General features: G+C 53.1%; 97 protein-coding genes, 2 tRNA genes and 1 CRISPR repeat array (1 of these 100 cut by a window edge). Of the genes, 51 read left to right on the top strand and 48 right to left on the bottom strand.

What is annotated here, in order from left to right; genetic code table 11:
• Positions 1-687: the 5' portion of an ABC transporter substrate-binding protein gene (locus ACFQ14_RS01200; protein WP_377210868.1), read on the bottom strand. It extends 552 nt beyond the left edge of the window; only the first 687 of its 1,239 coding nucleotides appear in the window; its start codon is at positions 685-687; its stop codon lies beyond the left edge, outside the window.
• A gap of 284 nt (positions 688-971) precedes the next feature.
• Here ACFQ14_RS01200 and ACFQ14_RS01195 point away from each other — a divergent pair, with 284 nt between their 5' ends.
• The 3 genes from ACFQ14_RS01195 to ACFQ14_RS01185 all read left to right on the top strand — a co-directional run bounded on the left by ACFQ14_RS01195 (position 972) and on the right by ACFQ14_RS01185 (position 4,909).
• Entirely contained in the window at positions 972-1,781 is an 810-nt protein-coding gene (locus ACFQ14_RS01195) for an IclR family transcriptional regulator (protein WP_377210867.1), read from the top strand.
• 61 nt (positions 1,782-1,842) lie between these two features.
• Positions 1,843-2,928 (top strand): ABC transporter ATP-binding protein, encoded by a 1,086-nt coding sequence (locus ACFQ14_RS01190; protein ID WP_377210866.1) that lies wholly within the window; start codon positions 1,843-1,845, stop codon positions 2,926-2,928.
• A gap of 16 nt (positions 2,929-2,944) precedes the next feature.
• Entirely contained in the window at positions 2,945-4,909 is a 1,965-nt protein-coding gene (locus ACFQ14_RS01185) for a beta-galactosidase (RefSeq protein ID WP_377210865.1), read from the top strand.
• A gap of 64 nt (positions 4,910-4,973) precedes the next feature.
• On the opposite strand, the gene ACFQ14_RS01180 is transcribed toward ACFQ14_RS01185, so the two are convergent.
• Complete coding sequence (locus ACFQ14_RS01180; RefSeq protein ID WP_377210864.1) at positions 4,974-11,069, bottom strand: LamG-like jellyroll fold domain-containing protein; 6,096 nt, start codon at positions 11,067-11,069, stop codon at positions 4,974-4,976.
• A 253-nt stretch (positions 11,070-11,322) separates the two neighbouring features.
• Between ACFQ14_RS01180 and ACFQ14_RS01175 the strand changes: the two genes are divergently transcribed.
• Positions 11,323-11,399: transfer RNA gene (locus tag ACFQ14_RS01175), tRNA-Arg, on the top strand.
• A 198-nt stretch (positions 11,400-11,597) separates the two neighbouring features.
• Complete coding sequence (locus ACFQ14_RS01170) at positions 11,598-11,825, top strand: helix-turn-helix transcriptional regulator (protein ID WP_377210863.1); 228 nt, start codon at positions 11,598-11,600, stop codon at positions 11,823-11,825.
• A 761-nt stretch (positions 11,826-12,586) separates the two neighbouring features.
• On the opposite strand, the gene ACFQ14_RS01165 is transcribed toward ACFQ14_RS01170, so the two are convergent.
• The 5 genes from ACFQ14_RS01165 to cas1 form a co-directional block, all read right to left on the bottom strand.
• Complete coding sequence (locus ACFQ14_RS01165; RefSeq protein WP_377210862.1) at positions 12,587-13,546, bottom strand: hypothetical protein; 960 nt, start codon at positions 13,544-13,546, stop codon at positions 12,587-12,589.
• Positions 13,543-14,202 (bottom strand): hypothetical protein, encoded by a 660-nt coding sequence (locus ACFQ14_RS01160; RefSeq protein ID WP_377210861.1) that lies wholly within the window; start codon positions 14,200-14,202, stop codon positions 13,543-13,545. Before ACFQ14_RS01160 ends, ACFQ14_RS01165 begins: the two co-directional genes overlap by 4 nt.
• Positions 14,203-14,550: 348 nt before the next feature.
• Entirely contained in the window at positions 14,551-15,147 is a 597-nt protein-coding gene (locus tag ACFQ14_RS01155; protein ID WP_377210860.1) for a hypothetical protein, read from the bottom strand.
• A 505-nt stretch (positions 15,148-15,652) separates the two neighbouring features.
• Positions 15,653-15,943: a CRISPR-associated endonuclease Cas2 gene (cas2, locus tag ACFQ14_RS01150; protein WP_377210859.1), complete on the bottom strand. Its 291-nt coding sequence runs from the start codon at positions 15,941-15,943 to the stop codon at positions 15,653-15,655.
• 3 nt (positions 15,944-15,946) lie between these two features.
• Positions 15,947-17,866 (bottom strand): CRISPR-associated endonuclease Cas1, encoded by a 1,920-nt coding sequence (gene cas1, locus ACFQ14_RS01145; protein ID WP_377210858.1) that lies wholly within the window; start codon positions 17,864-17,866, stop codon positions 15,947-15,949.
• Between the two features lie 490 nt (positions 17,867-18,356).
• Here cas1 and ACFQ14_RS01140 point away from each other — a divergent pair.
• The 4 genes from ACFQ14_RS01140 (at position 18,357) to ACFQ14_RS01125 (ending at position 27,738) form a co-directional block, all read left to right on the top strand.
• Positions 18,357-19,510, top strand: a protein-coding gene (locus ACFQ14_RS01140; RefSeq protein ID WP_377210857.1) for an IS3 family transposase whose coding sequence is annotated in 2 segments (ribosomal slippage) — positions 18,357-18,618 and positions 18,618-19,510 — 1,155 coding nt in all. Because the reading frame shifts where the segments join, the coding sequence is not laid out codon by codon here.
• Between the two features lie 285 nt (positions 19,511-19,795).
• Positions 19,796-23,953, top strand: a complete 4,158-nt coding sequence (cas13a, locus tag ACFQ14_RS01135) for a type VI-A CRISPR-associated RNA-guided ribonuclease Cas13a (protein WP_377210856.1) — start codon at positions 19,796-19,798, stop codon at positions 23,951-23,953.
• A gap of 167 nt (positions 23,954-24,120) precedes the next feature.
• Positions 24,121-24,494: direct repeats of the CRISPR family, unit length 37 nt; unit sequence GTTCACCACAGGGGCTTCTTTCACAGCCCACCGGACC.
• A gap of 208 nt (positions 24,495-24,702) precedes the next feature.
• A complete protein-coding gene (locus ACFQ14_RS01130) occupies positions 24,703-26,289 on the top strand; it encodes a hypothetical protein (protein ID WP_377210855.1) in 1,587 nt (528 codons plus the stop codon).
• Positions 26,290-26,733: 444 nt separating this feature from the next.
• Entirely contained in the window at positions 26,734-27,738 is a 1,005-nt protein-coding gene (locus tag ACFQ14_RS01125; protein ID WP_377210854.1) for a hypothetical protein, read from the top strand.
• Here ACFQ14_RS01125 and ACFQ14_RS01120 read toward each other — a convergent pair.
• The 9 genes from ACFQ14_RS01120 to ACFQ14_RS01080 all read right to left on the bottom strand — a co-directional run bounded on the left by ACFQ14_RS01120 (position 27,728) and on the right by ACFQ14_RS01080 (position 38,868).
• Positions 27,728-30,412: a DNA methyltransferase gene (locus ACFQ14_RS01120; RefSeq protein ID WP_377210853.1), complete on the bottom strand. Its 2,685-nt coding sequence runs from the start codon at positions 30,410-30,412 to the stop codon at positions 27,728-27,730. The genes ACFQ14_RS01125 and ACFQ14_RS01120 overlap by 11 nt on opposite strands.
• Positions 30,413-30,956: 544 nt before the next feature.
• Positions 30,957-31,577: a hypothetical protein gene (locus tag ACFQ14_RS01115; protein WP_377210852.1), complete on the bottom strand. Its 621-nt coding sequence runs from the start codon at positions 31,575-31,577 to the stop codon at positions 30,957-30,959.
• Positions 31,578-31,701: 124 nt separating this feature from the next.
• Positions 31,702-32,127, bottom strand: a complete 426-nt coding sequence (locus ACFQ14_RS01110) for a helix-turn-helix domain-containing protein (RefSeq protein WP_377210851.1) — start codon at positions 32,125-32,127, stop codon at positions 31,702-31,704.
• Positions 32,128-32,744: 617 nt separating this feature from the next.
• On the bottom strand, positions 32,745-33,980 hold the full coding sequence (locus ACFQ14_RS01105) for a tyrosine-type recombinase/integrase (protein ID WP_377210850.1): 1,236 nt from the start codon (positions 33,978-33,980) through the stop codon (positions 32,745-32,747).
• A gap of 526 nt (positions 33,981-34,506) precedes the next feature.
• Positions 34,507-34,950, bottom strand: a complete 444-nt coding sequence (locus ACFQ14_RS01100; RefSeq protein ID WP_377210849.1) for an acyl-CoA thioesterase — start codon at positions 34,948-34,950, stop codon at positions 34,507-34,509.
• Positions 34,950-35,192, bottom strand: coding sequence for a hypothetical protein (locus tag ACFQ14_RS01095; RefSeq protein ID WP_377210848.1), 243 nt, complete (start codon positions 35,190-35,192; stop codon positions 34,950-34,952). Before ACFQ14_RS01095 ends, ACFQ14_RS01100 begins: the two co-directional genes overlap by 1 nt.
• Positions 35,193-35,236: 44 nt before the next feature.
• Positions 35,237-36,634, bottom strand: coding sequence for an MBOAT family O-acyltransferase (locus ACFQ14_RS01090; protein WP_377210847.1), 1,398 nt, complete (start codon positions 36,632-36,634; stop codon positions 35,237-35,239).
• A gap of 99 nt (positions 36,635-36,733) precedes the next feature.
• Positions 36,734-37,528 (bottom strand): SGNH/GDSL hydrolase family protein, encoded by a 795-nt coding sequence (locus tag ACFQ14_RS01085; protein ID WP_377210846.1) that lies wholly within the window; start codon positions 37,526-37,528, stop codon positions 36,734-36,736.
• Between the two features lie 146 nt (positions 37,529-37,674).
• Positions 37,675-38,868, bottom strand: coding sequence for a DegT/DnrJ/EryC1/StrS family aminotransferase (locus tag ACFQ14_RS01080; RefSeq protein WP_377210845.1), 1,194 nt, complete (start codon positions 38,866-38,868; stop codon positions 37,675-37,677).
• A 78-nt stretch (positions 38,869-38,946) separates the two neighbouring features.
• On the opposite strand from ACFQ14_RS01080, the gene ACFQ14_RS01075 reads away from it, so the two are divergent.
• Both ACFQ14_RS01075 and ACFQ14_RS01070 read left to right on the top strand, forming a co-directional pair.
• Complete coding sequence (locus ACFQ14_RS01075; RefSeq protein ID WP_377210844.1) at positions 38,947-39,390, top strand: DUF3995 domain-containing protein; 444 nt, start codon at positions 38,947-38,949, stop codon at positions 39,388-39,390.
• Positions 39,391-39,480: 90 nt separating this feature from the next.
• Positions 39,481-41,238 (top strand): putative bifunctional diguanylate cyclase/phosphodiesterase, encoded by a 1,758-nt coding sequence (locus ACFQ14_RS01070; RefSeq protein WP_377210843.1) that lies wholly within the window; start codon positions 39,481-39,483, stop codon positions 41,236-41,238.
• Here the strand turns inward: ACFQ14_RS01070 and ACFQ14_RS01065 are convergent.
• A complete protein-coding gene (locus ACFQ14_RS01065) occupies positions 41,235-41,657 on the bottom strand; it encodes a cupin domain-containing protein (protein WP_377211328.1) in 423 nt (140 codons plus the stop codon). The two genes, ACFQ14_RS01070 and ACFQ14_RS01065, sit on opposite strands and share 4 nt — an antisense overlap.
• A gap of 48 nt (positions 41,658-41,705) precedes the next feature.
• Here ACFQ14_RS01065 and ACFQ14_RS01060 point away from each other — a divergent pair, with 48 nt between their 5' ends.
• The 3 genes from ACFQ14_RS01060 (at position 41,706) to ACFQ14_RS01050 (ending at position 44,604) form a co-directional block, all read left to right on the top strand.
• A complete protein-coding gene (locus ACFQ14_RS01060) occupies positions 41,706-42,482 on the top strand; it encodes a methyltransferase domain-containing protein (RefSeq protein ID WP_377210842.1) in 777 nt (258 codons plus the stop codon).
• 85 nt (positions 42,483-42,567) lie between these two features.
• Positions 42,568-43,671 carry a histidinol-phosphate transaminase gene (hisC, locus tag ACFQ14_RS01055; RefSeq protein ID WP_377210841.1) on the top strand — a complete coding sequence of 368 codons (1,104 nt, stop codon included), beginning with the start codon at positions 42,568-42,570 and terminating at the stop codon, positions 43,669-43,671.
• Positions 43,672-43,674: 3 nt separating this feature from the next.
• Positions 43,675-44,604: a prephenate/arogenate dehydrogenase family protein gene (locus ACFQ14_RS01050; protein ID WP_377210840.1), complete on the top strand. Its 930-nt coding sequence runs from the start codon at positions 43,675-43,677 to the stop codon at positions 44,602-44,604.
• Here ACFQ14_RS01050 and ACFQ14_RS01045 read toward each other — a convergent pair.
• Positions 44,601-45,617 carry a DUF2125 domain-containing protein gene (locus ACFQ14_RS01045; protein ID WP_377210839.1) on the bottom strand — a complete coding sequence of 339 codons (1,017 nt, stop codon included), beginning with the start codon at positions 45,615-45,617 and terminating at the stop codon, positions 44,601-44,603. The two genes, ACFQ14_RS01050 and ACFQ14_RS01045, sit on opposite strands and share 4 nt — an antisense overlap.
• A 106-nt stretch (positions 45,618-45,723) precedes the next feature.
• Here ACFQ14_RS01045 and ACFQ14_RS01040 point away from each other — a divergent pair, with 106 nt between their 5' ends.
• Positions 45,724-46,245 (top strand): gamma-glutamylcyclotransferase, encoded by a 522-nt coding sequence (locus tag ACFQ14_RS01040; protein WP_377210838.1) that lies wholly within the window; start codon positions 45,724-45,726, stop codon positions 46,243-46,245.
• On the opposite strand, the gene ACFQ14_RS01035 is transcribed toward ACFQ14_RS01040, so the two are convergent.
• From ACFQ14_RS01035 to ftsE, 5 genes are all read right to left on the bottom strand, one after another.
• Positions 46,242-46,652: a hypothetical protein gene (locus tag ACFQ14_RS01035; protein WP_377210837.1), complete on the bottom strand. Its 411-nt coding sequence runs from the start codon at positions 46,650-46,652 to the stop codon at positions 46,242-46,244. The genes ACFQ14_RS01040 and ACFQ14_RS01035 overlap by 4 nt on opposite strands.
• An 83-nt stretch (positions 46,653-46,735) precedes the next feature.
• Positions 46,736-47,542, bottom strand: a complete 807-nt coding sequence (locus ACFQ14_RS01030) for a lysophospholipid acyltransferase family protein (protein ID WP_377210836.1) — start codon at positions 47,540-47,542, stop codon at positions 46,736-46,738.
• Between the two features lie 36 nt (positions 47,543-47,578).
• Complete coding sequence (locus ACFQ14_RS01025) at positions 47,579-48,301, bottom strand: YdcF family protein (protein WP_377210835.1); 723 nt, start codon at positions 48,299-48,301, stop codon at positions 47,579-47,581.
• 141 nt (positions 48,302-48,442) lie between these two features.
• On the bottom strand, positions 48,443-49,396 hold the full coding sequence (locus ACFQ14_RS01020; protein WP_377210834.1) for a cell division protein FtsX: 954 nt from the start codon (positions 49,394-49,396) through the stop codon (positions 48,443-48,445).
• Positions 49,389-50,048: a cell division ATP-binding protein FtsE gene (gene ftsE, locus ACFQ14_RS01015; RefSeq protein WP_377210833.1), complete on the bottom strand. Its 660-nt coding sequence runs from the start codon at positions 50,046-50,048 to the stop codon at positions 49,389-49,391. The genes ACFQ14_RS01020 and ftsE overlap by 8 nt, the downstream gene beginning before the upstream one ends.
• Positions 50,049-50,340: 292 nt before the next feature.
• Here ftsE and ACFQ14_RS01010 point away from each other — a divergent pair, with 292 nt between their 5' ends.
• The 3 genes from ACFQ14_RS01010 (at position 50,341) to ACFQ14_RS01000 (ending at position 52,034) form a co-directional block, all read left to right on the top strand.
• Positions 50,341-50,973, top strand: coding sequence for a DUF3426 domain-containing protein (locus ACFQ14_RS01010; protein WP_377210832.1), 633 nt, complete (start codon positions 50,341-50,343; stop codon positions 50,971-50,973).
• A 9-nt stretch (positions 50,974-50,982) separates the two neighbouring features.
• A complete protein-coding gene (gene hpt / locus ACFQ14_RS01005) occupies positions 50,983-51,525 on the top strand; it encodes a hypoxanthine phosphoribosyltransferase (RefSeq protein ID WP_377210831.1) in 543 nt (180 codons plus the stop codon).
• A gap of 113 nt (positions 51,526-51,638) precedes the next feature.
• Entirely contained in the window at positions 51,639-52,034 is a 396-nt protein-coding gene (locus ACFQ14_RS01000) for a response regulator (protein ID WP_377210830.1), read from the top strand.
• On the opposite strand, the gene ACFQ14_RS00995 is transcribed toward ACFQ14_RS01000, so the two are convergent.
• Both ACFQ14_RS00995 and ACFQ14_RS00990 read right to left on the bottom strand, forming a co-directional pair.
• Positions 52,000-52,884, bottom strand: coding sequence for an FkbM family methyltransferase (locus ACFQ14_RS00995; protein WP_377210829.1), 885 nt, complete (start codon positions 52,882-52,884; stop codon positions 52,000-52,002). The genes ACFQ14_RS01000 and ACFQ14_RS00995 overlap by 35 nt on opposite strands.
• Positions 52,874-55,258, bottom strand: coding sequence for a mechanosensitive ion channel family protein (locus tag ACFQ14_RS00990; protein ID WP_377210828.1), 2,385 nt, complete (start codon positions 55,256-55,258; stop codon positions 52,874-52,876). The genes ACFQ14_RS00995 and ACFQ14_RS00990 overlap by 11 nt, the downstream gene beginning before the upstream one ends.
• A gap of 150 nt (positions 55,259-55,408) precedes the next feature.
• On the opposite strand from ACFQ14_RS00990, the gene ACFQ14_RS00985 reads away from it, so the two are divergent.
• From ACFQ14_RS00985 to ACFQ14_RS00930, 12 genes are all read left to right on the top strand, one after another.
• Positions 55,409-55,993 carry a histidine phosphatase family protein gene (locus ACFQ14_RS00985; protein WP_377210827.1) on the top strand — a complete coding sequence of 195 codons (585 nt, stop codon included), beginning with the start codon at positions 55,409-55,411 and terminating at the stop codon, positions 55,991-55,993.
• Positions 55,994-56,137: 144 nt separating this feature from the next.
• Entirely contained in the window at positions 56,138-58,087 is a 1,950-nt protein-coding gene (locus ACFQ14_RS00980; RefSeq protein ID WP_449301293.1) for a dipeptide ABC transporter ATP-binding protein, read from the top strand.
• Positions 58,088-58,091: 4 nt separating this feature from the next.
• The gene (locus ACFQ14_RS00975; protein ID WP_377210826.1) at positions 58,092-59,930 is read left to right on the top strand and encodes an ABC transporter substrate-binding protein; all 1,839 of its coding nucleotides are present in this window, start codon (positions 58,092-58,094) and stop codon (positions 59,928-59,930) included.
• 18 nt (positions 59,931-59,948) lie between these two features.
• A complete protein-coding gene (locus ACFQ14_RS00970; RefSeq protein WP_377210825.1) occupies positions 59,949-60,947 on the top strand; it encodes an ABC transporter permease in 999 nt (332 codons plus the stop codon).
• 29 nt (positions 60,948-60,976) lie between these two features.
• Positions 60,977-62,173, top strand: coding sequence for an ABC transporter permease (locus ACFQ14_RS00965; protein ID WP_377211326.1), 1,197 nt, complete (start codon positions 60,977-60,979; stop codon positions 62,171-62,173).
• Positions 62,174-62,293: 120 nt separating this feature from the next.
• A complete protein-coding gene (locus tag ACFQ14_RS00960) occupies positions 62,294-63,634 on the top strand; it encodes a UDP-glucose dehydrogenase family protein (protein ID WP_377210824.1) in 1,341 nt (446 codons plus the stop codon).
• Positions 63,635-63,652: 18 nt separating this feature from the next.
• Positions 63,653-64,864: a glycosyltransferase family protein gene (locus tag ACFQ14_RS00955; RefSeq protein ID WP_377210823.1), complete on the top strand. Its 1,212-nt coding sequence runs from the start codon at positions 63,653-63,655 to the stop codon at positions 64,862-64,864.
• Positions 64,861-66,090 (top strand): glycosyltransferase family 4 protein, encoded by a 1,230-nt coding sequence (locus ACFQ14_RS00950; RefSeq protein ID WP_377210822.1) that lies wholly within the window; start codon positions 64,861-64,863, stop codon positions 66,088-66,090. The genes ACFQ14_RS00955 and ACFQ14_RS00950 overlap by 4 nt, the downstream gene beginning before the upstream one ends.
• Before the next feature lie 3 nt (positions 66,091-66,093).
• Entirely contained in the window at positions 66,094-67,245 is a 1,152-nt protein-coding gene (locus ACFQ14_RS00945; RefSeq protein WP_377210821.1) for a glycosyltransferase family protein, read from the top strand.
• The gene (locus ACFQ14_RS00940; protein WP_377210820.1) at positions 67,242-68,378 is read left to right on the top strand and encodes a glycosyltransferase family 4 protein; all 1,137 of its coding nucleotides are present in this window, start codon (positions 67,242-67,244) and stop codon (positions 68,376-68,378) included. Before ACFQ14_RS00945 ends, ACFQ14_RS00940 begins: the two co-directional genes overlap by 4 nt.
• A gap of 47 nt (positions 68,379-68,425) precedes the next feature.
• On the top strand, positions 68,426-69,583 hold the full coding sequence (locus tag ACFQ14_RS00935) for a D-alanyl-D-alanine carboxypeptidase family protein (RefSeq protein WP_377210819.1): 1,158 nt from the start codon (positions 68,426-68,428) through the stop codon (positions 69,581-69,583).
• Positions 69,580-70,647 (top strand): CobW family GTP-binding protein, encoded by a 1,068-nt coding sequence (locus ACFQ14_RS00930; protein WP_377210818.1) that lies wholly within the window; start codon positions 69,580-69,582, stop codon positions 70,645-70,647. The genes ACFQ14_RS00935 and ACFQ14_RS00930 overlap by 4 nt, the downstream gene beginning before the upstream one ends.
• A 9-nt stretch (positions 70,648-70,656) precedes the next feature.
• Here the strand turns inward: ACFQ14_RS00930 and ACFQ14_RS00925 are convergent, their stop codons facing one another.
• Positions 70,657-70,938, bottom strand: a complete 282-nt coding sequence (locus ACFQ14_RS00925) for a sulfurtransferase TusA family protein (RefSeq protein ID WP_377210817.1) — start codon at positions 70,936-70,938, stop codon at positions 70,657-70,659.
• A gap of 43 nt (positions 70,939-70,981) precedes the next feature.
• Between ACFQ14_RS00925 and ACFQ14_RS00920 the strand changes: the two genes are divergently transcribed.
• A complete protein-coding gene (locus ACFQ14_RS00920; RefSeq protein ID WP_377210816.1) occupies positions 70,982-71,536 on the top strand; it encodes a DUF924 family protein in 555 nt (184 codons plus the stop codon).
• Between the two features lie 8 nt (positions 71,537-71,544).
• On the opposite strand, the gene ACFQ14_RS00915 is transcribed toward ACFQ14_RS00920, so the two are convergent.
• From ACFQ14_RS00915 to ACFQ14_RS00885, 7 genes are all read right to left on the bottom strand, one after another.
• Positions 71,545-73,179: an AMP-binding protein gene (locus tag ACFQ14_RS00915; protein ID WP_377210815.1), complete on the bottom strand. Its 1,635-nt coding sequence runs from the start codon at positions 73,177-73,179 to the stop codon at positions 71,545-71,547.
• A gap of 577 nt (positions 73,180-73,756) precedes the next feature.
• Positions 73,757-75,535 (bottom strand): adenine deaminase, encoded by a 1,779-nt coding sequence (locus tag ACFQ14_RS00910; protein WP_377210814.1) that lies wholly within the window; start codon positions 75,533-75,535, stop codon positions 73,757-73,759.
• Between the two features lie 12 nt (positions 75,536-75,547).
• A complete protein-coding gene (locus ACFQ14_RS00905) occupies positions 75,548-76,567 on the bottom strand; it encodes an ABC transporter ATP-binding protein (protein WP_377210813.1) in 1,020 nt (339 codons plus the stop codon).
• Entirely contained in the window at positions 76,560-77,339 is a 780-nt protein-coding gene (locus ACFQ14_RS00900; protein WP_377210812.1) for an ABC transporter permease, read from the bottom strand. The genes ACFQ14_RS00905 and ACFQ14_RS00900 overlap by 8 nt, the downstream gene beginning before the upstream one ends.
• A gap of 19 nt (positions 77,340-77,358) precedes the next feature.
• Positions 77,359-78,180, bottom strand: coding sequence for an ABC transporter permease (locus ACFQ14_RS00895; protein ID WP_377210811.1), 822 nt, complete (start codon positions 78,178-78,180; stop codon positions 77,359-77,361).
• 59 nt (positions 78,181-78,239) lie between these two features.
• Positions 78,240-79,259 (bottom strand): ABC transporter substrate-binding protein, encoded by a 1,020-nt coding sequence (locus ACFQ14_RS00890; protein ID WP_377210810.1) that lies wholly within the window; start codon positions 79,257-79,259, stop codon positions 78,240-78,242.
• A gap of 28 nt (positions 79,260-79,287) precedes the next feature.
• On the bottom strand, positions 79,288-80,271 hold the full coding sequence (locus tag ACFQ14_RS00885; RefSeq protein WP_377210809.1) for a LacI family DNA-binding transcriptional regulator: 984 nt from the start codon (positions 80,269-80,271) through the stop codon (positions 79,288-79,290).
• 122 nt (positions 80,272-80,393) lie between these two features.
• Here ACFQ14_RS00885 and ACFQ14_RS00880 point away from each other — a divergent pair, with 122 nt between their 5' ends.
• The 3 genes from ACFQ14_RS00880 to ACFQ14_RS00870 all read left to right on the top strand — a co-directional run bounded on the left by ACFQ14_RS00880 (position 80,394) and on the right by ACFQ14_RS00870 (position 86,057).
• Positions 80,394-81,722 carry an amidohydrolase family protein gene (locus tag ACFQ14_RS00880; RefSeq protein ID WP_377210808.1) on the top strand — a complete coding sequence of 443 codons (1,329 nt, stop codon included), beginning with the start codon at positions 80,394-80,396 and terminating at the stop codon, positions 81,720-81,722.
• A 412-nt stretch (positions 81,723-82,134) separates the two neighbouring features.
• Positions 82,135-85,887: a calcium-binding protein gene (locus tag ACFQ14_RS00875; RefSeq protein WP_377210807.1), complete on the top strand. Its 3,753-nt coding sequence runs from the start codon at positions 82,135-82,137 to the stop codon at positions 85,885-85,887.
• 38 nt (positions 85,888-85,925) lie between these two features.
• Positions 85,926-86,057, top strand: a complete 132-nt coding sequence (locus ACFQ14_RS00870) for a hypothetical protein (protein ID WP_377210806.1) — start codon at positions 85,926-85,928, stop codon at positions 86,055-86,057.
• A 162-nt stretch (positions 86,058-86,219) separates the two neighbouring features.
• Here the strand turns inward: ACFQ14_RS00870 and ACFQ14_RS00865 are convergent, their stop codons facing one another.
• Together ACFQ14_RS00865 and ACFQ14_RS00860 are read right to left on the bottom strand one after the other, a co-directional pair.
• A complete protein-coding gene (locus tag ACFQ14_RS00865; protein ID WP_377210805.1) occupies positions 86,220-86,858 on the bottom strand; it encodes a hypothetical protein in 639 nt (212 codons plus the stop codon).
• Between the two features lie 38 nt (positions 86,859-86,896).
• Complete coding sequence (locus tag ACFQ14_RS00860; protein WP_377210804.1) at positions 86,897-87,448, bottom strand: hypothetical protein; 552 nt, start codon at positions 87,446-87,448, stop codon at positions 86,897-86,899.
• 296 nt (positions 87,449-87,744) lie between these two features.
• Here ACFQ14_RS00860 and ACFQ14_RS00855 point away from each other — a divergent pair, with 296 nt between their 5' ends.
• Both ACFQ14_RS00855 and ACFQ14_RS00850 read left to right on the top strand, forming a co-directional pair.
• Positions 87,745-89,706 (top strand): DNA methyltransferase, encoded by a 1,962-nt coding sequence (locus tag ACFQ14_RS00855; RefSeq protein WP_377210803.1) that lies wholly within the window; start codon positions 87,745-87,747, stop codon positions 89,704-89,706.
• Complete coding sequence (locus tag ACFQ14_RS00850; protein WP_377210802.1) at positions 89,703-92,402, top strand: DEAD/DEAH box helicase family protein; 2,700 nt, start codon at positions 89,703-89,705, stop codon at positions 92,400-92,402. The genes ACFQ14_RS00855 and ACFQ14_RS00850 overlap by 4 nt, the downstream gene beginning before the upstream one ends.
• A gap of 422 nt (positions 92,403-92,824) precedes the next feature.
• Here ACFQ14_RS00850 and ACFQ14_RS00845 read toward each other — a convergent pair whose 3' ends face one another.
• The 5 genes from ACFQ14_RS00845 to ACFQ14_RS00825 form a co-directional block, all read right to left on the bottom strand.
• Positions 92,825-95,506 (bottom strand): VapE domain-containing protein, encoded by a 2,682-nt coding sequence (locus ACFQ14_RS00845; protein WP_377210801.1) that lies wholly within the window; start codon positions 95,504-95,506, stop codon positions 92,825-92,827.
• A 9-nt stretch (positions 95,507-95,515) separates the two neighbouring features.
• Complete coding sequence (locus ACFQ14_RS00840; protein ID WP_377210800.1) at positions 95,516-95,758, bottom strand: helix-turn-helix transcriptional regulator; 243 nt, start codon at positions 95,756-95,758, stop codon at positions 95,516-95,518.
• 99 nt (positions 95,759-95,857) lie between these two features.
• Positions 95,858-96,913 carry a hypothetical protein gene (locus ACFQ14_RS00835; protein ID WP_377210799.1) on the bottom strand — a complete coding sequence of 352 codons (1,056 nt, stop codon included), beginning with the start codon at positions 96,911-96,913 and terminating at the stop codon, positions 95,858-95,860.
• The gene (locus tag ACFQ14_RS00830) at positions 96,895-98,079 is read right to left on the bottom strand and encodes a tyrosine-type recombinase/integrase (protein ID WP_377210798.1); all 1,185 of its coding nucleotides are present in this window, start codon (positions 98,077-98,079) and stop codon (positions 96,895-96,897) included. The genes ACFQ14_RS00835 and ACFQ14_RS00830 overlap by 19 nt, the downstream gene beginning before the upstream one ends.
• A gap of 164 nt (positions 98,080-98,243) precedes the next feature.
• Positions 98,244-98,328: transfer RNA gene (locus ACFQ14_RS00825), tRNA-Leu, on the bottom strand.
• 212 nt (positions 98,329-98,540) lie between these two features.
• Between ACFQ14_RS00825 and ACFQ14_RS00820 the strand changes: the two genes are divergently transcribed.
• Together ACFQ14_RS00820 and ACFQ14_RS00815 are read left to right on the top strand one after the other, a co-directional pair.
• Positions 98,541-99,185 (top strand): exopolysaccharide biosynthesis protein, encoded by a 645-nt coding sequence (locus ACFQ14_RS00820; RefSeq protein ID WP_377210797.1) that lies wholly within the window; start codon positions 98,541-98,543, stop codon positions 99,183-99,185.
• A complete protein-coding gene (locus ACFQ14_RS00815; RefSeq protein WP_377210796.1) occupies positions 99,185-99,727 on the top strand; it encodes a disulfide bond formation protein B in 543 nt (180 codons plus the stop codon). The genes ACFQ14_RS00820 and ACFQ14_RS00815 overlap by 1 nt, the downstream gene beginning before the upstream one ends.
• A 58-nt stretch (positions 99,728-99,785) precedes the next feature.
• Here the strand turns inward: ACFQ14_RS00815 and ACFQ14_RS00810 are convergent, their stop codons facing one another.
• Together ACFQ14_RS00810 and ACFQ14_RS00805 are read right to left on the bottom strand one after the other, a co-directional pair.
• Positions 99,786-100,343 (bottom strand): HNH endonuclease, encoded by a 558-nt coding sequence (locus ACFQ14_RS00810; RefSeq protein WP_377210795.1) that lies wholly within the window; start codon positions 100,341-100,343, stop codon positions 99,786-99,788.
• A 129-nt stretch (positions 100,344-100,472) separates the two neighbouring features.
• Positions 100,473-101,147 (bottom strand): DNA-3-methyladenine glycosylase family protein, encoded by a 675-nt coding sequence (locus tag ACFQ14_RS00805; RefSeq protein WP_377210794.1) that lies wholly within the window; start codon positions 101,145-101,147, stop codon positions 100,473-100,475.
• Between the two features lie 18 nt (positions 101,148-101,165).
• Between ACFQ14_RS00805 and gluQRS the strand changes: the two genes are divergently transcribed.
• Positions 101,166-102,047 carry a tRNA glutamyl-Q(34) synthetase GluQRS gene (gluQRS, locus tag ACFQ14_RS00800; protein WP_377210793.1) on the top strand — a complete coding sequence of 294 codons (882 nt, stop codon included), beginning with the start codon at positions 101,166-101,168 and terminating at the stop codon, positions 102,045-102,047.
• Here the strand turns inward: gluQRS and ACFQ14_RS00795 are convergent.
• Positions 102,038-103,093 carry an AEC family transporter gene (locus ACFQ14_RS00795; protein ID WP_377210792.1) on the bottom strand — a complete coding sequence of 352 codons (1,056 nt, stop codon included), beginning with the start codon at positions 103,091-103,093 and terminating at the stop codon, positions 102,038-102,040. The genes gluQRS and ACFQ14_RS00795 overlap by 10 nt on opposite strands.
• Here ACFQ14_RS00795 and ACFQ14_RS00790 point away from each other — a divergent pair.
• The 10 genes from ACFQ14_RS00790 (at position 103,092) to ACFQ14_RS00745 (ending at position 110,241) form a co-directional block, all read left to right on the top strand.
• The gene (locus ACFQ14_RS00790) at positions 103,092-103,982 is read left to right on the top strand and encodes a DMT family transporter (protein WP_377210791.1); all 891 of its coding nucleotides are present in this window, start codon (positions 103,092-103,094) and stop codon (positions 103,980-103,982) included. The two genes, ACFQ14_RS00795 and ACFQ14_RS00790, sit on opposite strands and share 2 nt — an antisense overlap.
• Before the next feature lie 79 nt (positions 103,983-104,061).
• Positions 104,062-104,250 carry a twin transmembrane helix small protein gene (locus ACFQ14_RS00785; RefSeq protein ID WP_377210790.1) on the top strand — a complete coding sequence of 63 codons (189 nt, stop codon included), beginning with the start codon at positions 104,062-104,064 and terminating at the stop codon, positions 104,248-104,250.
• Positions 104,251-104,401: 151 nt separating this feature from the next.
• Positions 104,402-104,992: an acyloxyacyl hydrolase gene (locus ACFQ14_RS00780; RefSeq protein WP_377210789.1), complete on the top strand. Its 591-nt coding sequence runs from the start codon at positions 104,402-104,404 to the stop codon at positions 104,990-104,992.
• Positions 104,993-105,102: 110 nt separating this feature from the next.
• Positions 105,103-105,678: a cob(I)yrinic acid a,c-diamide adenosyltransferase gene (locus ACFQ14_RS00775; protein ID WP_377210788.1), complete on the top strand. Its 576-nt coding sequence runs from the start codon at positions 105,103-105,105 to the stop codon at positions 105,676-105,678.
• Positions 105,679-105,710: 32 nt separating this feature from the next.
• On the top strand, positions 105,711-106,487 hold the full coding sequence (locus tag ACFQ14_RS00770) for a rhomboid family intramembrane serine protease (RefSeq protein ID WP_377210787.1): 777 nt from the start codon (positions 105,711-105,713) through the stop codon (positions 106,485-106,487).
• 188 nt (positions 106,488-106,675) lie between these two features.
• Positions 106,676-107,425 carry an electron transfer flavoprotein subunit beta/FixA family protein gene (locus tag ACFQ14_RS00765; RefSeq protein ID WP_377210786.1) on the top strand — a complete coding sequence of 250 codons (750 nt, stop codon included), beginning with the start codon at positions 106,676-106,678 and terminating at the stop codon, positions 107,423-107,425.
• Between the two features lie 11 nt (positions 107,426-107,436).
• A complete protein-coding gene (locus ACFQ14_RS00760) occupies positions 107,437-108,366 on the top strand; it encodes an electron transfer flavoprotein subunit alpha/FixB family protein (protein WP_377210785.1) in 930 nt (309 codons plus the stop codon).
• A gap of 2 nt (positions 108,367-108,368) precedes the next feature.
• A complete protein-coding gene (locus ACFQ14_RS00755; protein ID WP_377210784.1) occupies positions 108,369-108,845 on the top strand; it encodes a GNAT family N-acetyltransferase in 477 nt (158 codons plus the stop codon).
• Positions 108,846-108,865: 20 nt separating this feature from the next.
• On the top strand, positions 108,866-109,741 hold the full coding sequence (locus ACFQ14_RS00750) for a 3-hydroxybutyryl-CoA dehydrogenase (RefSeq protein WP_377210783.1): 876 nt from the start codon (positions 108,866-108,868) through the stop codon (positions 109,739-109,741).
• Between the two features lie 2 nt (positions 109,742-109,743).
• Positions 109,744-110,241 (top strand): peptide-methionine (S)-S-oxide reductase, encoded by a 498-nt coding sequence (locus ACFQ14_RS00745; protein ID WP_377210782.1) that lies wholly within the window; start codon positions 109,744-109,746, stop codon positions 110,239-110,241.
• Here ACFQ14_RS00745 and ACFQ14_RS00740 read toward each other — a convergent pair.
• Entirely contained in the window at positions 110,228-110,617 is a 390-nt protein-coding gene (locus ACFQ14_RS00740) for a VOC family protein (protein WP_377210781.1), read from the bottom strand. The genes ACFQ14_RS00745 and ACFQ14_RS00740 overlap by 14 nt on opposite strands.
• A 79-nt stretch (positions 110,618-110,696) precedes the next feature.
• On the opposite strand from ACFQ14_RS00740, the gene soxR reads away from it, so the two are divergent.
• Positions 110,697-111,152: a redox-sensitive transcriptional activator SoxR gene (soxR, locus tag ACFQ14_RS00735; protein ID WP_377210780.1), complete on the top strand. Its 456-nt coding sequence runs from the start codon at positions 110,697-110,699 to the stop codon at positions 111,150-111,152.
• 3 nt (positions 111,153-111,155) lie between these two features.
• Here soxR and tlpA read toward each other — a convergent pair whose 3' ends face one another.
• Positions 111,156-111,809 (bottom strand): thiol:disulfide interchange protein TlpA, encoded by a 654-nt coding sequence (gene tlpA / locus ACFQ14_RS00730; RefSeq protein ID WP_377210779.1) that lies wholly within the window; start codon positions 111,807-111,809, stop codon positions 111,156-111,158.
• A gap of 27 nt (positions 111,810-111,836) precedes the next feature.
• On the opposite strand from tlpA, the gene argH reads away from it, so the two are divergent.
• Positions 111,837-113,234, top strand: coding sequence for an argininosuccinate lyase (argH, locus tag ACFQ14_RS00725; RefSeq protein WP_377211325.1), 1,398 nt, complete (start codon positions 111,837-111,839; stop codon positions 113,232-113,234).
• On the opposite strand, the gene ACFQ14_RS00720 is transcribed toward argH, so the two are convergent.
• From ACFQ14_RS00720 to ACFQ14_RS00710, 3 genes are read right to left on the bottom strand one after another with little or no spacing between them, the layout of a single operon-like run.
• A complete protein-coding gene (locus ACFQ14_RS00720) occupies positions 113,231-113,623 on the bottom strand; it encodes a RidA family protein (RefSeq protein WP_377210778.1) in 393 nt (130 codons plus the stop codon). The genes argH and ACFQ14_RS00720 overlap by 4 nt on opposite strands.
• Before the next feature lie 12 nt (positions 113,624-113,635).
• Positions 113,636-114,082 carry a MarR family winged helix-turn-helix transcriptional regulator gene (locus ACFQ14_RS00715; RefSeq protein ID WP_377210777.1) on the bottom strand — a complete coding sequence of 149 codons (447 nt, stop codon included), beginning with the start codon at positions 114,080-114,082 and terminating at the stop codon, positions 113,636-113,638.
• A 1-nt stretch (position 114,083) separates the two neighbouring features.
• A complete protein-coding gene (locus ACFQ14_RS00710) occupies positions 114,084-115,229 on the bottom strand; it encodes an Acg family FMN-binding oxidoreductase (RefSeq protein WP_377210776.1) in 1,146 nt (381 codons plus the stop codon).
• Positions 115,230-115,343: the final 114 nt, after the last annotated feature.

The raw sequence follows: 115,343 nt of genomic DNA, 5'->3' as shown, positions 1-115,343 counted from the left end.
CTTCCAGTTGGCAAAAGTCGCGCGGATACGCGGATCCGAATACTTGATTTTGCCGGCTGTCAGATCGTTGTGAACGTCATAGCCGTTTGTGCGCAGGTTCAAATAATCAAACACGCCAGCAGCCGTCCAAAGGAACTTTGTGCCGATGGTGAACGGCGTAACGCCATTGTCTTTGAGAGTTTTCGATGCAGCGAGAAGCTCGTCCCACGTCTTTGGCTCTGAGAGGTTGAGTTTGTCGAAGATGTCTTTGCGGTAATAAATACCCCATTGATAATACGAATAAGGCACGCCCCACTGTTTGCCATCGCGGGTCATCGTCGGCTTGATGGCCTCGAAGCTGGTCGACAGGTTCGGGTCTGAGGCCCAAAGATCGGAGATGTCGGTCATCAAGCCAGCATCCGTGAAAGGCGCCATGCGGTTGCCAGGGTACCACGATGTGATGTCTGGGGCATCGGCTGTGAGAAAGTTGCGAATAGCCGTTTTATGGGCTTCGCGGTCATTGATCGAAACGGTGACGTTTATGTCTGGATTGGCCGCTTTGAAATCAGCGACCGCGTCTTCAAAACCTTTTTTGGGTCCTGGATTCGTATCGTCAAAAATGATCTTCAGATCGCTTGCGAAAGCGGTTGTTGCCATCATGGCAGCAAAGCCAGCCGTCGCAGTGGCTCGGATGAGCGTTTTGAACATTGAAATGTTCCTCCCGGTTACTGGAAATCCGCACCATGCGGCTTCCCGAATTTTTGTCAGCGATTGAGGGAATCAAATCAGCACAACGCAGACGCACCTGCTCGCACCAATAATTCTCAAGCTCCCTATTCTCCCACTGTGCATCTGTCTTCAAAAGACCACAAGCGCAAGATTGACCGTTCAAAATAAGTTCCATTATTTGGAACTCTATTTGACTATACAGAATTATTGAAATATACTCCGCCCTTGTCAACCACACGCCAGCGCCCCAACCCATCACATCCATGTCCGCCGCCGATACAACCACAGCCCTGCAAGACGCACCGCGCCACGACACCGGCACGCTGGGTAAGGCTATGCAGGTTTTGGAAGTGATTGCCACAGCGCAAAAGCCAATGCGTTTCACCGATGTGCTCAAAAAAGTCGACCAACCACGCGGCACACTTCACCGGCAGATCAGCAATCTGATCGAAGAAGGGCTGGTCGATATCAGCGCCGACAATGCCTATACACCCGGAATTCGCCTGCTTAAATTCGCTTCACGTGCGTGGTCGCAAAACACTCTGCGCTCGCTAGCGCAGCCCCATATCGAAGCCCTCCACAAAGCCACTGGCGAGACAGTGCATTTAGGACAGATGGGCGATCTGGAAGTGATCTACCTCGACAAGATCGAGAGCAATCAAACCGTGCGGATGCACAGTCAGGTTGGGAAAGCCTCACCACTTTATTGCACAGGCATTGGAAAAGCCATGCTAGCGCGGCTGCCGTTAGGTGAAGCCAAAGCTCGGACAGCCCGCATAGAGTTTCACCGCTACACGCCCACGACAATCACCAGCGCTACTGCACTGATGCGCGAATTGAACGAGATCAAGACCACCAGCATTTCACACGACCGCGAAGAGCACGAAAGCGGTATCTATTGCGTCGCCGCGTCCATCGCCTCGCCGGACGGAGAAACGATTGGCGGCCTATCGGTCACCGCTCCGCGATATCGCATATCCGATGAAACCATTGGTGAATGGGAGCACTTGGTGCGCTCTGCCGCATACGCAATTGAAAATGACATGGCGCAAAGGCTCGGCCCAAGAAGCTAACAAACGGCTGAACCGAGGCGCAAATTTAAGCGGGTGAAAGTTCGCATTCGGGAGAGAGACAATGGCAGGCGTTCAACTGCACGGGGTGAAAAAATCATTCGGGGATGTTCACGTCATTCACGGCGTAGACCTAACAATCGATGACGGTGATTTCGTCGTTTTCGTTGGCCCTTCCGGTTGCGGAAAATCCACTTTGCTGCGCCTGATATCCGGACTTGAGGAAACCACTGACGGCTCACTTTCCATCAGCGGACGCGACGTCACCCATGTCGAGCCAGCAGAGCGCGGCGTGGCGATGGTGTTTCAGTCTTATGCGCTTTACCCACATATGAGTGTCTACGACAACATGGCTTTCGGCCTGAAAATGGGCGGCGCGGATCCCGAAGAGATCGACCGCCGCGTGCAAGCCGCTGCCGAAATTCTCGAACTGAAGCCCCTGCTGGACCGCAAGCCCAAAGCCATGTCAGGCGGCCAGCGCCAACGCGTCGCCATTGGCCGCGCCATCGTGCGCAAGCCGGATGTGTTTCTGTTCGATGAGCCGCTCTCCAACCTCGACGCCGAATTGCGTGTCCAGATGCGGTTGGAAATCGCCAAGCTCCATAACGACCTTGGCGCAACGATGATTTACGTCACCCACGATCAGACCGAAGCCATGACCCTGGCCGACAAGATCGTAGTGCTGCGGGCTGGCATCGTGGAGCAATACGGCTCACCGCTGGATCTCTACGACAATCCCGACAACGAATTCGTTGCAGGCTTCATCGGCTCGCCGCGCATGAACTTCATCGACGGCGAAGTTGTCAGCACAACCAAGACCAAGGCGAAGGTCACCATGCCATCGCTCGGCGATCTGAAGATCGACGTCGCCACCAGAGACCGCTCACCCGACAAGGGAGAAGCGATAAAAGTCGGCCTTCGCCCGGAACATTTCATAGATGCCAAGGGCGCCAAGCATACGTTCAAAGCACCAACCACCGTGGTCGAGCAATTAGGCGGCGTGTCTTACCTTTATCTCAACATCGGGGGCGGCACGCCGCTGACCGTGGAGCAAAAAGGCCACACCGCCTTCCGCGATGGGGAAGTCGCTCAATTTGGCGTTGACCCTTCAACCGCCATGCTGTTCGGACAGGACGGATTGCGCATCTAACCATCGAGGCACCGCCGTGACGACCATCCAACCCACGCTCGGCGTCTGCTATTATCCCGAACACTGGCCGCAGGAAATGTGGACCGACGATGCGCGGCGAATGGTGGAGACAGGCATCACACACGTCCGCATCGCTGAATTCGCGTGGAGCCGTATGGAGCCCGCCCGCGATCAATTCGATTTCGAATGGCTGGACGAAGCCATTGAGACACTGGGCCAAGCGGGCCTGAAGATCACAATGTGCACGCCCACAGCGACCCCACCCAAATGGCTGGTAGACGAAATGCCCGACATGGTGGCGCTCGACGGAGAAGGCCACCCGCGCGGCTTCGGCTCGCGCCGCCACTACTGCTTTTCCCATCTTGGCTACCGCCGCGAATGTGCGCGCATCACAGAGATTCTCGCCAAACGGTATGGCGGCAATCCCCATGTCGTCGCCTGGCAGACCGACAATGAATACGGCTGTCACGACACGACAATTTCCTACAGCAATGCCGCCCGCGACGGCTTCCGCAACTGGCTGGCGCAAAAATACCAGTCTCCGGACGCGCTCAACCGCGCTTGGGGAAACATTTTCTGGTCGATGGAAGTGTCCGACTTTTCCCAGATCGAACTCCCCAACCTGACTGTGACAGAAGCCAACCCAGCCCACCGTTTGGATTTCCGCCGCTACACGTCCGATCAGGTCGTTGCGTTCAATAAGAACCAGACGGATATCCTGCGCAAATACACCAAAGGCCGCGATATCGTTCACAACTTCATGGGCCGCTATCTCGATTTCGATCACCACGACGTGAGCCAAGACCTCGACGTAGCTTCATGGGATTCATATCCGCTGGGTTTTCTCGAACAGTTCGGCAAAGACAATCCATGGAAGGCGCACTATCTGCGTGCCGGTGACCCTGACTTTCAAGCTTTCCACCACGACCTCTACCGCGGCTGCAAATCACGCTGGTGGGTAATGGAACAACAGCCTGGCCCTGTGAACTGGGCACCGTGGAACCCTGCGCCCTATGAGGGCATGGTTCGGCTTTGGAGCCACGAGGCATTTGCCCACGGCGCGGAAATTGTCAGCTACTTCCGCTGGCGCCAGCCTCCTTTCGCGCAGGAGCAATTCCACACCGCGCTCAACCGTCCCGACAATTCGCCGGACATCGCACTCAGCGAAGCAGCCCAAGTGGCGCATGAGTTGGCCGGCCTGCCGCAGGCGACAACCGAACAAGCCAAAGTCGCGCTCATCTTCGATTACCCGTCAATCTGGGCCACGGAAATTCAACCGCAGGGAGCAGACTATGACGGCTTCAACCGCATCTTCGAAGTCTACCGTTTGCTTCGCATTTTGGGCCTGTCGATCGACGTCATCCCACCCTCTGCATCGCTGGAAGGCTACAAGGTAATCATTGCCCCGCATCTGATTTTCATTTCCGAAGACTTCGTGACACGCGCCAAGGCGAGCGGCGCGAGCCTGCTCTTTGGCCCGCGCTCCGGCTCGCGAACGTTAGACCACCAAATCCCTCCGAATCTGCCACCGGGAAACCTGCAAAACCTGCTCAACGTGAAGGTTCTGCGCGCTGAAAGCCTGCGCCCCCGCTCAATGATAACGCTGGATCATCATCGGGACAAAATGCAGCTTTGGTTCGAGCATTTGGAAACGGGAGACACGGTGGAGATTATCCGAACAACAAATGATGACCGACCCGCCATCACGCGCACTGGCAAGGCAACTTATTTGGCAGGTTGGCCGTTCAGCGAAACCCTGAAACGAACGATTCAAGCAATTTTGAAATACGAAGGCATCGAAACGGTCAGCACCGGATCGGATCTACGCATCCGCGACCGAGGCAATCTACGCACCATCGTAAATTACGGGCCCAAACCCCGCGATGCGTCAGGACTGATCAGTGAGGGCGACGAAATTCTCGTTGGCAGTCGGGAAATAGGAATTGCAGGCGTCACAATCGTACGGCGCAACACGGTTTGAAGTTCTCGAGACTATTTTGATCTATGAGCCGCAATCGCGACCCCTTCCACGTCTTGCAATAGGATCAATAGAACGAAAAATCGCTCGCATCGAGCGTCACAGTCGAGCCGTTCGCACCTATTACATCAATGAAGTTTGAGGTGTCAGCAACCAGCGTTACCCGAACACTTGTCGTTCCATTGTTTGTCAGAGTGAAGTCGGAAAACGCATCTGCCACGCTTGAGAAAAAGCGCAACTGATCACCACTTTCATAGTCGTGAATGGTGTCGGCCCCAAAGTCAGCTTCCACGAACCTGAACTGATCAAAACCCTTGCCACCGCGCAGATCGTCGTTACCCGTTCCACCGAGCAGCGTATCGGCCCCATTGCCACCGCGCAGATCGTCGTCGCCCTCATCACCGCGCAGATAATCACTGTTGTTGCCGCCGCTCAGACGGTCATCGCCGCCCGAACCGGAGAACCGCGCGCGCCCTACTCCAGCCTTGAGAATATCGTCTGCGGTCGATGATCCGATGAAGGTTTCGATGGAGGCAAAGAAGTCACCCGCGGCAGCAGAGGCGTTCAAATCCTGATTGTTCAGATAGATGCGGACGCCAACATCACTGGAACGTGCGTCGAAAGTATCCATGCCGTTACCGCCGGAAAATGTGTCTTCCCCTCCAGCATCGATGACGAATCTATCGCGGCCTGCATTGCCGTTTAGAATGTTATCGAGATCATTGCCTCGTCCAACATGATCTCCCGTGTCAGTGAAGATCAAACGCTCGACATTGGCTGACAGCGTGAAGCTGGAAACCGATGTTCGCACAATGTCATATCCTTCGTCAGCGGCTTCGATAATTCGGTCATGAATGTTGCTGATGAAGTAAGTGTCGTTGCCGCTTTCGCCGTGGAAAGTGTCAGCGCCGCCACTGCTATGGAAGTGGTCTCGGCCTGCGCCACCCATCAGCACGTTGTCATTGGCATCGCCCGTCAGATCATCTGCGTGTGACGAGCCTGCGATAGCTTCGATGGAGACAAATATATCACCCGCCGCATCGCCGCTGTTCAGCGCGGCATTGCCCATGTTCACGGTGACACCCGCTGCTGCCGAGACATAGCTTGCGGTGTCGTGTCCGGAGCCGCCGTCGAGTCGGTCGGCATTGGCACCGCCGTCAAGCACATCGTCATCATCGCCACCATAAAGCAGATCGGCTTTGAGACCGCCCATCAGATAATCATTACCACCATCGCCGTAGAAGCGGGCAACGCCTGTTCCGGCTTTCAGCATGTCGTCCGCCGTGCGCGAGCCGATGAAGGTTTCAATAGAAGCAAAAATGTCGCCCGCTGTAGCGCCAGCGTTCTGACTTTGATCAGCAAGGTTGACGATCACTGACTCAACCGCCGAGCGGCCATCGAACATGTCCTGACCATTGCCGCCTGAGAAAGTGTCTGCGCCGCCTTCGTCGACAATAAAGCGGTCGTCACCGGCATTGCCGTTCAAGATGTTGTCCAAGGCGTTGCCTCGGCCGATGTGGTTGGCGGTATCGGTGAAGATCAGACGTTCCACATTTGCCGACAATTTGTATGTCGTCAGTTCCGTAAGGACAGTATCAAAGCCTTCGTCCGCAAGCTCGATCGTGCGATCGCCATATTGGTCCACCCAATAGCGGTCGTTGCCGGATGCACCGCGCATTTCGTCGGCACCGTCACCGCCGTCTAGCTCATCATTGCCAGCGCCACCGTTGAGAATATCGTCGCCTGCCTGACCACCGCTGCGAAAATTAGAACCACCCAAGCCGCCGGCCAAAAGCAGATTGCTACCACCTTTTGCGTCTTCAAACTGACCGGATAATGCATTGGCCTGCCAATTGACCACCAGGCCCTGCTCGTTGACGGGGTCCTGGAGCGTGTTCGCCCAATTGTCAGCGATCTGTTGAGCGGTGCGCGCTTCGTCAAAAATGCGAATATCGCCAATTGCTCCTTGAAGCACCTGGGTCGGACTGAACGACCCACCGACTGTGTCTTGATCTTGCCCGAAGACCAGCACACCGCCATTGGCAACCGGCGAGGCGGCAGATGCGTTGACGGTGGAGAACCTCTCAACACCATCGACATATAGTTTTACTTCGTTGGAGACGTCATCCAGCGTCAGCGACAGACGATGAAGCGTGCCATCGACAACGTCTTCGACAGGTATCGTGGTCGGAACATTAACGCCGGAAATCCAGAAGCCGATCGTTCGACTACCGCCAGAAAGTCCATAGAGCAAAATCTCGTTGGTCGAACCGCCGACAGCATAAGAAGCAAATATCGGATCAGGGCTATCGGTGCCCAGCGGACCATTGGTTTGCACCAGCATTTCCAGCGTTAATGAACCGGACGGCATGTCGTTGAATGTGCCATCGCTGCGTACATACTCACCGCGTTCCTGACCGGCATTCATGTGCAGTAGATCAATGCCTTCGCCGCGCTCAAAGTCACCGAAAAGGCGGTCGTTGCCATCGCCGCCGGACAGAATATCTGCACCGCCTCGGCCTTCCAGCAGATCGGCACCATTCTTGTTGCCTCCGCTGATTGTGTTGTCTGCCGCGTCCCCGCGCAGAACGTCATCCGTCCAGGTGCCAGTCAGATTTTCGACATCAATCAGGATGCTGGCTTGAACCTTGCCCAAATCGTCTGGCGACGAACGACCTTCGTCACGCGGAACCGTTAGAATGAAGTTGGAGTATTCGCCCGTCAGGTCGGCAAATACCACGCCCTCGGTTTTCTGTGGCTCGAAATTGCTTGAGACGCTTTGGGAGTTCGGAAGCTCTTCGCCAGTCTGATAGGCATCGAAGGAAACGGTATCATTGCCAGATCCGCCGTCGACATAGTCGTTGCCCAAGCTGGTGAAGATCAGATCATCATCGTCCCCACCATAGATTTGATCATCATCATCCCCTCCGTAGAGCAGATCATCACCCGCAAGGCCCAGGATTTCGTCGTTGCCTTGTCCACCAACCAGCTTGTTACTATCGCCGTTGCCAATCAGTGCATCCCCATTGGCGCTACCAAAAATGTTTTCGATACCGCTTAGCTGAATGGCATCTGGCCCTGTGCCCACCAAGTTGGTTAGCAAGCTAGCGACCATGCCCTGACTGAAACTGAGATATATCGCATCAACCCCATCGCCACCGAAGACTTGGCTGCCATTTATATCCAGCAAGGAAATGGTGTCGTCGCCTGCGCCACCATCCAAAATATCCGAGCTGCCGGACGCCACGCCTTGCGTGAGCCTGTCATTGCCTTCTTCGCCGTAGAGTTCGTCAGAACCAGAAAGGCCAGCGAGATAGTCGTCTCCTGCACCGCCATAGACAATGTCGCCCGGGCCAACCACCCAAACCGTGTCATCGCCAGCACCCGCCCAAACCGTGCTGCTTTCCAACCCACCAGTAAGAAAGTCATCTAGATCCGTGCCGACAATGTTTTCAAATTGAGCAATGGTAATGACATCGGGCTCGTCCACACCGATTTCGTCATCCTCAAGATAAGCGTGATACACCAGTCCTTGGACACTGGAAGAAATATCGACTTGTTCTTGAAAAATGAACTTACGGTCGCTGCGAGAAAAATTGATCGTGTCCACGCCATCGCCGCCGCGGGCTTGGATCGTACCCGTCTCCTCGACCCAAACCGTGTCGTCGTCTTCATTGCCTTGAATGAAGCTTTCGCCGCTGCCGGTTCTGAATACATCGTTTCCCGCGCCGCCCCACAAATAGTCCACATCGTCGCCGGAGCCGTTGCCACGAATTTCATCGTCACCGTCACCACCTTCCAGCGCGTCGCCACCGTGGCTCCCCACCAGCAAATCATTGCCCTTGCTGCCAACTACATAGAGATTGTCGAAAATCAGATCGGTGCCCGTCCGCACGCCATCGGCATTGTATTTGGCGACTTTGCCCTTGCTCATGTCCAACACAATGCGGGATGCGATTTCGGTGTCGTAGTCAGATGGATTGATGCCGAATGCCGAAAGAGACGGATACAGATTAAACTGCCCGATGGGCGTATCCCCGTATGGTAGCCAAAGAGGGGTGCGACCCTCCGAACCATACCAAAGATAGCCATAATTGTCTGAGTCGTAATATTTGTCGAAGCCAGATCCAGCAACGTGGATATCGTATCCCAAGCCGCCTTTGATGATATCGTTTCCGGCGCCGCCAATCAGCATGTCGAATGCGTCGCCACCCTCCAAAATGTCGCTGCCACCACGCCCCACGAGATAGTCTCTGTTTTCGCCGCCAGACAGAAGATTGCGACCTTCGTTGCCCCAGAAGAAATCCACCGACCTTCCGCCAAAAGCGTTTTCAACGTTGGAAACGTATTCAATCACATCGAATTCATCAGTCGTTACAGAACCAAAAGGGTCCTCGACATTCTGATCGGCCAAAGAAGCGAATACATCGATCAAAAAACCTTCGTTGCTATAGGAAACGGTATCAGTTCCACGGCCACCGTCGATTGTGTCCTGGCCTTTACCCCCCTCAATCCAATCGTTGCCGTTGCCACCGGAAAGCGTGTCGTCGCCCGCGCCGCCGGAAAGAAAATCATCACCGTCATTACCGTTGAGGGTGTCGTCGATTGGGCTTAAGTCTGGATTGCTGAAATCACCCCCGAATATGAAATCCGGCCCCGCCGTTCCCTCAACAGTCCAAGGTGGCGTGGTGTCTGGCTGCGAATATAGAAACCGCTGAAAGTCATCAAAGTCGATCGCACGATCAAGAAATACGATCTGATCCACATTGGTGATCGTGTCCGATCCTTGGTTTTCATTGCTGCCGGTTACGAAATTCTGTTGGGCGACAACAGTGTCACCATCATCAAGCGAAGCAAAAGTGAACTCGCTGAAATTACCCAGAATGACAGCAACATCGGTGAACGCGTTTGATGAATCGGAGCCACCGTCAATAAAATCATCGCCTTGACCGCCAATCAGAATATCGTTTCCATCGCCACCGAACAAAAAGTCTGTGCCAAGCCCGCCGGCAATCAAGTCGTCACCGGCATTGCCGTTGAGTGTATTGCTCTGCCTGTCGACGATCAGATCATCATCGAAGCCTGCGGGAATATTCTGGGCTGGATCATTATCATCACCGACGAGAAAATCGCTATCGGCGCCGCCTTCAGACAGGCCCAGATCGCCCAAAACAATCTCTCCGCGCAGATCGTCGATAAACGATTGAACATCCGTGACGAAATCATCGATTTTGTTGCCCACGTTGAACAGAAAGTCGCGCACTGTGGTGAATATCTCCACCAGCGGCTCAAACAATTCCAGAGAAGGAAGGCCGACTTTCTCAAGAAACTCGTCAATCAGGGCATCGAGATTGAAAGTTTCGATTATCGGGTCGATTAGCGGAGAGATGACCCGGTTAAATACAAACTCCACCGCATCAAGCGCCCATTGAACAGGGCTAAGAACAGCACCAAGGATCTGCATCGGGATATCAAGAAACCCAATTCGGTCAACGATATTGGCAATGCTGGCGGCAAGTGCTTTGAACTCGTCAAACCTGTTGCCGATTGCGTCTTCCAGTTCGTTAAGATCTTTGCGAAATTCAAGAACACCATCGACCACAGGTTTAATTCGGTTGTATTCATCAAGACTCGGCGCCACCGCGCTGTTGGCATTGTCGATGGCCACTTGGACCGTAGAAGGAAAAATGATTTCGCTGGTGGCGCGGGCGGCATCATTTACACCCGATTGAATGGACTCGTATTCCTTAGCTGCCTGTTTCAAGGCAGTTTGGAGCGCAATGAGAACAGGGTTGAAGTCCTGCATTTGCTTTTCGAATTCGTATCGCGGTTTTCCCGCGCCGTCGGCCTTTTCCTGAACATTCGCCGCCGCAGACTCGATGTCTTTTGCCCGCTGCTCTAGCTGATTGATAATGCGCTTTAAGGGGATGGCGAGGCCATTGAATGGTCCTCCCAGCTTACCAACCAGCGTTAGAACCGTTTCCAATCCGCCAGCAATGTTTGAAATTGTGCCAGCATCGTTACGGGCCTTGTCGATGGCTTTATACGCGCTGCTAATGACCTTGGTCGCAAGCTGAATATCCCCGATCAGTTCTGCCGTGGATTTTGTAGCGACAATCGTGTCATCAATCGCATCGGAGTAGAGTTCAAGATTACTAGCCATAGGTCAGCACCCACCATATCCAAAAGGAGACCCAAAATTCAAACAATGCTGCCCCAGTCACCTACTGAGTTTACACTCTTTTCCATAAATTCATATCAGGTGATCACCTGATATGAATTGGGGTAAATCGCCATGGACTCGTGCATTTCATCGCAGATCAAACCAAACGTCCCATCAAAATTGCGTTTGCCCGATTCAAGATTTATATCCAGTCCGTTCCAATCAGGCAGCTGATTGAGACGGACCAGCAAAAGGCCCCGTAGCTCAGCAGGATAGAGCAACAGATTCCTAATCTGTAGGTCGCGCGTTCGAATCGCGCCGGGGTCACCAATTTTCTTCTTATTATCATTGGGTTATGCGAACAGTAGCTGCAAACTCCAGCCCTCGCAAGACTCCAGCAATCAAATAGCAATCAGGCTTGAGGCGAACAATCTTGAGAGCCGGAAGCTAAGGAGCAAAATTAGTGTTGACTAATAAATTAGTGATTGCTATTAGGCGAGCAACTGTAACGCTTACATCCAATGCGAAATGACCCAACCAAGCAGCACCGATTTAACGAGCTCAAATGATCGATTGGTCACGCGTAAAGAAGCCGCTGCCTTTCTAGGGTTTACCCCGAAAACGCTGGCAAATTGGGCTTCTTCAGGTGAAGGACCAGATTTCATACTCATTAGAAATCGAGCGCGTTACAAGATTTCGAACCTCTATCGATGGATAGAGGAAAAAGGGAAGGACGGGATTAATTTAGCGGCGTAAAAAAGATCGTCTCTGATTGAATAAACTTGCCGCTGCGAACTCTCGTTCGAACACTGCACGGTAAAGTAAGTCGAAAGAGGATGTTTCTGACCATATCGAGTTGTATACATTCTTCATTGCCAAAGCCAAAGGTAAGATTTGGCGATACTACCCACGTGATTGGTATGCAGCCCTTCCGGCTGCTCCAGAGAGCGACCATATTATCCAATCTACACCTTTGCTGAAGATCGCTCAAATTCTGCCGGACGGGTTCCGAGGATATGAGATGTACAAAAACAGAAACGCAGTTTGCTTGAATGCGCCAAAATCGCCCGAATAGGGATGGAGTTCCACACGGGTATATGCGCGAAAAGCGGTAAAAGCCGTAACGTTTTGTAATACCGTTATAAGCGCCTTATAACGCTCTGGATAACACCAAGAGCCTTCTGCGGTATGGCCAATCAGCCGTTAGCAGCATGCCGCAGCCGTAAGCTTTGGTTGTGCAGACACTGCGTGCAATCCAATTTGCCATCCCCTCCCATAATATTGAGAGGCTTTAAGTTTTCATGGCGCTAAAATCGATTTTGAGCGCCGTAGGGAGCGATTTCTCTACTTTGACCAGTTTACTATACAAGTTGAGGAAAGCCCTCCACAGCGCTTAAAATAGAAATGAGGGTCACATGCCTTTTCTGCAAGTTGTTTGTGGGCTTACAAAACTCAAACGCGGCACCGGCGATCACACGGGACGCGCCGGATGCTGAAACGCAGAGAAACCACTGACATTAGGCCACGCATTTTCCCGCCTGCTGCTCCGCTTTGATTTCAAGCAGAATGTCGTCCAAAAACGCTTTTGCCTTTCGGTTCAAGTCTAGGTTCCAAAACACCAAGTCATCGAACAGGAACTGTCCTGCATGGCTCGTGATGCCATAAGTTTCAAGATGTGGCTTCAAACGCGTGATAGTTGGGTTTGGTGACAGGTTGCCGCGAACCCGCTCACCCTGACGCCTTCTCTTTTTTTCTAGGAAGCGACGCGTTCCGACTGTGTCTTTAGCCGCATAGATCAAGAAGCCAGCTGCGCCCCCGACATAGATGCCGAGTGGGCCTTTTTGCTGGTAGGCAAGGTCGGGCGTGGTTGGCTGGATGCGAATTTGCGAAGAATGGCCACATCGGCCGAACACGCGGTATAACTGCTCTTTAAGCACGGCTTTGTCGGGGAATATCTCGCGAGGCAAAAGCATATGCACATGCAACCGCTCGCCTTTGCTCCGACCAGGGCTTTCGAACATGCCAAGCCGTGGAACGCTTCTGCCAAAGGTATGGTGAAACCGCTTCTGGATGAAAGTTGTTGGCCCCTCCTTGGAGTTGCGTAACAGATCTTCAACTTCCGAAGAGAACTGCGCCGTGATTGCCCATTGAGGACCGTGATGTGCCTCCAAGGCGTTGGCTAAGGCTATCAGCTTTACGGGAGTGGTTTGATACCTCCATTCACCACCAGCGCGAACAATGGCGTCTAAAAACGGCACCTCTGGCTCTTCAACGCTCTTGTCGTTGAGATTTGAGATTGTTTCTCTGTTCATTGGAAGCGGCGCAGACACGGCTTCATGGATTGATTCCACAGTATCTCCGGCCTTGTCGCACCTAACGGTGTCAGACATGGTTGAGGGTGCGTTTCCATCGTTGCATTCGAGGTCTTCGAGCAGTGACGCAATGAGGGCTTCTATGTGTTGGTTGGTTGATGTCATTTGACTGGCTTTCCACTCACCATCTGAACTGACAGTGGGATTATTATTATTATTATTATTATTATTATTATTATTATTATTATTATTATTATTATTATTATTATTATTATTATTATTATTATTATTATTATTATTATTATTATTATTATTATTATTATTATTATTATTATTATTATTATTATTATTATTATTATTATTATTATTATTATTATTATTATTATTATTATTATTATTATTATTATTATTATTATTATTATTATTATTATTATTATTATTATTATTATTATTATTATTATTATTATTATTATTATTATTATTATTATTATTATTATTATTATTATTATTATTATTATTATTATTATTATTATTATTATTATTATTATTATTATTATTATTATTATTATTATTATTATTATTATTATTATTATTATTATTATTATTATTATTATTATTATTATTATTATTATTATTATTATTATTATTATTATTATTATTATTATTATTATTATTATTATTATTATTATTATTATTATTATTATTATTATTATTATTATTATTATTATTATTATTATTATTATTATTATTATTATTATTATTATTATTATTATTATTATTATGTAACTGGTCGCCCGACAGATATTCGCAATTCCAAGCAATTTTGCTCGCACGAAAACCACGTCAGGCGGGGCCATTTTATTGGGGAATGGACACAGTCGCTCGGTCCACGGCTTATAAGGGTCACAAACTGCTTGTCTGGACACTTTTGCTAGACGGCATTTGGCACTGTCTCTCGTGCTGGACACTTTTGCTAAGCGCTGCTGTCTGCCATCAGAATAGCGCGTATCGAGCACGCGATCAATAGAAAGGGAGGGTGCCGATCAATGCCGCAACCGCTCCCGGCACAAGGGACCACGTCTACTATAATAGAAGCAGATTCTAAGACATCACTTGATTACAAGCTAATATTTTAATCTGTCTTGTTCAGTCTCTAGCGAGGTCAACTTCTACCTTTCTGCGATTTTGGGTTTGCAGAAGAGGTCCAACTCAAGGCATCGCAAGGGAGTGGGCTTGTAGCCAAAAGCCGTTTCTACGCGCTCTGCGATTTCGGATGTGGCCTCAATTGTATTCTTGGGAGAGCGGTTCATCTCCCAAACATAATCCATGTAGCGCGGCTTTGAGGACATGCAATGGCTGTTTCCGGAAAGCCCGATGGCTTTTGCCACCCGAGAGTCCCAAATTGGGAACAATTCGGGTTTGAGAAAATGCAGAACCTTTGACGAGCCTACCCAAGAATTGTTTATCAAACCGCTACTAAGATCATCGATGAAAGTCATGGCCTCATCCAGACTTTGCATGGCTCGAACCCTTTCGGCGAACAGAACGTCAACCATACTTTTCGGCACGGTGGGCATCCATCCATAGGTGGCTAAAAGCAGCACCGTTTGGTGGTGTGCGGCATTCATGGATTGGCAGTTTGCTAGCGCCACCAGTGCCGGATAGGCTGCCAGATAGTTTTCCGCGTATTTGCATATTCGTGCGGCTGAACCCGCGGATAGATCAAATGCGTTTTCCAGGCAGATGAATTTCCTCGTTGTTGTCATATTTTGCTCTCTGTCCATCATTTCGGATTTGGACTCGGGGCATGAAAGCTCGAGTTAGAAGCCTCGATCAACTAGCCGCAATTGTGGTGGGTCGTGGAGCTATTGGGTCGCTCAAAAGCTATCTGTTCAGCCTCTTTCCATTGATTGTTGCGAGCTGGTCCGTTCAGACGGGTCCGGTGCGCTGTGAAAGAAGCGCCTATGGCGAACGGAAAAAACAAAATAGGCAGAAAGGTCAATGGTCCGGTGCGCTGTGAAAGAAGCGCCTGTGGCGAACACGACCCTTTCAACCAAACACAAAAGGACCTTGGTCCGGTGCGCTGTGAAAGAAGCGCCTATGGCGAACGCAGTATCCATATACCATTGAAATAGCTTCTGCAAACTTGCTTTTGTCGAACGCAGAATGGCCCTGTGTCATTCTCGTCGGTCAACGGCATCTCTATTCGTGCAAATTTTGAGATTTTTGCTTGACATAACAGGTGGATAGACAAATTCGAAACCTGATTTATCAGAAAAGCCAATAATTGGCCTCTCTTTCGATCGGAGTAGTGGCTCCTTTTGCCTGACACTGTCGCTCACCAGTTTTCCCGATCGTATAGATGCGAAGACTGTCTCCCTCATCCAATATGGGTTCAATCCGAGCGCACAGTTTCTCCATTTTGGCCTTGTTCATTCGCGACTCAAACACCGAGAATTGCACTCGTGATGCTGCATCCTCAAGAATTCTTGCCACGCGTCGACGCCGCCGGTCGCAGCTAATGTCATAGCAAAACACCCGCAACTTATCGTTTCTGGCCATCTTCTATGCCTGCATTATAAAAGGCTGAAATTGGGTCTCGTCGTGGTTGCGTATTGCATTAGTCAAGGTTCTTGCCTGCCAAACCATCATGTTTCGCCACGAAAGTTTGCCGGTGCCGTCAGGCTTGCGAACGCGCTTCGCCACAGCATTTTCGTATGCCTCTACAATCGCTTTCCGGCCATCTGTCGAAATTGCAATGTCTCGTTCGCTGCCAATTTCAAACATTTCTTCACGGAGGCGCTTTGCGTTAAACAAATAGACCATCAAGCCTTCTGTCAAAGGTGCGCGGAACGGTTCCATCAAGTCGAAAACGAGTCCGTCGTGGCGATCTCGGCTGGCATGAAGAAATGCAAAGCCGGGATGAAGCCCCACTTTCTGTATCGAGCCGCGAATGTCGCGCTCCAGAATACCTGCCAGATAATTGAGGGTTGCATTGCATGGATCTCTGGCAGGCCTGCTTCGCGTCTTGAACTGAAAGAAATGATTATCAAGGAGACTGCCTACCATCGGCCAAAATAGCTGACCCGATGCGCCTTCTAATCCGAGTGCAGCACTTACCGTGTTTATCTGCGGCAGTTTTCGCAGATTGCGCTTCATTGCCAGCAGTCCGTGCTCAACTTTGTCCAACGATTTACGTCGATTAAGGCGTTGGATTTGGGTGCGCTGATTGCGGATTCGCGCATCCACCAACAGCTTAGCGATGCCTAACCGTTTTTCATTATCCAAAATCATTGCAGCTTGATCGAATTGCAAACCTGCCGAACGAGAGCGGGTGCTGGCCAGAAGACCACGTGTCTGTCCTTGCCAGTCCAGAAAGTGCATCGGCGTTTGGGTATCCATAGCCAAAGTGGTGGCTCCGCTGGAGACCGCGATACCTGGAGACACCTCAATGCGACCAATCCGCTTGTGCGGAATCGTAATGAGTTCGATGCCCTCGCCGCGCTGAACGCTAAAGCTGCGGTTTCTGATTTCAAGTTGGTGGGCAGGGTCCACTAGATGAAGTACTCGAGCACCGGGATCAAACCGCGTGCCCAACTCATCGAGCTCGATAATTCCCTCGTCGGTTATTTCTGACTTCGGAGCCTTTGATCTAGTCTTTTCGTTTGGCTCGCGCTTTTCCTTAATGGAGAGGCTTTTCACGAATAAGTATCCAATGAAGTCGAAGCCCTGATCGAAGCTCACAATTCGTGTGCCGTCTTCATGTAGGCGTAAATTGTGTTCAGCCAGTATTGTAGTGCAGTGCTGGAGAACCTTTTTGGCTTTACCTTGCGACTTGCACAGAATGACAAAGTCATCGGCATACCGCACGAGCTTGACCCCTTGCGCCTCGATTTCTTCGTCCAGTGCGTCGAGATACAGATTGGCGAGCAGCGGCGACAAAGGTGAGCCTTGAACCAAACCACGTCCGGGCGTTCCAAGTGCATTGGCTTGGTCTCCGAGTAGCGCTATTAACAGTGCCAAGACGGACGCCGCGCCGTCCATAATCCCAATTGCCGTCTGAATCTTTTCAATGAGCAATTCGTGATCAACATTGTCGAAATAGCTGACGATGTCAGCTTCGATGACCACGCTGTAGCCTTGCTTCCGCCATCGTTCGACGCGCTCGACGGCATGTACCACCCCGCGTCCCGGCCTATAGCCGAATGAACAGTCCTCAAAAATAGGCTCGAGAATTGGAGTGAGTGCATTCGCGATGCTCTTGTGCAGGACACGGTCACGTACGGATGGGATGGTCAGCACCCTGTAACCTGGCTTGCGCTTTGGAACCGCTACCTTCCGAAAAGGACTGGTCCGATATGTTCCCTGTAAAATCTCCGACCGCAACTGAGTCAAATTCGCAAACAGATTGCTGCGAAACTCACCCAACGAAACGCGATCTCCACCGGCGCTTCCGCCGTTGGCGCTGGTTTGTTCCCATGCCATTTGCAAAGAGGTTCGGCTGGTCACCGACAGCCAGAGATCAGTGGTATATAGCCCGATTTTCGTTCCTCCGACTTCTAGTCAGCTTTTTCATCTCTATAGACAACCAGTTCAGCGGTCCGGTGCGCTGTGAAAGAAGCGCCTGTGGTGAACTTTCTCCAACAAGGAATATTCATATGAAGGATCCGGTGCGCTGTGAAAGAAGCGCCTGTGGTGAACATCGGGTAGATAACATGCTCGATTTGTGAGAGATCCGGTGCGCTGTGAAAGAAGCGCCTGTGGTGAACGGATGAACTCAGGAGGAATATCCACAAATGATCCGGTGCGCTGCGAAAGAAGCACCTGTGGTGAACCCACTATCCCTAACACACTGAAATATTGACTGCAAACTCATGCGAATCGAATGCAAAATGGTGAGCTACCCCCCGGAAATCGGACACTGACGTAAGCTACGAATTGTTGTCTGCTGGTCTTCAAGCAAAGGAGATCAGGAATGTCGAAACGAAAGCAACACCGCCCGGAGTTCAAGGCCAAAGTGGCTTTGGAAGCGTTGAAGGGTGAGGAAACGATCAGCGAACTTGCCAGTCGGTTTGGGGTTCATCCGACGATGATCCATCAATGGAAGCGTGCTTTGCTGGAAGGCGCGTCTGGCGTGTTTGAGCGCAGTGGCAAGAAGACGCCGCAGATCGACGAAGATCAGGTCAAAGACCTTCACGCCAAGATCGGGGAGTTGGCCGTCGCCAATGATTTTTTGGCCAGAAAGCTCAAGCCTTGGACCGGCAAGTGAGGCGCAAGATGATTGAGCCTGACATTCCAAACCTGTCAGTCACCAAGCAGTGCGCCCTGCTGTCGATCTCGCGGTCATCGTTTTATTACGAGCCGAAAGGCGAGACGGATATGAATCTCGATCTGATGCGCAAGATCGACAAGCAGTTTCTGGAAACGCCGTTCTTCGGTGTACGGCAAATGACATGGCATCTGCGTAACGAAGGCCATGCCGTCAACGAGAAGCGTATTCGTCGCCTGATGCGGCTGATGGGTCTCATGCCGATCTACCAGAAGCCCAACACCAGCAAGGCCGCAAAGGGGCACAAGATCTTCCCATATCTGCTGCGCGGATTGCATGTCGATCGCCCCAATCAGGTTTGGTGTTATGACATCACGTATCTGCCAATGCGGCGCGGGTTTCTGTATCTGGCGGCGATCATGGACTGGAACACGCGCAAGGTGCTGGCCTGGCGCATCTCTAACACGATGGAGGCCGGGTTCTGCGTCGATGCGCTGAACGAAGCGATCCATAAATTCGGATCACCTGACATCATGAATACGGATCAGGGTAGCCAGTTTACATCGTTTGCCTGGACGGACTGCCTACGCCGATCCGGCATCCGTATCTCGATGGACGGCAAGGGCCGCTTCCTCGACAACATCTTCGTCGAACGGCTGTGGCGATCCATGAAATATGAGTGCGTTTATCTGCACGCTTGGGAAACCGGATCGCAGGCAAAAGCCGGGATCAAAAAGTGGATGGACTTCTACAACCAAAAACGTCCACATTCAGCCCTTGGTGGCAAGCCGCCAGCCACTGTCTACCGGCAGAAAATTGAAACAATCAACCCCGATCAGCAGGAGCAAAGAGTAGCTTAATTTACCCTCGAAACTGTCCAACTTTTGGGGAGTAGCTCATGGGTTTGATCAGTTATGCTGATCTCATTACGTTTAAAATTCATATGCAAGTGAAAATTATTTCTTCAATATCAATATTTTAGAATGTTTCGAAGGCAGAATAATCGCTTTCAGTAAATGTTTGAGGGCAGCTCATTGCTCCTTTGATACTGCACAGTCTGATCTTATGGAGGTTATGGTAGCTTGCAATTTGCGATTTGGATGCTGACTATTCAGTAGCACAAAAATCATGAGGGGCCTTAGGCAGTGAAAACACGTACAGTCGGTTCGACATATACAATAATCGAGGACACATCACTTAGAAGAGGCGTTGAACTCAAGAGCAAAGAAGAGCCAAGCAACAGATTACTACCGCAGCAGGTTGTCGAAAAATTTGCAGAGGACCCCGAATGGGTTCTGCGAGAGGCTATCAGTGTCCTTGATAAGACAGTAAAAAAGCGGCGTAGGCTGGCTGACCTTAGTGTGCAGGCTTATGAGTTGCGAGCTCTCCTAGGCGAGCAATTATGGACGTCCGTTGTTACGCCATTGATAGCCGAAGCGGGCGAAGAAGTTGATGAGAAGAGGTTGCGCGACCGGTGGATGCAACGGGTTCATCCATATGCGGAGCACAAGGTCAATTCCAAGGATTTCACGCAGGATGAAAACCATCTGTCTTTGAAAAAGAAGGGTGGCGAGGAAACTGACGCGGTTGGCGTCTTGCAGAAGGAGTTTCAGGGTCGATGGTTTGAAGCATTCTGGAGCGACAACGGCTCAACCGACTCCGACATTGCCCAAGTTGCAAAGCGTATTAAGGAGCATTTGCTCGAGCAAGAAATCCAACAGAACGGTCAAGATCGGCTCAAGTCCGAGGGACAACGCCTCGCCAGCGGCGAAATCCAGCGCTCCCCAACCGGTGTTGGGCTCATCGAAAGGCGGCTGATCGATCTGACAGGAAGCGCCCACGACCCACGCCAATCTAAAAGACATGATAGCAAGCTAACCGATGGGCATGCCGGTCAGATCGAAGTTTATTTCAAGCGCGACATTGCTCTTCAAATTTACAACGAACTCCGCACTCTCAATTCTTATGATGGTCAGCCCGATGCCGCTTTTTTTGGCTCCCGGTTCCACGCTCATTTAAACTTAGTTGGTGCTACATCAAAATCCACCGATCCGGAGAAGCTCAAAAAGCGATGGGACGTGCACAACGCCGTGCGCCAGCACTACGCGAAAATCGCACGATCAGCAAAATTCCGAAGGCTGCGAAAAGAACTCGCGGAGGCGTCAGATGAGGCTGCTGGCGTCGATTCAGAACGTGCGTCGAACGATGAAGAGAAAGCAAAGGCCAAGCACCGCGACAAGGCTCTGGCACGCTTTTTGCGCCTCTTTCCCGAGAATGGCGAGAAACTGCTGAAGATTATCAAAGCCAAAGAGAGAAATCGCGACATTTCTCAAATTATCAGGCTTGGGAAGCTTGTCGTTCACGCGTGTGATTTGCCTTTGCCCGATAAAAGCCTTGACCAAGAAAAACGCAATGAAGCGCTGAATGAGATTTTCCAAGCCCGAATGGATTATCTTGCCACCAGCGACGGTCAAGCTGAAATCAGACGCCACGAAATCTTCACCCGCCTCTTCCGGAACTCCGTTAGCCTCTCGCATCGAACACTTTCGGTATTGGCCACCGCAAACCATGAAAAGCCGCCACGCTTCAAATGGGAAAGTGGATTTTGGGACTACGACATTGCTTCGCAAGAGGTGAAACAGGCAGCTTACAGCAAAAAAAGTCCGTATTTCTGTTCTGAACACTACTCTCGCCAAGTGAAATTGATTTTTGGCAATGGAACCACGCCCGCCACTGGACAGCAGTCACGTGCGCAGATCATGGGTTGTGATGGAGAACCGGGCTTCCAGAAGCAAATTGGCGGTGATCTGACAGAGCTACTTGGCCGCATCCGCAACCGGACGACACATTTCAGCACGTTGCCACGTTTGGCTGGCTTAATCACCGAGACGTTGCTGGCTGATCAAAGCAAGAACAGCAGAAGAGCTTTCGCGCGTTTACTGGAGTTCGATCAAAAGCTCCGCATTCAGGCGCTGGTTGACGATCTCAACCGCATCGATGCCTCGATATTTCTCACGAAGCTTGACCTCGAACTGGTGATTTCACAGTTGGGTAAATCAATTGCGGCGGAAAGTGCACCGCTGCCTCGCTACACATCGGTTATCAGACGTCTGAACAAACTGCATGAAAACGAAGACGAGAGACTGCGACTTGAGGGAGTAGCCGCGCTGTTGGGAGCGTTGAACTTCAACGATCAGGAAGATGACAACGATGAGGACTCAAAAGCTAAAGCCAACCGCTTCAAGCTCGATCTGTTACGGCTTCTCTACAACAGCGGATTTGGGTCTTGGCTTGACGGGGAAGACGGCAAGAAGGCCGTGCAGAACACCCTTGATGAAGTGGTCAAACAGAAGAAACGCCGCACAGAGATTTATAAGCAAGAGCAGGGCTGGATACACAAACACGCCGATGACTTGCTGGACAATTTTGGTATTGGCCGTGATTGGAGCCTCAACGAAATATTCAGACAGCTGTCTGCAAGGGCAGCGCGCGAGGAAGGACAGGACAAGAGCTACGGGGTTAAATCCGGCGATCAGTCTGCACTCGCCAATCGGTTAGAGCGCTTTCGACAGGAACTCTATGGACATCTTTTTGCGACATATCTTGACCAGCAGGAGCTTGATGGAGTTCTCGGTGTCGAAGAATTGCGCGAGGTCAAAGGGGGAGATGCCCGGAAAATTGAGTTTCGCCAGGTTGAAGAGGCCATGCCTAAAACCGAAAAGCCAGAAGCTTGGCATCCACAAATCTACGCTTGGCTCTATACGGTTCCGATGGAGGAAGTGGCACGCCTACGACACCAGATACGCAAAACCCGGATATTGGACGACAAAGGTAAGAGTGAGAGCAAAGAAGGGATAACGCGCACGCTCAATCAGCTCGATGATCTCATGGGACTGTATGTGGCCGCCCAAGGTGCCGGATTTGACGGAACAGAGCATTTGGTGACCAAAGGAGCGGCCGATCTGACACCTATTCTAAACCAAATGTGCTTTGACAGCGATGTCGATTTCGTAGCGTTGGCAGGCGACGAAGACGACGAACAGACTTATGCCGGCGTCAGGCGTGGTCTTCGTCAGATCCTGCGGTTTGGAAACGACTCGGTGCTGAAGAAGGTTTTTGAGAAGCATCGCGTGAGTTCCACGGAAGTGAATAACGTGGTTGCAAGTCGTGCAAAAGATGCAACCAACCTGTCGGAAGCAGCAAGAGCTGCAAGAGAAACGTTCCTGGAGGAATGGAAAGTGCATCGCGAAAGCAAATCCAAACCGAAATCCGAACGCGACAGATCGGAGGCGAGGTTGGTCGCATTGGCCAAGCAAGTCTCCGAGGCAAAGACCAGCGCTCAAATACTGGAATTTCAAACCCGCGCTGCCCGGCTGGGAGAGCATGCACGAGTCCATGACATTATGATCCGCGTCATCGCTAGGTTGATGGATTTTGCCGGGGTGTGGGAACGGGACATGATGTTCATTTGGGCCGGCCTCTTCTACTTGCAAGAGCAGCCGAATGGCGGATTGCAACTGGAATTAGAGTTCGACGAAGAACGCAACGACGATCTTGTAACTCTTCGATGCGGCGCGGGTCATGTGCCCGTTTGGACGCGGAAGCAAGGGTTTGCCAATCCATCAGAGGATAGCCGCATCGCTGCTTTGTCAGTTGATTTGGCGAAGCAGTACGACATGTATGCCGGAACCCGGGCTGTGAACCGTAAAGATATTAAAGCAAATCAGCGATTGAAGCGTAATTCGAAAAATCCAAGACCCCTTGCCAAGCATGACCCCCGGCAAATTCGAAATGACCTTGCGCATTACAATGTCATCTCCAACATTCTTTATGGCCAAAACGTCCTCAAAGACGGGAGCAGAAAGCTTCGTAGACCAGCAATTTGGAGCCTTTCCTATGTCGTGAATGCTGTCAGATCTCTGTTCAGTTATGATCGGAAAATGAAAAATGCTGTGTCGGGTTCGATCATACGCATCTTGGAGCGTGAAGGTTTTGGGCTGCGGTGGTCCATGCGTGATGACAGGCTGCAGCACGCGAAGGTGATACCTTTGCTGGAAATGCATTTGAGCATGGCTGGACGTTTGGCGGGCACATCTGCCGCGTTCCAAGTTCCCCGCCACTCTCCAAGAATGGTATCAATGGTTCAGGCGCTCTTCCAAATGGACGATGGCGGAAACCGAATGCCAAAGACTGTCAACGGTGAAGTTAAGCGCAGCGGGGCAATTTCTTATCCCTTTGAAGACATGGAGAATGCAAGCCAATTGCCCCCCGCATTCGTTCTGATGCAGTACGACGAGCTGTAAGTGGCAAAATCAGCCTTCGAATTTATCCAAGTATCTGTTGTTATTTGATTTTCCTTTGGTAAAATCTTGGTAATGTCTGAAAAAGGTTAAAAATACTGAAGATCAACCCGTTTGCCTTCGAAATTTGCCTGATTTACTATTTCTTTCAAATATGTTATGAAGACGAGGTTCACCACAGGGGCTTCTTTCACAGCCCACCGGACCATGGTATTTTCCTCAAAAATATTTATCCGTTCACCACAGGGGCTTCTTTCACAGCCCACCGGACCTTCTCATATTTATCACCTCTTCAGTGTTGGTTCACCACAGGGGCTTCTTTCACAGCCCACCGGACCCACGCATCATATTTCCTTTTATCAATTTCTTTGACGTTCACCACAGGGGCTTCTTTCACAGCCCACCGGACCCTTCCGAGTCTGTGACGTTGATAAGGCACGGTTCACCACAGGGGCTTCTTTCACAGCCCACCGGACCCGTGAGTAGCGGAATTGCTATAAAGATTAGGTTCACCACAGGGGCTTCTTTCACAGCCCACCGGACCACCGTTATTTGACTTGATTATTCGCTTGGAAGTTCAGGGCAGGCAGGTCTTTGAAAGTTCCCAAGCAAGCATTTGACGGCAACCAACCGTTCGTATGTCAGCGGTCGTTAGACAGTCCATTTTTCGCTTAGCGCAATTTGATTTGCGTGCGGTCGCATTGCATGATGCTGAACGAAACTAATCCGCCAGTGTACGTGGGAACACATATATGGAGCATTCGGCCAGCGCCGCCTTTCCTTTGTTCATCGATCAGAATGAGATTCATCTCTATTATCGTCTTCCGTCCTTAGGCTTCGATCACCCAAAGAACATAACGCTCGGACAAATCGCAAAATGTCAGAGAGATCATCAGCTGGATTGTATGCCGCCATGCCCAAGCGATCAGCTTCCTGCGTTGGAGGTTCGCTATCCCAAAACGGAGGTTTGGCGGCGGGTAGACGAAACCAAGAAGGGGATTTCTTCTGACCTTAATCCGGCGCTCCGTGAACTGCTTGAAGGGCAGCATCCCGAGCTTCTTCAACGTTGGAAGCTTTCGGAATTAGCCAACAGGTTTTTGTCCCGATTTGACCTGTTCCAAGAGAGCGACTCTGTAGAAAGCCGCGCCGCGCGGGAAATGCGGCTTATCTGGAGCAAAGCTGCCGCCGAAAGGCTTCAAGAAGCAGGAGCATCAACTGCGCCGCCAGTCATCAAAGTGAACGACCTTATGCTTTGGATTATGGGGACGGGCGTTGCGTTTGCCGAATTGAGCATAACACTCGAAGCAGAGCACACTCTCACGGGTAGTGAATTGACTGAAGCGGTCGCAGCACTATCACGTTTCAACAAAATCCAGTGGTTCAGGAAAGGCTCTGACACTCCTGACTGCAAAAATGAAGCGACGCTGGGAGCGGTTGTAAGATCTCTTGTTTTCGGACATGCGGATGCAGAAACTCCAAGAAGAAGAGTTCCGACATATACGTTTGCTCGGTTGGCAGAGCCAGCGCCGATTGCACTTGTTGAAAAGACGGCTGCCTATTTGAGCCGTCGGTATACCAGCGCCTATGACTTCGACTTAGAGAGCAAGCAACTGCATTTCCTGCGAAACTTCGGAAATATCCGACACGTCATTTCGGAAGAAGGCGCAGCCACCCTGATTGTGCCTGATGCCGATGGCAAAGTTCCTCAATATCTCGAGAACTTTGGTTCTAGTGCTCTGCGTTCAGCGTATTCTCCAATTGCTTTAGCTGCATGGCATGAGCAATCGTTTCTCACCAAAGGCCGAGCCCAAACTTTGGAGGCTAAATCTGAAGACGCGTCGTTGGATGAACTGAACGGTATAATCGATGACGCTTTGCTGTTCCGCCTTTATTTCAGGCACACACATTTCAGCGACATTTCAATGCACAATGAGTTCGGTGAAGCGTTCAGGTCAGCGTTGAAACTGGATAAGAAACTTGTCGACCTGCAACAAGACGTCAACGCGGTACATGCGAAAATCGTAGATGCCCGGCAAGCCGCTGAACATAAAGAAGAGCAAAGCAAGTACCGCAGATATTATTGGATCAGCGTTGTCGGGGGCGCAGCTTTGGCCGGACTGACGACTTACACTATCTGCAAAGAAGTCGGCGTTCTCGCACTGTATCCCGATAAGACAACAGCCGGGTGGCTCGCAGTGGCAGCTGGTGCAACAGTCATGATTGCGGCCGCGATATTAGGCTTCATGCGTCGACCAAAGAAGCCAAAACACGGTCACCACGATGGCCACCTTACCTTGCACGCGATGCAAGAGCACATGATCAAAAGAGCGCTGCAGTGATAGGAGATGAAAAAGTGTTCAACTTTTGATTGTTCAGATGGAACTGTCTTCGGTCGTTTCAAAACCGCGCTCTGATGAAAACATGGCGATCTTCAAATGCAGCCATCACCCTGCGATACCACGTCACACAACTCCGGCTCTCGTCTAGTTTGACGGTCAGTGTTGAATCCCTACATGCCGCCGTCATTCTTAGTCGTGGCCATGTTTTATTTCCGTCTCGTTGAACATATTAAAACAGTGAGACTCGCCGTCTCAAAAGCCAAGCATATTCATTTGAGACGATGCCAAGTGGTCTACCCGCGGTCGCATATGGGCTTGGTCTAGTGATACAAAAATGGACAACCAATTGTCAAAAATTGGTGGCAAAAGCACGAAACTGGAAACAACGCGCTTGCCCAAAGTGGTTCTTGCTGGAATCCTTTATCAACAAAGAAGGACAGTCAGATGGCACGACGGGCGGCGTACACACAAGTCAATCGGTTGAATTTTACGAACCCTGACCATGTGAATGGAATGGGGGACAAAACATTCCGCGGCTTTCAGTGTCTCAATAAAGAATGCACATGCTTTTTTTTTATTCAGACGGAAACAATTGAACCAGACTTCGAATTTATTTGTGAAAGCTGCGGGTTTGTTCATGCTGCTGGAGAAACCACAAAGCTTTACGACTATGAACTGAAGGACCGTCGAGATAATTCGCTTATTGAAGAAGGTGCGTTTGAGATTCTGCACGACGACTATGTAAGTGAATCGAAAGAATATAAGTACTGTATCGTTTGCGGGGCGTTAAAGCCGTTTGAGCTTTTCGATGTTCATGGGAGTCGCCGAACAGGGCGGCAAGGTGAATGCCGCGTTTGTAAGCAGTCCTATAACGCAATCAAAAACCAGACGCGTCTTACGGAACAGCATAGAGAGGCCAGTCAAAAACGTCGCTTGTATACTCACTTTGAGGACCGAAAGAAAATGGACCTTGGGGCGATCTATGCTCGTTTCGACAATCGATGCTTCAAGTGTGGGACCGACCTTTCGGAGGATTTGATTGCTGGCGTAGCCAAGAAAGAAGGAAATCTCGATCACACTCTACCAGTTTTTTTTCTTTGGCCATTAACAACTGACAACGCCACTCTTTTGTGTAGGCAGCACAATGGTGAAAAAGCTGAAAAATGGCCCGGAACGTACTATTCAGAAGCTGAAATGAAGAGGTTGTCAGCAATGACGGGAATCGAATATCGGCTTTTGGAAGCCGCTCCGACGTTCAATCCCGAAGCTCTTGCGAAGTTGAAGGACCCAAACTTTGTTGAATCACTATTTGAAAAATTCGCAAGATACCCTCAAGAGCTTCTCCGTCTTCGAAATCGGATATTGAAACATACCGGTTTTGATTTTCTCGATGTAACTGAAAAGCTTTCTCCGGATTGGAAAAGACAGGCGGACGCTCTTAAAGATTGACCTTTTCGAAAAGCAAGTATTGGTGATGAGTGACCGTGCCTTTGTCTCGAATGCCGTGGCTTTCACAATGTTCAACACTCTCTGCAAACCAATCTTGAAAGCTTAGAAAACGCTCCCCAATCTCCTGGAGTTCTGCTGCCATGTCGCATTTTTTGCTTTTTCCTACGTGGATGGCGAAAACACCGCCAAGTTTGAGCCGTTGTTGCGCCTGCCGGAAAATATTCTCGTATATTGCAAAACTCTCTTTTTGACGCTCATCGATGAAACTAGCAGGACGATCAACAAAGTCTTCTGGCTCCCAACCAGCTAGCCAAAGACGCATCCAATTCGCTGTATGAAAACGAGTGCTGTCGAAGAATGGAGGTGATGTAATTATCGCATCAAGATCATGGACCACATCCGGCCATTTTTCAGTTACATCTTGGCAAAAGGAATGGCCTTCAATTTTTGGTACTTCATCCGCGTCTTTTCGCAAGCGTTCAATCTTGTTGCGCAACCTACTCATTAAATCACGATACTCTGTTGGTCCGGTAGGGGCGAATGGAGTTATCGGATGCGATCTTCTACTTAAGGCATAAGGGCGGTTGCCATGAAGAATGTGCAGCAAAGAGGCAAACACCAGCGCCGACGCGCCTGTCTCGAACCCATGTTTTTGAAAATAGGCACGAGAAGCAAGAATTTCGCGAAGCGTATCTTCATGGAAATAGGAAGGCAGAGGTCCATTGAATCGGATGAGTTCCAAGCTCTCGAATGAATCGTACTTGCTTCTATCTCGTTTAATTTTTGTCTCAAGACGACCAACTAGATTGTCCACCTCGTCCCAATCAATAGGCTGAAGTTTTGCGCGTGAAATTGCTACAGCTGCTGGACTTATGTCGAACCCAAACGCTGTATGTCCGCATAATCGTGCTTCAAACGGAATTGTTCCTACGCCAGAGAAAGTGTCAAGCAATCGTCCGCCTTTGCTTGGCATCAAGGCATCAACCAAACACCGAGCAATCGAGGGTTTGAGTTTTCCCTGGTACGAACACATTGAGTGCCAAGAATGCCCCCAATTCCGCTTTGCCATTTCACCTTGTTGATGCGGAAAGGTGTTTTTGAATTTGTTCCATTCCGAATATCTTTCAAATTCGGTTGTTGCCCATTTCTCTTTGCGCATTTTCGATTTCGGTGAGAAGACTTGTAGAGTTTGATTAAGGCGAGTACCACCTCGAGATTGTCGTTCACGCAAAACCACTGTTTGTCGGAGATTGAAGCCACTATCCTCAAGCATTTCAGAGAGAATGTCTTGTGTAGCTACATGCACGCCGCTGTACATGGAATCGCCTAGATCAATCGCGATTACTCCATCATCGTTCAAGACGTTGGGCAAAGTAGCGAGGACGTCGTGCATATCATAGAAATAATTCTCGACCATCGCCGGAATACGCATGTCGTATGCAGCCTCGTTGAGCACCTCGAGAGTCTGTTTGAGCAAATTCGATTGAAATCGAGTGGCAACGTTGCGCGCATCGTTAAGCTTACTCTTGGTGACATCATTGATCCCGCTTGTGATTGCGTCATCGCGAAATCCTCTTAGGTCAGCCTTGCTGCTCAAGTGACCAAGAAACCAAAGCTCAATTTTCGTATTACGAAAATAATTTGTTCCATTCAAATATGGTGGCGACGTCACTATTGCATCAACTTTGGTTGGGAGCAGCTGGTGGGCGTCTCGAGCGTCACTGCAAACAAATTGTGTGCGCCCGGCAACAGATTCTGAATCCAGGAGGTCGCTTGCAATAAGTTCCAAGCTTGCTGTGAGCTCTTTGCAAAAATCCGGCACACCTCGCGATAGCTCCTTTGGTGTCATGAAGCGTAAGTCGCCGCGTCGGACAAGTAACGAACATGGAACTAGGCATCGGAGTAATGCCACGATCAATAATTTCCCAAGAACTGGATCACTTCTCTCTATCTTGTTTGCATAGGTGCGTGCTCGAAGTATCATTTGATACGTGTGTTCTTCGAAGAAGTGTCGATCTCCAAAAGCTGTTAGAAATGATCTAGAGAGGTTTTCGTCTGGCTTACACTTGCCGATGGAGGAAGTTATCTTCTGTCCAAGTTCATACAAGGCGGAAGCAAGGCGACTACGGGTTTTCGAACTCAAGGTTAGCGCGAGAGCTTTAGCTTCAATTACATATCTACATGCCGGATTGACTTCCGAATAATACCCCACTCCGCCACGCATAGCCGAAACGAGAGCGGTTGTCCCTGATCCGCAAAACGGGTCAAAAATATCGCGGGCTTTTGGTGCGAACGTATCAATGATATTGGAAACGAAGTCTGGAGAGTACCCTTCCAGATATGGATACCACTCATGCAGTGGACTTCCTCTACCACCGCGAAAGGTGGACTGGAGACGAAGAAATTTTCCCTCATCCCCTTTGGTATAAGTCGGAGCTTTTTTGTGCAGGAGCTGGCGTACATAGGTTGCGACATGGGTGTTTGCCTTTGCAGCATTTGCGGCAATATCGCTGTACTTTTGATGTCCAATTAGTCGCCTCACCGAATGGCTGCTAAGCGGCCTTACGAACTCGTATAACTCCAAGTCTTCAGCGCCAAACGGGATTGTCAAACCTGATGTGTGACTCCCTTTGGATGGATAGTCGGAAAAATAGACTGTTTTTGAGGTCTGCATTCGAATCCATCTCCACCACCTTTTGAAGAGTGTAACTACCATAGCTACCTTGTGAGACAACCAGTCTAAAGCTGATCTGTCGTGGATAGATTGCAACCGTTCGGCTCCTGCCTTGCAACGCTATCGCATCGGATTGAGGTGTGTGGACCATTAAGTCACAATCGGCTTCTGGTGTTGCGGTTATCGTGACGGTTCGGCGAAGATATTCAATTTGAGAAAGAACGCCTTCCGAAACGGGTTTGCAGTGCCGCAACCACCATCAGATTTGCGGACAAGCATCAAGGCGCTCCGTCAACGTCTTGGCAACTAGCGCATGAACCAACCGGCTGATAGAAAGCGCAACTTAGCCATCTGCACCCAGGACCACCGCCTCGCGACGAACATTGTTACATTTCGCGCTACAATCGTGTGTTACAATACACGATCGACCGAATGGTTATGTGTCTGATTTAATGAAGCAAATTAAATATGGCAGTGAGGGTGGGATTCGACGCCTCAAGCTCACCTGTAGGCTCAAAACATCGATCTCAATGGCGATCATCAGCTAAGGTAAAAGCTGGTCCCAAAAGTCGAACTCGTCCGCAACACTGCGGCTTTCACGGTTGGTTCGTTCCTTGTGCTCACAAGCCATAGCAATCAAGGGATATAGCTGCTGTGCGACGTGTGACGCTGACACATCGTTATGTTCTAGAAAGTGGTCTTCGAGCCGCCGAGCAAGATGGATAACCGCGTCTGACATGCCTTCCATTCTTTGGATGTCCGCGCAAATGTCTGGTGCGGTGTCTGCCGCATGGTAGTCTGCTTGATTGGAAGTATCGCGGCTCATGACCCGTTCATCAATTTCATCGTGAACGATGGAGCCAGCGCTATTCAGCATCACGTGTCTGAACGCTTCGGCGGCAAGTCCCCGAGCATTTGGTTCGTTGAGTGTAAGGCCGGTGAGTTGCAGAATTTGACGTAGACGATTTGAGAAAAGCGCCAATAGCCAGAATGCCTGCCGACCGTTGAACCAAACTCCCATAGTTTCTTCCAGCGCGAGTGTTCGACCGATGAGCTGTTCAACGGCTTCTGCAAGGTCTTCTTCGTCGTTACCGACAGAAGCTTCGATGCGTTTACGCCAGTGTTCGGGCAATCTCACACGAACAATTTTGTTTTCTTCGATCATGGTTTCTCCAATAGGTTGATTGCACCAAAAGCGGTGCGCTTCTATTGAAGCGACGTTCAAAAGGGATGTATCGAATGTCGTCTGCCTATCCGATCACTCTTACAAAAGTGGTTGGGTGGCCGACCTAAAGGTTGGAAAAGGCTTCTCGCAGCCGTTCTTTTTGGCCGGTGTTAAGAGTTGGCGTGTTAGGACGTACTTCACGCCAAACTGACAACAGCTCCGACTCGGCTGCTGTAAGTTGTTTTGAAGAAGCAATTTCGGCACGCTCCAATACCTGTGCAACTTCGGGGTGATAGGTTCTAAGTGCCCTGTGCAGCAACTCATGTTCATCTACACCGAGAATCTCTGCTATCTTTGGCACCAGGTAGATTGGTAGTTTGGTTCTCCCAGTCTTGATCAGCGAAATGTATGTTTGTTGGTAAGATTTACCCGTTTCCTCGAGACGTTCTGCAATCTCCGACTGATTCAAACCACTGTCATCAATTAGTTTAGCAAGGTACTCGACAAAGGCATTCATTTGCTTCTTTGATTGGCTTTTTGTTCCTGACACTTCCCACTGCCTCTCTACTTATTTTGGGCATGCTCGGTGCCGCTGTATTAGCATACACTTATGCATTGCAAACGGTCCATTTTCCCATTCCCCCTCGGAGAAGACTTTTCCCCCCGCACTGAAAATGACGACAAAAGCCATATGCAGTGCGGAGGAGACTAATCGAGGTTTTCCCTCGTCGAAGTGGTAAAGAACTTATCGGCGGCAAAGCCGAAGCTTGGTGGCAATCCTTGACCAAGCATTCGTTCCGATCTCCGGCCAAATGGCCTTGCGGTTATCGAATTGAAATCGAAGCATCACGCGCAGCATACCGTCAACCAACGCGCAATTAGAAGTTGCGGCAACGCAGAGCTTCCATCTTTTGGGCATTCCCAACATCCTCCACTACGTTGGACTGTAGTGTCATCTTGTTGGCCGGGGAGACCTCCCTTTTTCGGGCGATGTCCGTTCGACTGCGGTTGTCTCAAAGTGGGCGTCTTAGTCCGCCAAGTCACTGCTCAAAGTCTATACCGCTATGGTGCGGATAGCTAACCCGCATGCCATTATATTAGCATGCGGGCCAGCTAGCATCGAGGAACAGCCGGGAAGTTGTAAAACGTCGAAATGCAACCTTTTCGCTAATTAGCACCTAAAGTCCCTTCAATCAGTGCGCCGACACGATTGGCCACTTCTTGAACCGTAGAGTATTGCAGGTGAGCATATCGTTGGGTGGTTTGAAGTTGGCTATGTCCCAGAGCTTTCGACACATCCTCCAGCCTTTCCCCGTTGTTGATTGCAAGTGATGCCCATGTATGGCGCAGATCGTGAATCCTCACATCTTCCAGATTGGCAACCTTGCGAACCTTTTGCCAAGGGCGTTCAAGGTCATTGACGCACGTACCCGGCTTTCCGCCGACGAACACGAATGGATTATCGCCAACAGGCATAATTCGTTTGAGCAACGCGATAGCAGCTTCATTCAGGCAAATAGATTTCTTTCCTGTCTTGCTGTCTGGAAGATTGAGAACGCCCTCTTCAAGATCGACGTACGACCATTTCAGTGTACGAATTTCATCCTTTCTCGCACCGATCAGCAGAAGCAGCTTCAAAGCGAGCAATGAAGGCCCGTGGACTGGAAGTTCATCATGTGAGAGGTCAAAAGTATTCATGAGTCGGTTCAACTCGACAGAGTTCAGAAACCGCTCACAAGGCTTCTCTTTGAATTTCTTCACATGCCTGCAAGGATTGCTTCCTAGCGGAATGATGTCCAACTCCTCGCACCAATTAAAGAACTTGGAGAGCACGGCCAGACAGCGGTTGGCAGTGACCGCCTTTTCTTTCAAACCTGTATGAAAACGCGACACCGTCGCTCGATCAACATTGCAAACCTTCATCTTACCCAAGGCTGGCTCGATGTGCAGCCGCCGAAGGCTGCGATATTCCTTCTGGCTACGGTCTTTCAAGCGGGTGTCTACATGCGAAGAGAAAAAGTCCTCCAAGACCTCGGCGACCGTCAATGCTGCTTTTGCCGCCTTTCTGCTTGCCGCCGGGTCCTCCCCATCGCGTGCCTGCTGCAATTTTTTTGCAGCAAGCAAACGGGCCTCCCCAACTGTAAATTCCGAAACTGGACCAAGCGACAGCCGTTTGGTCGCTCCAACACTGCCTATCCTATACTGAATGACAAATGTCTTGCGGCCGGATGGTGTGACCTTGAGGCCAAAACCTTTTAGCATCGAATCCCATAGGAAGAAGTCTTTGGTTTTGGGGTTTGCGGCCTTCACAATGGCCTTGGTGATGGAAACACCTGAGTTCGGTTTAGTCATGTTGATGCCCTTTCTAGCAATCAAATAGTAATCAAACAGAAGGGCATTCACGGGTTTCCTCGGGAACTTTACCTTCCGTTAAAAACCCAATATAGTGAATTAAATCAATGACTAAAGGAACATACAGGCACACGCGGGAATGTACGTGTAACTATTTCCTAATCTGTAGGTCGCGCGTTCGAATCGCGCCGGGGTCACCATCCGATGGAACAGGTTAGCCAATACGCTCTCCCGAAAGATGAGAAAGGTTTCGTGCCGTTGGATATTTCCCGCATGAAGAAACACTTCGTGTACAGTTTTAAGACAACCGCATTGGCTACGCCGCCGATGTCTCCAGCAAAGCTAAGAAGGGTTTAGGAATGCGTATCATGGAAGGCGTAGCGCGACAGTTAGGTTCAAAACTTGCTTCACACTGTTGAACAATCGTCTTTCAAATTTGGGCGTTTTGAGGAGCGCTGTTCCATAGCAGCCACTCTGGCGAGTATTGGAATGTGATCAGGCAAGCCTGTCCGATCAATCTCTTCATCCCATCAATCTCTTTAATGGAGTGCAATTCGAATCGCGCCGGTTTGACCAGCTACAAAGTGTGTTCAGCGAGGATGCGTTTTAGCTGCTCGTGCACACTGCTCGGTGGCATTTTGGATTTTCGAGTTTCGTTGTCGAAGAACACGTTGGTGCTGTGGGAGGTGACACAGCACACGCCATTTTGAAAGATGGCATAGGCACCACGCAGGCTTTTTGTCCCCACATGGACTAGCTTTGCGCCAACCTCCACTGTGCCGGGAAAGGTCATTTCATGGCGGTAATCCACCACAAGGTTCGCAAGCACCATTGAGCGCGGCGGTAGTTCCACGCCGTCGAACAAAACCCGCAACAAGCCGGTGCGGCCGCTCTCCAAAATGGCGGTCACGGCAACATTGTTAATATGGCCGAGCGGGTCTTGATCGGAAAACCGCAGCGTGACCGGCGTGACAACGGGGTAGGCTGAACGCTTGGTCGGTATTTCGGTTTCGTTCGTCATTAAAATTCCTCTTGCTCCACCAAACGTTCATGAATGGCGGTGCTTTTCTCCGCGAGATGCTCGCTCCAGCCGGCAACCCCGGTCAGCTCCATCCAGCCATGCCAGTTTTCGGCCCGTTCAACGACCCATTGCGCTACCTTACCCTCAGGAAGATCGTAAGCGGCGGCCACCATGTTGCCCGATTGGAAACACCCCAGCGCCAAAAGAGCAGCGATGAACGCCAAGCCGAAACGCAGCCACAACAAATTGTCTCTGTGCCTTAGAATTCCGCTCACGCCCTACCCCGTTAAAACTGGAAATAGATAAACGGTGCCGTGCCCTCCGGCGCAAGCCAAACAGTGAGAACAACCACCGCAAAGAACAACGCTACGATGCCCGACACGGGCCACTCCTCCACGTGGCTTGCGATACGGGTCAGCATATCACCGCGCACAAATTGCAACGCCAGCGTGCCTGCAATGAAGGCCACACTCAACCATGTCAGCCCGGCCAGTGAGGCATCGAACGCGCCAAACCCGGCAAACCATTGCAGCGCATTGGACAGATCTTCCGCCCGAAAAAACACCCACGCGGCGCAAACCAGATGGAACGTGACGAACCAGCCTACAATGCCCCAGCGCTTCTCGCCGCCACCGAATGCAGCACGCTCCATCACCAGCCAAAACCCATGGATTGAACCCCAGATAATGAAGGTCCAGGCAGCACCATGCCAAAGACCACCGAGGAACATAGTGAGGAACACGTTACGCAGGGTTTTCCATTCACCCAGCCGCGAACCGCCCAGCGGGATGTAGAGATAATCGCGGAGCCATTGCGACAGAGAAATGTGCCAACGGCGCCAAAAATCTTGCAGGCTTTGCGCTCGATAAGGTTGATCGAAATTCGGCTTAAAGCGAAACCCCAGCAACGCCGCCGTTCCGATGGCGATATCACTGTAACCGGAAAAATCGCAATAAATCTGCACGGCATACCCGTAAATTCCGATCAGCAGCATAAGGGATGAATAATCCGAGGGAGCAATAAAAATCGGATCGACCAAAGACGTCGCCAGCGTGTTTGCCACCACCATTTTCTTGAACAGGCCAACCGCAACCAACGTCAGGCCGAAGGCGGCCAGACGGCGTGTAAAGTGTTGCGGCCGCTCCAGTTGCGGCAGAAACGCCGAGGCGCGAACGATAGGGCCAGCCACCAGCTGTGGAAAGAAGGAAATGTAGAGCAGAACATCGAGCGGTGATCGGCGTGCTTCCACGTCTCCCCGAAACACATCAACAACGTACGAAATTGCCTGAAAAGTGAAGAAAGAAATGCCAACTGGTAGAATGATTTCCAGAAACGGTAGATCACGCTCCAGCCCAAGTGCAAAAATTGCATCCTGCAAAGACGACAGAAAAAATCCGTAATACTTGAAAAAACCCAAAACAATGAGCAGCGCTGCGCAGGCCAGAGCAACAATACGTTTTCTCCTTGTTGGATCGTTAGTCTCGCTCAGCCGCAGCCCCGCCAACCAAGCCACCAACGATGCGCCAGCCAAAAGTGCGCAAAAACGCCAGTCCCACCAGCCATAGAAGACATAGCTCGCCCCAAGCAAAAGCGCCTTTCGCGCTTCCAGCCGCTCTTCCAACGTCCAAGCTGCCCAGAAAACCAGACAGAAAAACACAGCAAATGTGATGGTCGGGAAAAGCACGCACCAGCCCCTTGGGAGAAACACTTGCGCGCAAATTATCAAGCGGCAGCGGCGCTGTCAGAAAGGAAGCCCGTTAGTATTAACCGCAGGGGTGCAGACTTATCTAGCCGCGCGCGCTTCCAGCAGATCAGCGATGTCGCGGCGCAGGATTTCATTTACCGGCTCGGCCAGAATAACGTAGCCTTTCATGGTAAAGTGCACACCGTCCCGGGTGCGAATCTTGCGCTTTTTGCCGCGTTCGTCGCGCCAAAACGGGCTGTATTTTCCATCACGCCCGGCAATTACCGACCACGTGTCCACGTAGCGCAATTCATGCTTCTTTGCCGCCTTGATGAAGAAGTCATTCAAGTAGGCATACTCTTTTTGATAGCGCTGCGGCGCGGTAATCGGAATGCCGACCCAATAGACCGCCATATCGGCCTTCTTCAGATCAATAATCATCTGTTCGATGCGCTCTTCGTAGAGTTGCACCCAGCCCTTTTGCTGAAACCGATGCCTTTTGCCGCGCTCGCGGAAGGTTTGCAGATCGTTGAGGCCGAGCAACACAACAGCCACCTGATAGCGCTTTGTTTGCGCAATCTCGCGCGCCGCTTCGTTCCAATCGAAACGGTCAGAACGAACAAGGCCCGTGTTCACCCGTGAAGCCTTTACGATTTTCAATCTCTTGTTTTTGCGGTTCAACCGCTTCAGCCCAATGTAGAGCCCGTCAGCAAGAGAATCTCCCAGAACCACCAATTCGATTTTGCCCTTGCGCGGGACTTTTCGGATGAATGGTGCTGTTGGTTTTGAGACTTGTGGAACAACCGAAACACTATCTGGCCCACGCTGCGGCGCCCCCACTGCAGGCGAGCAGAGCAAAGCCACGCAGGAAGCAACCAACCATTTTTTGATCATCCCAGACATCGCCTTACGCTTTCGCGATTGTGAAGAGCATCTGCGCCCCCGGCCCTACCATCATTTTGATAGTCAACGGTGCACAGACTGACAAGCGGACTCACCCGCCAGCGCGGGATGGTCGCACACGTGTCCACAGGCAAGCCTTAGACAAGGCGAGCGACCTCCTCGCGCACGATCTGCGCCACCACGGCACAATCATCTAAACTAAAGGTCAGCGGCACACGCATGTCGCAGGTTTGTGAAAGCACTTCACGGGTACGTGGCAAATCAGGCAGACGCCCAAGATATTGCCATGAATCGAACCGGCTTGTGAACGCTTTCGGCTCGTCCGCACCGAACCATTTCACGTCCACTCCCCGCGACGCGCACCCCTCGATAAACGGCTCAAAAGCCGTTGGCGAAAGTTGCGGACGGAACTGGATGGACGAGCCAACAAAGGCTTCGTGTTGGGCTCGATCAGCAAGATGAATAGCGCCGCTTTTCCCGAGACCACGCTCCAAAACACGGTAGCGTTCGTTCCAGCGGCGCACGTTTTCCTCCAAAACCCCCAACTGCCCCCGTAAAATTGCGGCCCGCATATTGTCCATCCGGCCCGAATAGTTCGGCGTTTGCAGTTTCACCCGCGCAAACGCCTCTTCATCCGGTGCAGCGCCGTGGCTGCCATAGAGCATGTAAGAGCCGGACATGACGATGGCGCGGGCAGCAATATCTGCGTCATCGGTTGTCAGAAACCCACCCTCGCCAGAATTTATATGTTTGTAGGTTTGCGCCGAAAATGCAGCCACCCGCCCAAAGTTGCCAGACCTTTTGCCCTTCCAAAATGCGCCCATCGTGTGTGCACAATCCTCGACCAGTGTAAGGCCGAACTCGTCGCAAACGGTGCAGATCCTATCCATGTCAGCGATATGGCCGCGCATATGAGAGAGCATGAAAAACTTCGCCTCACTATCGGCAGCCTTTGCACGAAGGTCGTCGATATCGACGTGCCAATTGTCGTCAATCTCAACAAAGACGGGCACTCCGCCAGCGTTGTGGATCGCGCCCGGCACCGGCGCTAACGTATAGGCATTGGCGAGAACCTTATCGCCATGCTGCAAGCCAGCGGCACGCAGCGCCACGTGCAGAGCATAGCCGCCGGAAGAACAAGCAAGGCAGTATTTCGCGCCCTGCCATTTGGCATATTCCCGCTCCAGCAGCGCAGCCTCAGCTGTCTCACCATTTAGTGTGTTGTATCGATGCAAACGTCCACCACGCAGAATGTCGCCAACACGTTCAATCGTCGCCTCATCAATAGGCTCTTGCTGGGTAAACGGTTTTGAAAATCGAAGCTCGGTCACAGTCACACGATCATGTTGAGGGAAACTCTTTTTGCATTTAACCTCAAGCAACACGCTTTGTCGCCGGGATAAAACGACATGGACTTCCTCGCGATCGTCATCGCTGTTGTGCTGTTCGTCGTCTCTGTGATCCATTTTGCGTGGGCATTTGGCTCAAACTGGCCTGCTGACAACGAGCAAGAACTCGCTCGCATGGTAGTAGGAACGCCCAGCATCACCAAGATGCCACCAAGAGCGCTCACCGGCTTTATCGCCTTCGGCATTCTCGCAGCAGCGCTCGTCCCACTCATGTGGCGCGGATTGGTGCCTTACCCCCAATCGCTGCCACAAACACTGCTATGGCTCGCTATGTGGACGCTTGCAATTGTCTTTATCGCACGGGGAATCGCCGCCTATCTGCCCATAATGGCAGATCTGGAAGAGCCGTTTGCCAGCCGCAACCGACGCTATTTCTCGCCACTGATCCTTCTTATCGGTGCAGGGTATCTCGCTCTCGTTCTGGCCCCCGTCTGGGTAGCCTGAATGCAGGCGATATTATCAACCTGTTTACCATTTCATTAGGCAATTGGGGCTAGCATTGCATAAGCGAAATTGAGTGGCGGTAACGACGACGTGAGCGACTACACCATTGAAAACAACCCGTCTGAAACAAGGCTGGACGATGCAACAGCAGCCTCCGTGCTGGGTCATATCGGCGGCGTGATCTATCGTTGGGACATGCTCACAGACAACATTTCATGGAGCAGCGGTGCTGCAAAGACTCTCGGCTTGGCCGATGAAAAACTACCAGTGAAGGGTCGCGCCTTCAACCGCATCCTGCTTCCCACATCCGAAAACAGCCGACCAAACGTTATTCATTCCAGCGAGAAAAGTGATGAAGGCCAAGGTGTAGCCTATTCTCTGCAATATGCGATTTCAGCAGAAAACGCGTCGGCGCAGAAAGACGTTTGGATTGAGGACAGCGGCCGCTGGTTTGCCGGGCCCAATGGCGAACCCGCTTCTGCGGAAGGCGTCATGCGCGTCATCACAGACCGGAGAAACCTGCAAGATGATCTCGACTACATGGCCCGTTTTGACCCGCTGACCGGCTTGCACAACCGTTCGCACTTGAATTACTCGCTGGAAAAAACATTTCAAACCTTGCGCGACAATGGCGGCTCAGCAGGGTTTTTGCTGATCGGCATCGATCATTTTGATCTCATCAACACGGTCTACGGCTACGAAGCCGGAGACGCAGTTATTTCAGAAGTCGCCCGCCGTTTGCGTCTACATTTGCGAGACAGCGATGTGCTGGGTCGCTTTTCCGGCGCACGCATTGGTATCGTTCTCAACGATTGCGACGAACGCAACATGCTGGTTGCAGGATACCGCATCTTGAACGTCCTGCGCGGCAACGTTGTCGAAACCGATGCCGGTCCCATCGCGATTAGTGCGTCGGTCGGCGGGGTTCTTATCCCTCAACATGCCAGCAACCCCAAGCGCACCTTCAGCGCCGCCTACAACGCGCTTCTAGAAAGCCGCCGCGAGCATGAAGCAACCATCGTTTCCTATCGCCCAGACCCGCAAGCTGAACGCCGACACCGCGAGGCGGTGAAACTGTCAGAAAAAATCATCATGGCGCTGAAACAGGGCCGCATCCATTTGGCCTTCCAACCCATCGTCGATGCGACGACCCATGAGGTGGAATTCTTCGAAGCCCTTGTGCGGCTGCAGGACGATGACGGCCATGTCCTTGCAGCAGGCGATTTTGTCTCCGTGGCGATCCGCCTTGGCCTCATCCGGCTGGTGGATCATCAAGCGCTGGATTTGGCCATTGAGGCGCTCGACGAGCACGAAAGCGCAAAGATCTCGCTCAACGTCTCAAACGAAACCGCAACAGATCCGGAATGGATTTCAAAACTCGCCATAGCCGCCCTGCGCCGCCCAGACATCACGGATCGGCTGATTATCGAAATCACCGAATCCCATGTGGCCGAAAGCCTTGAGGAAGCACGCCGCTTCATCGCCTCACTCCACGATCTGGGCTTCAAGGTCGCCATTGACGATTTTGGTGCGGGCTTCACCTCATTTCGCAATCTAAAGGCGTTGAACTACGACATAATCAAAATCGACGGAGAATTTGCCCGCGACCTAAAAGATAACCCTGAAAATCAGGCCTTCATCAAATCGCTCATCGGCCTCGCGCACCAATTCGACGCGCGAACTGTTGTGGAATGGGTGGAAGACACGACAACCGCCAACCATTTACGAGATTGGGGTGTCGATCTGCTGCAAGGCTTCCGCTTCAGCAAGCCCCTACGTCAGCCGAAATGGCCTTCGGAAGAGACGTTCGAAGACGCGCCCGCTATTCCAATCGCCGCCATCGCCTAACCGTTAGATGGACTGCGCGGCTTAGGAAACCAATCCGGCGGAGCCATCTCGAAGTTTGCAAAGTCAAAGCCGGGTGCAACGGTGCAACCGACCAACGTCCAATGGCCAAGACTTTCCGCCGTCTGCCACCAACCGGCGGGAACGACGATCTGCGGCTTCTCTCCCATGACGATACTTTTGCCCAAACGGTGCGCCTGGGCGTCATGGCCGTTTGATGAAACGGTCAGCGCAAGCGGACCTCCCGCATAGTGATGCCATATCTCGGCGCTGCCATGCACGCGGTGCCAGTGCGAGTGTTCACCCGCTTCCAGCAGATAATAAATCGCCGTTGACGCTTCGTCACGGAAGGTCTCTGCATAGTGCCCCCCTTCGGGGTGCGGCTCCAGGCCCATTTCTGCTATGATTTGTGCAGGCGTCATATCGTCCATAGGCTTGCTCCTGAGTTCATTCGGCCCCAAGTTTCCCACATGCATATGGATATTGTCGATCTTCGCCAGTTTTACGCGACCCCACTGGGCAAAATGGCCGAACAATCGGTGGGTGCAGCGCTTTCGGCCATGTGGAAACCGATGAGCGACGAACGTCTTGTGGGGCTGGGTTTTGCCAACCATTTTCTTGACCGCTACGCTCCGGATGCCGAACGCACTGTTTCGCTAATGCCGGCATTGCAAGGCGCAAACCACTGGCCCATCGCCAAACCCAACGCCACCGCTCTTGTGTTCGAGGAAGACCTGCCATTGGCCGACAGTAGTGTCGACCGCATTTTGCTGGTTCATGCGTTAGAGCATTTCGAAAATGCAGATGAAGCCGTAGCCGAATTGTGGCGCGTGCTCGCACCCAACGGAAAACTCGTCATCGTCGTTCCAAACCGCCGCGGCGTTTGGGCCCGCATGGAGCATTCGCCATTTGGTGCCGGCAAACCCTATAGCGGCGGCCAATTAAACCGCCTGCTGCGCGCCAACATGTTTACCCCAACAGCTTGGAACGATGCACTGCATTTTCCGCCCAGCGGCAAGAGCATCGTTTTGAGGGCAGCGCCCGTTTGGGAGCGCTTGGGACGTCGCTTCGCACCCGCCTTTGCTGGTGTTTTGGTCGTGGAAGCGACCAAGCAGATGTATCAAGGTCTGCCTGTCAAACAACGCCGTTCGAAGCGGGTTTTCGTGCCCGTGCTCGCCCCTCAGGGCGTACGCGCCAAAACTGGCACAAGGGCTTCACATGCGGCGAACGGCCCAACAGGCACATAAGACACTTTCAAACCGGGCCATCCCCCTCTAAACCATCCGCAATCGGTGACGGGCAACCGCCCGCTTCACTTGCAGGAGAGACATCATGAACACAACCAACACACTCCCAACACCCGTCTCCGGCGTAATGGATATTCATGCCTATGTGCCTGGCAAATCGAAGGCACCGGAAGGTGTCCGACTTTTCAAACTCTCCGCCAATGAAACACCGCTCGGCCCCAGTCCCGCTGCCAAACAAGCCTTTGCAGCAATGGCGGAAACGCTCGAAGATTATCCCGACGGTTCAGCATCCGATCTGCGTGAGGCGATTGCCCGCGTCCACAGCCTGAACGCTGCAAATATCGTTTGCGGCTCCGGCTCCGACGAATTGCTGGCGCTGATCTGTCAGACTTACCTTGGTGAGGGCGATGAGGCGGTCTATTCGCAGCACGGTTTTCTCGTCTATCGCATCGGCATATTGGCCGCTGGCGCAACGCCCGTGATCGCTCCAGAGACTGAACAAACAGCAAGCGCCGACGCCATGCTCGCCTGCATCAGCGACAAAACCAAAGTTGTGTTTCTCGCCAACCCCAACAACCCGACCGGCACCTATATGCCAATTTCGGAAGTGCGCCGTCTGCACGATGGCTTGCCGGACAACGTGTTGCTGGTTCTGGATGCCGCTTATGCCGAATATGTGCGCCGAAACGACTATGAGGCCGGACTGGAACTGGTCAGCAATTTCCGCAACGTTGTGATGACCCGCACATTCTCAAAAATCCACGGCCTCGCCGCCCTGCGCGTTGGCTGGATGTACGGGCCTGACCACGTGGTCGACGCCATCAACCGCGTGCGCGGCCCGTTCAACGTCAACGCAGCTGCTCTTGCCGCCGCAAAAGCAGCGATTGAAGACCGTGAAATGGTCGACAAAGCCGTCGCTCATAATGACCGTTGGTTGACTTGGACAAAGGAACAATTGGAGGGGTTTGGTCTGAACGTTACGCCCAGCGTTGGCAATTTTCTGCTGGTTCACTTCCCTGAAGGCGATCCATCAAAATCCGCTGAAGCTGCCGATACCTATCTGACAGAACGTGGCTTCGTGTTGCGCCGCGTCGTGCCATATGGGTTCCCCAACGCCCTGCGCATGACCATCGGCACGGAAGAAGCCAACCGTGGGGTGGTTGCTGCTCTTGAGAAATTTTTGGCCTAAACCATGAAACAACCCATCTTCAAAAGGCTGGCGCTGATCGGCATCGGCTTGATCGGCTCATCCATCGCACGGCGTGTGCGGGCGGACGGCTCAGTGGGCGAAATTACCATCGCCACCCGCAGCCAGGAGACGCTCGACCGCGCCGAGAACCTGCGCCTTGGAGACAGCTACAATCTCGACGCTCGCGATGCCGTCAAAGGCGCCGACTGCGTGATCCTATGTTCGCCCGTTGGCACCTATGAAGCGATTGCCGAACATATCGCGCCGGCGCTGGAACATGGGGCTGTGGTGACCGATGTGGGTTCGGTCAAACAATCGGTCATCGACCAAATGCAGCCATACATGCCAGAGGGCGTCCACTTCATTCCCGGCCATCCGATTGCTGGCACGGAATATTCCGGCCCTGACGCTGGCTTTCCATCCCTGTTTGAAAAACGCTGGTGCATCCTCACGCCACTGCCCGGCGCAGACGAAGCAGCCGTGAAGAAACTGTCAGAATTCTGGCGGTCTATGGGTTCTGATATCGACATCATGGAGCCCGAACACCACGATTTGGTGCTTGCGGTCACATCCCACATTCCCCACCTGATCGCTTACAACATTGTTGGCACCGCTTCCGATCTTGAGAACGTAACGGAATCGGAAGTGATGAAATACGCCGCTGGTGGTTTCCGCGACTTCACGCGCATCGCTGCGTCCGATCCTGTTATGTGGCGCGATGTTTTTTTGCACAACAAAAAGGCTGTGCTGGAAATTCTTGGACGCTTTTCGGAAGATCTTGCCCATTTGCAACGCGCCGTGCGTTGGGAGAACGGCGACGTGTTATTCGACCATTTCACGCGCACCAGATCCATACGCAGGGGCATTATCGAAGCTGGTCAGGAAACAGACGAACCAGATTTCGGTCGCTCTCAGCAAAATCAGGACGACTAGAATATCGGCGGAATTCGTCCCAGTTTCAAAGGGCCGATCTGAGTCCAGCCATCTTCAATATTGACCGTAACGGCCTTGATACTGCGCTCACCGAAAGCGGTTTCACTGCCCAGCATGTTGATGCCCTGCCCCAACCCCAAAACGATGGGTCCGAATTCGGGATTGATTTCCGCCACGAATTTCGCGAGCGCATCAGCGTCATCAAGACCGAAATTCACACTGCCGTTCAGCATACCATCCGCAGAAACCTTGAGCGGCCCGGAAAGCGCCAAACGTCCACCATCGGGCAGCACAATAAAAAGGCTACGAACATTGATTTCGCCACCATCCTTCAACCAATCAATTGGGCGTTTGCGCTGCTCAATGATGGTCTCGTAGGCAGCCTTTAGCACGGTGTCATAAGCGATGCTCGCCCGCAGGCTCGCATCGCCATTCACCACCAGATCATCCCAATTGCCTGCCACATCAAGATCGGAGACAGCGTCTGGATTTGGCCGCAGATGTAAAGCACCAGCGCTGCTTTCCAATTCTCCATTCAGTCCTTGCGCTTTCAGATCTGTCCAGTTCAACGAAAGCCGATCAAAGCCATGTCCCTGTTGGGCGATGAATACCCGCATCATGTTCCAAGTTGCATTCACTTCCTGCCCTTGGGCTGTGAAGGAAAATGGACTTGCAATTTCAACAACATTCTTTCGCGGGGAATAGATTTGCGCAGCGCTACGCAAGCCGCCAGCGTTCAGCGCATAGTCATGAACGTCGTCAGCCACATCAACACTGCTGCACGCAATTCCCATGCGGAATGGAAAGCCCACAATATCGCGATCACTGCAGGAAATTTCGATGCCGCGCTGCTCAAGATTAGCCAAGGCCTCGCCCACCTTGCCATCGGCGAAACGGGCGATCGCGAACCACCCGGCAAACCAGACAACGAACAGCAGACCCATAAACAGCCCCCATTTCGCCATTGGATGACCAAGCAGAGATCGTTCTTTTGCAGGATGCTTATCAGCCATGTGCTTGTGCTTTCCGTTCGCGCTTTCTATTCAGACATGCAACCACGCTGCCGCATTCTGCGTTCTGCCGTGTCGCACACTTCATCGTCAACGGGAACAGAGTTCTATGTCGCAATTGTGGGTGTTTGGCTACGGCTCGCTGATGTGGAACCCTGGCTTCGACCACGAAGAACGGGTTGTCGCCAGAATGGCCGGCGTGCACCGCGCACCCTGCATTTATTCGTGGGTCCACCGCGGCACGGTCGAACGTCCGGGCATCGTGCTTGGCCTGGCCCGTGGCGGCTCTTGCATGGGCGTCGCATTCCGTATTCCACTGGCATGCCAGAGCGAAGTTGTGGAGTATCTACGCGCACGAGAATTGGTCACAAATGTCTATTTGGAAAAGCGACGTAGAGCGCGGCTTATGGATGGGCGTGAAGTTGAGGCGCTCACATACATCGCTGATCCTCACCACGACCAATACGCTCACAAGCTCGATCACGATGCGCTGCTGCGCCAGATCAAAGGGGCGCAAGGAAAGTCAGGGCGCAACGAGGATTATATCATCGACACCGCAGACCAGATGCTGCGCGAAGGCATTCGCGATGCAAGAATTGAGAAGCTGGCAAAAGAACTACGCGAAAATTAAGCCGTCATATCGTCAATAACAGTGTCCGCATCCGCACAGCCTTCATCCAGCAGATGCACATAGAGCAGCGATTCCGGCGAGCAATCAGGCAATTCCCTTCGCGTCACAATCTGTTCCAGCGTCCCGTCTGCAGAAGCAATGGCAAACACCGCACGGCTGTAGAGCGAAACCTGATGGCCGCGCACGGCTGAGAACACATACCGTTTGCCAGAAGCACCATGAAGATAAGCGAAGCGGCCCAAACCTTCAGCTTCCACCACCGAGCGAACAAAACGCTGACGGCGCACGGTGCAAGCCATTGCCGATGGCGCTCGACGCGTCGGCTCGCCAAAACCGAGCTGTGGCAAATGTGAAAGCGCGGTAGATGCAGAAGTATCAAAGAGCGGCAGGGCTGTCTGTGCGTACATGGTATGTTCTCCTTCTGTTGGAGAACATAAATAGAACAAGTTAACAGAACATTACAAGAACAAATTAACTCTGTTGACAGCGATTATGCGTTGGTTTTGAGCTCTTCGTTGCGCTTCTTGGCAATTTCGATGCGGGCTTTGACCGCGTCATTCAAAGGAGGGTGCACAGGATCAAGCGATGTTTCCAAATACAATTGATCGCAAGCCTCCTCGATTCGCCGCTCCAATTCGGCGCTGAATTCTTCCGCGCTCAAGCCCGGCATGATAGGCTCTAAAAAGCGCGCCCGCAATTTGCCCGGATAGCGCAAAAACTTCCGACGTGGCCAAAACAGGCCCGAGGTCAGCGCCACTGGTACGACCGGACAATTGCATTCCAAATACATGCGGGTCACGCCGTAGCGATAATTCGGCTCAGCACCGGGCTGACGGCGGGTGCCTTCTGGAAAAATCAGGATTTGCCGATCGCCATCCACGGCCACTTTGGAATCGGCCAACATCTTGCGCATGGCTTTGCTTTTGTCGCCGCGCCGGATGGGGATCTGGTTCACCTTGGCGACATACCAGCCAAAGAAAGGTATCTTCATCAACTCCGCTTTCAGCACAAAACAAGGATCCTTCAGCAGCGCGTAGAGCGAATAGAACTCCCACACCGACTGATGCTTGGAAGCGATGATGCAGCCCCCGTCTGGCACATTCTCGATACCTTGAATGTCATGCACGGTTCCCGCCAACCATTTGTGCAAAAAGTGGCTCGTATGGGCCCAGCGGCGCGGCACCGACAGCGCCGTCTCGTGCTTGAGGAAGAAGTAGAACGGCGCTTGGACGATCATCTGCACGATGATGTTCACATACCATGCGATATTGAAAAGGGCGGAGCGGATAGCGAGCAAGGGATTGTCCAGAAACCAGCGGGAAACGCCGTCTCCTTAACCCCGCCTTGCCGCCTGTTGCAATGCAGCAAGGCTTTCATCGGACACGTAATCGCGCATCTGCGCGCCAATGTATTTGGTGTACTCCGATAACACGAACCGCAGATTGCTCACATCCTGCCACCACTTGCTGTCCGCCAAACGGTTTGACCGCACCGGATAAGGTACCAAAACGACCTGAGGCAAATGTCTACGAAATTCCAGCAGGCTGCGCGGCATGTGATAGCCGCTGGTAACAACAATCAAAGATTTATAGCCCAACGATTCAGCCCATTTCGCAGTTTCCTGCGCATTGCCAACTGTGTTCTTGGCAACGCTCTCAACATCCACACAGCAATCAAAAACAACATCATGATTGGGATGCGCCTTGCGCAAATCGGCCAGCGGTATTGAATCATTAACACCGGAAATCAGAAGTCGCCCGCCTTTGCGTTCCTTCATCAACTTCAGCGCTTCTTCAATACGTTTGGCGCCACCCGTCAGCACAACAATGCCATCGGCCTGCGCCAATTCCAACTGCGGGTTCATTTCGGCAATGGCTGTCGAAAACTTTAAAAAGCCTCCGATGAACAATCCGCCAGCGACAAACAGAGCAATCAAAACCAATTTGCTTGATGTGCGAAATATCCAGCCAACAGCGCGAAGCGGCCATGAACGGCTAGACCGTTCGCCTCTGCCGACATCCGCTTGTGATTGGGGTGTGGTTGTGTCTTCGCTCAAGTTGCTGCTCGTCTTTTCGCGCAAAATTCGCGCACGCCCACTTCAGGCTGATAAATGATAATGCAGATGGGTCATCCTGCAACTTGATAAGGCTAGTAGAAAAGTATGGCTTCGAAAGGGCAAGCCTTTTCTGTCCAATTTTCAGCGTTTTGGCGAGGCATCAAGATCGCCAACATGGCGTAATACCGTTGCCCGTGACGTGATGGCAGTCAGCATGCCAATCGCGAATATCAGCACAATCGTTCCGACATATCCCCAAGGGCCGACAGAAAATGTACCAAACAGTGCCGCCACCTGATCTGCACTTGGGTCTGCCACATTGCGCCGCGTCCAAAGTCCGATAGCGAGAAAACAAATGATTGCAACTGCGCCTCCGGCCAACGCGCCTTTCAAACCCAAGAGCAAAAAATGCCGTTGGAATTGATTGGCGATATAGCCTGGCTCTGCACCGACAAAATGCAAAACTTCAATCACGTGAGCATTGCCAGCCATTGCGCCCCTCGTCGCGAAGATCACGGTCAAAATCGTTGCCGCCATCATGAGCGCAAAAATCGTCAGCCCGGAAACGATGGTCGCCCGAGCCATCGTGGTCAACCGATCCACCCAAGCGCGATGGTTGTCTAAGGTTGCGCCATTAACGCTTTCGGCAAGGCTGGATCGCATCGTGTCAAAATCCGGCGGATTGTTTTCATCAATGCCTACAGAAATAAGCCTCGGCACAGGCAGCTCCTTCAGATCCAACCCTTCCCCAAGCCAAGGTTCCAGCAGCCGCGCTGCTGTTGCATCATCCACAATGTCGACACGGGTAACTCCGGTGAACCCTCCGACAACTTCCTGCGCACGAGCGAGCGCATCGTTCATGTCTTGCCCGTCGATGGGCCGAAGTTGGATCGTAACCTCACGTGCAATTTCGCTTTGCCAGCCACGGGCGGTGTCGTTGACCAACGTAACTGCACCCAAGGTCAGGCTGCCGAGAAAAGCCATAATTGCGATCACCAGCATCAGCGCGGTGCCGGCGACGTTGGCGCGGGGTACAATAGAATGAGGCTTGTTTGCCTCTTCTTCGGTTTCGGGTGTGACAGCGGAATCAGTCATAGACTTCCATCCGCCCACTTTCCAAGACCAACCGCCGCGCCGAGTGCTGTTCCATCAAACTCAAATCATGGGTCGCAATCACCACCGAGGTGCCGGATCGGTTCAATTCGATGAACAGCCGCAACAAGCGCCGTGCCAGAGCCGGATCAAGATTGCCCGTCGGTTCGTCGGCCAGCAGCAATTCCGGCTGATCGATGATAGCGCGTGCCACGGCCGCACGCTGTTGCTCGCCGCCAGAAAGAACCTGCGGAAAGGCGTCGATGCGATCCGCCAAGCCAACCCACTTGATGAGATCGATCACATCACGGCGATAGCTGGCTTCTTCATATCCACGTACCCTCAACGGCAGAGCGACATTTTCATAAAGCGTCATATGATCCAGCAGACGGAAGTCTTGAAACACGATGCCAATGCGGCGGCGTATTGCGGGCAATTCGGTGCGGTCCAACGCTTGCGCGTTTTTGCCGAAGATGGAGATATTTCCCCGAGTCGGCTGCAATGACAAAAACAGCAACCGCAACAAACTGGTTTTACCAGAGCCCGAAGCGCCAGTGAGATATTGAAACGTACCGGGCTTAATATCGAAGCACAGATCGCTCAGCACTTCCTCACCGAGGCCGTAACGTACACCGACATTGTCGAAGCGGATCATGAAAAGCCTGCTGTTCTCGCTTGCGGAAAAAGAAGTTGGATTCGTCTTGCCCGACTTGTCCTGTGTCAGCGTTAACACTCTCTTAACGGCACGATCATGGCAGCACAGGAATGCTAGGGTGGTAAGAGCGCGTTAACCATGATCGCTATAGTGTGGCAACGAATTGGTAACCATAAAGCCGGTGCGCCCTATGACGACAATCTGCCCCAAATGCGATGCACGCTTTCGTGACCCTCCTCCAGAGGTTCCGATTTCACGGCCTTTGCAATGCAGCAAATGCGAGCACGAATGGTTGCGCACCGAACAACGCATTGAGGTCGCTGCACCACCGCTGCAACCCGACATGCGTTCGCTGCTTGAAAACCGCGAAGGCGCGATCGTAACCAATCTGCCCGTCGTGATCGAAGGGCAATCCGAGCCGGAGCCGGAACAGGCCCCCATCCGCACATTCGTTGACCGTGTGCCCGAAACGCATGCGAAAAACCGCATGCCCCTTGCTCCAATTTTTGGCCTCGCCTGCCTCGGACTTTTGGCTGGCGGCGTGGTGTTCAAAGACCGCGTCTTGGACAAAGTTCCCCAAGCCTATTCAGCTTATGAAGCCGCTGGTCTGATTTCGCCCGCACCCGAACTGGAAATTTCTACAGTGGAAACCAGCCGCTTGGAGAAAGACGGCATCAGCCGCCTGATTATCCGTGGTGAAATTGCCAACATCGCCGCTCATAATGTTCCTGTGCCACCGATCAAACTGACGATGCGCGGAGACAAAAAGGTTGCCCTCTATGCGTGGACGGTTTCAGCCGCTAAAGACCAACTGGAAGCTGGTGAACGCAGCCGCTTCACCGCAATTGCCCATGATTATCCTGGCAACGCAGTGGATGTGGAAGTCGAGTTCGACGCACCAGAAAGCAAACCCGACGAAAAATAGCAGGTTCACATGATCACGGTCCGCGGCAAAAAGATTTCCACTCTCTTTTCCGCTAACGAGATCAAACAGCGCAATCTGGAAATGGCCAAAGAAATCGGCGAGCACAGCCACGTCAATCTTGTCGCTATCGCTGTGCTGAAGGGTTCCTTCGTTTTCGCAGCAGACCTGATCCGAGCCATGCACGAAACCGGCCTTGAACCGGAGGTCGAGTTCATCACACTTTCAAGCTATGGCGCAGGCACTGTCGGCGGCGAAGTGAAGATCCTGCGCGATATCGATACCCATGTGAACGGCCGCGATGTGCTGCTCATCGACGACATTCTGGAAAGCGGCAACACGCTGGCCTTTGCTCGGAAACTTATGCTGGATCGTGGTGCAAACTCCGTAAAAGTCGCCGTGCTTCTAGACAAACACTCACGCCGCAAAGCCGCCGTTGGCGCTGATTATGTCGGTTTCGATTGCCCCGATAAATTCGTTGTCGGCTACGGCATGGATGTCGGCCACGCTTTCCGCGAATTGCCGTTCGTTGGTGTTGTCGAAGGCGATGCCTAAATCTCTGTGGAATAACGAAAAGGTTAACAAGTAGGGCGCAGATGGTAACCATTCGTTAACGATTACAGAACAAAGCTGGAACCTGTGATTCTCCGTCTGTGGAGGAAAGGGTAATGGCAAAGATTCTAGTGACTGAAGACGATGAAGCCGTTCGCGCTTTTGTTGCGCGTGCGCTGGAAATGGACGGCCATGAAATCGTACAGGCCGAAGACGGCGAAGAGGGCTTTGACCGGCTTCAAGAGCACGAAGGCGTATTCGATCTTCTGCTGACCGATATCAAAATGCCATACATGGACGGCATCGAATTGGCCAAGACTGCTGCCCTGAGTTATCCCAGTTTGAAAATCCTATTCATGACCGGCTTTGCAGACCAGCGCGAGCGCACGGGCGAATTAAGCGACATTGTGATTGACGTGGTATCCAAGCCTTTCAGCCTGCAACAGATCAGGGACGCTGTAACCACCGCTCTCAAGGCTAATCATCCAGCAGCATTGAAGAAGGCGAGCTAGGCTTCACCAACAACTCATTTTCGCGGGTTGCAAATTCGCGCGTATAACCACGCTCGCCCAACATCGCCAAAACATCCCGTTTCCAAAGCGTGCGGTGAACGGTCTCGATCAGCACCGCTTTGGGGAGAAGGTCTTCGTCGGCCTGGTCGAGAAACGGTGCGAGCGCCCGATCTTCAAACCCTTCAATATCAATCTTCAACACATCAATCGCCTTAATGTGGCGCTCCATCAATATCTCCAGCAGCGGCACAACGGACACCGTCACACTTTCTGCAGGGTTTGACGTGCCCTCTTTCAGCATCGACGTGTGGCCGATATTGCTGCCGCCATCGGACCAGAGCGGCAATGACCCGCGCTCTTCCCCAACTCCACAATTGACCACATGGCGAACCGGCAAACCATTCGCTGCAAGATTGAACAGCAGTTTGGCATGAGTGCGCGGATGCGGTTCCAGCGCCAGAAGGGTCACATCACCACCAGCACGAGTGCCGACGAAAGCGCTGTAAGAACCGACGTTGGCTCCGATATCAACAAACACCATAGACGGCTTGATATACGGCAACAGCGCATCGTGCTCCGCCTTTTCCGGCAGACGGCCACGACCGAAAATCACCCGATCACAATAATTTTCCGCCGGATAAAGCCTGAACTTCATGCCCTCGTGAACTACATCAAACGGCCCTACCACAGGCCGCGCATAGCGCTTGCGCAAGCGACGGCGCAGGCCAGCAGGGAGCGCAGGCCAATCCGTTACCCTCCAGATCAAGCGTTGCGAAAAAGTGGACTGGTGCGCGCCAAAGGACGTATTTGTATCAAGCCCCCGCAGCAAATCATTGGGTTCAACGATCACTGCCGCTGCCCTTGGCCCCACCAGCCGCAGCCAGCGCTTCCTCATCAGCATCGATTACGCTGCGGGCGGCTGCACTCACAGCCTGCTTTTCAGAATCGCTGAGTTCATCCAAATCCTTGCCATCAGCCAAGCGCACCGTAACTTCTTTATGCGCAAAGTGGATTCCTTCACGGGCAAACAAATCCTGAATGCTCTCGTAAACCACCTTACGCGTCACGAATTGCTCGCCCGGCTTGGTCATGAATTTCACGCGAATGATCATCGCGCTGTCTTCCATTTTATAAACGCCCTGGCTTTTCAATGGCTGCATGAATGTGTGGCCTACCTGCGGATGGTTCAACAATTCCTGGCCCAGCTTTTTGACCAATTTGCGGACCTTCTCGGTATCGGTGTCGTAGGTAACGCGCAGCGGCAATTTCATCAGCACCCAATCACGAGAATAGTTTGTCAGATGCCTGATTTCGCCAAAGGGTATTGTATGAAGTGCCCCCAAATGATGGCGCAACTGAAACGAGCGGATGGAAATTTTCTCGACTGTTCCCTTAATGCCCTCGATTTCAACATACTCGCCCTTGCGAAAAGCATCATCGAGCAAAAAGAATGCGCCGGAGAAAATATCCCGGATGAGTGTCTGCGCACCGAAGCCAACCGCGATGCCCACAACACCGGCACCGGCGAAGATCGGACCAATATCAAAACCCATGCGCGACAGGATGATCATAATGGCCGAGGCGAAAATTACCGCCGTCATCACATAACCAAAAATCGGCAGCAGCGTTGCCATACGGCTGGCACCAGCGCCTCCGCCTTCGCCGCCCGCTTCTTCGCCGTCAACAGGAACTCCCCCCTCTTCTTCCAAGCGCTTGTCAATGAAGATGCTAACCGCTTGGTAAGCGAGCCAGCACAAAATCATGGCCAACACGATATCAAGGAACGCCGCCCAAGGGTTGCCATCGTCGCCGACCGGAACGCCCCACACCCGCGCCAATTCACCCAAGGCGACAGACGCAATAATGGCCATGGCAGCCGTTTCGAAGAACGATCGAAATATGGGTTGATACTCGAATTGCGGCGCATCCAGTTGAGCGATCATTTCTTCACCGGCTTCGATATTGAGCGCAGCTTCGGTCTCTTCCAGCGAAGCCTGCTGCTCGCTCCGCGCTATTGCGGCACGCTCGGCAAATTTTTTCTCGCGGCGTTGGTAAATTGTCTGAATGGCAATCAAAACCAACCCGAATACAACGATTGCGATGTAAAAAATCGCAAAAGGCGCAAAAAGCACAAGTCCCGGATCGGCAACATCGGACGCAGAGCGATACATAAACACCGCAAATGAGGCCACGGAATAAACCACAACAATCGCGGGAAAGAGCCGCGCGAGGTTTGTTCTCAACTTGTAGAATGCGGCATTGGCATCACTTGGCGCAAACATGTGTGACGCCGCTTTGCGGTTCTTTAGCGTATATCCGATCAACAAAAGCAGAATGAGAGCAGCAACAATGAACTGTAGCAACTTGATGTTGTCTGCGGTGAGCCCCGCCGTAAGGCCCGCTTCCAATTGCTCTTGACCCATAATGCCAAACCAACGGCCAATTGCGGTCAACGTGACAGCAACAACGGCGATGCGATACCAGTCGGTGTAACCCTGCTTGGCTTCGTCGTCGGTAAGATTAACGATGCGAAGTTGCGGTGCATCGTCTGCCATTAGGTTCCAACCGATTACGTATCGCAGCACGCGATAAACAAAGTAGGCTGTCAAAAGCTCGAAAATCAGACGCCTAGCAGGCTCGACACGGGGGTCAAAAATCAACGCCACTAACAAAGACACGACATATAGAATGACAGCAAAACTTAGCGCAAAGGCCACACGTGTGAGCAGGAATTTTGCCTTGTCCGCTGTGGTCTCCGGCAGAATTTTGTACCTGTCGCGATACCGTTCCCGGCTCCAATTAATAAGAGGACGCAAACACAGCCAGCCAACAAACATGCCACCAAAAGCCGTCAACAAGGCACGAACTATCCAAAATCTGCCCCCTTCAGGACTAGCCTGATTGAGCGTTCCCAGCATGTTGGGCCACAACGCAGCGCCGCTGGAGAGAATTCTTTCAATCCGCCCACGCACTTCCAAGAACCGTTTAGCTCGAAGATTGGCCATTACGTCAGTGGATTGCGTATCATTCGCTTCCGGTCGAATGACGATGACCGTCGAGCCACTTTCCTTGGCCGACTTCATGATGGCATCCATCGCAGGATCGTCGGTCTCGCCACTGCTTTTGCTTTGCCCCATGCCAGGCATTAGCTGCGCCTGTGCGTTGTCGCTCAAAATCGGCATCCACAGTATCGTGCAAATGAATAAGGCGAACAGGCGGGGCATCGCGTATCTCAGATTTCTAGCTGGTTAGACTCACCTTGTTATGGCGCTATCACGCTTGGCAAGTCGAAGTGGAAAACTTTACACTCGCTATCGCCGTTCTTAAGCCGGATTGACCCACTGACCATCACCTTCCCCCAACCCCTGCTGCTCATGCGCCACGGGGCGACCGCGTGGAACATCGCAGATCGCTTTCAGGGCACAACCGAGACAATGCTCCACCCAATAGGGCGCGACCAGGCACTCATAAACGCAAAGGCAGTGGAAGCATTCATCCGCGCAGGACAGTTTCAGCGCGATGAAATCACCATCGTTTCCTCGCCCCTTGCCCGCGCCCGTCAGACGGCTTCCATCGTCGCGGAAAGACTGGGCCTCGAAAATACCAAAATCCAAACCATTACCGCATTACGCGAAATCTCGCTTGGTCGTTGGGAGGGCATGAATAATCTCAGAGTCAAAGAGGTGTATTACGAAGAGCGCCAATCTCGAAAGCTCGACCGCTGGAACTTCAGGCCGCAAGGCGGAGAAAGCCTCGCGGAACGCGCTGATGGAGTGAAAGCTGCACTTGCGTCTCTAGACCCCCATTCGGTCGTCATCACCCATGCCGGTATCCTGCGCATCGCGCTTCATGTTTTGGGGAGCGAAAGCATCGACGATGCCGCCAGCGCCAGCTTGCCCCATGAGGGTTTGTTGCATTTTGATGGAACCGCGCTCCATCGCATGTTCGCGACCACATGAATTGCAAATCGCTCTAAGCCAGCAGCTTGTGCCAAAACGCACACTTTCCGTAGCTTGTCTGGTTTCACAAAGGATTCTTTTGTGTAGACTTCATCTTGTGCCGGGGTCAGTCCGGCCACTGGGAATTCGGGAGACGTTCCAACCTTGGTCACGACGGTCAATGAAACCGCCGAAACGAAAGCGCGTCAGCCAAACGCAGCCGCGTATTCGCACGACATAATTCGCATCGAAGACCTCCACATCGCCATTGATCTCAAGGGCGGTGATCTCGATGTTGTGCGGGGCGCTTCCTTCAGAATTCCAGCAGGAAAGACGGTCGCGCTGGTCGGTGAATCCGGTTCTGGAAAATCGATCCTTTCACAAGCCATCTTGGGCATTCTACCCAACGTCGCCCGCATAAAATCCGGATCAATCTATTTTCGTGAAAAACGAGAAGATGCGCCTCTCGACATTGCAAAACTTGCTGACAACAGCGCGGAGCGGGTCGCCCTTCGCGGCGGCAAAATTTCTATCATCTTTCAGGAGCCGATGACGTCGCTCTCGCCACTCCATACGATTGGCAATCAAGTCAAGGAAGCGCTCGACCTTCACCGCCCATCTTCTGAAGAAGAAGCGAAGCAGACAACAATCGACATGCTCGATCTTGTGGGCTTCCCCAATCCGACAGCAGCCTACTCCATGTATCCGATGGAACTTTCCGGCGGTCTGCGCCAACGGGCAATGATTGCGATGGCGTTGATCTGTCATCCAGCGCTACTGATCGCAGATGAGCCGACGACCGCGCTCGATGTATCCATGCAGGCCAAAATCCTGCACCTGCTGAAGGGTCTGCAATCTCGCCTCGGCATGGCAGTTCTGCTCATTACCCACGATCTTGGCGTCGTCGCCAACATGGCTGATGAAGTGGTGGTTATGTATCATGGGCAAATCATGGAAGCTGGCACCGTGGAGGACATTTTCCGCAACCCGCAGCACGGTTATCTCAAAGCGCTGCTGAACGCCGTGCCAGACCTGTCGATGGCTTATGATGAGAAGCTGCAAAGCCTGCGCGACATCAAACACGAAATCCCGGATTCGATGCGCGGCGAAGTGGAAATTCGAAAAGGCCGCAGCGACCACACTTTACTTTCAGTACGCGGTTTGCGCAAAACTTTTGTCACGAAGAAGCAAGGCTGGTTCGGCAAAGGCAAGGAAGAATTCGTCGCTGTCGATGATGTGAATTTCGATGTGCGCCAAGGGGAGTGCTTTGGTCTTGTCGGAGAATCGGGCTGCGGCAAAACCACGACGCTGAAAATGCTGGTGCGTGCGCTGACACCGACCGATGGCACCATCACGTGGGATGGCCACGAAGGCCAAACCGATGTGCTCGCCTTGCAAGGCAGTGCACTGAAGGCCTTCCGACGGAAAATCCAGATGGTGTTCCAAGACCCATTCTCGTCGCTCTCACCCCGCTCAACGGTGCTGAACATTTTGCGCGAACCGATGGAAGTTCACGCCATGGGCACTGGTCACGAGCAGTCTCAGTATGCAGCCGAACTCATGCGCCTCGTCGGCCTCGACCCAGCTTTTCTGGGCCGTTATCCCCATTCATTCTCTGGTGGTCAGCGCCAACGCATAGGTATCGCCCGCGCCTTGGCACTGCGGCCTGATCTGCTGGTCTGCGACGAACCCGTCTCCGCACTGGATGTTTCGGTACAAGCGCAGGTTTTGAACCTGTTGCAGCAATTGCAGCGCGAGCTTGGCCTCACGTATATCTTTATTTCACACAACCTTGCTGTGGTGCGTTACATTGCAGACCGCATCGGAGTGATGTTCAACGGGCAATTGGTAGAAGTCGCAACACGACAGGAATTATTCGACAACCCAGTCCACCCCTACACCCGCGCGTTGCTAGATGTTGTGCCCCACGCCGACCTCGATCATCCACTCGATTTCGACCGCATCAACCGTGAAATGGAAGGCGAAGGCCGCGTCTGGCCTCACCCTTTTACCGTCACCCCGGATGCACCAATGACGATGCTGAAAATCACCCCAAACCACCGCGTTCGCGTGCAAGAAGGCACGCAAGCAGAAGCTCTCCTTCGAGGAATGTAAGACCATGATCCATGCCTTTCCCCGGTTTTTGACCGCAACCATCGTGGCGCTCGCCTGTTCAGCAGCCACTGCCTTCGCTGAACCACCCGCCGAGCCGCGCGTGCTGAACTATGAAGAACTCGGCAAGGAAATCGGCAAACGCGGTGGCACGTTGCGTATGCTTATGGCGAAAGGCAAAGACATCAGCCAAATGACGATTTACGGCAATGCGCGCCTCGTCATCTATGATCAAAACTTCCAGCTTCAGCCCGATATTCTCAAATCCATCGACGTTGAGGGCAACCGCGTCTTCACCTTCGCATTGCGGGAAGGCCACAAATGGTCCGATGGCCAGCCCTTCACATCTGAAGACTTTCGCTATTGGTGGGAAGACGTCGCCAACAATCCAACCATCACAAAAGGCGGTCCACCACAGGCATTGCTGGTCGGTGGCAAGCCTCCAAAATTCGAGGTTATCGACGAACGCACGGTTCGCTATTCGTGGGACGAGCCGAACCCACTGTTTCTCACATCGCTGGCTGGCGCGCGCCCGACCTACATCTATCAAGCCGCGCATTACATGAAGCAGTTTCACGAAAAATATGCCGATCCTGCGAAGTTGGCTGCATTGGTGGAAGCCGAAAAAGTGCAAAACTGGGGTTCGCTTCACATTCGTAAAGGGCGCCAATATCGCCCTGAAAACCCTGACAACCCAACACTGCAACCGTGGATGAACACGAGCCCCGCTCCAGCAGAGCGTTTTGTCTTCGTACGCAACCCACACTTCCACCGCGTCGACCCGGCCGGCACCCAGCTTCCCTATTTCGATGACGTGATCATCAACCTTGCCTCCAGTTCCGTAATTGCCGCTAAAGCGGGAACCGGCGACAGCGATCTTCAGGGCCGCTACATCAAAATTGAGGATTTCCCCTTCTTGAAGAAGGGCGAAAAAGATGGCGACTATCGAGTTCTGCTTTGGTCGTCTGGGCGCGGCTCCGAACGTGTTCTACTGCCGAACCTGAATGCGAGCGACCCTGAATTGCGTGATGCCATGCGCGACGTGCGTGTACGCCGCGCGATGTCTCTCGCTATTGACCGTGAAGAAATCAACGAAGCCATTTTCCTTGGTCAGGGCCGCCCCGCAGCAAACTACGTTCTGCCAGAATCGCCACTCTACACCGACGCAATGGCCGAAGCGTTCGCCCAGCGCGACCTCGACAAGGCAAACGCCCTTCTGGATGAAGCGGGCTACGACAAGCGTGACAGCAGTGGCTTCCGCCTGCTGCCCGACGGACGCAAATTCGAAATCATCGTGGAGACGGCAGGCGAAAGCAGCCAGGAAACGGATATCCTCCAACTCATCACCGATCACCTGTCGGAAGTCGGCATTTCCATGTTCGTCAAACCCGGCCAGCGCGATATTCTGCGCAGCCGCGTTGGCAATGGCGATGTGGTCATGTCCACTTGGTCCGGCCTCAACCGTGGTCTGGCAACAAGCGATATGAACCCCGAAGAACTTGCCCCCGTCTCGTCGGTGCAGGCCCAGTGGCCCGTCTGGGGCCGTTACTTCGAAACCAAAGGCGCATCCGGCGAAGCGCCCACAATGCCCGAAGTAGCCAAGCTCGCCAGTCTTTACGAAGAATGGAGAACCGCAGAAAGCAGCGAAGAGCAGAGCCGCATCTGGGCGGAGATGCTGTCGATTTACACCGACCAGGTGTTCACCATCGGCACGGTGTCCGGCGCGGTTCAGCCCATCGTGGTAAACAAGAAAATGCGCAACATCCCCGACAAAGGCATCTGGGCGTTTGAGCCAACCCACTATTTCGGCCACTACATGCCCGACACTTTCTTCTACGCCGAATAAGAAACGAAACACCGGGCAATGCTGAAATATATCCTCTACAGGACGATGGTTATGATCCCGACGCTGGTGCTTGCCAGCATCGTGATTTTCACCATCATTCAGCTCCCGCCCGGCGATTATGTAGAAACCTATATTGGTGAGTTGATAGCATCCGGTGAAAGCGTTGATCTTCAACGGGTAGAATATCTGCGCGAGGAATACGGCCTCAACCAACCGATGTGGCAGCGCTATCTGCTGTGGATCACCAATTTCGTCCAGGGCGATTTCGGCTATTCCTTCGAATACCAGCGCCCGGTTTCCGAAGTCATCGGCAACCGCATGTTTTTGACGATCCTCGTCTCGTTTTTCACAATCATTCTCACTTGGGCAATTGCCTTTCCCATCGGCATCTACTCCGCAACACACCAATATTCCTGGGGCGATTACGGCCTCACCTTTGTCGGCCTGCTCGGTCTGGCAACGCCAAATTTCCTTCTCGCCTTGCTGATGATGTATCTGGCGCAGTCAATCTTCGGCATTTCAATTGGCGGCTTGATGGATGACGAATTCGTCGGTCAGCCGATGTCTTGGGACAAGTTCATTTCAGTGCTCCAGCACCTGATTGTCCCAACCATCGTCATCGGAACCGCAGGCACGGCAGCCATGATACGGCGCATTCGCGCAAATCTTCTCGACGAGTTACAAAAGCAATATGTCACCACCGCCCGCGCCAAGGGTGTGCCGCCATTTCGCGCGCTTGTGAAATATCCGCTGCGCATGTCGATGAACTTTTTCGTGGCCGATATTGGTTCGCTTTTGCCTTCTATCATTTCCGGCGCGGAAATCGTCGCAATCGTGCTGTCGCTCCAAACCACCGGCCCCCTCTTGATCGCCGCTTTGCAGAGCCAGGATATGTATCTGGCAGGTTCCTTCCTGATGTTCTTGGCAACGCTCACCGTAATCGGCGTACTCCTTTCCGATATCGCCCTCGGCTACCTTGACCCACGCATCCGGCTGGCAGGAGGGGCGAACAAGTGAGCCGCAAGCAATTCGACCCATCGGCCCCCTTGCCTCCTGGTGTTGGCGGCGGCTCTCCACTACCGCCACCGGATACGCCAACACTGCCTCATTTCGTGTCAGACGCGCCGTTTGATCTGCAGTCCGTTGAGAAACTGACGCCCGAGCAAGAAAAGCTCTATTTCGCCTCACAACTGAAATTGATGTGGTGGAAGTTCAAACAGCACCGTGTGGCCGTATGGTCAGGCTGGTTTCTGCTCATTCTCTACGCTTCGATTTTATTCAGCGAGTTTCTGTCGCCGTTCAACTATCAAAGCCGCAACACGCGTCACATCTACGTGCCGCCGCAAAGCGTGCATTTCATGCATGAAGGCGAGTTCATTGGCCCGTTTGTCTATCCAATCCGTCAGCGGATGAACATGGAAACAGGGCAGCGCGAATACACACAAAACACTTCCAAACCGATGAAGCTGGAATTTTTCTGTTCCGGCGAATCTTACTATTGGTTCGGCCTGATCGAGGCAGACAACCATCTCGTCTGTCCGCCGAAGAACGCGCCGTTTTATCTGCTCGGCACCGATAAACTGGGCCGAGATTTGCTTTCACGTATTCTGCAAGGCGCACGAATATCGCTCACCATCGGCTTGCTGGGCATCAGCGTGTCCTTCCTTTTGGGCATCGTGATCGGGGGACTTGCGGGCTACTACGGCGGCTGGATCGATATGGTCGTGCAGCGCGTCATCGAAGTGCTGCAATCAATCCCCACCATCCCGCTATGGCTCACGCTATCTGCCATCATGCCGGCAAATTGGAGCCCGATACTTATATACTTCGGGATAACCATCATCCTCGGCCTGCTGGACTGGACCGGCCTCGCACGGGCCGTGCGCTCAAAACTGCTGGCTCTGCGCGAAGAGGAATATGTGCTCGCAGCTCAGCTTATCGGCGCAAGCCCCGGACGGATTATTGGCCGTCATCTGGTTCCCGGTTTTATGAGCCATCTCATCGCTTCGGCAACGATCACCATTCCAACCATGATCTTGGGCGAAACCGCTCTATCCTTCCTAGGCCTTGGCTTGAGGGAACCGATCACATCGTGGGGTGTTCTTCTCAATGAAGCGCAAAACATTAACGCTGTCGTCATCACCCCTTGGCTCCTCTATCCCGTCATTCCGGTGATTTTCGTCATCATCGCATTCAATTTTCTTGGCGATGGCCTGCGCGATGCGGCTGATCCTTACAAATAGCAACACAACAATTTTCAAACGGGGCATGGATAATCCCGCGCCACATCCCCATAATGTTCAAAACGTCGCAGGCTCCTGCAAGAGCGGCCCTGCACCTCGGTTTCAAAGTGAGTTCACGACATGAAGATCGCGATGATCGGCACCGGCTATGTCGGCTTGGTGACGGGCGCCTGCCTTGCAAAAATCGGCCACCGCGTCACCTGCGTCGATCAGGACAGCAGCAAAGTGCGCGCGCTTCGTCGTGGCAACATCCCAATCTACGAACCGGGTCTGGAAACGGTCGTTGAACAAGCGGTCGCCAAGAAAAAGCTCACGTTTACAACAGATCTCGCTAAAGCCGTAAAAGCCAACGACATAGTCTTCATCGCGGTGGGCACGCCGCAAGCATCGGATGGACGCTCGGATTTGCGCGACGTGGAAGCCGCCGCCAAGCAAATTGCCAAAGCCGCCAACAAATCGAAAATCGTGGTCGTTAAATCAACTGTGCCCGCCGGAACTTGCAAGCGGGTCGGCCGCATTCTCGGCAAGCACGGCGGAGAGCACACGTTCGACGTCGTCTCCAACCCGGAATTTTTGCGCGAAGGCGATGCCGTCAACGACTTCCTTGACCCCGATCGCATCGTCATCGGCACCGCCACCGAGCGTGCCGCTAACGCCATGCGTAAGCTCTACGCACCTTTCGAACCTCAAGACGTCCCGCTGGTGCTCACATCGCTGGAAACGTCTGAACTTATCAAATATTCGGCCAATGCCTTCCTCGCCACCAAGGTCGCCTTCATCAACGAGATGGCAAACTTGTGCGATGCAACAGGCGCAGACATTGAAGCACTGTCTCGCGGCATCGGCCTCGACAACCGCATTGGTCGCGCCTTCCTGAAGCCCGGTCCTGGATATGGCGGCTCATGCTTCCCGAAAGACACTTTAGCGCTGACCGTTCAAGCCCAAGAAGCCGACTGCCCCGTTCGTATTGTGGAGTCGGTGGTCGATTCAAACTCATTCCACATCCGCCGCCTCGGCCGTCGCATCACCGATTTTTGCGCGGCCTCTTGGGGCGAAACATCCAATGTTCCCCTGGTCGGCAAGCGTATCGCGATTCTCGGCCTTGCCTTCAAGGCCAACACCGACGACGTGCGGTCCGCCGCCTCTACAGTCATTGCCCCGCTGCTTTCCAAACAAGGCGCAGAGATTGTCGGATACGATCCGGCCGCCGATAAAGCGATTACCGAACTCATCCCAACGCTCGAGCGGGCCAAATCCATCGAAGAAGCGATAAAGGGCGCAGACGCGGCCATTGTGTTGACTGAATGGGCTGAAATTGGCGCAATTGACTGGCCTACAATGCACGATCTGATGCGCCAACCAGTCGTTGTCGATCTGCGAAACCTCTACAACACGGTGAAGATGGCACAGAATGGTTTTTACTACCTCTCTCTCGGTCGCCCTCACATCGCCCCGGTGTGAGCATTGCCTGTGTCTTCAATGAACAATGCTAATGTCATCGACTTCAAACCCACAGAACGCGCAGAAACCCGCATTCTAATCTACAGCCACGACTCCTACGGCTTAGGCCATTTACGCCGTTGCCGCACAATCGCCGAAGCGCTGGTACAAAACCATCCCAACACAACCGTTCTGATTGTTTCCGGCTCGGAAATCGCCGGCTCCTTCAACAACGTGCCCGGCATCGACGTCATCAAAATTCCCGGCATCATCAAATTGGAAAACGGCGACTACGCCTCCCGCGCTGAGGGAGTAGCACTGGAAACAACACTTTCCATGCGCCGCAAACTGATCGCGAAAACCGCTCAAGTTTTCGACCCGCACCTGTTCATCGTTGACAAAGAGCCGATGGGCCTGCGCGGTGAGGTGGAGCCCACTCTGGTTGAGCGACAATTGGCGGGCTGCAAAACGGTTTTGGGCCTGCGCGATGTCATGGACGACCCGCAAACGTTGCAGGAGGAATGGGACGACAAAGGTCTAATACCCAAAACCGCATCGCTGTTTGATGAAATCTGGATTTACGGTCCCCGCGATTTCTGGAACCCGCTCGAGGGCATTGACGTGCCCCCACATATGGCCGCCAAAACGCACCATGTTGGATTCATAAACCGCCACAGAGACCCGCAGTCGCAAAGCCTGAATATCGCTTTGCCTGACCACTTCATTCTGGTCACAGCAGGCGGGGGCGGCGATGGCGACGACATCATGTTGGACGTTCTCGCCGCCCGCACAGCCCACGATGATTTGCCGCCAATGGTTTTGCTGGCTGGCCCCTTCATGCCGCCTGCAAAGAGGCAAGCTGTTCATGCGCAGGCGCAGCCGTTTGAAGACATTACGGTGATCGATTTTGTGGCAGAGCCAGAAGTCTTGATGCGCCGTGCTGACGCAGTCGTTGGCATGTGCGGCTACAACACGTTTTGCGAAATTCTGTCCTACGATAAACCCGCCCTCTACCTGCCCCGCACCACCCCACGCATGGAACAATGGGTGCGTGCTGACAGGGCAGCAGCGCTCGGCCTAGCATCAATGATCTCCAGCGAAAATGCTGCCGATCCCGATAAAATGGCTGCAGCATTGAGGGCATTAGAGACGGCATTACCTCCGTCGCAGACAGGCTTTCCGTTAGAGATGACCGGCCTCGATGAAATTGCCAAACGGACCGAGAACCTGCTTTCTGGAATGCCGGCATGAAGCAAGGCCGCATCGCCGTCATTCTTAAAGGTTATCCGCGCCTGTCGGAGACTTTCATCGCGCAGGAAATCCTTAATCTTCAAAAGGCTGGTCTGCCGCTGGAACTCGTTTCGCTGCGGCACCCCACAGACACCAAGCGCCACCCGGTTCACCACGAAATCACTGCGCCAGTGAACTATCTGCCCGAATACATCAAAGACGAACGCGCCCGCGTTTTCTCCGGTTGGAAGATCGCCCGCAAACTGCCGGGCTACAAAAAGGCACGAAACGTCTGGCTGCGCGATCTCACCCGTGACCGGACACCAAACCGCATGCGCCGCTTCTTTCAAGCCTGCGTCGCTGCCGCTGAATTGCCGCAAGACACACGTTGGCTTTACGGCCACTTCATTCACACGCCCGGTTCCGTCACCCGTTATGCGGCGATCATGCGCGGCCTGCCGTTTTCGTTCTCCGCCCACGCAAAAGACATTTGGACTTCCCCCGATTGGGAACTGTCAGAAAAACTCAACGATGCCCGCTGGACCGTCACCTGCACCAAGGGCGGCGCAGACCATCTCGCTTCGCTCGCAGAAAAAGGCAACGCGGTGCGTCTCGTCTATCACGGCTTGGATCTTGAACGCTTTCCCGTTCCCGATAGTGAACCATCAAACCGTGATGGTTCTGACCCTTACAACCCAATACGCCTGTTGAGCGTTGGCAGAGCGGTAGAAAAGAAAGGCCTCGACACTTTGCTCCGCGCGCTTGCGCTGCTGCCCGAAGATCTTCACTGGCGCTGGATCCACATCGCTGGCGGCCCGCTACTGAGCGATCTTAAAGCGTTGGGCCAAGAACTCGGCCTAAGCGACCGTTTGGAATTCCTCGGCTCGCAGGCACAATCTCGCGTTCTTCAAGCCTACCGAGAAAGCGATTTATTCGTCCTCCCATGCAGGATCGCCGCTGACGGCGACCGCGATGGCCTTCCCAATGTCATTGTGGAGGCTCAAAGCCAAAGATTGCCTGTTGTATCTTCACCAATCTCCGGCATCCCTGAACTGATCGCCCACGGCAAAAACGGCTTGCTGGTGGAACCCGACAATCCCCCTGCGCTTGCCCTCGCGCTCGAACAAGCAGCGCGTGACCCGAGCGCAAGACAAGCTATGGGCCAAGCCGGCATGGATCGTGTGCGGTCCGATTTCGACGCGGCAAACGAAATCGACCTACTCCTTGAATTGTTGCAGGCCGACTAGAAAATGGCCGCACCCCGCCTGCTCTTCTACTTTCTCCACTTGCTCGGCGTTGGCCATGTGCACCGCGCCAAACGCCTAATCGAAGGCTTTGCAGATCAAGGTATAGCCGTCGATGTGATCTATGGCGGACACGATATTGGCGAACGTTTCGCAGCCGAATCTATTCACTATCTACCGCCCATTGCGGCCAAAGATGCGAGTTACGCTTCTTACGTGGACGCAGACGGAGAACCGCTAGGCGAGGCATTCATGGAGGCGCGCAAAGCGTCCCTACTCAATCACCTCGAAACACTCAAACCCGATTCTGTCCTAATTGAAGCATGGCCCTTCGGTCGCCGCATCGTGCGACACGAAATCATCGCGATGATGGAGGCTTTGGCAAAGCGTCCCACTCAGCCCCTGCGCGTCACATCGGTTCGCGACATTCTTCAACCGCGCAAAAAGGGCCGGGCAGAGGAAACCTGCGAAACGATCACTCGCCATATCGACCACGTTTTGGTTCATTCCGACCCAAGCGTCATCCCGCTTGATGCCACCTTCCCACTTGCCAAAAGGATCGCGGACAAGCTCTGCTACACAGGCTTCGTCGTACCGTCGATCAACATGGATGCGAACGTGCGCCCCTTCGACGTGATCGTCACCTGCGGCGGAGGCGGTTTTGGTTTCGAAATGTTGGAAACAGCTATGCACAGCTCAGTCAGCGGCCCACTGGCCAGCGCCTCTTGGTGCCTCGCCACCGGCCCACATATGAACGAAAGCGATGTCGCGAAACTCCGCAACGCGGCACCAGCAAACGTCACGGTTGTTGAACGCCTCGAAAACCTTTCAGCTCATATGGCGAAGGCAAAGCTGTCGATCTCGCAATGCGGATACAACACCGCAATGGACGCCCTCGCCGCAGGCCAGATTAGCGATTGCCATGCTATCTTCATCCCCTACGATACAACGGGTCAGAGTGAGCAAATCAAACGCGCCGAACTGCTGGCAAAACGAGGTTTAGCCCAATGCCTACCCCAATCCGCGCTGACGAAGGAAGCGCTCGAGGCAGCAATTCAGAACTCACTGAACAGCCCGAAGATTGACGCACAAATCGACTTTAAAGGCGTTGAAACTTCAGCTCGTTTGATGCGCACATGGCTGGAAGAACGCGCATGAAACGCATAGCCTTTTACGCCCCCATAAAGCCGCCCGATCACCCCATCCCTTCCGGCGATCGGCTCATTGCCGGCAACCTGATGCAAGCGCTTACGCTTGCGGGTTATGACGCGCGCCTAGCAAGCCGTTTCATCACCTATTCAAAGCGAGAAAACTCAGAAATTCTCACTAAGCGCAAAGAAGAAGCGCTGATGGAAGCCAAGCGCATTATTCAAAGGATGCGCGGAAATCCGCCCGATCTATGGCTCACCTACCATCCGTATTGTAAAGCGCCGGATTGGATTGGACCAACGGTAAGCGGAGCCTTTGCGATCCCCTACGTAACCGTAGAAGCCGCCCGCACAGGGCAGGGTTTAGAAAACGGCGGCGACCGCTGGAAGGCTTGGAGAGACGAGGCACAGGTTGGCATCAGACAAGCCGATTTACACATCTGCCTAAAGCCTTTAGATCGCTTCTATCTCGGCGGCTTGTTGGGCAGCGAAGAAAATTTGCGCGATCTACGTCCCTTTTTCGATGCAACTGAACCGTCCAACCTTCCCGAAATCAGCTTGCCAAGCCACTGGCGTAAAGACGTGCCTGTTCTGGTAGTCGCAGGTATGATGCGACCCGGAAAAAAAGTGGAAAACTACCGCATTTTAGCCGAGGCCCTGACCAACATGCAGGCGCTTCCGTGGAACCTCGTCATCATCGGCGGTGGCCCGGAGGAGGATGCCATCCGCGAACTTTTCAAAAACATCGCAACCGAGCGCCTCTACTGGACGAGGAGCATCCCGCGCGAGGAAGTTCTGGCCTACATGGCACAAGGTGATCTATTCGTCTGGCCCGGTTGGCGCGAACCCATCGGCATGGTCTATCTGGAAGCACAGTTGATGGGTCTGCCCGTCGCCGCTCTTAACGATATGGGCGTGCCCTTGGTGGTAAAACATGGCAAGACCGGCCTGCTCGCCGAAGACAAAGGCAAGCCTTACGAAGATGCCCTGACCACGCTCATCTCGCATCCTCAACTGCGCCATGATCTGGCCAGACAAGCGCGTGAGAATGCCATTTCCAACCACGGCATGGACGCGGCAGCCCAGCGACTAAAGTCGTTGCTTGACCCCTTGCTCTTTGGCAAGCCGTTGCCGAACGTGTAGACAGGCTGTGTTGTCCAACACAAAGCCAAATCAAACAAAGCGAATTTATGCAGGCAATCTTGAAAATCGTCATAGCTTTTGCCGTGTTCATCGGCCTGGCGCTAACGCCCGCTCGAGCCCTGCCACACCTGACGATAGATCTCGATTCCGGCCGCGTGCTTTCACAGCAACAGGCCTTCGATCCGTGGCATCCAGCGTCACTCACCAAGTTGATGACAGCGCTTGTCGTCTTCCGCGCCCTTGAGACAGGCGCTGTCTCTGCTGATGAGACCGTGCGCGTTTCACGCAACGCAGCTCGCCAACAACCGAGCAAGATGCACTACGCTCCCGGCACATTGATCACTGTGGAAGACGCCTTGAAACTGCTTATCGTGAAATCAGCCAACGATATTTCCGTCGCCCTTGCAGAACACGTATCGGGCTCCGTGGAAGGCTTTGCCCGCAAGATGAACGACGAAGCTGCACGGCTTGGCATGACGGGCAGTCGCTTCATCAATCCGCACGGCTTACATGACCAACGCCAAGTCACCACAGCTCGTGATATGGCCCTGCTAATCTCCGTTCTTCACAAAAACTACCCGCAATATGCCGATTGGTTCGCTGCGCCTGGCGTGTTGGCGCAGGCCCGCACCAAGCAGGGCAAGATCATCGAGCGTATCCACTATTCCTATAATCTGCTGGTCGAGCGCTACCGCGGTGCGGATGGTTTTAAGACCGGTTTTGTGTGCGCTTCTGGATACAATTTCATCGGATCCGCAACCCGAGCAGGACGACGGATTGCTGCCATCGTGCTGGGCCGCTCATCGCAAACCCACCGTGCGGTTGATGCAGCAAAGCTAATTACAGGTGGTTTTGAACTGTCCACCGATGCCGGCACGCCGTTGGCCGAATTGAAGCCAGATGGAACACCCGCCACGCGCCCTGCAAATATGCGCCCGCGCCTCTGCACACCAGAAGCACGTGCTGCACGCTACGAACCAGGCGCCGGACAGGCGGTCATCAAATCACCTTGGTTGGACGAACGAACACCGCGCAAGATAACATTGCGCACGCGGTTCGCTACCAAACCAAAGGGTGTGCCGCGTCGCAACGTACCACTGCCACGCTTCCGCCCAACTCCGATTGACGACACCGTCAGAGCAACAAGTGCAGCACCGATCCAGTTGCCCACACCATCATTCAGACCAGGCACGGCACTCAATTGACTACAACACCCGTCACACTGCTCACAGGCTTTCTCGGCTCCGGCAAAACGACACAATTGAACGCGCTGCTGAAAAGTGGGGCACTGAAAGATGCCGCCCTCATAATCAATGAGTTTGGTGACATAGGCATTGATCATCTGCTGGTTGAGACATCAGACGAAGGAATTGTCGAACTCTCCGATGGTTGCCTTTGTTGCACCATTCGAGGCGACTTGGTCGACACGCTAACCCGCCTGCTCAATCGCGCCCGCGACGGCGAACCGATTTCGCGTATCGTCATCGAAACCACCGGCCTTGCGGACCCCGCCCCCATTCTCCACGCCGTCATGGGTCACCCTGTCCTGAGCGACCTTTTGCGGCTCGATGGGGTGATCACGATGGTCGATGCCGTGAACGGCGAAGCGACGCTGGACGCACATGAAGAGGCAGTGAAACAAATTGCAGTTGCCGATCGCGTGGTTCTGTCCAAACACGACTTGGCGGGTGATACGTCGACAATCGAAGGCCGAATTGCGCGGCTCAATCCGACTGCGAAATTGATCAAGGCACCGGCTCAACCGAAATATATTTTCGACTGCGGTCTTTATGATCCTGCGACCCGAAGCGCCGATGTGCAGCGTTGGCTGAATGATGAAGCGCTCAAGCACGGCCATCATCACCATCACGATGTAAATCGCCACGATGCCCGCATTCGCGCCTTCACATTGCGCTCAGACAAAGCCGTCGATGCGGCGACGCTTGCAACATTTATTGATCTGCTGCGCTCCGCCCACGGTCCAAATCTGCTGCGCGTAAAAGGCATTGTGCGAATAGCAGAAGACCCGGAACGGCCAGTCGTGCTGCATGGGGTGCAAGAAATTTTCCACCCTCCCGCAAGCCTGCCCAACTGGCCAGACGAAGACCGCACAACACGACTGGTTATGATTACCCGCGATCTTGCGCCAGATTTCGTAGAAAAACTGTTCGACGCTCTCGTTGGCAACACGAAGGCCGATACGCCTGATCGCGCAGCCTTGGATGAAAACCCGTTAGCCGTGCCTGGCTATTCCGGCAATTTCGACTGAAGACCGCGCTTAACGCAGCTCGCCGCGTCTTTCAACATGGAACCAGTGGCTGCCCTCTTCCCCTGCTTTTTGCTCCAGCAGGCCTTGCCCGTATTCGTTGCAAAAATTTGGGACATCCAGCACTGCCAGCGGATCATCTGTACGCACCCACAGACGCTCGCCATCGCCTAACTTGCGCATGGCGTTGCGGGTTTTCAGCACCGGCAGCGGGCATTGCAAACCGCGCAAATCGAGAACGAAGTCGTCTTCCATTGCCATATAGAAATCTGCCTTTGTTTGTCCTTCACTCACACCCATATAGGCTCTAAAGCCCGCATAAAAGAGACCGCTCACAATGTCACAGACTTCACATTCTGCCCCGAAAGATATTCTCGATTTTTGGGAGCAGGCGGGTCCGAAAACATGGTGGACGAAAAACGATATTTTCGACGCCGAGATAAAGGAACGCTTCAGCGAGACACACAAAGCTGCTTCGGATGGTTTACTCGATCATTGGGATGCCGAGCCAAAAAGCGCCTTAGCTCTGATCCTGCTGCTCGATCAATTCACCCGCAATTTGAACCGCAACAGCCCTCTCGCCTTTTCCCAAGACGCTAAAGGTTTGACGCTGGCAAAGCGGATGATCGAGCGTGGCGATGATGAGAAACTCGATTTTCCCCTCCGGCAATTTGCTTATCTGCCGTTGATGCATTCCGAAATTCTTGCCGACCAAAACCAATGCGTTGCGATTTGCCAAAAGCTCGATTTGCCGAAGAACTTAGAAGCGGCGGTAGAACACCGCGAGATCATCGAGCAATTCGGCCGCTTTCCCCACCGCAATTCCGTGCTCGGCCGCAAAACCACACCGGAGGAACAAGCCTTTCTCGATAACGGCGGCTTCAGAGGCTAATCTACACACTAGAGGTCAGCCTCTTGTTTCGCACGGTCACGGAATTCACGCCGGATAACCTTGCCTGTGGTAGTCAGCGGCATTGCGTCGACAAAATCAATTTCACGCGGGTATTCGTGCGCGGAAAGCCGCGATCGAACATAGGCCTTAATGTCAGCCTTCAAAGCCTCATCGCCAATCTGCCCCTCTTCCAGCATCACGTAGCATTTTACGATCTCGGTGCGCACCCCATCAGGTTTACCAACAGCAGCCGCCAAGCGCACGGCTGGATGGGCGATGAGACAGTCTTCGATTTCGCCTGGCCCAATGCGAAAGCCCGCAGAGGTTATAATATCATCGTCACGTCCAACGAAATGGAAATAGCCGTCTTCATCCGTCAGCGCTTGGTCGCCCGTCGTCATCCAATCGCCAATAAACTTCTCCGCCGTCGCTTCAGGTCGCAGCCAGTATTCTAGAAACATCGTCGGCAGAGGTCGTTTAACGGCGATTTGCCCTGGCTCGTTCACATCACAAATCGTGCCGTCTTCACGGATCACGGCGACATGATTGCCCGGTGTTGGCCGACCTGCTGAACCAGCGCGGTTAACGCCAAGCGCTGCACAAGACGTGAGCACCAGATTGCACTCAGTCTGACCATACCCCTCGTTAATCGTGATGCCGAGTTCGCTCTTGCCCCACTCGAACGTCTCTTTTCCCAGCGCCTCACCTCCAGAAAACAGCGTGCGCAGTCCCATTCCAAAACGCTCCCGTGGGCGTTCCACACTCTTCATGATTTTCAGTGCGGTCGGCGGAATGAACACATTGCGAACCTGCGCGCGACCCATCATTTCAAACGCAGCTTCAGGGTCAAACTTCTGCGCCGCATGAGCGACCACAGGAATACCCAACGCCAACGCTGGCAGCATGATGTTGAGCAACCCACCAGCCCATGCCCAATCGGCAGGTGTCCAAAAACGATCATCTCTTTGTGGCGCGAATTCATGCAGCACTTGAACAGCAGGAATATGCCCCGCCAGAACCTTGTGCCCATGCAACGCGCCTTTGGGTGGGCCTGTCGTGCCGGAGGTGAAAACCATCAGCGCAGGCGTATCAGGCGTCGTCTCCACCCGATCAAAATCTGACGAGGCATTGGCAAGGCTTTGATGGAAGTCCAAAGCATCACCCGCCGCACCATCTACGCAGAAAATCGCCGCCAGATCAGGCAGCTTGTCTCGGATTGGCCCCACTTTCGCAAGACCGGCGCTATCGGTCACCAGCGCTCGTGTGCCAGAAAAGCCAAGCCGGTATTCCAGCGCATCGGGACCAAAGAGCGACGCCAGCGGAATAGCAATGGCACCCATGCGATAAGCGGCCATGTGCGCAACAACGACTTCCGGCGATTGCGGCAGCAAAAGCCCAATCCGATCACCCCGCCGCACACCCTGCGCGGCAAGTGCGTTAGCCAACCGACGCGATTGCTCGGCCAACCAACCATAGGTGAACGGCTCCAAATCATTGCCATTCCACTTCAACACACACACGCGCTCAGGCTCGCCAAATGCCCAGCGGTCGCAAGCGATATGCGCGATGTTAAAGTCTCCCGGCACCTGCCAGCGAAAGCCAGAGGTTAGCGCGCTCCATGATGATGCAGCTTTGACAAACATAGATCGATTGTCATCCGCCTACGCGATTCTGGCAAGCACCGGATGCGCTTATGGACGATAATAGGGCGACGAACACTGGCGGCGGGTATGCCGATCAACTGCAATCGTGTTGTCGGCGACACTATAGCCCATGCTTTGTGCAATGCAGAAGTCAATGTGAGCTTGGGGAAGCCGCCCAGTTCGGCGGTTCCGTCGTTCTCGGGGTCGTTCTCTAATAATGCGTCCTGTGCGCCGATCATGCCTGTGACGGTAGGAACGATAATGCACAGGTTCGGCGATGGATGAAGCAGCAGTGAATTGCTGGGGTTGCGGCAACACCGCCAGAGCACGAACTGAGAAGGTTGTGCAACACAACAATGCAGCCACACCAAGAACGGACTTCAACATAACCATCTCCTTTGAATCATATCAGCACCCAACATACACAGTTGCATGAGGCTACTGCGCGTAGCGCTACTCTAAGCCACAGCGAAACCGTGCTTCAGAGCCCTCAGTCTTCTAAGGTCGTCTATCCATCTCAAAATGTAAAACGCCCAATGGCCAGCTTTCAGCCATTATTCTGGCTGGACATAATTCATTACACCGCATCGAATGCTTCAATTGGTGATTTGAGAATTACATTTTGGTGTGTATCCACGATGCCAATATCGCTCAAATGGGGTCCTGCATTGCAAACCAACGATGCGCCGAAGCAGGCTTTGAACACCAGATAGGGCGGCTCCCAATCCACGATCTCATCCATCGCGCTTCTGATTTTTTGAAATCGCTCAGCCAAATCCGCCGTCGGCTCAGAACTTGCTAGCCCCGCAACAGGAAGTGCCAAAACCTCAAGCACGCGGCCTTGAGATGCAGCCGCCAGCCCACCTCCAGCCTCAATTACAGCGTTGGCCGCCACTGCCATGTCTTTTTCATTGCCGCCAAATACAGTCAGATTATGGGAATCATGCGAGACCGTGGTTGCAAACGCGCCGCGCCATGTTCCCCAATGGCTCAGATAGGCAATGCGCGGTGCTTCATTCGTTCCAAAGCGGTTGATGATCGCCATTTTGATCATGTCCGGCGGGCACGAGGCGAAGCCATCCACCACATCAACCTCGCGGCGACCCCATTGTGTAAATCTAGGCTTCTCGATCGTCGCGACGGTTACCGTTTTACCCCTCGCTGACACCCTGAAATCGTCAACACACACCGGTTTAATCTTCATGGTGTCGTACATGCTAGACGGAATTTCTGTCTCCTTTAGAGGCGAGATCAACGAACCGTTTTCGGCAATGCAAACCCCGTTTGCAAACACCGCCTTGGCGCGGAAAGTTTCGAGATTATCGAAAATAGAAATATCGGCGCGTTTTCCCGGCGCGATCAAACCAAGGTCACTTCTTCCAAGACGGTTTGCTGCGTTGAATGTGGCCGCTTGCAATGCCCACTCCGGCTTCAACCCGTATTTCACCAGCCGCCGCACCACATCATCGAGCCCACCGGCTGCCACCAGATCATCGATAAACACATCATCTGTGCAAAGGGTGAGCGTTTGGGGCAGCTGACCGAGGCGGTTCAATTCCTCAACAAATTGCGGCAACAAATGATCGTGTGAACCGCGCAATTCGATGGTTAGGCCCATTTGCAGTTTCTCAACGAGATCGGCGCCGGAGGTCAGTTCATGATCGGTCTCTACGCCGCTGGCCGCATAGGCGTTGAGCGCACCGCCTGTCAGGCTGCGGGCATGGCCACAGACTCTTTTGCCCGCGTCCAGTCCAGCCTGGACAATGCAGCTCATGCGTTCATCGCGGTCGAGCAGAGCCTGCATTGACATAACCTCTGCGACACCATGTATGTCGGGATTGGCAAGCAGCGAAGCGACAATATCAGCTGTGAAATCTCCACCCGTCGTCTCATAGCCAGGCGCAGAAGGAACGCATGAGGGTGCCAAAGTCAGCACGTTCATCGGGCTGTCCTTAGCCGCCTGCACGGCATAATCCACCCCAGAAACACCGCACGTATTGCCAAATTCATGAGGGTCCCAAACCAAAGTGGTGACGCCACGGGGCAAAACCTCGGCTGCGTAGGCAGACGGCGTTATCATCGAACTCTCGATGTGCATATGCATGTCGATCAGCCCTGGTGAAAGGATACAACCGGAGGCATCGACTGTTTTTCGCGCATCATCGCGAGACGCTGTTGGATGAACGCTGGCAATAAGAGGGCCAATCAACCCCACATCAGCTGCTCGTAACTGGCCGGTCACACCGTCAAAAAGGGTGCCGTTGGCAATCAAGACGTCAAAGGGCTCGTAACCTTGCGCCGCCCGAACAGCCCGGGATCGCAGGTCTGGGTCATTCAGGTTTATCGTTTCGGACATGATGCGCCCTTTCTATCGCCTTGCAGGGATTGCGAGTGCGCCAACCTTCGGTAAATCGAAAACAATGCTTTCCTCAAGCGTATGAGCCTTTTCACTGGCCGGGCATGAGGCTTTAATCTGGCCGAGGGGGCTATCGATCACATATTCGCGCTGCTCACCGGCAAAGGCCACACCTCTGACAATTCCTTTATGCGAACCGCTGCCAATTTTCACGGCACCGGGACGCCACGCCAAATGGCCATCAGCAGCTGCAAAGCCGATGGGTGCCCTGCTCTCCCGCCCGATAATGTCGGAGCCAGAGACTTCAAAGATGTTCTCGAAGCCGAAAAAGTCTGCAGCGAAAACCGTTTCGGGTCTGTTATAGAGGTCATCCGGCGTGCCCAACTGCTCTATCACACCGTCCTTCATCAAAACGATGCGGTCCGCCAACGCCAAGGCTTCCGACTGATCGTGTGTCACAAAAACCATTGTGATGCCGGTATCGCGCTGTACCCGCTGAAGCTCCGTGCGCATTTCCAAACGGAGGCGTGCATCAAGATTTGACAGCGGTTCATCCAGAAGCAAAACCTTGGGTTCCATGACGAGCGAACGGGCCAGCGAAAGACGCTGTTGTTGACCACCAGACATCTCGGCCGGCTTTCGATCTGCCAGATGCGCCAGTCCAACCTTTTCCAGTCCGCCTTCAACCCGCTCCTTGATTTCCGCACTCGGCAGTTTTTTCAACCGCAGGCCAAATGCAACGTTTTCAAAGGCATTGAGATGCGGAAACAAAGCGTAAGACTGGAAAACCAATCCGATGCCACGCTTGTTGGCGGGCGTGCGGCTCATATCCACACCATCAATTGAAATGCTGCCGCCGTGCAGCGACATAAGCCCAGCAATGGCTCGCATGGTTGTGGTCTTGCCGCAGCCTGAAGGGCCAAGGAGTGCAATCAACTCACCCTTGCGAATGTCGAGATCAAGATCTGGCACAACCACGGTTTTGCCGTAGGCGAGCGAGAGGTTTTGCAGGGAAACGAAAGCATCAGACATATCGGGAAAACCCTAGAAATTTTTCTGCAACAAAAACGATCAGGACCGACATGAGCGCGAGCAAAGCAGACAGGGCCGCAACGGACGGGTCGTAGGTGATTTCCATGTAGGAGAGCATGTCGATGGGCAACGTTCTTACGCCCGGCCCTGAGAGGAATAGCGACACCGGCACTTGATTGAAACTGGTCACAAACCCAAGAATAAAAGCCGCCAGAACGCCGCTTTGGATGTTCGGCAGCACCACGCGAAAAAAGGCTCCGATACGACTGCAACCCAGCAGAACAGCCGCCTCTTCCATATCACTGCGCAAATTGTTCAGGCTGGAAGATACGACACGCACGGCATATGGAAGAACCAACGCGGTGTGAGCCAAAAACAACGCCAGAGTGATGGTAAAGTTGAGCGGCACAACCAGATAGCGCAGCAATGCAAGGCCGACGATGATGCCCGGAACGATGATCGGGGCGGCCACCACGGTCTTGATCGTCTCGCCATAGGGAATTTTGTAGCGGCTCAAAGCGTAAGCTGCCGGCACTCCCAGAATGAGCGCCGCAATCGTTCCAAACACCGCAAGGAACATCGACAGCGCAAAGCTGTCTCGAAAGCTCTCCACCTCAAAAACTTTGAGATACCATTTGAGCGACAGACCTTCCGGAGGGAAAGCGAGAAAATCTCCCGCAGACAGGCCAGCTGCAATGATGATGAAAAACGGACCGATGAGAAACGTCAGCGTCAACCCAATAATGATGTGCGATGCCCACCGACTGCTCATTTGATCACCTTCCCTCCTATCATGACCTAGCCGCCGATATGCGCTTGAGCAGAATATTTGCGCCGAAGCTCATCACGATCAAAATGGTGGCAATGATGCCAGCTGACACAAAATCGTTGGCAACGTTCACCCGCTGGTAAAGCAACGTTTCCAGCATCAACACCTTAGAGCCGCCCAATATGGCAGGGGTGATGTAAGCGGTGAGCGAACCGGTAAATACGAGCGTCCCACCCAGAACCAACCCGTCCTTGGTGAGAGGCAAAATCACTTTCGTGAAGACCTGGATCCAGCTTGCCCCAAGAACCCGGGCCGCTGGCACCACATCTTTGGGAAGATTTTCCATCGCGCTTACCAGCGAAATAATCATCAGCGGTAGAAAAAGCTGTAGCAGCCCCAGAAACACAGCCGTCTCGGTGAACAGCAGGCGGATGGGCGTGTCGCTTAATCCAAGTCCAACAATCGTGTCGTTGACGAGACCGGTGCGCCCTAAAATGACAATCCATGCATAGGTGCGCGCCACAGGTGAAATCATCAGCGGTAGAACGACTAGCCCGAAGACGCGCCCGCGGTGCTTGCCGTCCAAGTTGACGATGCAAAACGCGCAAGCGTAACCGATGATTGCGCTGACCAGAGCGACCAGAAATCCCAATTTCAGGGTGCGCAGAAAGACGACTTGGTTGAGAGGCTTGGAGGCAAAGTCGACATAGCCTTGCAACGACCATTGACCGTCAACCTTGAAGGCTTCCGACAGCAATATTCCAACCGGCAGGAGGAAAAGACAGGCTGTAAACACAGCCGCTGGCAATGCCAGCGCTAACCCTTCGTTTCGGTTTTGGAACACAATCTAACCCTAGCTTCATGAGACCCGACGCTGTAAAAAGGAGCGCCGGGTCATGTTGTTTAGTTCACGACCTTTTCGTTCCAACGCCCAACCCAGGCGTCGCGATTATCGATGATTGCGCCAGGATCAAGCATGTTGAGAGAATTGATGAGGTCAGCGCCATAGGTCAGGCTCTCGGCAATTTCATCGCTGACCACCACTTTCGAGTTTGCTGGGCTGTCGAGTTTCAGTTCGGCAATGCGGGTTTGGGTTTCCTTGGAAAGCCAATATTCCATGAATTGATAAGCCAGTTCTTCATTGCCGTTTCCTTTGGTCATCAGCATGACGTTCATGCCACCGGTCTGCCCCTCTTTTGGTTCCGCCCATTTGAACGGCAAATTGGCGCCGGAAAAGCGGCTCCATGCAAAGCGGCCCACCGGCGCCGCGATGACTTCCTCTTGCAGCATCAACTGAGCCAATTGCGAAGAACGGCCATAAAACGTGACGATGTCGTCTTTCTTTTCTCCAATGGCGTCGATCGTGTTTGCAAAGTCCAGACCTTCGTGGCCCAAGGCTTTGCCGAGCATGTGAAGTGTCAATGGTCCCTGGGTGCCTGTGATGTTTGGCAATGCAACGCGCCCCTTGACCTTGTCGGAAAGCAAATCTGCCCAACTATCGATTGTTACGAGGTCAGAACGATAGACGATGGACGTGGCGTAGAACCCATAGCCAACAGCCATCTTGTCACCAATCGGATCTTGGGCCGATTTATAAAGATCGCCATAGCTGGGGATTTTTGAAACGTCGAGCGGTTGCAGTAGCCCCTTACGGGCAAGAGCGAGCGCATCGTGTGAAGACATCACTGCCATATCAACAACGGGGTTAGCCGCGTTGGCTTCAATCTTGGCCATGCGCTCAACGCTGTTGCCCGTTTCGACAACCAACTCGCAGTCGCAAATTTTCTCGAATGGGTCGTACAGAGCTTTCTTAAAAGCATCTTGAGCAAACGAATAAACCGAAATCGTCAGTTTTTTGTCAGCCGCCTGTGCGCCGACAGTTGTCAGGCAAAGGGCTGCGGAAAGAGCGAGAAGGTATTTCATGGTGATCTCCTTGGTCTGGGGTGAAAGTCTAGTGTCGAGCAGCAGGTTTCGCGCTTGCCACAGATTCCCTGAGGCAAAGCGCCATTTCAACAGCAACTGGCTTTGGCAGATGTTCATCTTGTCGGATCGCAGCGCTTAAATAGGCAATCGCTCTGCTGGAAATCTCGGTAACATCTGGCGTGATCGTGGAAAGTGTAGGTCGTACCACTTTGGCAAACGGCAAGTCGTCGAAGCCTATGACACTGAAGTCTTTCGGACATTTGATATCCAGCATTGCTGCCTCGGTAACCACGCGAAGGCTCAAAAGGTCCGAGACAGTCAACACCCCGGTCACGCCGTTGCGCTGCATTTCGAGCAGATCGGGGAACCCGTCAGTTATCCAACGAACATCATAACTTACCGCCAGAGTTTCACTACTGCGTTTGATCATATCAATCATTCCGGAAATCCGATCAGCCTGCACCTGAGAGCGCGTGTCTTCCCCAAGAAGCAAAAAATTGCGATGGCCCAAATCCAAAAGCGCTTTGGCCGCCAATTCACCGCCTTGGCAATGGTTTGCAGACACCGTGTTGCGCTGGTCGTTTTGGGTGCTCACGATTGCAACGGGCACAGAAAAGGGCAAATCGGGCGTCGTGCCGCGCAGTGGAATGAGCACGATACCATCAACGCCTCTTTGAATGAGTTGTTGTATCGCTTTGGTCTGACCTTCTTCGTGCCCGCGCGCATTAGCGATAAGCACACCAAATCCGGATTTATCAGCTTCCGCTTCCATGCCTTGTGCAAATTCTGGAAACGCCTGCATCGTTATGTCGGGCATCACCAAGCCCAAAATTCCGCTTCTACCGGTTTTGAGCGCACGCGCAGCAGGACTGGGAACATAGCCCAATTGTTGAGCACGCGCCGTCACCAGCTCAACAACATCAGCAGATACCCGACCTTTTCCAGCCAGTGCATTGGATACGGTTGCAACCGAAACGCCAAGATCGCGGGCAATTTGCTTTTGATTTGTCAAAGCCGATCCTTTAGAATGATTAAACGATTAACCAGTGAATCCGCAAAATTGTCAAGCGTCTTGGCGCAAGAGTTAACTTTCAATTTTGCACGACATCGCTTTTGAATTCTGGGCTGCATTCCATGCGAACTCTTCTCCACAATGCCCGCATCCTGACGATGAACGAGGCTTTCGACGAGCATCTGGAAGGATGGGTTTTGGTAGAAGACGGTTTGATTGCAGCAATGGGCGCAGGTGCGGCCCCCGCCATCTATCAATCGGCGGCAGACATCGTCGACTTTGCCGGCGATCTCCTGATGCCTGGGATGGTCAACACCCATTGCCACATGACGATGACTTTGTTCCGCGGGCTTGGCGAAGATGTGGATGACCGCTTGTTTCGCTATATTTTGCCATTAGAGCGAGAAGCCATCACAGCCGAAGTTGTTCGTGTCGGATCAAGCCTTGCCGCTTTGGAAATGATGCTGGGCGGCGTCACCACAGTTGCCGACATGTATTGGTTTGAACAAGAGGTTGGGCGGGTGCTGGACGCCGCTGGCATGCGCGGTGTCGTCGGCCAGACACTTGCGGATTTCAACCCGCCTGATCAACGCTCGTTCGATGAAGGCTTTCGTCTGGTCGATGATTTGCGCGATGAATTTGCAGCCAACGATCTAATCACAGCATCCATCGCACCCCATGCCCCCTATTCAACCGGCCCTGAAATTATGGAGCGCGTTGCACAATACGCTGCCGATAACGCGGATGTAAAAATCCAGATGCATTTGGCCGAGATGAAGTCTGAAATGGAATGGTGCGCGAAACATCACGACATGCGGCCCGTCGCTTTGGCCGATCGAACTGGAATACTGAGCGCAGGAGCGATCATGGCGCATTGTCTGGAATTGAACGGAGAAGAAATAGACCTCTTGGCGGAACGTAACATCACGGTCGCTCATAACGCCCGCTCCAACGCAAAAGCCGGCCGGGGCATTGCCCCCATTGAAGCACTGCGCGCAAGTGGCGTGCCTGTCGGCCTTGCAACCGATGGGCCTATGAGCGGCAACACGCTTGATATTTTCTCACAACTTGCGCCCGCCTCCATGTTTGCCAAGCTGCTAGGCAAAAGCAGAGCGTGCCTGCCTGCGCGGGAAGTCCTTACAATGGCAACAATCGAGGGCGCAAAAGTGCTTGGCCTTGATGACCGAATAGGATCGATTGAGACTGGCAAGCGAGCCGATCTAATTCGGATTTCCCTCGACGCACCGCGCATGAACCCGATCTACGACATATACGCGACGCTCGTTTTTTCTGCGACTGCAAGCGATGTACTCGACGTGATGATTGATGGGCAATGGGTGGTGCAGAACAAGCATTCGCAAACGATGGACCGTCAAAAAGTCATGAGCGACGCATTGCAGGTTTCCGAGCAGTTCAAAAGTAAGATAATCGAAATTGATACTGAAAATTGAAGCGCAAAAGCGCTAAAAATTTTCGCCAAATCTACATCAAGCGTAACGACCGATCGGCAACATCTGACTGGTACGGGTTGAATGTTAATTCATGGTCGCCCCTTGGTTCAAATGGACAATGGATCCAGTGCCAACTGGGAAGTCCAACGCATCCTGAACTGTTTGTGCGAAATCTCACATTTCACTCCCAGACTATTGCCTATAATGGCCAGCAACACGCGACTGCATTGGATGCTGGAGCCTGCCAATAGTAACTCTTAGTCCAACGAACGGAGAGAGAACTGCATTGGCTTCCGCAATAGCGATAAGACTTTACAGTCGACAAAAATTTAACTGGGGCGGCAACCACAACCAATGAAGGACGAAGGGTGAAAACACCTGCGCTTCTGACCTAACAAGTTAGGAATTCGCCATGACCACGACACCAACAATCTGGCTTGGTCGCACAAGCCCCAATTACACGCTCAGCGGCCCCGGCGGCAACGATCAGAAAGATGCGCAAGGCATCGGCCTTTCGAACGGCAATTTTCTGGTGGTTTGGGAAACCAACATCTTTGAAGATGTTACGGGAGACAGCCGGACAGAAATTTGGGGTGAAATTTTCAACCCAATTGGTGAGTCGATTGGAGGCGAGTTTCAAATTGCCGGCCATATAGGCTCAAGTCCAGCCCCGCCCCTTGATTATGAGGATCCCGAAATTGCGCCGCGCAACGACGGCGGATTCATGATTGCCTACATCACCGACACAAGTCCGATACCGGGTGGTGAAGACGTCCGTGTTGCTCAGTTCGATTCAACTGGCACGAGAATGTCTGACCAGAAATATGGGTTTGAAGACATTTGGAACGATGAAGAAGTTTTCTACAAAAAACCTATAACCATCACTCAATTCGCCGGGTATACGAGTCTGGACCACGAGTATGTTTCCGTGGTTCGGGTGGAAACAGATCTCGGCCCTCCGGCCATTGGGTTCGGCTCAAATAACGATTTTTCGTCTGGCGTTTGGCAAGGGTTTTTCGGTGATTCAGTCGAAACTTCGTACATTTGGGGAGGAACGGAAGGTTCATGGTATCCTTCAAGATTTGATCACCTCCCTGGTGAGCCAGAGATCGTACCCGTTAGCCTCGCTTCCGATACGCTAAAGAACGGGCGAGGAACTGTGTCGGCCACTGGTTTTGAGCATTATGGCGATGGAAACTTTAGCCACGCTTTTGCTTCTGTTGGTCTGGACAATACGAGCGTCCGATATCTGATTGAGTATGAAAGCGGCGGTGATTTTAACTGGTACACGCCTCTAAGTGATATCGAATTCGAAATGAATCCCGATATTGCAGCGCTTTGGGATGCTGAGAACGCCTCCTATGAAGGGGTTGCTCGCAACGCCAGCTATGCAGCCGTTTGGGAGAACTACGGCAACTTCCTCAGCTACGACACCATCATTGAGGGAACTTTGCGCAACGATGTTGCGGGCGTGAAAATCGACTTCACAGTCGAAGATGAGGGTGACAATTACAAACCTCAAATCGCCGCTCTTCACGATGGAGGGTTTTTGGTTGCCTGGATCAATGAAGACCAAAACGGCGACCGGGATGTCAAGCTGCTGCGGTTTGATGCGGAGGCCGAAAAGGTAGGGTCCGTAATTACGTTTCCCAATTCTCAAGGAAGCTATTTCTGGGACATTGATTTGGAAACCCTGGATAATGGCCGGGTCCTTGTCACGGCATCCATTTCGGGTTCCGGAGGCAACAATTTCGGCGTTCGCTACGCAATTTATGATGTTGGTGACAGCATTTTCACAGGGACCGATGGAGACGATGTCCTCACCGCAGCAGTGGACGGTTCGCGGCTTGAAGGCCTTGGCGGCAATGACGAACTTTACGGGCTGGGCGGTGACGACCACCTCATCGGCGGCACCGGCGTGGACTATTTTGACGGCGGTGCCGGTTCTGACACGGCGGATTTCAGTTATTCTCAATCCGATTGGACCATCGATCTGGCGGCTGAGACTGCAACAGCGGGTTCTACCGTTGAGACCTTGCTGAATATCGAAAACGTCATCACCGGTGCTGGTGACGATGTGGTCAACACCGATGAAGGTTCAGCCATTATTGCCAACACCGTCAGCACGGGCGGTGGCGATGACACGATCATTGCTTCACTGGGCCGTGACAATTTCGACGGCGGCACTGGCGCGGACACCGTAGATTTCAGCCAGGTAAACTGGGGCGCTGCGACAGGTGATTGGTCACGGACGTATGACCTACAAAACGAGACCTTCGAAGCGGTCGATTCCATCGTCAATCACTTCGTGAATCTCAACAACATTGAAAACGTTACAGGCTCTTCATTCGACGAAACGTTCATCGCAGATTTGGACAAGAATATTTTCAACGGCATGGGCGGCGACGACACGTTCGTCGCTTTCGCAGGCGGTTCTTTCGCACTTTCTGCCATTGCCGATACATTCAATGGTTTTAGCGGCATCGACAACGCCGATTTCTCGACCATCGAATTGGCGGATGGGGATGTCTCCAGCGATCGCGACTACGGGTTCACGCTAACGGGCGGCTCCCTTCTCGCCGCTGGATCGGCCAAGCTCAATGGCAATCTGATGGTCAACTTCATCGAGATTGAGAACATTCGTGGCACGGCCTATGACGACACGATCACCGGCAATTCGGTAGACAATCTGCTGGTTGGTGGTTCGGGCAATGACACGATTTCCGATGGCGGCGGCGATGATATCGTGCGCGGTGGCCTTGGCGATGACGTTCTAATCGCGGGCACCGGTGCCAATACTTTCGAAGGCGGTGACGGGGTCGATCTGGTCGACTATTCAGCCTTTTCCATCGGCGTGAAAATCAATTTGGATGCGGGCACGACTAGTGGTGGTGTTACCGGAAACGCTGCCGAGAACGATACGATCTCGGGGATTGAAAAGATCATCGGCACCAGCGGCGAAGACATGCTGATCGGCGACGATCAAAATAACCTTCTTGACGGCTTTGATGGCGCTGACAATCTGGTGGGCGGCATCGGCGACGACACTTTGATCGGCGGCAAGGGTGGCGATATTTTGAACGGCGGAGGAGACACTGATACCGCCTCCTATGTGACCGCAAGCGAGGGCGTGGTTGCCAGTCTTGCAAACCGTGCGCTCAACACCGGTGATGCGGCGGGTGACACTTATCTCTTCATCGAAAACCTGCGCGGGTCCGACCATGACGATCACTTGATCGGAAGTGGCGGCGCAAACACGCTGTTTGGCCGCGACGGACACGACGATCTGGATGGAGGATTCGGTGCCGACATTATGTATGGCGGCGATGGGAACGACGAATATTGGGTCGATAATGCAGACGATAAGACATTCGAATCCGCCGACCTGGGCTACGACCGGGTCTATGTGGACGGATTGGATATGTGGAAATTGGCAGCCAACACCGAACGGCTTACGTTCCTCGATGCCGGCGACCACACCGCCAAAGGCAATGAGCTAGACAACCGCCTTGACGGGAATGCCGGCGTTGACCGATTTGTTATCGATCAGGGTGGCGCAGACACTTTCTCCGGCGGTTCCGGGGAAGATATTTTCGATGCCCAGAAGTCCATCTTCGGCATCGGCATCGACTTCATCAACAACATACATTTCTACGATGCGTATGGTGACACGTTCGCCTCCATTGAAAAATTCTTCGGCTCATCAACGGCAGCCGATCAGATGACTACAGGTGCAGCGCGGGCCAAATTCTACGGTTTTGGCGGCAACGACACGCTGGTCGGCGGCGCCAGCGTGGACACGCTGAGCGGGGGCGATGACGCGGATGTTTTGTCAGGCCTCGGTGGTCGCGATACTCTGCAAGGGGGGCGCGGAAACGACACGATGACGGGCGGGGATGATCGCGACCAGTTTCTCTACGTTCTCGCTGATTTCGGGCAAGACACGATCACCGATTTTGAAGATGGATTGGATTACTTCAAAATCTGGGGTGGAAGCGGAACAGGAAACGGTGTTGGAACCGCACTTTCCGACTTCTCCGTCTCCAACAACGGCACAAGCACCGTTACGCTGACACTCGACAGCGATCCGACAAATTCCATAACAATCAACGGCGCTGGTGGTTCAAACGTTACGCTCGATGCCTCGGACTTCCTGTTCTACTGATGGTTTGCGGTTTTCTCTAACTCCTTGGGCCATTTAAAATGGCTGTCATCACATCTTACTCAGAGCTTGATCATCCGACAGATTCCCTCAATCCAACAATCACAACCATCGTCACTGCATCTGCCAGTGAATTCGCATGGCTAACCCCGCTTGGCCTGATTTTCCCCTAGATTTGCAGACACCATAACACATGATACTGGTGCCCCCCGCCGGAATCTGGAATGCAGATCAAGTCATTGAATAATCGACTTTCTCATTTTCCAGAAGACAGCTATACCCCCATTTCTACCCCAATTCGTCTGCGCGAACGAAGAAACAAGGGTATACGGGAGTCAATTTTCCGAACGTGTCGGCACATCGCTTTCTCTAGAAGTCCAATACAGATAAGCGAAGAAAACGCCAACAGCGGATAGAAAACCCAAAATCCAAATGACCGAGTGATCGACTCCGAAGCCCAAGATCGTAACTCTCTGATCTTTCTCCAAAGAGTAAACCTTGTCGCCAACTTTGTCAGCGACAAACCCACCAACTTTCCTCACAGCCTCCGCATGACAATCCTGCAAAGCGTTAATGACCTCTTCCGGATTTTTGGAGCCTGAAGCGAAGTCGGAAACCAAATCTGGAGTGAGCCTATTGGAGAATACGGATCGACACTTGTTCAAGGCGTTCCTCAATTCAGACTCTTCAAATCCGGAGGTGTGAACAAAGAAATTCGAACTCACTTCGATAATTAAGCGCTTGGCGTCTGCCCGGTTAGTCTTCTTATCCTGCTCGGTATTAAGCGGTTCAGCATCCCAGAACCGCAGCAAAAAAATCGCCTTTTGGACCGCCTCAGACGCCTTCTCGAATTGGCGCTCGTAAAATTCAACGCTAGTGTTCGACTGACTAAGAATTGTGGCGTTTCGGTTTTGGATTGTGCTGTGTTGGTAGCTGACCAGAATCAGCACTGCCCCAGCCATCGCGCCGAGCACGATTTTCTCAACAAATTGCTGCCGAAACCACTCTCTATTCACCTGACAAACCTAAAATCAAACTTCTCACCGTCTATTTCGAAGGTGAACAGTGCTTTGTTTCCCGGGTCCAAGAAGTGCGCGTTGTACCAATGCACAAAGCGCCTGCCGGGATTACGTGTCACCACCGGCGGGGCGTTGCCGCCTTCAATTTGCGCTTTTCGACTAATAGCGACGCGCCCTGCAGAGTAATTGCTAAGGTCGAAAACAAAGAGCGCCGCTCGGTAATTCGACCCTTCAAATTCCTTCGAGCTAATCCGCCGGTTGTATGCCCTAACGGAGGTGAAGAAGGAACGTACGGATTCCGGGTCTCCTGTCGAAACTTTTCGAGGTAGAACCTGCAATGAAATCCTCTCTTGCGAATTTTCCAACACTTGCTCAAGCACGCTTTCGAAATTTTTTTTGTTCAGCTTCTTGCAGTCTTTGAACGGGTCAGCGGAGCAAAGGTCGCGCTCATTCACCAAATAGATTTCAACGGGAAGATTCCGGCTATAGGCGTGACTGCTGAAGCCCATAAGCAGTGCCAAAAAAACGACTTTCATCCAATGCACTGATGGTTTCCTCCTTACCGCGTCGCTAGGCTTACATCGCACAACTATTTCAGGATTTTTGCAAGGTGCGCCCTTTTCTACAAGATATTTGACCAAGAATTACTGATCTTCGATCAATAGTACGAGGATTAGAATTCCGGCCAACTTCTCAATTCATGCCAATAAAGGTCATGGACCAATAATTTTGAGAATTTCCCTCTCTGCAGTTCCCAGTTTAATTGTTCTGGATTTTCTCGGACCTCTGAGGCAAAGCTTGTCTGAGCGCACAGTGGGGAGACAGCTTGGTGCAGAATTTATTGAGTGACCTAACGGAGCTTCTTCAGGCTGAGCAGGCGTTCATTTCGGACGGGGCGATTCTCAAGAATGCGGTGATCGAAGCGGCGCTGAATATGGATGTGCGGCTCTTGGAACTATTGATGCAGTCCGACACGATTAAAGACCATTTCTTTACGCCGGTGGCAGGGGCGCTCGTTTTTGACAAGGTGAAGTTTCAGGAATTCGTGTCCAACAAGGCTTTCCTCCCGGATAGCTATACGACCTTCAAGAACCGCATTGGCCTCACTGATGGGCGTGGCGATTACATAAGCCAGTCGCGCGACGTGGTGCTGGCGTGGCCCTACAAGGATTGCGTGCTCGAAGGCGGCATGACGAAAGAGGACCGGGGCCGCAATGAGGTGTTTTGGAACACTACACTAGCCCCCGACGACATCACGCGGCTATTTGAACCCAAGGTTCTGACCGGCTGGGAACGCTGGGATGGCGAGGCCGTGTTGGCAGGCAAGGCCAAGCCCGTGGGCGAGGTGTCGGAGTATGACAACCTGCTTATCAAGGGCAACAACCTGCTGGCACTGCACTCGCTGAAAGCGCGCTATGCGGGCGAGGTGAAGCTGATCTATATTGACCCGCCCTATAACACCGGCAATGACGGGTTTCGGTACAACGACCGGTTCAATCATTCGGCTTGGCTGACGTTTATGCGGAACCGGCTTGAAGTGGCGCGGGATTTGCTTAGCCGAGATGGGTTCTTTTGCTGTCAGGCGGATGACAATGAAGGCCACTATCTTCGCGTTTTAATGGACGAGGTGTTTGGCGCTGAGAACTATCTAAGCACGCTTTATGTGCAGGTTCGATATGCAGACAAGACACTTACTCAAGACATGGATTTCCACAAACAAATTGAGATGGTTCATCTTTACCGCAGGACTGAAGTTGCAAAACCGATCCTGCCCACGAAGCAAAAAGACCTTGAAAAATATGTCTGGTACTTTGCTGAAAAGGCGGGCGGGACTGAAATGGAACTTGGTGGAAAGAGAGTGATTAAGTTCTCACCCAATGAAATCCAGCTAAAGAAGGGAAGTCCATCAGAGGATGGACGCAAAGAGATTTGGGCCACCGGCAGTATTCTGGATGGCAACTCATCTGGGCGGTTCTTCAGAGACTACCTGCAAGGCCGATCTGCCCAAGATGGTCTGGGAGCGGTTTACAAGGTCTTCGATATTGGTTCCGATGACCATGATTATCGCTACTTTACAGGGCCAAAGCGCGATGGCGCGACGAAGGGCAAGTATTTTCAGGGCGTGCCAAGCGATCAGTTGGAAAACGCAGACGCAACATCGACCACTCCGATTGAGAACTTCAAAGACATGGCTGGTAGCTTTGGTAACTGCCGGGGCGAGGGCGGTGTTGAACTTCGCAGTGGGAAAAAACCAGAAGCGCTAGTGCGCTTTCTCTTGGACCACCTAACGGTTAAAGGTGACTTGGTACTGGACAGTTTTGCAGGTTCCGGCACCACCGCCGCCGTAGCGCACAAGATGGGCCGACGATGGATCACAACCGAGCAACTTGACTATATAACTGGGTTGCCAATGCCGCGATTGACGAACGTAATCGCAGGAGATGCCACCGGTATTTCAGAGCAAGTCGAGTGGCAAGGCGGCGGCTCGTTTGTCTATGCCGAACTCGCGGCGTCCAACTCTTCCTTCGCGGACCGGATCGAAGCGGCGCAGGACATCGCCACGCTGCAAACCATCCATGCCGACATCCAAGCCACCGGCTATCTGCGCTATGACGTAGACCTGAGCAGCTTCGAAACCGACGACTTTGCCGCCCTCCCGTTAGACGACGCCAAGCGCGTATTGATGGACTGCCTTGACGCAAACCACCTCTACGTCAATCTCGGCTCACTTGATGATGCGGATTTCGACATCTCGGAAGAGGACATCACCGCAACACGCTCCTTCTATGGGTTAGGCAAATGAGCCAAACCCTCAATGAAAAGCTGAACGGGGCAGTCGAACTTGGTTTGCTCAAGAAGACTATTCCTGAACACGTTACAGACAACCTCGCCAAGCAGATCGAACTCAGGCCGTATCAGACGACAGCGATTGAGCGGTGGCTCTATTACATCGACGACTTCCCGCAACGGCCCACAAACCCGCACCTGCTGTTCCACATGGCGACAGGTAGCGGCAAAACCGTGTTGATGGCCGGTCTCATCCTTGACCTTTACCGGCGTGGCTATCGCAATTTCTTGTTCTTCGTGAACTCTGCCCAAATCATCGAAAAGACCAAAGATAATTTCCTGAATCCAGCTTCAGCCAAACATCTCTTCGCGTCCGCTTTGCGAATTGATGACAAGCTAGTTGATATCCGTGCGGTTGAGACCTTCGATGGGGCGAATGATGAGTCTATCAACATCCATTTCACGACGATCCAAGGTCTGCACACGAGAATGCAGGCACCCAAAGAGAATTCGGTCACAATCGAAGATTTTCGCGACTACAAAGTGGTCATGATTTCGGACGAAGCGCACCACCTCAACGCAGAGACCAAGAAAACACTGACCAAGGGTGAAGCTGAGGATAAGGCCAGCTGGGAAAGCACGGTATCGGAGATATTCAAGCAGCACCCCGAGAACATGCTGCTTGAATTCACGGCAACGGTAGACCTGAGCCACGAGGCCATTCGTGACAAGTATCACGACAAGATTCTCTACGATTATTCACTGCGCGAATTTAGAGAAGATGGCTATTCCAAAGACATTGAATTGAGGCAAGCAGACTTGCCGCCATCTGAGCGCATGATGCAGGCGGTGGTCCTAAGTCAATATCGCCGCAAGGTCGCTGAGGCGCACGGGCTGCACTGCAAGCCAGTCATTTTGATGAAGTCAAAAACGATTAAAGAAAGTGCCGATAACGAAGCAGCCTTTATCGCTATGGTGGAGGCCGTGAATGGGGAGGCAGTGGAAGCGCTGAGAAAGGCGTCTCAGGACGATACGACGCTATCCCGCGCGTTCACGTTCATCATGGACGAACGGGCCATGAGCGGGGCGGATTTTGCGCGTGAGCTGCGTGTCGATTTCGCGCCCGAGAAGGTAGTGAACGTCAACAATCCCAAAGACTTGGAAAATAGGCAGATCGAATTGAACGCCCTTGAGGATCGGGGCAACGAGATACGGGTAATTTTCGCAGTCGATAAATTGAATGAAGGCTGGGATGTTCTCAACCTTTTCGACATCGTGCGTTTGTATGACACGCGAGATGGCAAGGCCAACAAAGTGGGTAAGACCACAATGGCCGAGGCTCAGTTGATTGGCCGTGGCGCGCGCTACTTTCCCTTCATCCCGCCCAGCGTCAAAAAAGACGTAGACGCGATCAATCGCGGAACCCGCTACTACGCCTTCGACGATCCCGATAATGCAGAGCTTGTGGCAGAGAAGCGCAAATACGATAGCGATGCAGATCACCCCCTACGAATTCTGGAAGAGCTGCATTACCACTGCTCCCACAATCCGCGTTACATTCAGGATATTCGCAACGCGTTGCGAGAAACTGGAATGCTGGATGAGTCAGCGCGCATCGTGCATTTGCGTCTCAAAGACAGCTTTAAGCAAACCGCCCTGTATCGCGATGACCATGTTTGGGTGAATGACCGAATTAAGAACCCCCGCGACGACGTTGCTGGGTTGGACGCCTACAAGATTGAAAGCTCTTTCACCTATCCAACTTTGATGACAGGCCGCGTGACCGAAGCAGCCGCTTTTGGAGGCGGAGCACTGAAGCTCACTCCCAGTGCAAAAGCGCCTATTTCACGAGATTTCAAACTTGCCGATTTTGGAAGAGCAATCATAGGCTTCGCGATGGACGCCAATGAGTTTTTCCATTTCGTCAATCTGCACTCTAATTTTCCACGGCTTACCAGCGCTGGCGAATTTATCACCTCGGAACATTACCTTGGAAACGTGAGGGTCAGCGTGCAGGGGTTGCCTGAGGACTTAGACACCCTGACCGCACGACAAAAACTGGACATCGCACACTACGTTTTGGGGCAAATTGAAAGCGGGGTGAAACAGGAGAATGTCGAATACATCGGCACCAAAGACTTCAAACCCTACAAGATCAGCGACCGCTTCACAGACAAGACATTGAAGTTAGGCATCCAAGGCGAGACGGGGCGACGATGGGACGAAAGCAATGTGCCGGGAACAGATCAGATCGACCTAAGTGCGAAGGACTGGCACGTCTATGAGGAAAGCTATGGCACCGATCAGGAAAAGCACTTCATCAAATTCGTGAACGATCAGGCGGCGCGCTTGCATGAGGTTTATGACGCCTTTTATCTCGTTCGCAACGAGAAAGCGCTGAAGCTCTTCGACTTCGAGACAGGCAGGGCATTTGAACCGGACTTCGTTCTCTTCCTCCGCAAGCAGGGAGAGGAGGCCAGCACAATTTTGCAACTCTTCATTGAACCGAAGGGCGACCAGTTGCGACCGCAGGATGACTGGAAGCAAGGCTTTCTCGCAAATGTGCGCGCTGAAGCGAGATTGGAAACCGTCTTTCAAGGCAGGGACTATGAGGTCTTCGGGCTGCCGTTCTTTAATGAAGAAGGACCAACCAACACAGACTTCAAAGAGGCATTCGAGCAAGAGGCTCTGGGTGCCCCTGTCTCAAGCTAGGTGACACACCGAAGTCGTGCTTCGCTTCGGGTCCTTGTTGGGTATTTACGAAGACGGGGGGTGCGCTGAGCCCCTACCGAAAACAATTTTTTGGCTTTTTCCGGCATCAACATTTTTGTTTTATGGCCCTAGCGCCCGACAAGCGCTAACAAGTTCAAAAGGGGTGTTTCTCGAAGCGCATTTGAACTTGTTGCGCTTGGAACAGAAAGAACAAGACCAGTGGACACTCGTTCCAAATTCAAAGCATTGATTTTAATCAATTATTTTATCCCTTGGAACGAGATAACATATTTTTCAAAATAGTGGGGGTGGGTAAGCAGGTGAAATGACAACATATCAGTCACTGGTCTCCGATTCCTCAAATTCCAAAAAAATTGATCAAATCCTGTTCTCGTTCCACTAGCGTGATAATCGGTTTGATTTCAGTCCTCGTTATGCGGAACGCCAAGCGGAACGGCGGAATTGCTATCCGTTATCTCCCTATAGCCAAGAGCCATTTCTTTTGGAGTGGGCGTATCAATTGCGAATAGATATTCGCGCTGCTTTCCATACCCCTTTGGGAATCGTTTCTGGACACCAGTTTGCCGTAGCGTTTTGCAGAGTTCTACCGCTGCTGAGATTTGGTAGCTGTCAAGCAATGTCATATTGGATTTCTCCATGACCTCCACTGCGATTTCTTTTCCGCATGTGCGGATGCGTAGGCACTGCGTCTCGTCATCCTCGTCGGCGAAGTTTTCCTCACCGCCCAAGATATTGGCTTTGGTGGTTGGCGTGAGCATCCACTCGTCAATTTGACCAGCTAGCACTTTTTCCGGCGTCTCTTGGTCGGCGATTTTAACTTTGAGCCGTTGTTCGGCACGCGCTTCCTCAGATTGCAAGTCAAGACGGAGACTGCCCGTCGGTTTCGCCCTTCGCTTTTCGCGATAGAGATGAACGGCTTCCGCGAGTAGCTGCGGGTATTCCTCTTCGAACGCTTCGGTGTCGATAGGATCGTCTCTCGTTTTCATTACGCGCACAGGCCAATAGCGACGAGCGCCTGACGGGTCTTTGAGGTAAGCAGTCTTATTAGTTGTGCCGATGAACACCGTTTGCCGTAGATAGGTCTCCGGGCGCTTTGCGTAGGCAAGACGCACTTGCTCTACATTTCGAGACAGCATCGACTTAATGGTCTCTGAGTCGGTCTTATTGTGCGACTTCATTTCCGCAAATTCGCCAACCATGCACCCGGCGATCTTTTCGACAACTTTAGCCGAGTCGGAAAGGTCACAGTTCACATCAACATGGTATTTGTCGAGCGCTAGTTTTTCGCAAAAAGTGGATTTACGCTCGCCGCCTTCAACCCCTTCAAGGACGATCATTTGGTCGAATTTTGCACCCGGTTCGAACTGCCGCACTACTAGGGCTACCAGCCAAATCATGAACACTTCGCGATGATAGGCGTCATCTGGTGTCCCCATGTAGCGGTGCAACACAGTCTTAAGGCGCTCTACGCCGTCCCAAGTAAGCGAATTGAGCAGGTCACGAATTGGGTGAAATTTCTTGTATTCAGCGACCGTCATTACGGCCTCTTTCAGATCAAGCTGCCGAGGGTTCATTGCGTATTTGGGTTTCTTGATTGCCTCGGACAATATGCAACGCAGCATCGCATCAAATTTGTCAGTAAGCATCGTTCCATTCATCTTGTCGAGGCAATGGAACTTGGCAACGCCGTCGATCTTGGGATCAATGGTATCACGAACCACCGGCTGACCAGTAAATTCGTTGAGAGCCAACTTGCCCCGGGTCCGATTATCGTTAGCCAAAATACGCCATGTGTTTGGCAGCGTGTTTTTAATTTTGCTTTGCGCGTCGAACTCTATGTCTTCTTGGAACCAGCGCGGATTAAAAATGGATTGGTCTTGTTGCGGCTCTGTAGCGCTGGTTGGTGAGTTGGAGAGTTTTCGCTCGCTTTCGTCATTGGTGAATTCAGCGTCGGCGACATCCTCGTCCGAGAAAGCGTTGTCGAGTTCTTCGTCAAAATCATATTTTTCGTCGATAGCTTGCTGTCGGTATCTCGGTTCGCCTTGAACGAACTTGAGCATCGCTTTGGATGAAGGCAGATTGCCCACGCTGGTCCGGTTGTCTACGCCGTCGTCTAGATCGGCGAACTTGCAAAGACGGTATAAGTCCCATGCGTTCACGTTCATCCCGGCGATGGGGTCGGTCGTGTGGTTGCTGTAGATGAAACGACCGTCTTCGTAGACGACCACGCCAGCCGCCCCGGATGATCCGACAGGGGTGTAACGAGGCTCTGACCCGGTATCGTCATCAACGGCGTAGTAGAATTCAGCCAGATGCTCTGCGATGAGGTCTTCGATTGGCCACGCGCGGCAGAACGTGCCGACGGGGCCGTCCTTGGCCCACGGGTCTTCCGCTTTCTCCATCGTATCACGGAGCATGTCTTCGTGTTCGGGATTCTTCGGCAACAGGGACACGTCGCGCCAGTCGCCGGACTTCCTCTTGAATGCGGCAAACACCTTATCGACATTCAGCGCCTTTCCTGTGCGGCACTCGTGAAAGATGAACTCGCCATCGCGGGTGGCAGTGGGCTTGAACATCATTTGCGCCATTCGATGAGACACAGGGTCAATCGAGCGCATAGACGGGTCAACCTTATGCGCCACGATGCGCGAGAGGGCTTGGTGTTCTTCTTTGTCGATGGACCGGTCGAGCAGAATCACCATGCGGAACTTTGGATGATCGGGCGAGTGAGAACGAGTTGTCTGGATGAAGCTTTCGGCTTGGCAGATTTGATTGGTGCCATTCTGATAGGAATCAAGCACTGCTTTGGCGTTTTCGTCGAGATCGAGCGTCAGAATTACTCGGTCGCCGACGTTCTCCTTACGACGCGATCCGTTCTTGCAGAACGCCCCGCAAAAGAAGCCGCTGGCCTGCTTTAGTTTGAGCTTTTCGGCGACCGAAAGCCTAATATAATCCACATAACTTTCTTTTGTGCGAGCAGGCTGGGATAGCATTTTCTTGAAGTCGCCCCACGATTTCTCGACGTTCTTAACCTTTCCAAGATTATCGTGGCCTTCGGAGTAGCGAATAATAACGTTTTCCATTTGCCTAACTCACTTATCGTTATTTATGAGTGCGGCTTGATGCTGGACATAGGCGTCCAGCCACACCTTTGGCATTGCGCTTGCTCGTTGCCCAATTATCATGAATGGGGGGAAGTTTCCGGCAGCGATTAGGCTGTAGAGCGTCGTCCGTGACAAGCCAGTAAGCTCAAGGACCTCATTTGGACGCAACAACGGTGCGACTGGTGGAATTTCTACCCAATAGTCTTTGGATTTATGGGGTTTTTTTGACATGATTAGTCTCCTGCATTGTTCGCTTAGAAGCGAAGTGATGCTGGAGAGATACAAAATGGCCGAAGTTGTTTTTACGGAGCTATTTGATCCATTTTTGCACTAACCGAGCAGGCCAAGCCTGAGAGACACTACTTCAGCATGGCCTTCACGTAACGGCAGAGGCCTACCATCGCGAAACACCGTGTTAATCCACGTAGGAATTGTCTTATCAAGGTCGCTGTCGGTTGGTGTGGTCCAAAGGCTCCGCAATTTCATGGGCTCAGGTTTAGGCGAGAGCTTCAGAGTTGCAATTTTTGCGAAAACCTCACGATGGGTCTGATAAATCATGCGTTTTAGCGGACTGCCAAAATTCCGAAGCTCCAGCAAGTTATGGTCTCTTCGAATACGCGGCCACTCATTTTCTCCGTCTATGAGCGCTTGAGTCGTTTCGCGCGGGCGCTGTTCGATAACAGCTAAAAGGCCTGAGAGTTCGCGATATAATTGCCGAAGATAGTGCTTTGGTTTGGGACCGCGCGGATTTCTCTCCGCTGCTTCATAAGCCGACAATTCATATTCAATCCAATTCAAAAACTCGACTAGCCTCGCTCCGAAGTTGCAATCTGTAATTGAACCAATGGGGGGTGGAAAAACCAATGATGCGAATTTGGATGAAGCCGTGTGGAGGGCCTCTAAACTTTTCGCGCCGGTAAGAAGTAGATTAGCTTGTCTTTTCAACAACTGGCGATCATTTTTGATGGCAGCTCGTATCGCGCTGAAACCTTCATGGTAATCTCGGTCGCTGTGATTTGGGCAATGCTGCCATTCGAAATTGAATTGTAAGTCCTCTACGTAGGAAGACATCCATTCTGTCAAACGATCTGCCTTCCTCGCCTTCTTTTGAAGGTCTTCCAACTCTTCTTTCAGCAAAAAGCCTGTTAGCGAAGCCGCAACCGCCATTCGCACCATTTCATTCAGCACTACGCGAATGCGGGAAAGGCCTTCAGGACTGATCGATGGTCGGCTGCGCTTATTTTTCTCAATCTCATAAGGTGCAGCCAGAATGCGGTCTAAGGCTTCTTCGTCCAAAATTTCGATGGACCCGCACTTACTGATTGGCAGGGAGTAAGTGGCATTGATTTTTACGAACTTTGAGTTTTCTATTTGATTAGCTGACATAGCTTGTCACCCCACCAATCAGCCATTTTCACCCGCTCTTCCCAATAAGCTCCCCGTGAATAAACGCGACGGACGCTGTTGCTATCGACATGGGCAAGCGCCCTTTCGATTGCGTCGGGGTTCCATAAGCCGCTCTCATTAGCCAACGTTGCGAAGGTGGCTCTGAAACCGTGGGCGGTCATTTGCTCGCTCGTGTAGCCCATGCGGCGAAGCGCTTGGTTCATGGTGTTGTCGCTAATTGGTTTCTGCGAGTTTGAGATCGACGGCATAACCAGATCGTTGTGCGGCGAAAACTGTTTCAGCTCTTTGAGCAATTCAATGGCTTGCGCTGGTAACGGCACTTGATGCGGTTTTCGCATTTTTGTGCGTTCGGCGGGAATGGACCAGATACGCTTTTCAAAGTCGAACTCATTCCAGCGCGCGTTTCGTAATTCTCCCGGTCGCGGGTAGAGTAGTGCGAGTAGTTTAAGGCCCAACACCGTTACTCTGTAGCCGTTGAAGGCGTCGATGTCGCGGAGCAACTGGCCTAGCTCCCCCTCCGACACGATTGCCGCATGGTTCTTCACCTTAGGAGAGATCAGAGCTCCCTGAAGAGCAAAAGTCGGGTCCGTTTCAGCGCGTGCCGTGGCCACGGCATAGCGAAACACTCTTCCGATTGTGGAGCGAAGGCGAGTGGCGGTCTCGTGTTTGCCTTCCGCTTCAATCTTCTTGAGCGGAACCAGAATGTCTCGTGCTGTGATTTCAGTGATCGGACGATTGCCAAACGCGGCCTTGGCCATATCCATAAGCCAGTTGATCTTTGTGAGAGTGGCCTGCGACTTGCCTTCCTTGTGGAGCTTGTCGAGATATTCGTCGCAAATGACACTAAAGCTGCTCGCTGCTTCAAGCTCCCTCTGGCGCTGGTTGTCTTGCTTGATTTGGCTTGGGTCGTGCCCGTCGAAAATGAGCGCCAGCGCTTCATCCCGCTTTGCCCTTGCATCGCGAAGGCTGACTATGGGGTGACGTCCGAAAGAAAGCAGCTTCTTCTTCCCTGCATGGCGGTATTTCATCCGCCATAACTTGGAACCAGACGATTGCACATGCAGGAACAGGCCATTCCCATCGAACATCTTGAACGGTTTGGGCGCTGGTTTGGCGTTTCTGATTTGAACATCGGTGAGAGGCATGGATAGGCAAGCTCGTAGGGGTACGCAAAAACTACCCCCAAAACTACCCCACAATTTTCCGGATGCAAGCGAATGCCGAAAAACTTCTTCGGACGGTAAACCCTTATAGTTAAAGGGTCTAAACTGATTTTCAGGATGATCTCGGACGTTACCGAACAAGCAAATGGTGCCCCCCGCCGGAATCGAACCGGCACTCCTTGCGGAACGGGATTTTGAATCCCGCGCGTCTACCAATTCCGCCAGAGGGGCAAACCTATGTGTCGATGGTCGAACGCGGCGGACTATAGTCAAGCAGGGCTTGCAGGCAACCAAAAAGACCAAAAAAATTGTTTCCCGTCGCAAATTCTTTGACGGGAATCCGCTACCAGCTTTTATGACACATTTCATTTTCACCTTTCCCAACTTGGCAAGCGTGGTAAACACCGCTGTAAGATCGTCCGATCACGTTTGAAAGTGCCCACTTGGCCTATACGCAAACCAACGACCAACCGATATTGGGCACGACAGCGTTGCTCGATGATGTGCTGGCACGCCTTGTCGTGAAACACGGCGCCGAGGCACGGATATCGTTGGGCGCGCTGACGGACACGCTGGAATCCCGCGCATATGGTGTGATCCTGCTGCTGATGGCGCTGCCCTGCTGCCTGCCTTTCGTCTATGGCCTGCCGCAAATTGTGGCGCTTCCGATGTTGTTCTTGATCGGCCAGTTGGCCATCGGTCGCACGCGGGTTTGGCTGCCGGAAAGCCTGCGCAAGCGAGAGTTTTCCATCAATCTACTGGCGAAGACTGTAGCCCGTGGCCGACCTTGGTTGAAGCGCTTTGAAATTGTTGCAGGGCCGCGCGTTGGTTGGGTAAGTGAGGGTCTGGGTCTGCGCATCATTGGCGCTTTGCTGCTGATCCCCTGCGCGTCAATCTTGGTTCCATTGCCGCTCACCAATACGGTGCCCGGCCTTGGTGTTGCGATTGCCGCCATTGGTCTGATCGAGCGCGACGGGCTGCTGATATTGTTCGGGCTGATTGTTGGCCTGATTTGGGTCGCCGCACTCATCATTGGCGGACAAGCTGCCATCACATTTTTGATCGATTTTGTTCGGAACCTCATTTAATGACCGCAGCACCAAATTCTCAAAGCTCACTCCTCAACACATCAGGCCCGATGCAAACCCGCATTGCGTTGATCGTGCTGGTGGGCATGACTGCCGTTGTCGGGAGTGCACTGGCTTTTGAACATATCGGCGGTTATGCGCCCTGTGCGCTGTGTCTGGAACAGCGCGACCCATATTACCTCGGCATCCCGCTTCTTGCATTGGGTGCAATCGGCGCGTTGCTGAAGTGGCCCGCATGCGTGGTACGCGGCGGGTTGATGATCGCGTTTTTCTGCTTGCTCGCGACAGCGGCACTCGGTGCGTATCACGCTGGCATCGAATGGGGCTGGTGGCCCGGCCCCGCATCATGCACCGCTGGAATGACGGGCGCAGTAGGCGACTCCGGCAATTTGCTCAACTCACTGGTCAATTCCAAACCACCATCTTGCGATGAAGCCGCGGGCAGATTTCTGGGACTATCGTTTGCAGGCTGGAACGTGGTCGCTGCATGTGGCCTCGCCGTCATCGCTGCCAAAGGCGCGTTCGGCAAGGCAACTGTTTAACTTTCCTGCAGATTCTTGGCGGCGCACTGCCGCAAGCGAAGCTGGCCATGAGCGAAACCTACGGCTCCAGCGGAGCGTCCCAATAGAGATAATCCATCCAGCTTTCATGCAGATGGTTGGGCGGAAATTTGCGGCCCGCATTGTGCAAATCGTACACCGTTGGCTGGAACGGCTTCATCCGCGGATGCATACCCGCATCCTTCGGCATTTTGCCGCCCTTGCGAAGATTGCACGGCGAACAGGCGGTCACGATGTTGTCCCACGTCGTGCGCCCACCGCGCGAGCGGGGGATCAGGTGATCAAACGTCAGTTCACCATCGTGCCCACAATATTGGCAAGTGAAGTGATCGCGCAAGAAAACGTTAAACCGTGTGAAGGCCGGGTTTTTCTGCGGCTGGATGTATTCCTTTAGCGAAACCACGCTCGGTAGCTTCATCTGGAAACTGGGCGAAGACACCGCAGCATCGTATTCTGAAACGATGTTCACCCGATCGAGAAACACCGCTTTGATCGCATCCTGCCAAGACCACAAAGACAGCGGGTAATACGATAGAGGCCGATAGTCGGCGTTGAGAACCAGAGCCGGATGCATCTCCGGATTAACGGCTATTGTCACAGTCCTTTCTCCCTTGTTTCAGCCTCGCTCGGTGAGCGGGTGGCTGAATCGTTCAAGACGTCACAATCAGAGTGTATGGCGAGTGTAACGCGCTTGTGAAGCCTTACAAGGCGGCAAGACCCGCATTTCTCATACCGGCAAATCGACGCGGGAACGGCGCTTGGCATAGACCGCCCACAACACGCGGGCGGCAACAGCGCGAACAGGCTTCCATCGTTGCGCTAGCATGGCGGCCTCTTTCGCCTTGGGGCGCTCTGCCACCAGACCCAGATCAACCATTGCCTGTTGCAGAGCAATGTCACCGTCGGCAAAAACATCGCGGTGGCCTGCGCAGAACATTAGATAGACTTGCGCCGTCCACGGACCGATGCCCTTCAGCGCAACCATCTTGCCCATCGCGTCATCGGGCGGCAAATGGCAAAGATCGTGCAGATCAATCTCACCATCGCGCTCTGCAACGGCCAGATTTTCCAGCGCGGTGAACTTCGCCCGCGAAAGACCCACTCCATCCAAACCTTCACGGCCAGCAGCCAGCAAATTGGCACCCGTCACCTCGCCCAACGCATCCTCCAACCGCGCAACGATTGCAGATGCGCTGGCTTTGCTCACCATTTGCCCGACGATGATTTGCGCCATGCCTTCATAGCCCGACGCCCGCAGCCGAAGCGGAACCTCACCCACTTCAAAAAGCGCTTCGCGCATCATAGGATCATTGGCACGCAGGGCATCGAGGCACATCTCCAGATCATCGCGCGTGGCAATTCGGTCTGGTAAAACATCAGGGCTGGCAGCTTCGTATTTCATGGGCCATAGGATGGGCGCATGACAGACCGAATGCCACCCGTTTTCCGCTTTGCCCCCAGCCCCAACGGCCTGCTCCATTTGGGCCATGCCTATTCGGCATTGCTGAATTTTCAGATGGCGCAGAAAAGCAGCGGCACATTCCTGCTGCGCATAGAGGACATCGACACCGAGCGCTGCCGCCCGGAACTGGAAGCGCAAATGCTGCACGATCTGGAATGGCTAGGAATCGAATGGGACGCAGAGCCACGCCGTCAGAGCGACCATTTCGACGACTACGCAGATGCTCTCGCAAAGCTGGAAGCGAAAGGTATCATCTATCCCGCCTTCATGAGCCGCAGCGAAATCCGACGCGCAATCGAACCTTGGGGCATCAGTTGGCAGACCGACCCCGACGGTGTGCCCCTATATCCCGGCGAGGAGCGGGATTTGCCGCTGGAACAAACCGCTCGAATGGTGACTGAGCGCGAACGTCACACCAAACGCCTTCATATGGGCAAAGCCTGCGCTGCGCCGCTATTGCCTCTGTCATGGCAGGAGAACGGAGCTGGCCCGGACGGCGAAACGGGTGTTATCACCGCCCGCCCTGAAGCGTGGGGCGATGTGGTCATCGCGCGATCCGACACGCCAACAAGCTACCATCTGGCCGTGGTGGTTGATGATGCTCTGCAAGGTGTGACTACCGTTGTTCGAGGGCAAGATCTGTTCCACTCCACATCTGTTCACCGCCTGCTGCAAACTCTGCTGGAACTGCCGGAACCGGCATATCATCATCATCGACTGATCACGGACGAGAATGGAAACAAGCTGTCAAAATCACGCGGTGATATCAGCCTGAAAGCTATGCGAGAGGCTGGCAAATCGCCTGACGACATCAAACGCATGATCGGTTTTCACGAATAGGCACTTGCCACCGATAGCCAAAACGGCAGCGCCACCAGCGACATGAGCGTTGCGATAACAATGGCGGAACTTGCCAAGCCTTCAGCGACTTTGAAATAGACGGCGAACAGGTAACCGTTCACCCCTGTCGGACAAGCGGCGGCAACAACTGCAACCTTCAGCGCCAACGGGCTCAACTCCACAACCTGGGTGCCAACAAACAGAACCGAGGCGGGCATCACGACCACACTCAGCAACGAAAGGCCAATGGCCGGTTTCCAGTTTCCCCGAATGCCGTATTTCACAAAACTCATTCCCAGGGCGAAGAGCGCAAGAGGCCCAGCGGTCCGGCCAATCAAATCCAAGATTTGCGCGAACTGACCGCCAATGCCCCATCCGCCAAAGTGCCAAACGGCGCCCAACAGAATACCGATGATCAGCGGGTTCTTCGCAAAATTCATCAACAGGGTTTTTGCTACGCTGAGCGGGCGCATGGGCGATGTTTCCGCGCCGTCAGCACGAACCGCGAATTCCATCAGAAAGGTTGATGCAGCCATCATGAAGGGCAGATGCACCGATATCAGCAAAAAGTGCAGCGCCAGCCCTTCAGGCCCGAACGCGCGTTCGGCCAGCGGGATGCCAACAAGAACGAGATTGGAAAACGATGCCGCCACGCCCGCAATAACAGAAGCGCGGTAGCCCCGCTTGACGATGAAAGCGATGAGAAAGATCGCGCCGCCCCAAGCAACGATGATCCCGCACAAATAAGTGAACCACAGCCCCCAAGGCGAATTGCCAGAATAGTCGGCCACCGCCAGTGAACGAAAAAGCAAAACAGGAATGGCAAGATTAACGACAAAACTCGTCAATCCGTCGCCGGCTGCCGCCGACAGCAAGCCGGAGCGAACGGCCACATAGCCGATTGCCGCCAGAGCAAAGACGGGAAAGACGATCTCGAAAATTTCAGCCATGAGCAATCCAGCGCAATCGCGGTCGTCGTTTAGTGGATCATCGCGAAACAAAAATCCATCGCAGTTGCGCCCGGCCTGTGCCAAACAGCAGGTCATGGCTTCGTTTTTCGTCCCGCTCGCACCCATTGTGTTTGTCTGCCTTTGGGCGACAGGCTTCGTCGGTGCGCGCCTCGGCATGCCCTACGCGGAACCGGCATCTTTTCTCGCCCTGCGTTACGCCATCGCCTTTGTCTTGCTGGCCCTATTCGCGCTCGCCATGGGCGCAAAATGGCCGCGTGGGCGCGATGCGTTCCATACGCTGGTTGTTGGTGCGCTGGTTCATGGCGTCTATCTCGGCATGGTATTTTGGGCCGTGCGTAACGGTATGCCCGGTGGCGTCAGCGCTATCATTGTCGGCCTTCAACCCCTGCTTTCGGCGATTTTGGCCGGAGCTTGGTTGAAAGAACCAATCACACACCGCCACTGGGGCAGCCTCGCCATCGGCATGGCCGGTGTTTTGCTTGTTCTAGGCCCGGGCCTTGACGCAAACGACAGCGGCATAACCCCGGTAACCATTGCAGCCTGTTTGCTTGCAGTGATCGCCATCGCCACCGGCACAATTTATCAAAAACGCTTTGCCACAACCACAGATCTGCGCACCGGTACCGCGCTTCAATATATTGGTGCGCTGATCCCTACGCTCGCCTTCGCATTTGCTTTTGAGAGCTTTCAGATCACATGGAACGGCCAGTCTCTATTTGCGCTCGCGTGGCTGGTGACCGTGCTTTCTATCTCAGCCGTGTTCCTGCTCATGTGGCTAATACGCGAAGGCTCGGTCGCGCGGGTATCATCGCTGTTTTTTCTCGTGCCCGCAGTTGCATCTTTGATGACGTGGTACCTTTTTGGCGAGACGCTGGTGCCTCTGCAACTGGCAGGCATGGTTCTTTGCGCCACAGCAGTCGCGCTCGCGGCTCGAAAATCAGGCACGGCTGCGGCGAAGGTGTAATTTCCACGAAACTCTCTGGCATACAGCCGCGTTAGATGCTGTAAGACGCCGCAAACAGCACAAAGCGGGAAGACACTTTATGAACTGGTCCTACATTTTTCTGATGGTCGCATGCTTCATTGTGGGCCTGGTCTTGCTGCGCGGCTTATTCAACATGATGCAGGGCGGTTCCTCCAACAAATCACAGCAATTGATGCGCTTGCGCGTCATTGCCCAGGCGATAGCGGTGGCTGCAATGGTTTTAGTCGTCTGGTTGTCGCGAGAATAACGCCTTTTGCGCTGTGGTCTATTTATCACGTTTTCAACAATTTGCCGCCAATGCGCCCCTAGCGCTTGAGATGGAGCCCCATTTCTAGCTAAACAATTCCACCAGCAGCGCCTGTTGCCGACTTAAGCCATGCTCTTGGGGGAGCGCTTTAATGACAAAACTCATCAAAACGCTCGCAGCGACGACAGCGGCCCTTTCACTGTCATGCATGGTTGCGTCAGCAGAGATCGTGATCGACGAAGCTCGCTTCGGCGGTGCAATCGCGCAACCGGAATGGACCGGCCAAGATCGCGAACAAGACCAGTGGGTTGTCACGGCTGAAGTGCTGTTCTCGCCGGTCAACATTGACTTTCTCAACGTCTTCGAAGGCAACGATTCAGTTCTGGCCCAGGCTCTGGTGAATCCGCGCCCTCACATCGGCGGGCTGTTCAACTTCAACAGTGATGGAACGAGTTCTCTCTATACCGGTCTCACATGGCACTTTCCGATGGGCGATGTTTTCTTTCTGGAAGCCACGTTCGGCTTTGGCGTCAACGACGGTGAAACAGAGACAGACCCCGGCTCCAACAGAGCAAACCTCGGTTCCAACATCCTTTTTCGCGAATCCATCGCGCTGGGTGTTAACATTACCGAAACAACAACTTTCACTTTGCAAGCATCGCACCAATCCCACGCAAACCTGGCGGGTGACGACAATTACGGCCTGACCAATTTCGGCGGCAAGCTCGGCTTTAAATTCTAAGTGTTTTGCGACCATTTGCGCTTTAAATCGCAACACTGAGCGCTGGCTTGCCGGTGCTTGAATGGCTAAGGTTGTTCGCCAACCGCTCATTCTATCCGCAGGCAAGCATTATGGTCGTACTCAATAAAATCTACACCAAAACAGGCGACGACGGCACAACCGCGCTCGGCACGGGCGAGCGCCGACTGAAATACGATGTTCGCGTCGATGCCTATGGAACCGTTGACGAGACCAATTCCACCATCGGCGTTGCCCGCCACCATCTTCAAGACGATGCACTCGATGCTATGCTGGTGCGCATTCAAAACGATTTGTTCGACCTTGGCGCTGATCTGGCCACGCCCGAAGGGCCAGAGCCGCCTGCCTATGAGCCTTTGCGTGTTACCCAAGGACAGGTGGACCGTATTGAAAAAGACATCGACACCCTCAACGCTGATCTGGAACCCCTGCGCTCCTTCGTTCTGCCTGGCGGCACACCGGCAGCCGCTGCTTTGCACGTTTCGCGCACAGTCGCACGTCGCGCTGAACGGTTGATTGTGGAGCTTGCTGAAAAGCCGGGCGAACACGTCAACACAGCCGCAATCAGATATATGAACCGCGTGTCAGACTTTCTTTTCGTGGCCGCTCGCCATGTGAATGATCATGGCAAAGCTGATGTGCTTTGGGTGCCGGGCGAAAACAGGTAAGCTGGCGCAATCAATCCGCAGGGCCAGCCTTCATGTTCATTCCCTTTTACGATGGCAAAGCCCTGCAACACGTCTCCCTGCAATGGGTAACGCTCAGCATAATCGCGATTAACGTCGTCGTATTTCTCATTGGGCTGCCCTTCGCGCCCAGTGACGGCACTGCCGGCGGATTGGCGATAGGCTTTGGTCACATCCCGTCCGTTGCCAACGATCTGCGCACTCTGCCTACAGAATTTCGATACATTCCTGACGGTCTCTACCCGCTTACAGCAATCACCTATTCTTTCCTTCACGCTGACTGGTGGCATTTGGCAGGCAACATGCTGTTCATCTGGGTTTTCGGCGACAATGTCGAAGACGCGATGGGCCACATCAAGTTCCTGATTTTCTATCTCGCCTGCGCGGTTGCGGGCGCATTCTTTCACGCACTCGTCTTCCCCGATTCGTCCAGCCCGCTGATCGGAGCATCAGGCGCAGCGGCGGGCATTGTCGCGGCTTATCTGATGTTGCACCCCAAAGCGCGGGTTTGGGTGCTCGTAATGATGCGAATTCCCATCCGACTAACAGCCCTTTGGGTTCTGGGGTTCTGGATCGCATTTCAAATATTTATGTTCGTCACATCTTCCGGCCAAGGCGTCTCATGGGCAGCCCATGTTGGCGGCATAATGGCAGGCGCGGTGCTCGTGGTGATCCTCAAGCGCCGCAATGTAGAACTGTTTGACCGGGATCTTCCCGTTCCGCAGAACCAAGAAGCCCTAGTTGAACCCATACCGCCCAAACCGAAAAAACGCCCTTGGGGTCGAAGTTGAAATTCCATTTGCCAACATAGAATTTTGACGTATACGTCAAAATTCTATAAACAGGCACGACGGCATCATGCCGCCGATGAGACTGGATTTCGGCGTTGAATGTCGAATTCAGGCACGCTAAGCCAATGGTGAGCGGTCATTGAAGATCTAACAACTGACGCAAGTTTCCCGACAAAGAGGCAAAACCCATGAAAATACTCGTCCCCGTCAAGCGGGTGGTGGATTACAACGTGAAAATCCGTGTCAAAGCGGACGGTTCCGGCGTGGAACTGCAAAACGTGAAAATGTCCATGAACCCATTCGATGAAATCGCAATGGAAGAGGCGTTGCGTCTCAAAGAAGCTGGCAAGGCGGAAGAAGTAATCGCCGTCTCGATCGGCCCGGACAAAGCCCAAGAGACACTTCGCACGGCGCTGGCCATGGGTGCGGACCGCGCCATTTTGGTCAAACACGATGACCTCATTGAGCCATTGTCTGTCGCTAAAATCCTCAAAGGCATAGTCGACGAAGAGGCTCCACAGCTTGTTATTCTCGGCAAACAGGCCATTGATGACGATGCCAACCAGACCGGGCAAATGCTTTCCGCATTGCTGGGCTGGGCGCAGGCAACCTTCGCTTCCAAGTTGGAAGTGAACGGCGACAGCGCAACCGTTACCCGCGAAGTTGATGGCGGCTTGCAGACAATCGAAAGCAAAATGCCGCTAATCGTGACCACCGACCTTCGCCTCAACGAGCCACGCTACGCATCGCTGCCCAACATCATGAAGGCGAAAAAGAAGCCGCTCGATGAAAAAACGCCTGCAGACTACGGCGTCGATATGGCCCCGCGTCTCACCGTGGTCACCACCGCCGAGCCGGAAGCCCGCAAAGCAGGCGTCATAGTCTCCGATGTGGCCGAACTGGTCGACAAACTCAAAAACGAAGCCGGCGTGCTGTAAGGAACAAAATCATGGCTATTCTACTTCTCGCAGAACACGATAATTCATCCCTCTCCGATCAGACCAATAAGGCGCTAACCGCTGCCAGCCAAATCGGTGGCGACGTGCACGTGCTGGTCGCAGGCAAGGGCTGCCAAGCTGCAGCCGACGAAGCGGCCAAGCTGGCGGGTGTTTCCAAAGTGCTGATGGCTGATGCACCGCACATGGAAAACCTCGTGGCCGAGCCAACGGCTGATCTCATCGTTTCGCTCGCTGGCGGCTACGATGTGCTGATCGCGCCGGCTACAACGAACGGCAAGAACATCATGCCCCGCGTCGCAGCCCTGCTCGACGTGATGCAGATTTCTGAAATAACCGCTGTTCACGGCGCCGATACTTTCGAGCGCCCAATCTATGCGGGTAACGCGATCCAGACTGTGAAATCGAGCGATGCCAAAAAGGTCATCACCGTTCGCACGGCCGGTTTTGCAGCCGCCGAAGCCGGTGGCTCTGCCTCCGTCGAGAGCGTATCAGCTCCTGCCGATTCTGGCCTGTCGACCTTCAAGAGCGCAGCTCTTTCCGATAGCGCACGTCCAGAGCTCACCTCCGCCAAGATCATCATCTCAGGCGGCCGTGCGCTCGGCTCTTCCGAAAAGTTCGAAGCAGTCATCCTGCCGGTGGCCGACAAGCTCGGCGCAGCAGTTGGCGCATCTCGCGCAGCGGTAGACGCTGGCTATGCACCCAACGACTGGCAAGTTGGCCAAACAGGCAAGGTGGTCGCTCCAGACTTATACATCGCAGCGGGCATTTCCGGCGCGATCCAGCACTTGGCAGGGATGAAAGATTCCAAAATCATCGTCGCCATCAACAAAGACGAAGAAGCCCCGATCTTCCAAGTCGCAGACTACGGCCTCGTTGCTGACCTCTTCGACGTGCTGCCGGAGTTTGAAAAGGCTCTCTAATCATGAGCGAGGCCGCCGACTTCCAAATAGAGATCGGCGGCCTCAGCGATGATCGCGTAATAGCGCTGCTTCAAGCCCATCTGGAATTGATGCGCTCGCAGTCTCCGCCAGAAAGCACACATGCGCTGGACATTGACGGTTTACGTCGACCAAACATCACCTTTTGGACAGCGAAACTAGATGGTGAACCCGTCGGCTGCATTGCTTTGAAGGCGTTGGATGCAACCCATGGCGAGATAAAGTCGATGCACACGGCCCAAGCAGCACGAAGCAAAGGCATAGCCCAAGCAATGTTGGCCCACCTGGAGGCCGTTGCTCGCGACCAAGGAATGCACCGGCTCAGTTTGGAAACAGGAGCGCCCGATGGTTTTGCGCCAGCCCGCGCACTTTACCAGCGAGCCGGATATGAAATCTGCGGACCATTTGGAAACTACGCAGAAGATCCGTTCAGCGTATTTATGACCAAAAGCCTTATGTAAATCACACGGGAAACAAGACCATGACCCTTAACAAGATCGCCATTATCGGAGCAGGTCAGATGGGCTCTGGAATTGCCCATGTTTGCGCTTTGGCCGGTATGGACGTGTTGCTCTATGATATCGAAAAAAGCCGAATTGAATCCGGTTTGGCGACCATTGCAGGCAACTTGGCGCGCCAAGTCTCGTCGGAAAAAATCACAGAAGATGACCGCGCGGCGGCGCTCAAGCGAATCTCTGCGGCCGAAACACTGGAAGCGCTCGGCGATGCTGATCTGGTGATTGAGGCTGCGACCGAGAACGAGGCTGTAAAAAAGGAAATTCTCAAACAGCTTTGCCCCGTCATGCGCAAGGACGCCATTCTTGCCACCAACACATCATCAATCTCCATCACGCGGCTGGCGACGATCACCGACAGGCCCGAAAAATTCATCGGCATTCATTTCATGAACCCGGTACCGGTGATGCAATTGGTTGAGCTTGTGCGCGGCATCGCCACTGACGCGGACACCTTCAATGCAGCCCAAGAATTCTGCGACCGTCTTGGCAAAGAAACCGCCGTCTCCGAAGACTTCCCCGCCTTCATCGTCAACCGCATTTTGATCCCGATGATCAATGAAGCGATTTACACGCTCTACGAAGGGGTTGGCTCAGTCGCCGCAATCGACAAAGCCATGAAGCTCGGCGCAAACCACCCGATGGGGCCGCTGCAACTTGCCGATTTCATCGGCCTGGATACCTGTCTCGCCATCATGCAAGTGCTGCACGAAGGCTTGTCCGACACGAAATATCGCCCCTGCCCGCTGCTGGTAAAATATGTCGAAGCAGGATGGCTCGGTCGCAAAACCGGCAAGGGCTTTTACGATTATTCCGGCGAAGAACCTGTACCAACCCGCTGACCATGCAAAAGATCGGCTTAGGCGGTGGCTGCCACTGGTGCACGGAAGCGGTGTTCCAGCCCCTGCGTGGCGTGGAGAGCGTCGAACAAGGCTTCATCGCCTCCACCGCGCCCGACGATACTTTCTCGGAAGCTGTGATTGTGACCTTCGATCCAGATGCAATCAGTCTTTCCGATTTGATCGCTGTTCACCTCGCCACCCACGCCAGCACGTCCAACCATTCGATGCGCGGCAAATACCGTAGTGCAGTTTATGTGTTTAGCGATGCCCAGATGGAACAAGCGCAATCAGAACTGGACGAACACTCGCGTAAAACTGGCGCAGCTTTCGTGACCAGTATTCTGCCGTTCGCTCAATTCAAGCCATCAGCGCAGAAGTTCCAAAATTACTACAAGACCGATCCCGAAAGACCGTTCTGCAAAGCCTATATCGACCCAAAGCTGGCAAAGCTCAGATCAAACTACGCCGATCTTCTCAAAAACGAGATCACTCGTAGCTGACCAATTCGAACTCAATTCCGTCCGGCCCATCAAAATAAAAGCGCCGACCCGGCTCATAATCGGCGTGCAAACGGGTTGAATATCCAGCGGCCTTCACACGTCCTTCCATTGCGTCAAGATCATCTACGATCAACCCCACATGGTTCATGGCGGCGCCGGTCTCATAGTCTCGTTCCTGCTGGCGCTTCACGCCGTTACCCGGCGAATAAACTGCAAGATAGTCGTCGTCGGTGCCGACGTGGCAAGTGTAACCGATGCCATTCATTGCAGAGCCTTCCCACCTGATTTTCCAGTCGAACAAATCGCAAAGCGCTGCAGCGGTTGCCCGTGAGTCGTTCACCGTAATGTTGATGTGTTCCAGCCTTGCTGCGGTCATTGGGTATTTCCTTCACTTGATTTTGCATCGTTGAACCATCACCGTAATCCCTCAAGTTAACTTGAGGTCAAGGCCCGCGATGCAAAAGAATCTGCCGCGATATCATCAGCTCACCATTGGTCAGATTGCAGCTCGAACAGGGTTGGCGGTTTCCGCAATACGCTTCTATGAAGAGCGCGGCTTGATCGTTGCCGGACGGAATTCTGGTGGTCAGCGCCGTTTCGCGCGTGCCGACATTCGCCGCCTGTCATTCATCATGATTGCACAGCAAATGGGATTTTCTCTTGAGCATATTAAAAAGGCGCTCGCGCCAATTCCGCTTCATAAGGCGCCAACGAAATCACAGTGGAACAAACTCGCCCGAAACTTCCGCACCGATCTTGACGAGCGAATCGAAGCCCTTACTCGACTGCGCGACAAGCTAGAGGGATGCATCGGATGCGGCTGCCTCTCGCTCGATACCTGCGCACTCTACAACCCAGACGATACCGCAGCAAAGCGTGGCCCTGGACCAAGGCTAATCATCGACAAATAGTCGTTACATGGCCGCGCGAACCAGCCGTTTTGCATCCTCACCTGCCCACAGCGCGGGGCCGTTCAACACACCCAAAACGCACCCCTCGCCGTCAATCAATAGCGTTGCAGGCAAACCAAACGCCAGGCTCGCCTGTTTGAGGGTGAAAAGGGTATCGACCGTGCCGTCGTGATAAAACCCCAGCGTGTCCAAGCCGATTTCATTATAGAAATCCTTGGGCTTTTGCGGCTCTCCTTGATCAACACTTACTGCCACCACTTCAAAACTGTCCCCGCCAAGCTCTGCGTCAAGCGCCTGAAGGTCCGGCATTTCCTTGCGGCACGGCGCACACCACGTTGCCCAGAGGTTCATCAAAACCGTCCGCCCGGACCAATCATCGATTCCGCGCGTAGTCCCATCACCATCTTTGAAAGAAATCGCGGGCAGTTTTGTCGGCTTCTCAGACACATTGAATGCTGCCACTTCACCCACCGATGCAGCCGTCAGTTTGGTGCGTAAATCATCTGAAATCACACACTCGGCTGCGGCTGTCTCCATCTCCTCCTCCGGTTTGCCATCACCGCTGAAAAAAGCGTATAGCCCACCGGCAAGCGCGAGGCAGGCGACACCGACGATGACGGGCAAAAGCAGACCGTTGGACTTGGCAGATTGGCTCATGAAAACCTCGCGAAAACTTCAAACTGGATGGCAACAATGGCCGGTGGCGAAAACAAGATGTGGGGCGGACGCTTTTCCGCTGGACCCGACGCAATCATGGAAGAAATCAACGCCAGCATTGGCTTTGACCGCAAGCTATATGCCCAAGATATTGCCGGTTCACGCGCACACGCTGCGATGTTGCACAAACAGGGCATTTTGTCAGCGGACGATCATGTCGCAATCGATCAAGGATTGGTGACCATTCTTGGCGAGATTGAAGCCGACACCTTTGTCTTCTCTCGGGCGCTTGAAGACATTCACATGAACATCGAAAGCCGCCTGCGTGAGTTGATTGGCCCCGCCGCCGGTCGCCTCCACACGGCAAGGTCGCGCAACGATCAGGTCGCGCTTGATTTCCGACTGTGGGTGCGCGATCAGTGCGATGCAATCGCCGCGCAAATTGAGACGCTCATCAAAACGTTTCTCACCCGCGCTGAAGAACACGCCGATACAGTCATGCCCGGCTTCACCCACCTCCAGACGGCTCAACCCGTCACGTTTGGACACCACTGCCTCGCCTATGTGGAGATGCTTGCCCGCGACCATTCCCGCCTAAAGGATGCCCGCGAGCGGATGAACGAAAACCCGCTTGGCGCTGCCGCCCTGGCAGGCACCGGCTTCGATATCGACCGCCACGCCACCAGCACCGCCCTTGGCTTTCGTGAACCGACGCGAAATTCCCTCGACACCGTGGCCGACCGCGACTTTGCGCTGGAATTCCTCGCATGTGCCTCCATCTGCGCTACACATCTTTCCCGATTGGCAGAAGAGATCGTCATCTGGTCGACACCCCAATTCAATTTCGTTCGCTTGTCCGACAAATTCTCCACTGGCTCATCCATCATGCCGCAAAAGAAAAACCCGGACGCCGCCGAACTCGTCCGTGCCAAGGTGGCCCGCATCAACGGCTCGCTCGTCTCGCTGCTGACGGTGATGAAAGGCCTGCCGCTGACCTATTCGAAGGACATGCAGGAAGACAAAGAGGTTGTCTTCGACGCGGCTGAAACGCTGGAACTCGCACTCGCCGCCATGAACGGCATGATTGCCGATATGACGATCAACAAAGACGCCATGCGCGCGGCTGCCGGTTCAGGGTTTTCCACAGCGACAGACCTCGCCGACTGGCTGGTGCGTGAAGCCGGAATGCCCTTCCGCGATGCCCACCACATCACTGGCAGCGCCGTAGCGATGGCAGAGAAGCAAGGCTGCGATCTGGCTGAACTCTCGCTGGAAGACATGCAGTCTATCGACGCCGCAATCACAAATGATGTTTTCAACGTGCTGACGGTTGACGCAAGCGTTGCCAGCCGCACCAGCTTCGGCGGCACCGCGCCAGAAAACGTGCGCAAGCAAATCGTCTATTGGAAAGAGCGCCTAGGCTAGGCTTTCGCAGCGACAGCCTCCACTTCGACAAGCAATCCATCACTCGCTAAACTCACGCTGCCTAGAAAAGTCGCTGCTGGCTTGTGCGAGCCCATATAGCGGTCCCTGATCTCGCGATACGCCGCCACACATTCCGGCCCGTGAGGCACCGCGAACACAGTGATCTTTACCAGATCAGAAACATCCATCCCGTCCGCTTTCAATACATCGATGAGATTGTCGAAACACTGCTCCAACTGCGCTTCAAACCCGTCGCGCACAGTGCCATCTGCGCTTGCTCCCACCTGCCCCGAAATATGAAGCCATCGCGCACCTGCAGGCACCGAAGCACCTTGGGAATAGTTGGAGGCTGGTGCTGCCATGCCGTCGGGATTGAAGGTTCTGATCATGCGGAGTTTCCCTTAAATGTCGCGGTTTTCATCCAGCACCATGCGGATGCGTTGCAGTTCGGGCAACAAGTCCACCACCCGTTCCCAGTCAATTTTCTCGCCCAATGCAACAATAGAGGGGGCAAGCAATCCAATCGCCTCTTGCTGGAAAGCGCGACCTTCGTCAGTGATAAAAACGACTTTGCTTCGCCCGTCCGTTTCATGCGGCGCTAAGCGAACCAAACCGCGCTGCGAAAGCTTGGAAAGTGTGTTGGTCATTGTCCCTTTGGATACCTGAAACGCGCTTGCCAAAGCCAGCGGCGTCTTGCCATCGCCCAGACGAACCAAATGATTGAGCACAGAAAAATGGGAAACATGCAGCCCATCAGGAAGGCGCTTGTTGAACAACGCTGCGCTCAATTGCTGGATGATTCCCACTTCGTTGAAGAATTGAAAAACCTGTTTTCCGGTTTCGTCCAAACTAGACCCCTGTGATTTTCGCCTCCAACGGCCAACGGGGGCTTGGGGGAACGGACGCAGCGTAGCCCAATCGCGCCAACATTTGAACGGTGCCACCCTGCGGTGCCAACAGTTTGTGTGTTTGAGCGTAGAGATCAGCCATTTCGGGATACTCTTGAAGCGCTTGGCTTAACGGCTGTGTCGCAACGCCCTCAGCCGTCGCTGTCAGATTGAGCCTCACCCAGTCTCGACCCGCCGCGATCTGGTCAAGCCGCGTATTGCCCCGCGTAACCGACCACACATGCCCCATAGCGGTGTCAGCGTTGGCCAGCACCGCCTCGAACCCGGCCTGGAATGCCTGCGACGACGCATCGAGAGCGGCCTCGCGTGTCATCAATCCAGCGGAGTGAAGCACTTCAAACATTGGGCCGGAAAAATCGATGCCATCCGGGTTGGCCTCTACCTCTGCCTTGCCTATGCGAAACAGATCAACGCTTTCCTTAAAGGCGCGCGGTGTTTCGGTTTCAATCACGAGCGCATCATGGGTGATGCGCCGTATCCGCTTGATGCTCTCCGGCTCAACACTCGCTATCGAGCTTGTCCCCCACTTTGCGGCAGCAACAATGCGCTGCGCAGCTTCGTTGGGCACAGGACGAGTCATATCGTATGGCTCCTTCAGAGACCGACGGTCTAAGACATGAGCAAAGAGGGGGTCGCGCGCGACTGTATCGTCTTTAGTAAACCTTGCTACAGCGACAGGCCGACCGTCCAAAACCTCGGCACTTTCACCTTCAGGAAACAAATCCAGATCAACACGGAAGCCCTGCTCCGCCGCCGCCATCGTCATGACTTCCAGAAAACAACCAAGACCAATCGTGATCTGACGGTTCAGCGGGTCTGTATGCGGCAACATCTTGTTCTTATCGACCGTTAAAACCACAGTATCGGCTTGCGATAGATCAACCAGCCACGGCTGACGGTTGTGCGGGTTTGGCGCGAGAATAGCGAAGGACAGCGCCCGTTTGCGTGGCTCGGAGTACAGCGAGCCGGCTTGCGCCCATGGTTCCAAGGCTTTGGTTGGGACCCGAAGAGCGACGGCGCCAACTGTGCCCCCCGCAGCCAAGATCGTGCCACCACCAACCAAAGCGAGAAATTTACGTCTGTTCATGACAATCATCCTTATAGTTCTATATCAAACTATATTAGTTTGATGTAGAACTATTGTCAATCGCCTCTTGCCGCAGGCCAAACCTCTGACCAAGCCTCTGGCCAATCGCCAAAA

This window comes from Pseudahrensia aquimaris (genome assembly GCF_042676045.1).
Classification (GTDB): Bacteria; Pseudomonadota; Alphaproteobacteria; order Rhizobiales; family Rhizobiaceae; genus Pseudahrensia; species Pseudahrensia aquimaris.
This window is presented reverse-complemented; position numbering and strand designations above follow the sequence as displayed.

What these genes read in the sequence shown, in the direction of transcription:
- ACFQ14_RS00875 (WP_377210807.1), top strand. Translation starts at nt 82,135, where the DNA reads ATGACCACGACACCAACAATCTGGCTTGGTCGCACAAGCCCCAATTAC.
- ACFQ14_RS00795 (WP_377210792.1), bottom strand. Translation starts at nt 103,093, where the DNA reads ATGACCTGCTGTTTGGCACAGGCCGGGCGCAACTGCGATGGATTTTTG.
- ACFQ14_RS00790 (WP_377210791.1), top strand. Translation starts at nt 103,092, where the DNA reads ATGGCTTCGTTTTTCGTCCCGCTCGCACCCATTGTGTTTGTCTGCCTT.
- ACFQ14_RS01190 (WP_377210866.1), top strand. Translation starts at nt 1,843, where the DNA reads ATGGCAGGCGTTCAACTGCACGGGGTGAAAAAATCATTCGGGGATGTT.
- ACFQ14_RS00950 (WP_377210822.1), top strand. Translation starts at nt 64,861, where the DNA reads ATGAAGCAAGGCCGCATCGCCGTCATTCTTAAAGGTTATCCGCGCCTG.
- ACFQ14_RS01180 (WP_377210864.1), bottom strand. Translation starts at nt 11,069, where the DNA reads ATGGCTAGTAATCTTGAACTCTACTCCGATGCGATTGATGACACGATT.
- ACFQ14_RS00955 (WP_377210823.1), top strand. Translation starts at nt 63,653, where the DNA reads ATGAACAATGCTAATGTCATCGACTTCAAACCCACAGAACGCGCAGAA.
- ACFQ14_RS01050 (WP_377210840.1), top strand. Translation starts at nt 43,675, where the DNA reads ATGAAACAACCCATCTTCAAAAGGCTGGCGCTGATCGGCATCGGCTTG.
- ACFQ14_RS01165 (WP_377210862.1), bottom strand. Translation starts at nt 13,546, where the DNA reads ATGACATCAACCAACCAACACATAGAAGCCCTCATTGCGTCACTGCTC.
- cas2 (WP_377210859.1), bottom strand. Translation starts at nt 15,943, where the DNA reads ATGGCCAGAAACGATAAGTTGCGGGTGTTTTGCTATGACATTAGCTGC.
- ACFQ14_RS00785 (WP_377210790.1), top strand. Translation starts at nt 104,062, where the DNA reads ATGAACTGGTCCTACATTTTTCTGATGGTCGCATGCTTCATTGTGGGC.
- ACFQ14_RS00880 (WP_377210808.1), top strand. Translation starts at nt 80,394, where the DNA reads ATGCGAACTCTTCTCCACAATGCCCGCATCCTGACGATGAACGAGGCT.
- ACFQ14_RS00775 (WP_377210788.1), top strand. Translation starts at nt 105,103, where the DNA reads ATGGTCGTACTCAATAAAATCTACACCAAAACAGGCGACGACGGCACA.
- ACFQ14_RS00780 (WP_377210789.1), top strand. Translation starts at nt 104,402, where the DNA reads ATGACAAAACTCATCAAAACGCTCGCAGCGACGACAGCGGCCCTTTCA.
- hpt (WP_377210831.1), top strand. Translation starts at nt 50,983, where the DNA reads ATGATCACGGTCCGCGGCAAAAAGATTTCCACTCTCTTTTCCGCTAAC.
- ACFQ14_RS00945 (WP_377210821.1), top strand. Translation starts at nt 66,094, where the DNA reads ATGGCCGCACCCCGCCTGCTCTTCTACTTTCTCCACTTGCTCGGCGTT.
- ACFQ14_RS00960 (WP_377210824.1), top strand. Translation starts at nt 62,294, where the DNA reads ATGAAGATCGCGATGATCGGCACCGGCTATGTCGGCTTGGTGACGGGC.
- ACFQ14_RS00765 (WP_377210786.1), top strand. Translation starts at nt 106,676, where the DNA reads ATGAAAATACTCGTCCCCGTCAAGCGGGTGGTGGATTACAACGTGAAA.
- ftsE (WP_377210833.1), bottom strand. Translation starts at nt 50,048, where the DNA reads ATGATCCGCTTCGACAATGTCGGTGTACGTTACGGCCTCGGTGAGGAA.
- ACFQ14_RS01100 (WP_377210849.1), bottom strand. Translation starts at nt 34,950, where the DNA reads ATGACGAACGAAACCGAAATACCGACCAAGCGTTCAGCCTACCCCGTT.
- ACFQ14_RS01120 (WP_377210853.1), bottom strand. Translation starts at nt 30,412, where the DNA reads ATGCAGACCTCAAAAACAGTCTATTTTTCCGACTATCCATCCAAAGGG.
- ACFQ14_RS00845 (WP_377210801.1), bottom strand. Translation starts at nt 95,506, where the DNA reads ATGGAAAACGTTATTATTCGCTACTCCGAAGGCCACGATAATCTTGGA.
- ACFQ14_RS00905 (WP_377210813.1), bottom strand. Translation starts at nt 76,567, where the DNA reads ATGTCTGATGCTTTCGTTTCCCTGCAAAACCTCTCGCTCGCCTACGGC.
- ACFQ14_RS01195 (WP_377210867.1), top strand. Translation starts at nt 972, where the DNA reads ATGTCCGCCGCCGATACAACCACAGCCCTGCAAGACGCACCGCGCCAC.
- cas1 (WP_377210858.1), bottom strand. Translation starts at nt 17,866, where the DNA reads ATGGCATGGGAACAAACCAGCGCCAACGGCGGAAGCGCCGGTGGAGAT.
- argH (WP_377211325.1), top strand. Translation starts at nt 111,837, where the DNA reads ATGGCAACAATGGCCGGTGGCGAAAACAAGATGTGGGGCGGACGCTTT.
- ACFQ14_RS01065 (WP_377211328.1), bottom strand. Translation starts at nt 41,657, where the DNA reads ATGACGCCTGCACAAATCATAGCAGAAATGGGCCTGGAGCCGCACCCC.
- ACFQ14_RS00745 (WP_377210782.1), top strand. Translation starts at nt 109,744, where the DNA reads ATGCAAAAGATCGGCTTAGGCGGTGGCTGCCACTGGTGCACGGAAGCG.
- ACFQ14_RS00755 (WP_377210784.1), top strand. Translation starts at nt 108,369, where the DNA reads ATGAGCGAGGCCGCCGACTTCCAAATAGAGATCGGCGGCCTCAGCGAT.
- ACFQ14_RS00750 (WP_377210783.1), top strand. Translation starts at nt 108,866, where the DNA reads ATGACCCTTAACAAGATCGCCATTATCGGAGCAGGTCAGATGGGCTCT.
- ACFQ14_RS00910 (WP_377210814.1), bottom strand. Translation starts at nt 75,535, where the DNA reads ATGTCCGAAACGATAAACCTGAATGACCCAGACCTGCGATCCCGGGCT.
- ACFQ14_RS00770 (WP_377210787.1), top strand. Translation starts at nt 105,711, where the DNA reads ATGTTCATTCCCTTTTACGATGGCAAAGCCCTGCAACACGTCTCCCTG.
- ACFQ14_RS01020 (WP_377210834.1), bottom strand. Translation starts at nt 49,396, where the DNA reads ATGACTGATTCCGCTGTCACACCCGAAACCGAAGAAGAGGCAAACAAG.
- ACFQ14_RS00870 (WP_377210806.1), top strand. Translation starts at nt 85,926, where the DNA reads ATGGCTGTCATCACATCTTACTCAGAGCTTGATCATCCGACAGATTCC.
- ACFQ14_RS00890 (WP_377210810.1), bottom strand. Translation starts at nt 79,259, where the DNA reads ATGAAATACCTTCTCGCTCTTTCCGCAGCCCTTTGCCTGACAACTGTC.
- ACFQ14_RS01075 (WP_377210844.1), top strand. Translation starts at nt 38,947, where the DNA reads ATGGACTTCCTCGCGATCGTCATCGCTGTTGTGCTGTTCGTCGTCTCT.
- ACFQ14_RS00835 (WP_377210799.1), bottom strand. Translation starts at nt 96,913, where the DNA reads ATGTCAGCTAATCAAATAGAAAACTCAAAGTTCGTAAAAATCAATGCC.
- ACFQ14_RS01170 (WP_377210863.1), top strand. Translation starts at nt 11,598, where the DNA reads ATGACCCAACCAAGCAGCACCGATTTAACGAGCTCAAATGATCGATTG.
- ACFQ14_RS01085 (WP_377210846.1), bottom strand. Translation starts at nt 37,528, where the DNA reads ATGATCAAAAAATGGTTGGTTGCTTCCTGCGTGGCTTTGCTCTGCTCG.
- ACFQ14_RS01155 (WP_377210860.1), bottom strand. Translation starts at nt 15,147, where the DNA reads ATGACAACAACGAGGAAATTCATCTGCCTGGAAAACGCATTTGATCTA.
- ACFQ14_RS01035 (WP_377210837.1), bottom strand. Translation starts at nt 46,652, where the DNA reads ATGTACGCACAGACAGCCCTGCCGCTCTTTGATACTTCTGCATCTACC.
- ACFQ14_RS00985 (WP_377210827.1), top strand. Translation starts at nt 55,409, where the DNA reads ATGCGCCACGGGGCGACCGCGTGGAACATCGCAGATCGCTTTCAGGGC.
- ACFQ14_RS01130 (WP_377210855.1), top strand. Translation starts at nt 24,703, where the DNA reads ATGGAGCATTCGGCCAGCGCCGCCTTTCCTTTGTTCATCGATCAGAAT.
- gluQRS (WP_377210793.1), top strand. Translation starts at nt 101,166, where the DNA reads ATGACAGACCGAATGCCACCCGTTTTCCGCTTTGCCCCCAGCCCCAAC.
- ACFQ14_RS01115 (WP_377210852.1), bottom strand. Translation starts at nt 31,577, where the DNA reads ATGATCGAAGAAAACAAAATTGTTCGTGTGAGATTGCCCGAACACTGG.
- ACFQ14_RS00740 (WP_377210781.1), bottom strand. Translation starts at nt 110,617, where the DNA reads ATGACCGCAGCAAGGCTGGAACACATCAACATTACGGTGAACGACTCA.
- soxR (WP_377210780.1), top strand. Translation starts at nt 110,697, where the DNA reads ATGCAAAAGAATCTGCCGCGATATCATCAGCTCACCATTGGTCAGATT.
- ACFQ14_RS00935 (WP_377210819.1), top strand. Translation starts at nt 68,426, where the DNA reads ATGCAGGCAATCTTGAAAATCGTCATAGCTTTTGCCGTGTTCATCGGC.
- ACFQ14_RS01040 (WP_377210838.1), top strand. Translation starts at nt 45,724, where the DNA reads ATGTCGCAATTGTGGGTGTTTGGCTACGGCTCGCTGATGTGGAACCCT.
- ACFQ14_RS00850 (WP_377210802.1), top strand. Translation starts at nt 89,703, where the DNA reads ATGAGCCAAACCCTCAATGAAAAGCTGAACGGGGCAGTCGAACTTGGT.
- ACFQ14_RS00720 (WP_377210778.1), bottom strand. Translation starts at nt 113,623, where the DNA reads ATGATCAGAACCTTCAATCCCGACGGCATGGCAGCACCAGCCTCCAAC.
- ACFQ14_RS00920 (WP_377210816.1), top strand. Translation starts at nt 70,982, where the DNA reads ATGTCACAGACTTCACATTCTGCCCCGAAAGATATTCTCGATTTTTGG.
- ACFQ14_RS00975 (WP_377210826.1), top strand. Translation starts at nt 58,092, where the DNA reads ATGATCCATGCCTTTCCCCGGTTTTTGACCGCAACCATCGTGGCGCTC.
- ACFQ14_RS00815 (WP_377210796.1), top strand. Translation starts at nt 99,185, where the DNA reads ATGACCGCAGCACCAAATTCTCAAAGCTCACTCCTCAACACATCAGGC.
- ACFQ14_RS00805 (WP_377210794.1), bottom strand. Translation starts at nt 101,147, where the DNA reads ATGAAATACGAAGCTGCCAGCCCTGATGTTTTACCAGACCGAATTGCC.
- ACFQ14_RS01125 (WP_377210854.1), top strand. Translation starts at nt 26,734, where the DNA reads ATGGCACGACGGGCGGCGTACACACAAGTCAATCGGTTGAATTTTACG.
- ACFQ14_RS01045 (WP_377210839.1), bottom strand. Translation starts at nt 45,617, where the DNA reads ATGGCTGATAAGCATCCTGCAAAAGAACGATCTCTGCTTGGTCATCCA.
- tlpA (WP_377210779.1), bottom strand. Translation starts at nt 111,809, where the DNA reads ATGAGCCAATCTGCCAAGTCCAACGGTCTGCTTTTGCCCGTCATCGTC.
- ACFQ14_RS00830 (WP_377210798.1), bottom strand. Translation starts at nt 98,079, where the DNA reads ATGCCTCTCACCGATGTTCAAATCAGAAACGCCAAACCAGCGCCCAAA.
- ACFQ14_RS00840 (WP_377210800.1), bottom strand. Translation starts at nt 95,758, where the DNA reads ATGTCAAAAAAACCCCATAAATCCAAAGACTATTGGGTAGAAATTCCA.
- ACFQ14_RS00990 (WP_377210828.1), bottom strand. Translation starts at nt 55,258, where the DNA reads ATGCCCCGCCTGTTCGCCTTATTCATTTGCACGATACTGTGGATGCCG.
- ACFQ14_RS01000 (WP_377210830.1), top strand. Translation starts at nt 51,639, where the DNA reads ATGGCAAAGATTCTAGTGACTGAAGACGATGAAGCCGTTCGCGCTTTT.
- ACFQ14_RS00940 (WP_377210820.1), top strand. Translation starts at nt 67,242, where the DNA reads ATGAAACGCATAGCCTTTTACGCCCCCATAAAGCCGCCCGATCACCCC.
- ACFQ14_RS00970 (WP_377210825.1), top strand. Translation starts at nt 59,949, where the DNA reads ATGCTGAAATATATCCTCTACAGGACGATGGTTATGATCCCGACGCTG.
- ACFQ14_RS00710 (WP_377210776.1), bottom strand. Translation starts at nt 115,229, where the DNA reads ATGAACAGACGTAAATTTCTCGCTTTGGTTGGTGGTGGCACGATCTTG.
- ACFQ14_RS00915 (WP_377210815.1), bottom strand. Translation starts at nt 73,179, where the DNA reads ATGTTTGTCAAAGCTGCATCATCATGGAGCGCGCTAACCTCTGGCTTT.
- hisC (WP_377210841.1), top strand. Translation starts at nt 42,568, where the DNA reads ATGAACACAACCAACACACTCCCAACACCCGTCTCCGGCGTAATGGAT.
- ACFQ14_RS00900 (WP_377210812.1), bottom strand. Translation starts at nt 77,339, where the DNA reads ATGAGCAGTCGGTGGGCATCGCACATCATTATTGGGTTGACGCTGACG.
- ACFQ14_RS00760 (WP_377210785.1), top strand. Translation starts at nt 107,437, where the DNA reads ATGGCTATTCTACTTCTCGCAGAACACGATAATTCATCCCTCTCCGAT.
- ACFQ14_RS01060 (WP_377210842.1), top strand. Translation starts at nt 41,706, where the DNA reads ATGCATATGGATATTGTCGATCTTCGCCAGTTTTACGCGACCCCACTG.